Source organism: Pseudomonas paraeruginosa, from assembly GCF_003025345.2.
In the GTDB taxonomy this organism is placed as follows: domain Bacteria; phylum Pseudomonadota; class Gammaproteobacteria; order Pseudomonadales; family Pseudomonadaceae; genus Pseudomonas; species Pseudomonas paraeruginosa.
Genome location: NZ_CP020560.1, coordinates 2,247,158 through 2,354,239, shown reverse-complemented (window position 1 = coordinate 2,354,239; position 107,082 = coordinate 2,247,158). Strand labels below are relative to the sequence as shown.

The window sequence follows — 107,082 nt, the reverse complement described above, 5'->3', positions numbered from 1 at the left end:
GCGCGGCGGTAAAGTTCCGCATCTCCAACACCGTGCTCAAGTACGGTGACCAGATGCCCAGCCTGCCGGTCCTCAGCTACGACAACTCGCGCCTGCTGCCGGAAAGCTACAGCGGCACCCTGATCACTTCCAAGGAGATCGAGGGCCTGGAGCTGAACGCCGGTCGCTTCACCGCGGAGTCCCGCAAGAGCGCCGAAGGGCGCGACAGCGGCGGCCTGAAGAGCATCAACGTGTTCGGCGGCAAGTACGCCTTCACCGACCACTTCAACGCCTCGCTGTACGCTTCCGACGTCGAGGACGTACTGAAGAAGCAGTACATCAACCTGAACTACACCATCCCGCTGCAGGCCGACCAGTCGCTGAACTTCGACTTCAACGGCTACCGCACCAAGCTGGACAGCGACTTCGCCGACCAGAACTTCAACGGCAACCGCGACAACAAGATCTGGAGCCTGGCGGCGTCCTACACCATCGACGCCCACACCTTCATGATCGCCCACCAGCGCAACACCGGCGATACCGGCTACAACTACGGCTGGTACCAGAACGCCGGCGGCATCGGCGACGGCGGCACCACCATCTGGCTGGCCAACTCCTACTGGTCGGACTTCAACGCCGAGGACGAGCGCTCCTGGCAGGTCAGCTACGCCCTGGACTTCGCCAAGTACGGCGTGCCCGGCCTGACCTACCGCGTGGCCTACGTGCGCGGCGACAACATCAAGACCGCCGAGACCAGCAACGGCAAGGAACGCGAGATCTTCAACCAGGTCCAGTACGTGGTGCAGAGCGGTCCGGCCAAGGATCTCACCCTGCGTCTGCGTAGCTCGTTTGCCCGCGTTTCCGCTGATGCCCGCGATAGCTACTTCAGTGGCGGCAACGAAATCCGCGCCTTCGTCGAGTATCCGTTCAGCGTGTTCTGATCGATCCCGCAAGCGCGGCGAGAACCCCGGGCCTCTGGCCCGGGGTTTTCTTTTTTATGCGTTTCGTGCGCGAGTTCAACCTTATGCGGCGACAGCCCACGCGACCGACCACCCGGTGATAGCATCCGGTCTCGTTTGCTACTGGTTATCGATTGCGCAATGCCGTTCCGAAAATTCCTTCTTCTTCTCCTCCTCGGCCTGCTGCTCGGCGGCTGCGGCCCCAGCGTCAGCTACTCCTACATTCCGCCGTCCAGCGAGGCCGGCCTGCACTGCGTCAGCCAGTGCAACGCGGAGAAACGCCAGTGCAAGACCCTGGCCAAGCTCCAGCAGCGCCAGGACGAGGCGCTCTACCAGGCGCAGACCAGCGCCTACAACTACTGCATGCAGAACAGCGACAAGAAGAAGCGCAAATCCTGCCCCTATCCGCAACGCAACTTCGACTTCGGCGACGATTGCCAGGACGAGTACCGCAGCTGCTACCAGTCCTGCGGCGGCACCATCCGCCGCATCGTCCACCAGGACTGAAGCGCTCCGGGCCGGCGCTTGGCGTCAGGCGAAGACGAAGTACTTGCGCACCGTCTCCACCACCTCCCAGGTGCCACGCAGGCCCGGTTCGATGACGAACACGTCGCCCGCCCTGAGGTGCACCGGCTGCTCGCCTTCCGGGGTGATGATGCAGTAGCCGTCGAGGAAGTGGCAGAACTCCCAGCGTTCGTAGTTCACCTCCCATTTGCCCGGCGTACAGATCCAGGTGCCCATCAGCTTGCTGCCGTCCGCCGAGGCGTATGCGTTGAGGTTGACGGTATGCGGATCGCCGCCGATCCGCTTCCACCTGGTGGCATCCAGCACGGGTACGGGACAGGTATCGCGCAGTACGGTGATGAAATCTGACATGGTCGCTCCGGGGAGGCAGTGGATGAATGCCTCACCATAGGGCCATGTGCAGTGTGCCGGTTGTCTGGAGTCGACATCCGCCTAGCTGAAAGCGCTAGCCAGCCCGGCCGCTCAGCGGTGCCTGCCGCCCAGGGCCGCCAGCAGGTCGCAGACCATGATCAGCAATAGCATCGGCACGGCAAACGGGAAAAACGCCAGCGCCGCATACTCGTAGGCCTGTCCCGTCCACCACAGGCAGAGGCTGGCGATCGCCACCAGCAGGAAGCTGGCGACCACGATGAGCTTGCACAAGCGCGAGGCGAACCTGAGCGTATCGTCCACGGCGGACCTCCTTCGACGATTCCCCCGCAGTCTGCCGAAACCGCTCTGTCCCGGCGGTGACGCACGAATGACGATTCGGACAGAATTGTTACGCCAGTAGCAAAACTTCATTCCACTCTGTTAGCTGGCTAATCAAATTGGCGCTTGATATCGTCTCTTTCGCCAGATCCCCAAGGCCTGGCAAATGTCCCTTGTACAGGCCATTACCAACCCTCCCCCCGCTTGGTAATGGCCTTTTTTTCCACCCCTCTTCGTCGCGCATGGAGGTCGCATGCCACGCCTCGCCCTGTTCCTGGGTGTGCTGCTGCTCAGCGCCTGCGCACAACCCTCCGCTCCGAATTCGCTGGTCGAGGAATCGTTTTCCCGCAGCGCCAGCGAACGCCAGTTGGAGGAGCTGAACCGCCAGGGCCTGCCCTACGAGCAGTACCAGTTGCGCCGCCAGCGCATCCGCGGGCGCTGAAGCCGACCGGCTAGCTGCGCTTCTTCGGCACCACCGCCCGCACTGCCTCGCAGACCACCAGCCCGACCATCAGCGGGATCAGCAGCGGCAGGATAGACATCGAGAGGTTTTCCACCCCCGAACTGAGCAGGAACGGAAACTGGCTGAGGAAGGCGACCATCAGCAGACTGAGCACGATCAGCAGACCGTAGAGGCATGACGCCAGTTTCAGAGCTTTTTCCATGATCGGGTAGAAGGTGAAGGATTCGGAGGCAAATCTACCCGCCGCGCTCCTTCTGGATGGCAAGAAGCAAGATTTTTTCAGATTCATGCACCTGGAAAAGACGCGAACCCGACCGACCGATCACCCCTCCATGCCCGTCGCGACAACCCGATCGGCCGGGTCCGGACCTGCAACATAGCGCTACACCGGCAGGTCGTCTCCTACCGGAACGCGCAGTTGTGCTTTTTCGACGAACGCCATCGTTCCCCCGCTATCGCGCATGCCTTCCCGCCCCGTATGCTCTTCGTGCCATGACCCATGGCAAGCCACCCTCACCCATACGGGAGCACTACGATGAGCAACCTGCCTACGATCATCCTGGTCCACGGTTTCTGGGGCGGCGCCGCCCACTGGAGCAAGGTCATCCTCGAGCTCAGGCGCCTCGGCCACCACAGGCTGCATGCCGTGGAACTGCCCCTGACTTCCCTGGCCGACGATGCCGAGCGCACGCGCAAGATGATCGCGCAGCAGGACGGTCCGGTCCTGCTGGTCGGCCATTCCTATGGCGGCGCGGTGATCACCGAGGCCGGCAACCAGCCGAACGTGGTCGGTCTGGTCTACATCGCCGCCTTCGCTCCCGACAGCGGCGAAAGCCCCGGCGCGATTACCCAGGAGCACCTGCCCCAGGCCGCGCCGAACCTGGAGCCGGACAGCGACGGCTACCTCTGGGTGAAGGCCGACAAGTTCCACGAGAGTTTCTGCCAGGACCTCGACGCCGACGAGGGGCTGGTCATGGGCGTCACCCAGAAGGCGCCGCTGGCCAGCACCTTCGGCGATACCATCGGCACCCCGGCGTGGAAGAACAAGCCGTCCTGGTACCAGGTCTCCAGCGCCGACCGCATGATCGCTCCGGCCAACCAGGAACGGATGGCGGCCCGGATCGCGCCGAAGAAGATCATCACCCTCGACGCCAGCCATGCCTCGCTGGCGTCGCGGCCGAAGGAAGTGGCGGCGTTGATCGACGAAGCGGCGCTGGCCAGCGCCTGACCGACGCGAGGGAAGCGGAGGCGGCCCGCGCCGGGCCGCCTCCACGGACTCAGAGTCCCAGCGCGGAAAGGTCGAGGCGGCCGCCGGCCATCGGCGGACACCAGAAGTAGCTGCCACTGATCGGCCGGGTGAAGCGGAACAGGCCATCGAGCACCCCGTCTTCCACGCCGATCATCCGCAGCCACTGGACCTCGAAGGCTTCGAACGAGTGGCCGAAGGCGGCGAACAACAGCCCCGCGCGGTTCGCGTCGGACCAGGGCGCGCCACGACGCAGGAGGAAGGCGGCGGGCTCGAAGCTTTCCTGCTCGGTGCGCTTGACGTGGGCATAGGCCGGCGCGTCTTCCAGCTCTTCGTCGTCGGACTTGCGACGGCCGATGATGTTGTCCATCTCCGCGCCGGGAATCGCCTGCATCCGGTCGAAGTCATGCAGCCACTGCTGGACGGCGACGAAGCTGCCGCCATCCAGGCCGGCGCCGCGCCCCGCGACCAGCGCGGCCTCGAGCGCCGCATCACCCTTGGGATTCTCGGTGCCATCCTTGTAGCCGGAGAGATCGCGGTCCTCGCCATAGAGGAACGCATCCACCGCGGCGGTCCGCTCGAAGGCCGGCGCCAGCAGACGCTCCAGCGCGTGCGAACGCAACGTTACCTCGCCGCGGTCCTCGCCGCGCAGCCAGCACCACAGCGCCGACGGCGTGGACGGCAGATCGAGGCCGGCGACGGGAACGATCGGGTAGTCCTTCATGCCCTCGACGCGCTTGCCGAGGCTGAGCATCAGCGAATGACCGATACCCACCACCAGCTGGAAACCGTCGGTGGCCTCGGCCAGACGGGCCAGGGTCGCGGCCACCAGCTCGGGTTGGGAAATGCTGAAAAACAGGTAGCGACCCACCACCGGAATCGGGGTGAGAATGCCTTGCTGAGCCGCGCTCATGTTGCCTCCATCTATCATCAGGCCGGGCGTCGCCGTGACGACGCACCTTCGATCTCGTTCTGGTTCGAGCAATGCTCAGTTCCGGCGCCGGACAAGCGAAGCGGCGCCGAATACCCGCGCATCCTAAACCGGCGCAACGCCGGAAACCACTCGAAGACCGGGAAAGCCCGGAAGATGGGGCCTGTGGCGCTCAGAACTCCATCGGCATGAGCCCGACCACCAGGCTGGCGACGGCCAGGGAGAACACCAGCAGGGCCCTGGCGAGTTCGAGATGATGGACGTTCATGGGCGCACCTCGGGAGGGAAAGCCTGATGGTAACCGGCGAACATTGCAGTTGTGCAATGCTCGCCGAGGCCGCCCTCGACATGGCCTTTCCCGGGCCGGCCAGCACGGCATCCCCTTCGTCGAACGACTCGCGCCCAGGCCGACGGCGCGGCGGCCTAGCAGTTCGAACAGGCTCCTCTTGCCGCCGTTGCGCACTGGCCTATGCTCAGGGTGTGTGCGAACCCCAAGGGTATTTCCCGACCAGCTCCCCCGCGGTCGGGATTTTTTTTGCCCGCCGTTCAGCGCCCCGCAGCGAAGGGCGAGTAGCCTCGCTGGCGCAGGCTCGCCAGCGGCGCGAACAGCGGTTGTGGCAGGTCGTCCCAGTCGAACCAGGCCCAGCCCTCGCACTTGTCCGGTTCCATGACCTGCGCCTGCGCGTCTTCCGCGCAGGCGGCGAGGATGAACACGGTGAGGTAGTGACGGCCTTCGAACAGATCGTTGCTGAACGGACCATGGCGCAGATCGCTCAGCGCCAGGCCGGTTTCTTCCAGGGCCTCGCGTCGCGCGCAGTCCTCCGGCGTCTCGCCGAACTCCAGGTGCCCGCCCGGCGCCGACCAGCTTCCCGCGCCATGGCTGCCCTTGCGGCGTCCGAGCAGGACCCGGCCGCCGCGCATGACCAGGACGCCCACGCCAACTTGCGGTGTCGCCATCACCATGCTCCCGGGGTCAGAGATAGAGCGTGCCGCTCATGTACAGCGCCGCCGTGCCGGAAATGACCACCCGCTCGCCGAACACCTCGCACTCCAGGCGGCCCCTGCGTGCCCCGCCCTGCTCGGCGCTCAGCCGGGTCTTGCCCAGTCGCTGCGCCCAGTACGGCGCCAGCGAGGTGTGCGCGGAACCGGTGACGGGGTCCTCGTTTACGCCGACGTTGGGACCGAACCAGCGCGAGACGAAATCGAAGCGCCGGCTTCGCGCGGTGACCGCCACGCCACGGCAGGGCAAGCCCTTCAGGCGGGCGAAGTCGGGCGCCAGCGCGGCGACCGCGTCCTCGTCGCCGACCACCACCAGGTAGTCGTCGGTCTTCAGTACCTCGGCCTCGGCGATGCCCAGCGCCTCCAGCAATCCCGCCGGCGCCGCGCAGGGCTGTGGCTGCCTGGCCGGGAAATCCATCGCCAGGCGCTCGCCGTCGCGGCGCACGCGCAGCTCGCCGCTACGGGTGGCGAAGCGCAGCACCGGGGAACTGTCGCCGAGCTTGTGGATCAGCACCCAGGCCGTGGCCAGGGTCGCATGGCCGCACAGGTCCACTTCGACCTGCGGGGTGAACCAGCGCAACTGGTAGTCGCCGTCGCGGCCGACGACATAGGCGGTTTCCGAAAGATTGTTCTCTGCGGCGATCGCCTGCAGGCGCTCGTCGTCCAGCCAGGCCTCCAGCGGGCAGACCGCCGCCGGATTGCCCTGGAAGGGCCCCTCGGCGAAGGCGTCAACCTGGAAGATCGTCAATTCCATATTCCGGACTCCTGTGTCGATGGGCTGCGCACCTTAGCAGCCGGAGCTCGACCGGGACAATGCCGCGCCGGCTCCCGCTCAGATCTGCCGGATATCCAGCAACGCCCAGACCTGGTAGCCCAGGCGCTTGGCTTCCTTCTCCGCCTCGAGCTGCGCGGTGACCTTGCTGATGGAACGCGAGCGATGCTCGAAACGCAGCGGCAACCCCGTCCCGCCCTTGCGCACGCTGAGTTCGACTATGGTGTAGCGGACCGGCTGGCTGGCCTCCGCCCGGGCCTTTTTCGGCCGTGTTTCGACAAGGCCCAGGGCCTTGCGCATTTCTTCTTCCGAATAGATTTCCTGCACGCATTCACCCAGATCGAATAAAACCCGCAAATGCTATTAGCTCGCGACCGCACTTGCCAGACGTACTTGCCAGAATAGTCGGCGAAGCCGGTCACACATCGACGCGAAAACGGCGCCTACCAGATCGCGCAGCTTCGCAGAAGCCGCCACCGGCATAAGCTGTGGGCGCTGTACATCCCTGGATCCTTTCCCGGCCTGCTCCACGCGGCCGGGATTTTTTTCGCCCTTTCCGACCGCCACGCGCCTGCCTCGGCCTCCATGATTGGCCTTCGCGTTTTCTGGCGGCTATACCGAAAGTCTCCCCCGCCGCCCAGGATCCAATATGCTCGCCTGCCCCATCCCCCCCGACGAAACCTTGCGCCAGAAGGCTCTGGACGACATGGCGGTGGTCGATACGCCCGCCGAACATTACCTGGATGCCCTGGTGGAACTGGCGCGGGAAACCTTCGCGGTGAAGAGCGTGTTGGTCAGCCTGATCGACCACGACCGCCAGTGGTTCAAGGCCCGCACCGGTCTGGATGTCGAGCAGACACCTCGCGACCTGTCGTTCTGCGCCCATGCCATCCTGGCCAGCGAGCCGCTGATGGTGACGGACGCCTCCAAGGATCCGCGCTTCCACGACAACCCATTGGTCAGCGGACCGCCCTTCATCCGTTTCTATGCAGGCGAACCCCTGCACGCCAGCAATGGCCAGGCCATCGGCACGCTCTGCCTGCTCGATCCGGCTCCGCGCCTGCTGGACCTGCGGGAAAGCCGCCAGTTCAAGCGCCTGTCGATCCTGGCCGAAGGCTATCTGCAGCTTCGCAGCCTCACCGAACATACCCGTTTCCTGCGCCAGGAAATCGGCCGAGAGCAACGCAGGTCGCTGCTCGATCCCCTTACCCAACTGTGGAACCGGGCCGGCTTCGATGCATTGCATCGGCATGAACTGGAACTGGCACAGGCCAACGAGCAGAACGCCGGCATCATCTACAGCGACATCGACCACTTCAAACGCATCAACGACACCTACGGACACAAAGCCGGCGACACCGTCCTTCGCGAGGCGGCCTCGCGACTGCGCGCGGCGCTACGCCCGGAGGACCTCCTGGCGCGCTTCGGCGGCGAAGAGTTCGTGGCGCTGGTACGGGTCCGCGACCACCTCGAGTTGAGCGTCGTCGCCAATCGCATCCGGGAACTGATGGAAGCGACGCCCATCGATTGCGCCGGCACCCCTGTAACGATGACCATCAGCGCCGGCTGCACCCTGGCCAGGCACGCCGAGGAACTGGAGCGGTCGCTCGCCCGCGCCGATGCGGCGCTGTACGAGGCCAAGCGTGGCGGACGCAACCGGGTGGTCAGCGCCTGACCGGCGGCTAGTCCAGCCCTGCGCAATCCGCGCAGACATGGAAACCATCGGCATCGGCCGGCACCAGCAGCGCATCGCAATACTCGCAGAGGCGAGTGACGCACGCATCGGGCTCGTCTAGCGCGCCGACGGCATCGACGTCGCGTTCATCCTCCAGATGATCGTTGTCCAGCAGGTGATCGTGCTCGGGCTCGTGGATATCGTCTTCGTCGCGCATGTTCGCTCGTCGCCTGGCTGGAAGTCGCAGTCTTATAGAGGCGGCTTCGCGCCTCGTCAATGGCTCAGCCCAGGCCCAGGCGCAACTGCGGCCGGACCCGCCCGGGCTCGCCGTCGATCGGCGCAGCGCGGGTCGCATAGCGCTGGGCACCCTGGGCGATGTAGAAGGCTTCGGCATAGGGATCGGCATCGATCCGCAAGCTCGACACGCCGGCGCTACGCGCATGCTCCGCGGCGGACGCCAGCAGACGCCGGCCGTAGCCCCTGCGCATGGCGCGCGGCGCGACCCAGAGGCTGTCCAGTTCCCACTCGGCGCCCGGCTCCGGGGTCAGGGCGAACATCCCGGCGAGCCCCTCGGCATCCTCCAGCAGGTATACCGGTCGGGCCTGGATAGCTTCTGGCGAAACATGCAATTCCTCACGCCAGGCCTCCAGCTGGGCCTGGCGGTAACCCCATACCGACTTGGCGGCGAAGGCCAGCCTGGACAGCGCCGGGGCGTCTTCGGCGCGCGCCTGGCGGATGCGCACAGGGTTCTCCCGCATGCCTTCCATTGATTCCCCCTTCTCTGTCATTGCACTAGAATCGCCCGACGCAGCGGCTGCGCGGCACCACGTTCCTTCCGTAGAAAACACCATGAGCAAACTCCAGCATATCGGCCTGTTCCTCTTCGTCCTGCTTTCCGCCGGCCTGGCGCTCGGCTACCGGGTCGACTGCGCGGATGGCAGCCACGTCGAAACCTACCTGCTGCGCGGCCTGGGCGCGAACCTGCTGGGCAGCGACCTGTGCGAGAAAAGCGGCTCCTGAAGGCGAACAGGAAGCGGCCGTCGACGCGCCGATACCACGCTGCAGCCGGCAAGGTTCCGCAAAGCCTCGGGCTCCTGTCAAGCCCGCCCGGAGCCGCCCCACCCCGCTAGCCGGCCAGCTGCAGCCACAGCGAGAACACCCCCAGGGCACACCAGAAGCCGGCGAACAGAAAGGGCACGCGTCGCGAGAACAGCAGGGTCTTCTCGAAGCTTCCGCGGTTGACCTCGCGCTCGCTGAACAGCGGCGAGTCGTCATAGGCCAGGCCGATTTCCGGATCGCTGTGCAGCAGGCAGGTCTGCTTGAACTGCCAGTGGCAGATGATCTCCGACGACGCCTGGATACCCGGCCAGGCATGCAGCGAATTGACGATCCCGAGCAGCGCCAGCAGCGCTGGCACCACCAGCGTGAACAGCTCGCCCCAGGCCGGATTGAGATTGGCCATCGAGGACGCGTAGGCGATGACCAGGAACGACTGCGCCGTCAGGTAGGCGTTGGTCCGGCTGGACAGCTGGCTCGTCTCGTAATGGATTTCCCGACGATAGAAATCCAGCCGCTCCTTCGGCGAGCAGAAGATCCGGACATCGGAATCTTGCGACAACGGCGCCCCGGGCGTGATCAATCTGGACACAAGCACGACACCTCGAACGAGTGAATGGGCTTGTTTGGAAAGAACCGATCCACGCCGGTTCGGAATGTCCGACGATCGTCCGCGCGCCGGACGTCCGGCCGCCCCGAAGAGAGGAACAGAGCATGCCCGTGGATATCAGCAAGCTGACGATCACCACGCCGGTGGCGACCTCGGCGACCAACCCCCTGGCCCTGGAACTCAACGGCGCGCTGGCCGCGGCGCGCCTGCCGGAAGTCGTCTCGCTGCAGCCCGACGAAACCCTGCGTCTGTCCGCGCCGACCCGCGGCGCTTCCAGCAAGAGCACCCGCCGCACCCGCTGCGAGTGGAAGGAGCCCGGCTACTGGACGCTGGACAGCGCCGCCGTGCACCGCAACCACCAGCGGATGCGCCTGGTCAAGGTCAACGCGGCGCAGAAGGTAGTGGTGGCGCAGATGCACGTGAAGGACGACGATAGCCCGCCCATCAAGGTGTTCTGGAACAAGGGCAGGATCACCTTCGGATTCCGCGGTGCCTTCGATCAGCCGGCACCGACGAACAGCACCCTGCTGGCGAACGTGCCGCTGGCCGCCGACTACGAGGTCGACATCCAGGTCGACGCCGCCGGTAGCGCCATTGTCAGCGCCACCTGCAACGGCGCCAGCGCCACCAGCGGGCCGCTGCAACTGGAGCGCAGCTGGTTCGGCCATGCCTTCAATTTTCACGGCGGCGTCTACAACCAGCTCGACTACGACGAATCGACGCCGGCGGAGGACGGCTCGGTCTGCGTGATCAGCGAACTGGCGCTCAGCCATGGGACGCGGTCCGCGTAGCCGGCCAGGCGCCGAGCCGGTGGCAGCCCGGTATTTCCAGGCGCCAACGAAAAAGGGCGACCCTCTCGGATCGCCCTTTTCGCCCCGCCAGCAGCGCGGGATTTGTTTGGTAGGCACGATTGGATTCGAACCAACGACCCCCACCATGTCAAGGTGGTGCTCTAACCAACTGAGCTACGTGCCTGCTGATGGCGCGCATTCTACAGCCCCCAAAAACACCGTCAAGCTTTTTTTTCGCTAACTCTCTGAAAAAGTGGAATTTTTATTTTCAGGGGGTGCGTTGGAAATTTTGCACGGAGGCTAGCCGGCCGATTTCGACTCGGGTAGCATCCGGGCATCCGTAAAAAATAAAAAACAGAGGTGCAAGATGCCGCACACCCCCTACCCCTCCTCCTATTACGCCGCGTCGGCCAATCCCGCGCCGCCCCGCCCGGAACTCCAGGGCGAGGTCGAAACCGACGTCTGCGTGATCGGCGCCGGCTATACCGGTCTCTCCACCGCGCTGTTCCTGCTCGAGAACGGCTTCAAGGTCAGCATACTGGAAGCCGCCAAGGTCGGCTTCGGCGCTTCCGGGCGCAATGGCGGGCAGATCGTCAACAGCTATAGCCGCGATATCGACGTGATCGAACGCACCGTCGGCAAGCGCGAAGCCCAGTTGCTCGGCGAGATGGCCTTCGAAGGCGGACGCATCATCCGCGAGCGCGTGGCGCGCTACGGCATCCAGTGCGACCTGAAGGACGGCGGGGTGTTCGCCGCCTTCACCGAGAAACAGATGGACCACCTGCGCGCGCAGAAGCAGCTGTGGGAACGCTACGGTCACAAGCAGCTGGAGATCATGGACGCCAGGCGCATCCGCGAGGTGGTGGCGACCGACAACTATATAGGCGGCATGCTCGACATGAGCGGCGGCCATATCCATCCGCTCAACCTTGCCCTTGGCGAAGCGGCGGCGGTGGAGTCGCTTGGTGGGACGATCTACGAGCAGAGCCCGGCGATCCGCATCGAGCGCGGCGCCAACCCGGTGGTGCATACCCCGCAGGGCAAGGTGAAGGCGAAGTTCATCGTGGTCGCCGGCAACGCCTACCTCAACGGCCTGGTCCCGGAACTGGCGGCCAAGTCGATGCCCTGTGGCACCCAGGTGATCACCACCGAGCCGCTGAGCGAAGAACTGGCCCATGGCCTGCTGCCGCAGGACTACTGCGTCGAGGACTGCAATTACCTGCTCGACTACTATCGCCTCTCCGGCGACAAGCGCCTGATCTATGGTGGCGGCGTGATCTACGGCGCGCGCGATCCGGCGGATATCGAGGCGATCATCCGGCCGAAGATGCTCAAGACCTTCCCGCAGTTGAAGGACGTGAAGATCGACTTCGCCTGGACCGGCAACTTCCTGCTGACCCTCTCGCGCCTGCCCCAGGTCGGCCGCATCGGCGACAACATCTACTATTCCCAGGGCTGCAGCGGCCACGGCGTGACCTACACCCACGTCGCCGGCAAGGTGCTGGCCGAGGCCCTGCGCGGCCAGGCCGAGCGCTTCGACGCCTTCGCCGGCCTGCCGCACTATCCCTTCCCCGGCGGCAAGCTGCTGCGCGTGCCGTTCACCGCCCTCGGCGCCTGGTACTACAGCCTGCGCGACAAGCTCGGGGTGTAGCCCGGAACGACAGGAACGGCACTTTCGGGTGCCGTTTTCCCTACCTGTGCCTCAACCTTCGCTGCGGATCTGCGCATGGCTGATCAGGGCGAAGATCAGGCTGCCGCCGACGATGTTGCCGCCCAGGGTCGGCAGGGCGAACGTCAGCAGGAAATCGGACCAGCCGATCTCCCCGGCGAACACCAGGTAGCCGACCTCCGCCGAGCCGACCACGATGTGGGTGAAGCTGCCCAGCGCCATCAGGTAGGTGACCATCGCGATGATCCAGACCTTCGCCCCTTCCGCCGCCGGGATCAGCCAGACCATGGTGGCGATCATCCAGCCGGAAACGATGCCTTTGGCGAACATCTGCCCGGGATCGTTGTGCATCACCTCGCGGCCGATCTCGAGGAATGCCGCGTCCGCCGCTTCGTTGAAGATCGGCAGGTGCAGCACCGCCCAGGCGAACAGCAGCGCGCCGAGCATGTTGCCGAACAGCACCACGCCCCACAGGCGCAGCAGTTGCCAGGCCTTCTCCCGGGTCGGCTCGGTCATCAGCGGCAGCACGGCGGTGAGGGTGTTCTCGGTGAACAATTGCTGGCGCGCCAGGATCACCCCCAGGAAACCCATCGGATAACCGAGACTGCTGACCACGATCGCCCAGTCGTGCGCCGGCAAGGCCGCGCGGAACAGGCCCATGCCCATCAGCGACAAGCCGATGGTCAACCCCGCCGCCACCGCCGACCACCAGAGCGCCGCCACCGTGCGCTGCAATTCGTGCTCGCCCTGGACCCGGATCACTTCGTGCAGGACGGCGGCGCGCGGTGGCTGCTTGTCATCGATCTCGCGCTGTTCGTTGGCGGTCAGCGCGGTGGCCGAGTGGCCATCCTCCGGCTTGTTCTCCCGCTCGTCGCCCGGCGCCCCGGGCTTGCGCGCCCGCCCAGCGGCACGCCCGCGGCCCTTGCCTGCGACGCCTTTGGCGGTTTGCCGGGAGCCGGCGGTGGGAGTCTGCTTGTCGTTGGCCATGCTCTATACCTGAGAGGAATCCACTCAGGTATAGAGCCGTTCCGCTGGAACAGGGTTCCGGCGCGTCGCGGTCCCGCCCTAGCGTGCGGAACCGACGGTGGCCGGACAGGCCGGCACGGCCGCGCAGTCGCTGCCCGCGGCGATCGCCCGGGGCAGCGGCGCGGCGAAGCGCTTGTCCTCCGGGCGCAGGCTCCGCGCGCAGGCTTGCGCTTCCCGCGCCGGCGCTGCGCAGCCACGCTCGGCCAGCAGCTGGGACAGGTTGAACCAACCCGCGGCGAACGCCGGCTGCCGCTCGATGCTCGCGCGCAGGGCCTGTTCGGCACCGGCGGAATCGCCGGCGCCATAGCGATTGTTGCCCAGGGCGAACCAGGCGAAGGGGTTGTCCGGCCAGCGTCGCACGGCTTCTTCGTAGGCGCGCCGGGCGACCGCCGGATGGCCGGTTTCCTCGCTGTCGCTGGCCGCCTTCAGCCAGGGCACCGCGGAGGCCGTGGCCGGCAGGCGGTCGCCCGGGAGGGTCAGCAGCGCCCAATGTCCCGCGCGTTTCCAGGTCGATTCGAAGCTGGTGAAATCGGTGACCCAGCGCCGGGTGATGCCGGAGCGCAGGACCAGCTCGCGACGCTCGCGATCGAACCCGACCACCACCGCGAAATGCCAGCGCGGCCACCAGGAGAAGGCCTGGTTCTGCAGCACCAGCACCGGATTGCCCGCCGCGACCTCCGCCAGCACGCTCTCCAGCCCGCCTTGCAGCGGATAGGCGAGCATGTCGTGGCGGCGCGCCGCGGCGACCATTTCCAGTTGCAGGCTGCCTTCGCGACCGGGAATGAACACCTCGTCCTTCAACTGTCCCGGGGTCAACCCCAGGCCGCGCTGGCCGAGCATCGTCGCCAGCGCCGCGGGACCGCACTGGTAGGCCTCCTGGGGGAAGAACGGCACTTCACCCAGTTCCATCCGTACGGGCAGCGCCGCGCTTTGCGGCGGCAGCCTCGGCGGCTGCGCGCAGCCGCCGAGCCAGGTGGCGACCAGCAGTGCCGCTGCCAGCCGCTTCAACGGTTGATGCATTTGATGAAGCTGAAGATATCCGTGGCACAAAGCATGTCGGTGATGATGAAGATCACCAGGAACAGCACGATGATGCCGATGATGCCGCCCGCGGGGGCCTGGTCCAGCTGCCGGTTGAACTGCGCCAGCTCGGCGTTGGTCAGGCTGTTGATGCGAGTCGCCACCTGGTCGCGCGGCACGCCCATGGACTCCAGCTTCTTCTGCACGCCCTGGTCGTCGAGCATCTTCAGCAATTGCTGGCGATCGAGATTGTGCTGTTGCTGCTGCATGACTTCGGCGGTGCCGATCATGGCCGCCTGGGCCACCGGCAACTGGGCGAAGGAGAATAGATGAAGCGCAGCCAGGACGGCGGCGACACGGCGGATACCTGTTGTTGTTCTCATGGGAATGACCTCTGCGTGAAACCCGGCTATTAGTCATGCGGGGCGAAGCTTGGTTCCGCATCGCCCACCGTCTCCAAGTATCGTCCGGGTCGCCGTTTTCCGCCGCCTCGACAGCGTTGCCCGCAGCCAGGGAGGCATGGCGGCCCGGCGAACCCGGGCGACGAAACGGCGCCCGCCTTTATGCAATTCGCATATACTCCCGGTCTCCACGAGGAAACCGGAGCATGCGCGATCTCGGCGACATCGACGCATATCCCCGCCGCAGCCTCGCAGGCGGCGTAGAAACCGCGCGCCGCCCCGGACGGCAGAGCCTCCGGCACAGCGAAAACTAAGGATTCCTGAGCTTCCATCTTGTCCAGATTTGCCCAACCTTGAGCGGGCGGGCCAACGGGACGGGAGTTGTATGGATGCTAGGTACCCGGCTAAAAGCCGCAAGAATCAGAGCGGGATACTCGCAAAAACAGTTGGGCATGCTGGTCGGAATGGACGAGTTTTCCGCCAGCGCACGGATGAACCAATACGAACGCGAACGGCACTCCCCCAACATGCGGACTTCCCAGCAACTGGCCATGGTCCTCCAGGTCCCCATGGCCTACCTCTATTGTCCCGAGGATGAGCTGGCCGAGCTCATCCTCCAGGTGTCCAGCCTGACACCCGAATTCAAGAAAGAGCTGACGCGTTTCATCGAACAGTTGCTGGCCGCCCAGGGTGCCCTCGGCCGCCAGCCTGTACGCACAAGGAGTGAATTGTGAACAAGAGCTTGGATTCAGATTCGATAACCACCGCGATCATGGCCCTGCGGCGCCTGCGCGACACGCACCCGGAACAGTACCGGGAACTGCTGCCGCTGTGTGCCTCGGGACTGGTGGAGACCCTGGTCGGCCAGAGCGATGGCGACGACCGTCGGAAGACCGAGACGCAGAGCGAGACCATCGCCCGCTGGACCTGGCTGCAATTGCTTGGCTGGGCGCAGAACAACAGTCTCAGCCCGCAACAGATCGAAAGCCTCTACAGCATCGTCGAGGGCATCCGCAGTTGCCGGCCGCTGATGCAGGAGCGCGCCCGTCTCCTGCAACTGGCCCGCGGCTGAAACGGCGGCGCTAGAGGCCGTACCGGGTCGCCTGGAGGTGGGCGGACATGCCGCCGTCGACCGGGATGTTGACGCCCCACAGCCAGCGCGAGGCATCGTCGAGCAGGAATGCCACCACCGGCGCGATGTCCTCGGCCCGTCCGGGCCGGCCGAGGGTACGCATGTCCTCTTCGGCGCGCTCGCCCAGCGTCTGCAGGAAATCGCCGAGGATCGGCGTATCCACCGGCCCCGGGCTCACCGCGTTCATGCGGATCCCGCGTTCGCGCCAGGTCCAGCGGTTCTGCAGGGTCCAGGCCAGCAACGCCTCCTTGCTGAAGAAATAGCTGCGCGGGCTGCCGATCCCCTCGCGCCGGGCGAATTCGCCGACCTCGTCGAAATCCAGGTTTTCCGCGGCACGTATCGACTCCAGCGCGTCCGGCCAGCCGACCCCGGCCAGCGATGCCAGGTTGACGATCGCGGCGCCATCCGCCAGGCGCGGCACTACCTGCCGCGTCAGGTACTTCAGTCCCACCAGGTTGACCCGCAGCACCGCCTCCACCGGTTGCGTCGGCGGCACGCCGGCGATGTTGGCCAGTCCGTCGAGACCTTCCGGCAACTGCCGGACCAGCTCGTCGATGCTCTCGCCACGTCCAAGGTCGGCGCCGATGAAGGATTCCAGCTCGATCCTCGGCGGTCGGACATCCACTCCGATCACCCGCGCGCCGGCGGCTCCCAGCAACGCCGCGGTGGCTTCGCCGATTCCGGAGCTGACGCCGGTCACCAGAAAACGCTTGTCGTGCAACATCGCTTACCTCCCAGGGCAACGAAGGCCGGCGCGGCGCGTCGGCCAGGTGGGTTCAGGCGGCCAGGCGCGCCCCGACCTCGGCCACCCGTGCGCCGAGCAGGCGCGCGGTCTGCAGGTCGCCGCCGCGCGGCGCCTCGTCCGCCGTCGCGTCCGACGGCGAGATCGCCAGCACCCCGGCGAAGCCTCCGCTCCAGTTGACGTCCGCGGGGCCGTTGGCGCGGGTATTCGCCGGCAGCAACCCGGTGCCGACCCAGAGCTGTCCGTGCTGCTGGGACAAGGTGAAGAAATAGGCGATGGTGGCGAACTTGTCGCCGTTCACCGAGGCGGAATTGGTGAAGCCGGCGGCCACCTTGTCCTTCCAGCGCTGGACGAACCAGGCCTTGGCGGTGGCGTCGGCGAACTTCTTGAACTGCCAGGCCGGCCCGCCCATGTAGGTCGGGCTGCCATAGACGATGGCGTCGGCCTCTTCCAGTGCCTGCCAGGACGCCTCGGAGAGGTTTCCTTCGGGATCGATGGCGTGCACGCTGACCCGGCTACCGGGCACCGACTGCGCGCCTTCCCGCACCGCTTCGGCCAACCGGGCGGTATGCCCGTAGCCACTGTAATACACGATCGCAATCGCACTCATGCTCGTCTCCCGCAATACCTGGTCGGATCCGGCGGTCCCGGATGGGATGCGCCGTCCGCCGGGATTGTGCGCAGCCGGCACCTGGCGGACGAGGTATATTCAGGCCCCTGGATGGTCGAAACTGGACAATCTCGTGCAGCCTTCCCTTTCCCGTACGGTCGAGCAAGTGCGCTACGCGCCGCCGGGCGAATATGCCCTCGACCTGGAGGTCGTCGCCTTCGACGAATTGCGTCGGCGTACCACCCCGGCCCACCTGCACGCCTTGCAACGCACCGACTTCCACCTGTTGCTGGCCGTCACCCGCGGATGCTGCACCCACTGGATCGACTTCCGCCCGCACCGCGCGGAAACCGGCAACTGGCTGGTCATCCAGCCTGGCCAGGTGCATCGTTTCGACGGCAGCGCCGACTGGTCCGGCTGGCTGCTGCTGTTCCGCCCCGAGTTCCTCGCCCCGCCCGGGCGCGGTGGAACGGCCGAGGAACTGGCGGTCGGCGTCTGCCTCGAGGCCCTGCCCGCGCTCCTCGCGCCCGCCGCCGACGAGCGACGCAGCTGCCTGCAGGCGCTGCGGCAGATGGCCCGCGACGCCCGGCTCCGGCAAAGCCGCGCCGTGCGCCACAGCCTGCTGCGCCACCAGTTGCAGGCTCTGCTCCTGCGTCTCGAACTGGTCGCCCGCGACTCCCGGCTCGCGCCGCTCGCCAGCGGCGCCGAACTGCAGCGCTTCAACCGCTTCAGGGAGGCGGTGACGGGAAACTTCCAGCGTCATCACCGGATCGGCGAGTACGCCCGTCTGCTCGGTATTTCCGAACGCAGCCTGAGCCGCGCCAGCCAGGCGGTGGCCGGGGTCACCGCGAAGGCCTGGCTGTCGGCGCGGATCGCCCTGGAGGCCAGGCGCCTGCTCGCGCATACCGACGAAACGGTGGCGGCCATCGCCGAACGCCTCGGCTTCGACGAGCCAAGCAACTTCGTCAAGTTCTTCAAGCGCGAGACCGGCCAGGTGCCCGGCGCCTTCCGCCGCGAGCAGCGTGGCGGCTGATCGCCAGCCTTGCCGCAGCGCACAGAGCGCACGTGACCTGCAACCCGCGCCGTGCCGGCCTGATTCGCAGTTTCGCCACGCCGCGACGCCGCCTGGCGCAAATGTGAACGGCTGCCGCCTCTACCGGCGGGGCTTCTTCCTAGACTCCGCGCCACCTTCACTCAGAGGAGAAACAACGTGGCCAAGACATGGATCTACGCCGCCTCGGCCGCCGCCATCGGCGGTGCGCTGGTTGGCGGCTGGCTGCTCGACCCGGCGCCACCGGAGGCTCCCTCGCAGGCCCGCCAGGCCCCCGCCGTTGCCCCGGCCGCTCCGCCGTCCGCGGCGAGCGCGACGCTGCCGCTGGCGAACTCCGGCAGCCTCGCCCCGGCCCCCGTCGCGACACCGACCGCCCCGCAGCGGGTGACGCTCTGGAGCGGACAGCTGCGCAGCCGCGACAACGCCCAGGGCATCCCGGAATACCAGACCCAGGTCGAGCCCGAACAGCTCGACGCGCTGGCGCTCGGCCAGGTCCTGGAAATGAGCCTGCCCGGCCGCGAGCGCCCCTTGCAGGCGCGCCTGGCGAGCACCCACAACAGCGCCGGCCTGCCGGTCTGGCGCGGCGGCCTGGTGGACGGCGACGAGGCGGAAAGCCTGACCGTGGTGCGTGGCAGCCTGGAGACTCACATCAACGTCGCCACCCTCGATGGCAGCTATTCGATCATCGTCGACAACCGCAGCGGCAAGACCCGCGTGATCGACGAGAACGACCTCGCCGCGCGCAGCGATCCGCACGGCGACCACGTCGACGCGCCGTTCGCCGAACTGCCGCCGATGCCGCCGCCCGCCCAGGGCTGAGGCGCTCTTTCCCAGGCCTTTTGCAACGGTGCCCTCGGGGCGCCATGGCCTCCTATTGTCCGAACACAGGCAACCCATGAAGACATCCCTGCTCTGCTCCACCCTCGCCCTGGTGGCGGCCTCCGCCGCCCAGGCCGCGCCGAAGACCGTCGACATCATGGTCCTCTATACCCCCGCGGCAACCCAGACCGTCAACGGCCGCGACATCGACGCGCGGATCGCCAGCTACATCGAGTTCGCCAATACCGCCTACGAGAAGAGCGGCGTCGACCTGCGCCTGCGCCTGGTGCACAAGCAGCGTCTCGACTGGGCCGACTACCCCACGGTGACCAGCGCCAACCTCGATCGCCTCAGGAGCGACCCGCAGGTGCAGCGCCTGCGCGAGCAATACGGCGCCGACCTGGTCAGCCTGGTCAACCTGGCGCAGAGCAGCGGCAACGGCTATACCACCTGCGGCATCGGCTACATGGGCTCGGGCGAGAAGAACAGCGGGCGTTTCTTCAGCAACGCCAAGGACATCGCCTACAACCTCACCGGCGTCGACTGCGGCCTCAACACCTTCGCCCACGAGGCGGGCCACAACATGGGCCTGCGCCACTCCTACGAGCAGGACCAGGAGTCGCGCTACTACGACCCGCGCTACGCCCACAGCGGCACCCACGAGTGGAGCCGCGGCTACGGCGTGCAGGGCCGCTTCGCCACCATCATGGCCTACCCGCACGCCTTCGGTACCTACAGGCAGGCACCGTTCTTCGCCAACCCACGCCTGGTCAACGCCGAATGCGCCAGCCAGCCCTGCGGTCGCGAGGACCACGCCGACGCGGTGCGCGCACTCAACAGCATGGCCACGCAGATCGCCGACTTCCGACCGACCAGGGTGCCTGGCACGGCCAACCCCGGGCCGGACGACGGCGACACGCCGACCCAGCCGGAACTGCCATGGTGCGAGAAAACCGGGCTCGGCGGCCTGCTCGGCGATGGCGAGTTCGCCGTCATGGACGGTTGGCGCGCGCTGTTCGGCCAGGCCCAACTGAGCCTGGTGAACGTCGCCAAGGGCTGCCGCGACAATGCCCTGCTGCTCGACAACCGAGGCTTCGACCTGCTGGTCCGCCCCGTCGACCTGCGCGCGGGAACCCGCTACCGGCTCAGCGGCAAGGTCATGCTCAGGGCCGCCAATACCCGCGACACGGTACGCATGGCCCTGCTCAGCGAAAACGCCCGCGGCGCCCTGGCCTACAGTTCGGCGCAGAGCGTTCAGCTGTCGGTCGCCGGCAACGAGTTCAGCCGCCTGGAGAAGGCGTTCGACTACCGCCCCGCCGCCGACCAGCGCAACCTCTACGTGGCGATCTGGAGCGACAGCGGCGCCAGCCTGCTGGTCGACGAGATGAACCTGCAGGAAGCCCAGGCCACGCCGCCCGGCGTACCGCCGGCGGCGCAACGCATCACCTATGACTTCGAGCAAGGCATCGGCGGCTGGAGCGGCCTTCACGCCGACGCCCGTGCCAGCCGTACCGCCGCCGCCGGCCGCCTGGCCCTGGAAGCCTACCAGCGGCGCCATGACGGCACCGGCGCCAGCACCAGCCTGCTGGGCAACCTGGAGGAAGGCAAGGCATACGCGTTCAGCGCCGATGTGCGGGTCGGAGACGGTCGCGGCCCGCGCGCGATGACCTACGCCTATCTCTACCTGGAAAGCGAAGGCCGGCCCGGCACCTACCTGCCGCTGGGCTACCAGGTGGTCGACAGTGGCCGCTGGGCCAGCCTGCGCGGCCGGCTGCAGCTGCCGAAAGGCCGGATCAAGCGCGCCGAGTTGATGATCCTCAGCGGTAACCGCCAGGAGTCGATGTTCATCGACAACGTCCAGTTGCTCCAGCAGTGACCCGGTTCCCGTCCGTGCCCATCCGTTGGGCACGGACGGGAGCGCCGGCGCCTGGCCTCGATCATGAACTCATCGTTTCACCACACCATCGCCCCGTCCATGAGGAACCGCTCAGTCTTCGCCGCCGCCTCGGTGAAGGTGATCGCACCCATCCAGCGCTGGGCCGCCCTGCTGTCCGAGATCCCGGCATGCCCCGGCGGAGTCCGCCTGGAGTCCCGGCCGGCGGACCTGCCGGAATAGTGGCCCGCCCCGCGGCTGGAGGCGCTGCGCAAGTCGAGGCACGGTTGGCGGAAAGCGCCCCATGACCTAAGGTCAATCGGGTAAACGGCGCGGAACCTTGCGGTTCCCAGCCAGCCGCCGACCGCCAGACGAGGACCTTCCGTGCACGCCCATCGCCTGCTGCCTCTCACCCTTTCCTTCCTGCTCGCTCCCGGCACCTTCGCCGCCGCTCCGCCAGCCGCCGAGTTGCTGCGCCAGGCCGAGGCCGAACGCCCGGCCTACCTCGACACGCTCCGGCAACTGGTGGCGGTGGACAGCGGCACCGGCCAGGCCGAAGGCCTGGGCCAGTTGTCCGCGCTGCTCGCCGAACGCCTGCAAGCCCTCGGCGCACAGGTACGCAGCGCACCGGCGACACCCTCGGCCGGCAACAACCTGGTAGCCACCTTCGACGGCACCGGCAGCAAGCGCTTCCTGCTGATGATCCACTACGACACCGTGTTCGCCGCCGGCAGCGCCGCCGCGCGTCCCTTCCGCCAGGACGCCGGGCGCGCCTATGGACCCGGCGTGGCCGACGCCAAGGGTGGCGTGGCGATGGTGCTGCACGCCCTGGCCCTGCTCAAGCAGCAAGGCTTCAAGGACTACGGGCGGATCACCGTGCTGTTCAATCCCGACGAGGAAACCGGTTCCGCCGGCTCGAGGCAACTGATCGCCGAGCTGGCCCGCCAGCAGGATTACGTCTTTTCCTACGAGCCACCGGACCGGGACGCGGTGACCATCGCCACCAACGGCATCAACGGCCTGTTCCTCGATGTGAAGGGCCGTGCCTCGCACGCCGGCTCGGCGCCCGAGCAGGGCCGCAACGCTCTTCTCGAACTGTCGCACCAGCTGCTGCGTCTCAAGGACCTCGGCGATCCGGCGAAAGGCACCACGGTGAACTGGACCCTCGCCAGCGGCGGCGAGAAACGCAACATCATCCCCGCCGAGGCCTCGGCGGAAGCCGACATGCGTTATTCGGACCCGGCCGAGAGCGAAAGGGTGCTGGCCGACGCCCGGAAGCTGATCGGCGAACGCCTGGTCGCCGATACCCAGGTCAGCGTGCGTCTCGACAAGGGCCGCCCACCGCTGGTGAAGAACCCCGCCTCGCAGCGCCTGGCGGAAACCGCGCAGGTGCTCTACAGCCGAATCGGCAAGCGCATCGAACCGGTGGCCATGCGTTTCGGCACCGACGCCGGCTACGCCTACCAGCCCGGCAGCGACGGGCCGGCGGTACTGGAAACCCTCGGCGTAGTCGGCGCCGGTCTGCACAGCGAGGCGGAATACCTCGAACTGTCCAGCATCGCCCCGCGCCTGTACCTGACGGTAGCGCTGATCCGCAGCTTGTCCGCCGAGTAGCGTCGACGCCGGTGAGCGTGGTTCAGCCTCAGGTGCGGAAGCGGCCGAGCACCACGCGCAAGCCAGCCATGTGCTCCTTGACCCGCTGGTTGGCCGAGAGCACCGCCGCGGTCCCTTCGTGGGCCTGCTCGGAGAGTCCGGAAACGTTGGTGATGTTGCGGTCGATGTCCTGGGCCACCTGACTCTGCTCTTCGGCGGCGGTGGCGATCTGCTGGTTGAGGCCATCCAGTTCCTCGACGGTGCCGACGATCCGCCCCAGCGCCTGGGCCGCGCTGTCGGCCTCGGCGAGGTTGCTCTGGGCGTGGCTGGCGCTGCCACGCATGGCGGCGACCGCCTGGTTGGCGCCATCCTGCAACTGCTCGATCAGGCCCTGGATCTCCTGGGTCGACTGCTGGGTGCGGTTGGCCAGCGAACGCACCTCGTCCGCCACCACCGCGAAGCCGCGCCCGGCCTCCCCTGCCCGCGCCGCCTCGATGGCGGCGTTGAGCGCGAGCAGGTTGGTCTGCTCGGCGATGCTGCTGATCACCGTCAGTACCTGGCCGACGCTGCCGGCATGCTGGTGCAGGGTGTTCAGCGCCAGAGCGGTGTGTTCCAGTTCTGCCGCCAGCGCGCCGGTCTGGCCGCTGGCGTGCTCCACCAGGCGCCGCCCCTCGTGGGCCAGGGCCGCGGCGTCGCGGGTGGACTGCGCCGCATGGTTGGCGTGCCGGGCGACCTCGGCGACGGTGGCGCTCATCTCGTTCATCGCGGTGGCCACCTGGTCGAGATCCTGGTGCTGGCGCGCCACCTGGTCGCCGGCGCCGAGCGCCTGTTCCAGCGCCTCGGCCACGTCGCGGTCGGTCTGCTCCGCGCTGCGCTTGACGTCGGCCAGCAGGCCGCTGACGTCCTGGCGCATCCGCTCGTAGCCGGCGACGATGCGCCCGATCTCGTTGTCGGCGTGGCCCGCCGCCAGGGCATGGGTGAAGTTCGCCGCGCCGACCTCGGTCAGCGCCACCTCCAGCCCGCGCAGCTGGCGCATCAGCGGCGCCAGGCCGAACTGCCGGCCGAGCACCACCAGCACCAGGATCGCCAGCAGGCAGCCGAAGGCGATCCACATCTGGCGGTGCTGGACGCTGTCGGCGCGCGCGCTCATCAGCGACACCAGCCTGTTCAGCTCGCGCAGCAGCTCGGCGGAACGCTGCGCGAAATCATGCAGGTCGACCCGGCTGGCGGGCTGCGCCACCTGGTCGAGCAACGTCCGGTAGCCGCCCCAGATCTGCTCGACCTTCCGCCGCTGGGCGGCGATCTCCGGCGCACCCATCCGGCTGACGTTGCGCTCGGCATTGCCCGCCTCCAGGTCGGCGGCCGAACGCTCGTACTGGGCGATGGTCGCGGCCAGCGCCTGCGCGTCGCCGGCACCGAGGCGCAACTGCAGGGCCTCGCTGGCCATCTTCTGGCTGAGCATGCGCTGCGCCCCGGCCACGTTGATGGTTTCCGGCGAGACCGACATGCTCAGGTACAACGCCACCGACGCGCAGGCAGCCAGGCCGAACATCAACGCGTAGGACAGCAGGAACTGGGCGTTCAGGGTCTTCAGCCCGAGCCCCCGCAGGATCCGATCGAACACTCTGGCGACGCTTTCGTTCATTGGCTTTTCCCCACTGGACTACAGAAACCGATAACCACCCCATCGGCCCGGCGCGTCCCGGCTTGAGCAGCCACTCCCGCGCGTGCGCCGCGGCGGCGCCCGTCACCACGGCGCCAGCCCGCGGCCGGCGGGGTTTCAAGGCAGTTTGCCGCTGCGGCAACCGGACGCGCCCTGTAAACTCTGGCAGGTCGTCCGGCGCCAGCCGCGCCGGCGGCGCCCAGGAACTACTGCCCGCAAGGATGCCCGCGTGATCCCCGTCGCTCCGATTTCCCTGACTGTCCTGCTGATCTACCTGCTCTCCACGGTCGCCGGCCTCTGGCTGCTGGCCTGGCTGTTGCTCCTGGCCTTCAGCCCACGCGCGCGCCAGCGCCTGCGCCGCCACTGGCCGAGCCGCGGCCTGCTGCTGGTGCTCCTGCTGGTCCCGCTCGGGCTGCGCGCCTGGCTGGAGATCGGCCTCTGGCAGTACCAGCGCGAACGGGAGCGCGAAGAGGCGGCGCATACCGCGGTACTCGAGCACCCGGCCCGCCTGGGCGGCATCGGGATGCCCGCCGGCACCCGCTTGAAGCTGGAGCTCAGGCAGCAGCCGGAAAGCTTCCGCGAAGCCGAGTTCCCCGCGCCGGTGATGATCCGCGGCGTCGCCACCCGCCACCTGCAACGCTGGCTGCAGAGCGAGCACGAGAACCCGCAGGAACCCTGGACAACCACCGGCGTCCATCCCACCTCGATCCGCCTGCGCGGCGACGGCGTCGCCGAGATCGACGGCTGGCGCTGCGACGCCAGCCAGGAAATCGCCTTCGCCAGCGAGCGCGACGGTCGCCCCGCCGCCTTCGAGCATTGCAGCCTGGCGGCCGGCAACCGCGCCGGCGCCATCGAGTTGCCCGCCGGCGCGCGCCTGTTCGCCAGCGACGGCATGGTCTACACCGACGGCTACCGCGACGCCGAGCGCTGGCGGGTGATGCCGGAAACAGGCCAGCAGGTCTCGGTGCACGGCATCGCGCTGAGCGGCGGGGCGCTGGCCTTCGACCGCCAGCGCAAGCTCTACGGTCTCGGCGGCACGCTACTGGCCGCACCACTGCAACTGGGCGATTGGCACTATCCGGCCGGCACCGAGGTCAGCCTTTCGCCGCGCGCCGCCTGGCACACGCGGCATCCCCAGGCGTGGTTGTTCAGTCCCGGCCACGAAGCGGCCCGGCACACCTCCGGCGCGCGCCTGGAGCATGGCGCTTCGCTGTTGCAGGCGCTGGACGGACGAGAGCTGGAACGACTCGGCAATCGCGAGGCCGGGATTCTCGACTTCATCGAACTGGACGTCGGCGAAGCCCCCTGAGGTTGCATGCGGCTAGCGCGGGCTCAGCCGGCAGCGATGGGCCACACAGGCGCCGCTCAGCCGCAGGCCATCCGCCAGCGGCTGCTCGCGCAGGGTCTCGCCGGTGACCAGCCGCGCCACCAACGGCCATCGCCGCCAGCCAGCACCGCCGCGCCAGTGGCGCTCCATGTTCGAGCACGCCAGGAACGCCTACGCCGTTCTCCAACGGCTCGCCCGGAGATCACCTGGAAGCGCGCTGCCCAGGCCCCTCGCCCTCAGCGGAGCCTCGCGCGCGCGAAAGCCCGCACCGCTTCGCTTGCCGCATGGCGAAACACGACTAGCCTTACCCTTGTGACTTTCTCCTATGGTGGTCACGGAAGTCCCCGGGGGTCGCTCATCCCCCGGGGCTTCCCCCCGCCCTGCTGCCTCTCTCCTCCTTGATACAGCAGCCTTTCGCCGTTCAACGAGGACAAACGATGAAACTCAGCATTGTCGCCGTGAGCCTGCTGGCCATGGCCGGGGTGCTCATGTGCACCTATCTGATCCTGAAAGCGCTCGGCGCCATCTGAAGCCGCGGGTACGCCAGGGCTATGGCGTCCCGGGCACAGATCGGTCACGCTGCGCACCTGTAGCTGCCTTTCTCCCGAGGGGAAGAGACGGACCTTTCCGATGAACGACAGAGGCCATGGATGAATAAAAGCCCCTTTCTTCTGCTGACGCTGGCCCTGCTCCTCGCGGCCTGCGGTCCCGACCAGCTGGTTTCCGACCTGCCGTCGCCCGACGGGCGATATCACGTCGAGCTGCGCAAATGCCCAGAGAACGGCTTGTTGAGCCGGGGCGAAGTGATACAGGTTTCCCTGCTCGTAGCCGGCGTCTCGGAAAAGTGCAGCTCGGCACTGAACGCCCTCGCGCAGTTCGACCTGCGCGCCACCGCGGATGAATTGCAGCTGGAGTGGCTATCCAATACCGAGTTCCGCGCCTGGCACCCGACGTTCAATCCCCAGTACGGGCCGGAGATATCGCGCCAGCAGGGCAAGGCTCCGGTGCGGATGGTGTTTGCACCGAAGCGCTGAGCCCGCTCATCGCTCGCGCTGCGTGCCCAGGTCGGCAAACGACCAGGCGCGCCGCCCGCCGCCTGCCCGGACCGCGCACCGCCCTGGCGATTGGCGAGCGCGTAGTGCAGCGGTTCCCTCCAAGGCACGAGGTCGATCATCCAGCGCAGCGCTCTTTCTCCGGTACTGCCGGCTGGGGCACGCACGCCGCCGCGCTGGAGGGCAGCAACAGGGCGTAGACAGGGAAGACCAGCAGCCCGGGCGCATTCATGGAGGAGTCGCCGTGGTTGTCGAGCGCTAGCCAGCACGGCACCAGGAAAGCGGCCACCAGCGCAAAGCTGAGCCCGGGCTGATGCGGCCATAGCACTTCATCGACATCCTCCGAGCCCCTCGACCGATATCGGGTCCGGTCGGGACGGTTCAGGGTTTCCGGGGCTCGTTGCCGAGCAGACGATCGAGTTCACCCATGACGCGATCGTTCTTCGCCTCCTCGAGCTTGCGCCGGGCCTCGGCGAGATTGGCCTGGGCACGCTCCATCTCGACCATGCCGACGGCGGTGATCACCGCCTGCAACGGCACGCCCCTGCCGGCGGAACGCATGCCGTTGCGTTCGCGTTCCTGCGACGCGCAGATGAACCGTAGGGCTGCTTCATGGCTTTCGTTGGGCAGCGGAGTCCAGCCCTTGGCGAAGGTGAACTGGAGGTTCGTGGGTTCCCCGCGGTTGGAGAAGGTCTTGGCGTTGACTACCTTCACCTCTCGCGTATCGCAGCGGTACTGGTGCGCACTGAGCAGATGGAAGGAGTCGAACAGCATGGCGATCTGCAATTGCCAGGCGTTCTCGATGCCTGGCACCGGGGCCAGGCATCGGCCAGGAATACGTCAAGCTCGGCAGGGTCGTCGCCCTTGCGTACCACCCACCAGTCTTCGGCCCAGGCATGGCCGGAGGCGGCCAGCAGGGCGGCGCACAGCCAAGTCGCGGCGCTGCGGGAAACCTTGCGATATACGTTCATGTCACCTTCCTGTGGGGAAATACGCCCTGTCGATAGTGGGCAGGGGCGGCACCCTGCGCCCTGAACGAATAGCGCTATTTCAATGACAGCGGCACACCCCAGACCGGGTCCTCCATGCCCTGCTTGCGCAGCGGCGTGATCTGCAGGGGCTGGAGCCTGGACAGCAGTTGCCGGTGCCTGTCGCCCAGGCTCCGCTGCGCGATCAGGGACTGCGTGAACTCCATCGGCGCCGGCCAGGTGTAGACGGTCAGGTTCTCGAGCGGGCACTCGATCTTCTTCGGATCGATGGCCCGGCACTTCGACTGCTGGTACTTGTAGCCGGGGGTCTTCAGGTGCATGCGCGGCGCCAGCAGCAACTGCCCGCCCTGCACGGTGAAGCTGGCCAGCGCCTTGTCGAGCGGCAGCCGCGCCTGGACCTTGATCGAGGGCACGTCGCGGGAGTCGGTCTGCTGGTAATAGCCGGCCTGGGAGCCTTGGGTCGTCTGCGTGTATTGCTGCTCGCCCCAGCTCACGCAGGCGCCCGAGGCCATATGCACGGCGGTACAGACCTTCTCGGTCTTGATCTCGCTGCCATAGGTGGCATCTTTCCAGACGTCTTCCCGGTAGTACTCGCGATACAGCTCCGGCGACAGGTACGCGGTGCCGTTGGCGCCACGGCCCGAGCCGGGCGGACCGCCGCGGGCGCCGACCTGGTCGAGCAAGCCATGGATCTGGTAGTCGTCGCCGCCGGTCAGCAGGTATTTGCCGGGCGGCAGGATATGCACCTCGAAGGCCTTGAACAGGTAGGTCTCGTCGGGCTTCCGCTGTAGCGCGTTGGTCTGGAACTTGCGGCCGAAGGTCACCTTCGGGTCTTTCTCGTACTCCCAGATCGCCGTAGGCGTCCATTGGGTCATGGTCAGGGCATCGCTCAGCGACTTGTGCGGCATCACGTCGGCCACCAGCACCACGGCCATGTTCCCCTTCAGCGCCTGGTCCACCAGGTCCAGCATCTGCGCGTTGCGCGGATCGTCCATGCTGCCGTAGACGCCCGAATCGAGGTCCGACACGCAGCCTGAGAGGGAAAGGGAAAGCAGCAAGGCGGCGGGCAGGGCTAAACGCGGGCGAGGCAGTCTCATGTATCGATCCTTGACAGAGGCTGGGGCATGGAGCAGCCATATTACTGAGTGGGGGTGGGAGCGCAATATTGCAGATGAACTAGCCCGGCAGCGGAAACGAACTAAACACCTGGCAGGGAACCCGGCAGGAGCGGCCTTCGTCTGCGTCGTCAAAGGGCCCACGGTGTTCGATGTCATCCCATGTTGATCCCCGCCCTGCTCCGCTACCCTTGCCGAAGTCCGGATACGCCGAGGACCGACCACTGCCCAGCCGCTTCTTCGTTGTGCCGATGATGGACGGGACCTTCAATGGCTGCCCCCGTTTTAGCAGCGTTGCCTAGTTAGTAGGCGTTGGGTTGATATCAATTTTTCCTGCTTCAACTGCTGCTGGCGAGTTCGCCAACTTGCAGCAAATTCTGCCGAGGTGAGATTGCCAATGGCGCTGCGCGGTCGGTGCCCGTTGTAATCGCGCCGCCAGGCCGCGATGCGGATTCTGGCTTCGACCAGCGAGCAGAACCAGTGCTCATTGAGGCATTCCTCTCGGAACTTACCGGTGAACGACTCGATGAAGGCAGTCTGCGTGGGCTTGCCAGACTGAATCAGCTTCACTTGGTTCGGTGCGCTCGGCAGGCTCAGGCGTTCGCGCTCTACCGCGACGCCGTGGCGGCGACACAGTTCCTTCACCGGCACACCGGCCTCCGCCTGCTTGAGGAAATCGAGAATCTGCTTTTCAGTAAACGCTTTTTTGCCTGAAGGCAGAAACGACTGCGTCCGCGCCGGCGAGCGACACGGAAAGAGCAGCTCCTGGCTTACCTTCTGGCGGTCGCAACCTTATGTAGATCGTAGCGAGCTTCAGTAACAAAAATAATACTCGATAACAAAAAAGTGCCTTATTGCAAACTTTTTTGACGCTAGTTAAAGTGCTATCGCTGAGCACATTTTATGCTAGGGAATCTACATGAACCTCTCACATGCCCACAGCGACACCCTAGGTGACCAATCGATGGGCACAGTGCATCACGACGATCGTCGTCAGACATCTGCAGGTCAAGGAAACGATGACTAAAGTGGCCTCAATCCACTTAATCACCTTCCCTCCCGTGATTTATCCCCCTTCCAGATGGGGAGCCCGAGGATGAGACAGATAGGCATGATGCAGTACAAATGCTAGCTAGGTTTCTAGCCACCAATGTCATTGTCATCGGAGCACCGATGTACAACTTCTCCCTACCCCACGCAGCTCAGCGTTTGAATGGACCGTTTGACGGTACCCAACAAAGCTTTCGTTATGAACCGATGCAGTTGAGGGCCTAGCCGCCGACAAACGCATAATCGTGCCTGATCATCAAGAATTTCATCTGCATGGGTTCGTCGGCTTTCTCGATATCACAAATATCCTATTCATTTGTGTCGAAGGCTCGACATAGGCAGGTTAGCCATAACGCAACCATTGAACCTGACCATCGCCGAGATCGTAAACTCGCTACCTGAAGTAGCCAAAAGACTCATGTCTAGTTTCACTACGCCGGGAACTCTTGATGGTCGGTTAACTGCTCTAAAATCAAGCTGAGCGTCACTTCCAGGTCCTGAGTGAACCATCTACAAAAGCACACTGTATCGAGAGAGCAAATAATAATATCTTACTCATAACCCTAGGAGAAATGGGCTGAACGCGCCTCATGTTCGCCACAACCTCAAACGCCTATTAGAAAAATTCATCACAAACTGCACAGCACACTGAAACCTGAGTGTAAGCATTTTTGGCGAATCAAGCTTTCTCAAAGCGAGACCCTTTGTGAAACTGAGCATTTTCTCCGTCGGACTGCTGTTGGCAGTCGCGACAATGATGTGCATCTATCTAGTAATGAAAGCCTTATCTATCCTGTAAGACTCGGACTGGCTTCTCCTGGACTGAGCGGCAACTAAACGAGTATGGGGAATGCCGGAATCTCCGGGCAAGAGAAAATCCAAGAAAAGACCTGCTCAAGGATGCTGAAACACCCGCAACCTAGGTCCGTGATATGCGCTGCTCAGTCTTTTAGCGTGAGCCGATTTTCGACAAACAGAAGCTTATCGAGATCATCCACAAGGATTAGAGGGCACTGACCGAGTCGCTGCCAGGCGCACCAGCAACTCCGTGAAGTCGTATTGCAGGCCTATGGTTAGCCATTGAACATTCACGGAAGACTTCCATCTATATTTCCACAGTAAGCTCATAGCACGAGTCAATCCAGTCGGCTCAACGAGAAACCCTGCCGGACTATGTGCCACTCGTCCTCTCCACCAGTAAGGCTCTGGGACGTGAGGCATCTGATGCATGTCAAGAACGTCGACGATGGACCCGGCCTATCGGGTCGACTGGTCGCGGGATGCCGTAGAGTGAACTAGCGCGTTTCAGGTGTTCTGCGCGTCAAACGCCTCCCTGGCTGCATCAATTTCTGCGATATGCTCGTTGGCCCAAATTCCCAAAGCAATAACCGGCTTCGTTAGCGAGCGCCCCAGTGACGTCAATTCATATTCGACATGTGGCGGCATGACTGCGATGACCGTTCGCTTGATAAGCCCGTCTCGCTCTAAAGTGCGCAGGCAAAGCGTCAGCATTCGCTGCGAAATTCCATTGATTGCACGCTTGATCTCGGTGAAACGGCGCGGACCGCCAGCCAGGAACATGATGATGAGAATGCTCCACTTTTCCCCGACGCGGGCCAAAACCTGACTAACCTTCTGGCAGTTTGCACCATGTATATCATCTGGAAAATAAGTCACATCTAACATACCTAGTTCCCTTGAGGTGCCGTATTGTACGGATTCGGAGACGTAGTTACATTGCCAGTCTTAGTAATAATTTTATATCAATGGACTTAGCCATGACAATCCTCCATATCGACGCCAGCATCCTCAACGAACTGTCGGTCAGTCGCCAACTCACGGCCGCGATAATCAAGCGGTTGACCAGGACCAGGCCGGACACTGCAGTCATCCATACCGATCTCTACGCAGAACCGGTCGGCCATCTGTCCAATTCGGAGTTCCTGGCCTTTCAGGGCATCGAGCCGCAGGACGACGAGGCGAAGCGAACCGTTGCGCGCAACGCCAGGCTGCTGGGTGATTTTCTTGCCGCCGACACAATCGTCATCGGTGCGCCCATGTATAACTTCACGCTTCCCACTCAGCTCCGCGCTTGGCTTGATCGGCTCGCTGTGCCCGGCAAGACCTTCCGCTACACGGAAACCGGCGTCGAAGGGCTGGCCAAAAACAAGCGCGTCATCGTCGCGTCCACTCGTGGAGGCCTATACGGTGAGGGCACGCCACAAGCTTTCCTCGATCATCAGGAGTCCTATCTTCGTGGTTTCCTCGGATTCCTTGGCATTACTGACATCACCTTTATCCGCGCCGAAGGTTTGGCTCTCGGCCCGAAAAACCGCGCCTCTGCCATCGAAGTAGCCGTCGCCAAGGCCGAGAAGCTCACCGCTTAATGCAGGCCGTTTGAGAAATCCGCCATTCGCGCCCTCGTTGGCGCTGGTCAATCGCTGCACCAGCCGCTCGTGGTGTGCGACCCGTTCGTCATGAACACCGAAGAACAGATAGCCAAGGCATACGCGGATTTTCGCACCGGCTGCGCCGCGACGGTGGCATCTTGTTGAAATTGGAGATCACATTAATGAACTCGCCCCCTCCCGTAACTCACGTAACCACTACCCGGAAGATCGCGTACCGCACGCGGGGCAAGGGGAACGGTGGCCCCATCGTCCGCCTGATGAGCCCCACCGACTTGGGTCAAGTGATCAAGCCTTTCGTATTTCTCGACCTGTTCGAGGTCTCTCGTGAATTCATGATGCAAGCAATGGCGAACCTGCCACTCCACCCGCACTCCGGCATCGCCACCATAACCGTGCCGGTCGAAGGCGGCTATCGCTATCACGACCCAATCAGCGGCGCCTCCGGCACGATCAACTACGGTGGCTTAGAATGGATGCGCGCCGGCAACGGCATCTGGCACGGCAAGGAACTGTCGGCCTCGGACGCTCCGCGGACCCAAGGCTTTCAACTCTGGTTGGCTTTACCCCCCGAACTCGAAAACAGCGAGCCGGACGGCCGCTTCATCGAAGCCGAGCAAACGCCCCAGGTTGGCCCGGCACGCATCATCACTGGCCTGTACGAAGGCGCACAAAGCCCAGTGCCCGCGCCGCAGGGCATTAACTGCCTGCTCATCACCCTGCGTCCCGGCGAACGCTGGACGTATCAGCCGCCTGCCGGGCATACCGTCGGCTGGCTGGCACTCGCCAAGGGCCAGCTTGAAGTCGGCGCGTCTATCCGTACTGGCGAGCTGGTGGTATTCGAGCCGGGCGAAACGCCGATCACCCTCGAAGCCTCTGGCAGCCTCGACTCTGTGTTCCTGCTCGCCTCGGCGGTGCCGCATCCGCACGATCTGCACTTGGGCAACTACTCGGTGCATACCTCGGCGCAGGCGCTCGAGAAAGGCCAGCGCCGCATCGCTGAGCTGGCGCAACTGATGGAGGAAGCTGGCAATCGGAACACGCCATCGGGGACAATCCCTGTTTTCCGCTGAAATGGCATTTCTCCTACGCGCAGCATCTATCGCAGTGATGAACTAGCTGGATGTCACAACAAATAAATCCGGCGTCCTCTAGGACGCCTCGCGATTCGCCCCATTACTCGTGCCGGGGATAACCTGGACCGTATCGACATTCAGCACGAGAACGCCGTTTCATGGACAAGTCGGAGTGCGCCGCAGCATGGCGAACGATCCGGTGTTTCGGATGTTAATGAGCACTATTCATACCACCGCAGCCATCGGAGCGGGGATGCGGTGGCCAGCTTGCGGACGATAATCGTCCATATTAGGGGCGTGGATGATGCGGATCGCTCGGGCGGGATCGCATAGCTGCCTGCCGGCTGAAGAATTAATACAACTGTGCGTTCCGGTTGCTAGCGGCGCTAGGTCGAGACGACAATGCTCGACGCGTGCTTGTGGCCGATACCTATGCGGGTTCGCACCGCCGACATGATCGACAGCACAATAATCTGCGCGCACCATTGTGTGATTACCTAGCAAACCGAGCGATGGAAGGGGTCGGATCTATTTCCGTACTCTAGTTTTCTATCAAGGGAACCCACCAGCGCTGGATCAACCGCTCCCAGCCCCCGCCTTCCCCCATCCCTGATAGAATCCCCGCCCTGCTCCACTCTCCTTGCCGAAGTCCCGATGCGCCCAGAACCGACCACCGACCACGCCGCCCTCTCCCGCCGCTTCTCCGTTGCGCCGATGATGGACTGGACCGACCGCCATTGCCGCTTCTTCCTGCGCCAGTTGTCCCGCCACACCCTGCTCTACACCGAGATGGTCACCACCGGCGCGCTGCTGCACGGCGACCGCCAGCGCTTCCTGCGCCATGACGAATGCGAGCACCCGCTGGCGCTGCAACTGGGCGGCAGCGTGCCGGCCGAGTTGGCGGCTTGTGCGCGGCTGGCGGAGGAAGCCGGTTACGACGAGGTCAATCTGAACGTCGGCTGCCCCAGCGACCGGGTCCAGCACAACATGATCGGCGCCTGCCTGATGGGCCACCCGGGGCTGGTGGCGGACTGTGTGAAGGCGATGCGGGATGCGGTGGAGATCCCGGTGACGGTGAAGCATCGCATCGGCATCAACGGCCGCGACAGCTACGCCGAGCTGTGCGACTTCGTCGGCCAGGTCCGCGAGGCCGGCTGCCGGAGCTTCACCGTGCATGCGCGGATCGCCATCCTCGAAGGACTCTCGCCCAAGGAAAACCGCGAGGTGCCGCCGCTGCGCTACGAGGTGGCGGCGCAATTGAAGAAGGACTTCCCGGACCTGGAGATCGTCCTCAACGGCGGCATCAAGACCCTCGAGGACTGCCGCGAGCACCTGCGCACCTTCGACGGCGTGATGCTCGGCCGCGAGGCCTACCACAACCCCTACCTGCTGGCGGCAGTGGACAGCCAGCTGTTCGGCAGCCAGGTGCCGCCGCCCAGCCGCAGCGAAGCCCTGCTGCGCCTGCGCCCGTACATCGAGCGGCACCAGGCCGAGGGCGGCGCGATGCATCACGTGACCCGCCACATCCTCGGCCTGGCCCAGGGCTTCCCCGGCTCGCGGCGCTTCCGCCAGCTGCTCTCGGTGGACGTGCACAAGAGCGCCGATCCGCTGCGGGTTTTCGACCAGGCGCTGGAACTTCTGGCGGGGCGATAGCTCCCATTGAGCCGCGCCGACGGCTCGGGTAAGGTCGAAGGATTCTTCTTCCCAAGAACCCACCGACAAGACCTCGCCATGACTTCGAAGCTGGAACAACTCAAGCAATACACCACGGTGGTCGCCGACACCGGCGACTTCGATGCCATTGCCCGCCTGAAGCCGGTGGACGCCACCACCAACCCCTCGCTGCTGCTCAAGGCCGCCGCCCTGCCGCGCTACGCCGAGCACCTCCGCCAGGCCACCGCGGGTAGCGGCGGAGACGCCGGGCTGGCCTGCGACCGCTTCGCCGTGGCGGTCGGCAAGGACATCCTCGGGGTCATTCCGGGGCGGATTTCCACCGAGGTCGACGCACGCCTGTCGTTCGACAGCGAGGCCACCCTGGCCCGCGCCCACCGCCTGGTCGAGCTGTACGAGGAGCAGGGGGTCGGCCGCGAGCGGGTGCTGATCAAGATCGCCTCGACCTGGGAAGGCATCCGCGCCGCCGAGATCCTCGAGCGCGAGGGCATCCAGACCAACCTGACCCTGCTGTTCTCCTTCGCCCAGGCGGCGGCCTGCGCGGACGCCGGGGTGTTCCTGATCTCGCCGTTCGTCGGGCGCATCTACGATTGGTACAGGAAGAGCGAGAACCGCGACTATGTCGGCGCCGAAGACCCTGGCGTGCGTTCGGTCTCGCGCATCTACCGTTACTACAAGGCCAACGGCTACAAGACGGTGGTGATGGGCGCCAGCTTCCGCAACCTCGGCCAGATCGAGCAACTGGCCGGCTGCGACCGCCTGACCATCAGCCCCGACCTGCTGCAGCAACTGGCCGATAGCCAGGGCGAATTGCCGCGCCTGCTGCTGCCGGGCGACGGCGAGCCGCGCCAGGTGCTCGACGAGAGCGCGTTCCGCTGGCAGATGAACGAAGACGCCATGGCCACCGAGAAGCTGGCCGAAGGCATCCGCCTGTTCGCCCGCGACCAGGAAAAGCTCGAATACCAGTTGGCGACCCGCCACTGACCCGCGCGCCGGTGCCGGGCGCGCAGACGGGCGCCCCGCTCCGGCAGCGGACGTTGTTCATCGAGGGCAGGAAAGCTGACCGGTTACTGGCGCTCCAGGGCGCTGACCAGGTCGTGGAAGGCTTCGCGGTTGGATTCGTTGAGACCCATGAGGATGCGGTGCGCTTCCAGCACCTTGTCGCGCACCACCTCTTCGGACTGGTCCTGTGGCGGCAGGTCGGACAGGCATTCCGGGCACGGAACCGGACGGTCGACGATGTTGAACACCTGATCGAAGCCCATCGACTGCAACAGCCGGGTGATATCCGGGTTGGTGGTCACCAGCGTCGGCAGCAGGCCGATCTTCTGGCGCGAGAGGATGGAAAGCTTGGCCAGCAGGCCGAGCGTCGTGCTGTCGATGCTCTGGGTTTCCGTCAGATCGATGATGATCGCCGAGAAATTCAGCGCAGCGAAGATCTTTTCGATGGTGGAATCCAGGGCCGAACACAGCGTCAGGCGAACTTCACCGACGAATTTCAGAACGAACGAGCCGTTCTGCTCGGCGAACTGGATTTTACCGGTACTCATGCAAGGTTCCTGCTCAACACCAGCAAGGCGATATCATCCGGCATCTCCGCCAGGTTGGCCAGTCCGAAGACCTGGCGCAGCCCGTCGAGGGTGCCTCCGGCGGCGGCCACCTGTTCCGGCAGCGATGCCTCTTTCTCCTTCAGCGTAGCTCCTGGCAGCACATCGAGGATGCCATCGGAGAACAGAGACAGGCTGAAGGAAGCGGGCAACTCCATGACCCGGTCGTCATAGGTCGCATCGTCGAACAAGCCGACCGGCAGGCCACGGCCTTCCAGGTAGCGCGCCTGACCTTCGACATACAGCACCGGCAACGGCAGGTGGCCGCCGATGCTGTAGGTCAGGCTGTTCTTCTCCAGGTCGATGACCCCGCCGAGCATGGTCACGTGCTTGCCCAGCTTGGTATTGATCAGCCCGCGGTTGATGTGCGCCAGCACCTCGGACGGCTTGAACTCCGGCAGGGTGCCGTTGCGCCGCGACTCGTAGAGCAGCCGGGTGGTCATGAACTTCAGCAGCACGGTGACGAAGGCCGAGGAGGCGCCGTGGCCGGAAACGTCGGCCAGGTAGAACGCCACGCGCCGCTCGTCGACGCGGAAATAGTCGACGAAGTCACCGGAGAGATACAGCGAGGGAATGATCCGGTGGGAGAACTCCAGGCCCTCGATGCTCCAGGGCGTTACCGGCAGCATGTTCATCTGCACCTGGCGACCGGCGTTCTGGTCCTCCTGGAGCAGGTTCAGGCTGGCCTGCAGCTCGCGGTTGGCGGCTTCCAGCTTGTCCCGGTAGCGCTGGTTCTCCACCCGCAGGTGGGCCCGATCCAGCGCCCGGCGTACCGAGTGCTCGAGCACCGCGAGGTCTTCCAGGGGCTTGATCAGGTAATCGGCAGCGCCCAGGCGCAAGGCTTCCACCGCATCGTTCATCACGCCGGCGCCGGAGAGCACGATGATCGGGGTTTCCGATGCGGTTTCACGGATACGGCGGATCAGTTCGAGACCATCGATCTGCGGCATGCGCAGGTCGCAAATGACCAGGTCCGGCTGTTCGCTTTCGAAGATCTGCAGGCCCTGCAGACCGTTGGTGGCCTGCAACACCTTGAAGCTGCTGTCTTCCAGGTAGGCGGCGAGACTCTCGCGCACCACCTCGTCGTCATCGATGATCAGCAGCGTGGCACTGACTTTATGCATGGGTCATCCAGGCAAACGGCGCCGGAAACAGTGGGTCTGGGCGCTTGTTGTAAGTGACAACAGCGCGGCTACGGGGTTCGACAAGGCGCAGACGGTACTCCCATCCGTTAAGCAGTTCAAGCCGTTGACCTTTGCCGGAAAATCCGCACTTGTCCGAACGTTCCCGTCCGCAAGGTATAAACTTTGACGATAATCGCCAGGATTGCCAGCTGCCCTCCCATCGCGCCCGACCACGAGGAACCGCCCATGCAGCCCATCGAGCACAACTACAGCGAGAAGCGCGACTTCATCCGCATGAAGCTCGACACCCCGGTCACCATCCGCTGCCAGGGCCGCGAGTCGCTTGCCCTGTGCCGCGACCTGTCCGCCAGCGGGCTGTTGCTGGAAGCGCAAAGCGACCTGGCGCCAGGCGACCGCCTGCAGGTGAGCATCCCATCCACCCACGAAACGCTCAGCGGCCTGGAGCTGGAAGCCCGGGTGGTGCGCTGCGAGCGCCTGGGGCCGGGACGCCAGACGCTGGGCCTGAGCATCGTCGCGATCCACTGAAACGACGAAAGGCGGCCCGCCGGGCCGCCTTTGCCGTGTCGCGCAAGCGACTGGCTAGAAGTCGTCCTCCACCTCGCCGTCCTTGACCTTGAACTCGCGGTTCTGCAGGTAGGCGTTGCGGATGAAGATGTACTTGTCGCCGCTGATCAGTTTCTCCGACTTCAGCAGGTTGGCGCGGGTGTCGACCGTGTTGATGCCGAACATCACGTTGCGTGCGCGTACGTCGTCCATGTAGTGGTATGGGCCGACGTAGATATCCGGAATCTTCGCCGGCGCGTCGCGCAGCGTGCTCGGGCCGAGCAGCGGCAGCATGACGTACGGGCCGCTGCCGACACCCCAGTAGCCCAGGGTCTGGCCGAAGTCCTCGTCGTTGCGCTGCAGCCCCATCGGGGTCGCCACGTCGATCAAGCCAGCCAGGCCGAAGGTGCTGTTGAACAGCAGCCGGCTGGTGTCCACGCCGGCGTTGCGGAACTTGGCCTGCAGCAGGTTGTTGGCCAGGTTCTTCACGTCGCCGATGTTATTGAAGAAGTTGTGCACCCCATCCTGGACGAAGTTCGGGGTGACCTTCTGGTAGCCCTGGGCCAGCGGTTTCAGCGCATAGGTGTCCAGGGTGTCGTTGAAGGTGAAGATGGGCCGGTTGATGCTTTCCCAGGGGTCCTCTTCGCTGGCCGCCAGGGACAGCGTGGGTGCCAATGCGAGGCTGGCGCAAGCCAGGATTCGGGCACTACGTTCGATCCAGTTCACGCCGCGGGCGCGCATTGCTGTATCTCCTTTGCATGACTAGTCTTGGCCGCCAGCGCGGCCTCAGCGTGCGCGCAGTATATAGGCTCGCATTGAGTTTGAGACTAGAAGAGTTACGAGATGGCTGACAGACAATTGCTATACACCGCCCATATCCCGGTGCGCTGGGGCGACATGGACAGCTACGGCCACGTCAACAACACCCTCTATTTCCAGTACCTGGAAGAAGCCCGGGTGGCCTGGTTCGAGTCCCTCGGCATCAGCCTGGAAGGCGCCGCGGAGGGCCCGGTGGTGCTACAGAGCCTGCACACCTACCTGAAGCCGGTGGTCCACCCGGCCACCGTGCTGGTGGAACTCTACGCCGGCGCGCTGGGCACCAGCAGCCTGGTGCTGGAGCATCGCCTGGGCACCCTGGAAGACCCGCGGACCACCTATGGCGAAGGCCATTGCAAGCTGGTCTGGGTGCGCCATGCGGAAAACCGCTCGACGCCACTGCCGGATAGCATCCGCGCGACGATCGCCTGACTCAGCCCCCCGGATACGCCGCGTCGAGCACGATTTCCAGGGCGTCCGGGCGCCAGAACTCCTGGTCGAACTCGACCACCCGCTGCCCCTCGGCATAGCTCGAGCGCTCCAGGTACAACGCCGGGGAGCCCGGCGCCAGTTGCAGCGGCTCGGCCTGCGCGGCGTTCAGCGCGGTCGGATGCATCGCCAGTTGGCAACGCGTCGGCTGCAGGCCGAAGCGCTCGCGCAGCAGGTTCATAAGCGAGGTGTCGAGGTCGTGTTCGAGCAGGCCGGGGCACCAGCCGGCGTCCAGGGCGATCAGCTCGATCAGCACCGGGCGCTCGTCCACCCAGCGCCGCCGCTGCAGGAAATACACCGGCGCGGCGTCCTCCAGCCCCATCCGCTTGGCCAGCCAGGCGCCGGCGGCGCGCCGCTCGGCGTGCAGGGTCTCGGTGCGCGGCTGGCGTCCCTGGGCGCTGACGTACTCCATGAAGCCGGTGGTGCGGGTCGGGTTGTAGCGGATCCGTGGCGGCGCGACGAACCAGCCACGGCGGTTCTCGCGGTAGACCAGGCCTTCGGTTTCCAGCTGCTGCAAGGCTTCACGGAGGGTAATGCGGGTGCACAGGAAACGCTCGGCCAGCTCCCGCTCGGAAGGCAGCTTCACCTGTAGCACGCCCCGGGCGATATCCGCCGCGAGCTGATCGCGGATGCGCAGGTACTGACGAGATTGATCGACCGGCATGACAGCCTCGCTGATTAAGACCGGCCGATTATAACGACAGCCCGTCGGCCTATCGCCAGTGCCATGAAAACGTCACGGCGGCGTCACAAAACTCCTCTAGTCTGGCCTAGACCATTTGCCAGATGCCTCCTGCATGCCCATTCCCGACGACCTCCCGCCTTTCACCGCCCTGCTCTTCGGCCTGTCCGGCAGCCTGGTGGACTTCGGCGCGCGAAGCCTGCCCCTGGCACTCCTGCGCAGCCACCCGCAAAGCTCCGCCGAAGCGCTCCATGACGCCGGCCAGTGCCCCTTCACCGAGGCACAGGAGCGGTTGCTGCGGCGCAAGCCAAACAGGAACGAGCGTCAGCGCCTCGAACAGGCCCTCGAGGAAGCCGCGCAGGAACAGGCCGAAGCCATCAGCGGCGCCGCAGCGCTGCTGCAAAGCCTGGACGCACAGCGAATTCCCTATGCCTGGCAGGAAGAGCTACCCGAGCCGGTGTGCCGGCGCCTCGCCGCGCCGCTCGGCCAACCCGACGCCCTGGCGCCTCTCGATGGCGCCCGTCCCTGGCCGGCGCCCGACGGTTGCTGGCAGGCCCTCGCCCGGTTGGGTATCGAACGCCTCGACGGCTGCGTGCTGGTCAGCGCCCGACCGCGCCAATTGCAGGCCGGCCTCAACGCCGGACTGTGGACCATCGGCCTGGCCGCCAGCGGGCCGCTGTGCGGCCTCGCCCCGGCCGACTGGGATGCCCTCGGCCATGCCGAACGCGATCGCCTGCGCGCCGACGCCACCCTGGAACTGTACCGCCTGGGCGTGCATTCCGTGATCGACCACCTGGGCGAGCTGCAACCCTGCCTGCACGACCTCGCCGTTCGCCGCCTGAAAGGAGAAAAACCATGAGCCGCGTCCGTCATCGCTTCCTCGACGAACTGGCCGAACGCTTCGCCAGCCACGGCGCCGAACCCTACGGCGAAGCCGTCAGCCAGGCCGAGCACGCCCTGCAGTGCGCGACCCTGGCCGAGCGCGCCGGCTGTTCGGACAGCCTGGTGGTCGCCGCGCTGCTGCACGACATCGGCCATCTCTACGAAGACCCCGCGCAGATCGACGAAGAAGACCTGCGCCACGAGGAGGCCGGTGCTCGCCTGCTGCGCGAACTGTTTCCCGAGTCGGTGTGGCAACCGGTGCGCCTGCACGTCTCGGCCAAGCGCTTCCTCTGCGCGGTGGACCCGAGCTACCACGCCAGCCTGTCACCGGCCTCCCGGCACAGCCTGGTGCTGCAAGGCGGGCCGTTCGACGAACGCGCCGCCGCGGCCTATATCAAGGCGCCCTACGCCCAGGACGGGCTGACCCTGCGCCGCCTCGACGACCTGGCCAAGGATCCGGCCATGCGCACCCCCGAACTGCCGCACTTCTTCCCGCTGCTCGAACGCCTGCTGCGAATTGACCGGGATCGCGCACAACTGCGCCCGACAGGTTAATCTGTCGGCATGGACGGACCTTTCGGCAGTCGCCGGAGGTCCACCGAAGACTTGTACGTCGAGGGAAATACCATGCCGAAAGAGAGTCTGCTGCGCGAACTGTCCGCCCTGCGCGAGCAACTGGAGCAACAACCGCCGCTCAACGAAGAGCAGCGCGCCGAACTGGAACTGCTGATCCGCGACATCGAGCTGAAGCTGGCCAACGAAGACGCGCTCAACGAGGGTAGCCTGGTGGACGGGGTCAACCTCGCCGTCGAGCGTTTCGAGGTCAGCCACCCGACCCTGGCCGGCACGCTCCGCTCCATCGTCCAGAGCCTGGCCAACATGGGCATCTGAACGGCTCCCCCGCAATGAAAAGCCCCGGCATGGCCGGGGCTTTTTCGTATCCGCGTGTTGCCGGATCTACTGGCGAACCAGGCGACGGTTGTCCGGCGCCACGTCGACCAGGCTGCGGTAGGGGTTGATGTCCAGGCCGCCGCGACGCACGTAGCGGGCGTACACGGTCAGCGCCTGCGGCTGCAGCAGGCGCCGCAGGTCGAGGAAGATGCGTTCGACGCACTGTTCGTGGAAATCCTGGTGCTGGCGGAAGGAAACCAGGTAGGCCAGCAGGCTGGCCGGGTCCAGCGCCGGGCCGCGGTAGTCGACCACCAGGGTGCCCCAGTCGGGCTGGCCGGTGACCGGGCAGTTGGACTTGAGCAGGTGGCTGTAGAGCTGCTCCTCGACGAACCGCCCGGCGTCGCAGCGCAGCAGTTCGGGACGCGGCCGCTCGTAACCGTCGACGGCGATCTCCAGCTCGTCGATGCAGCGCCCCGGCAGGCGCCCGACGCCCTCCTCCGCCACCTCGTCGAGGCTGCGCAGGCGCACGCCCACGGCGGCGCCGGCGGCGACCGAGAGATCCTTTTCCAGCACCGCGCGCAGGGCATCGCGGCTGTCGAAGGAAGACTGGTTCAGGGAGTTGAGGTACAGCTTGAACGACTTCGACTCGATGATGTTCGGCGAGTCCGCCGGGATCGAGAACTCGCCGATCGCCACCACCGGCTTGCCGGCCGGAGTCAGCCAGGACAGCTCGTAGCAGTTCCAGATGTCCACGCCGCGATACGGCAGGGTCGCGGCGCTGAGGCCGAGCTCGGCCCATTTCGCTGCGCGCGCGATGGGGAACAGCAGCGAGGGCGTGTAGCGGGAGACGTATTCGCTGGTCTTGCCCAGCGGCGAATGTTCGGCGGGATGGTGCATGGGGAAACCTGCTGGATCGATCGCGCAGGGCCCTTCCCCGCGCGCCGCGCCGCATTGGCGGGCGGCGGCAAGTGTATACGGATCGGCCGGCATCTTCACGCCGGCCGTCCGTTGGCTCAGGGCTGCACGCTCAGCTGCCCGACCATCCCGGCCTGGTAGTGGCCGGGGATGTTGCAGGCGAACTCCAGGCGGGTGGCCCTGGTGAAGGTCCAGGTCAGCTCGGCGCTCTTGCCCGGCTCGACCAGCACGCTGTTGGGGTCGTCGTGCTTCATCGCCGCCTGGCCGTGATCCATGCCGGCCATATCATGGCCCATCTGGCTGTGGTCCATCGCCGCCAGGCCGGTCGGGGTGAGCATGCCGGACTGCTGCATCTTCAGCATTTCCTTCTGGTGCTCGGCGTGCATCGTCGCGTCGCCCAGGTTGAACTCGTGCAGCAGCTTGCCTTCGTTCTTGAGTACGAAACGGACTGTCTCGCCAGGCTTGACCTCGATCGTTCGCGGCTTGAAGTACATGTCGCCGAGCACCACCTCGATGCTGCGGCTGGCCTGCGCGGCCTGGGCCGGCTTGCCGAAGGCCTGGCCGTGGGCCGGCGAAGCCTGGGCACTGGCGCCGAAAAGCACGCCGAGGACGATCAGGGAAGCGGGAAGCAGGCGGCGCGGAAACATACGGGGAATCTCCATCGGGTTGATGTCGCCTATCCTGTGCCGCTGCGCCTGCCGGCTGGCTGTCGGGAGCATTACATCTTTGTCAGCTTGCCGCCGCGTCGGGTGGCGGAGGCTAAGATCGGCCCCGGCGACACGGCCGGGCATAAAAAACCCGCCGACCGGAAACCAGGAAACCGGTGGCGGGTGAAGACGGGATCGGAGCCCTCCGTCATCCCGTGTGGAGCCGGGGGGTGGAAGAACTGGCGATCAGCAGTTTTCCTTGTCCTTCTTCGTCGCTTCGGCCTGCTTCGCCAGTTTTTCCTGGTGGGCGGCGCGGGCCTTGGCGGCCTGGGCCTGCATGCGCTCGAAGACGATGTCGCCGCCGCTATCGGCCATGGCCGGTACGGTCGGGGCGAGGACCAGCAGGAATGCGAGGGTGGAGGCAGTGAAAATACGCATGGGAAGTCTCCTCGATGAGTTCCCCTGTAGTCTGCGCGGGGGCCACTGTCGCCCCCGTTACCCACTGATTACGATGCTGTCAGAAACAGGTCGGCGTGGCCGACAAATGTAACGAGGGATGAACATGAAACTGCTGATCGTCGAAGACGAACCACGTATCGGCCAGTACCTGCGCCAGGGGCTCGCCGAGTCCGGCTACGCCGTCGACCTGAGCGACGACGGCAACGAGGGCGAGCAATTGGCCCTGGGCGGCGACTATGACCTGCTGATCCTCGACGTCATGCTGCCCGGCCGGGACGGCTGGCAGATCCTGCGCAGCGTGCGCGACGCCGGAATGACCGTGCCGGTGCTGTTCCTCACTGCCCGCGACGCCGTCGAGGACCGTGTGCGCGGCCTGGAACAGGGCGCCGACGACTACCTGGTGAAGCCCTTCGCCTTCGTCGAGTTGCTCGCCCGCGTGCGCACCCTGCTGCGCCGTGGCAACCAGCAGTTGCAGGAGACCACCCTGCAACTGGCCGATCTCGAACTCGACCTGCTGCGTCGCCGGGTGCAGCGCCAGGGCAAGCGCATCGACCTGACCGCCAAGGAATTCGCCCTGCTCGAACTGCTGTTGCGGCGCAGCGGCGAGGTGCTGCCCAAGTCGCTGATCGCCTCGCAGGTCTGGGACATGAACTTCGACAGCGACACCAACGTCATCGAGGTCGCCATCCGCCGCCTGCGCGCCAAGGTCGACGACGACTTCCCGCAGCGCCTGATCCATACCGTGCGCGGCATGGGCTACGTCCTCGAAGAACGCGACGAATGAGCGCCGGACTCGGTTCCCGGCTATCCCTCGGCGTCCGCCTGAGCCTGCTGTTCGCCGCCTGCACCGCGGCGGTCTCGCTGATCGCCGGGCTGATCTTCAGTCGTGCCATCGACGAACATTTCGTCGAGCTGGACTACCTGGCGATGAGCGCCAAGCTCGAGGTGTTCCGCGAGGAACTGCGCGGCCTCGCCTCTGAGGAACAGATGCGCCGGCGCGAAGGGGAGCTGTTGCGCGAACTGGGACGCCACCCCGACCTCGGGCTGCGCCTGAACGGCCCGGATGGCAGCCTCTGGTTCGAGCGCCTGCCGCAGCCTGCTCACCCCGGCCTGCCCGCCAACCGCGAACTCGGCGCACCGCTGAAACCCGGCGACGCGGCCTCGCCACGGCTCACCGTGATCCTCGACATCAGCCACCACCAGCATTTCCTGCAGCGCATGCGCCAGCTGATCTGGCTGACCATGAGCCTCTCGGCGCTAGCCACCGCGCTGCTCGGCGCCTGGGCCACCGGCGCCAGCCTGAGCCCGCTGCGGCGGATGCGCGAAGTGGCCGCGCGGGTTTCCGCCAACTCCCTCACCACCCGCCTCGACGCCAGCCGGATGCCGGAGGAGCTGCGCGGCCTGGCCGGCGAACTGAACGCCATGCTGGCGCGCCTGGAGGAAGCCTTCCAGCGCCTTTCGGCGTTCTCCGCCGACATCGCCCACGAACTGCGCACGCCACTCACCAGCCTGCTGACCCAGACCCAGGTGGTGCTGTCGCGGCCGCGCGCGCTGGAGGACTACCGCGAAGCGCTGCACGGCAACCTCGAGGAACTGGAGCGGCTGACCGCGATGGTCAACGACATGCTGTTGCTGGCCAAGGCCGACCACGGCCTGCTGGCGCCCAACCGCCAGGCCCTGGACCTCGGCGCGGAGGTCGACTCGCTGCTGGAGTTCTATCAGCCCCTGGCGGAAGACCGCGACATCCGCCTGCTGCGCGAAGGCGCCCTGAGCCTGCCGGGCGACCGCGGCATGTTGCGGCGGGTGCTGGCCAACCTGCTGGACAACGCCCTGCGCTTCACCGCCGACGGCGGCGAGATCCGCATCCGCCTCGGCGACCGCCGCCTGAGCGTGGAGAACCAGGGCCCGGCGATTCCCGCCGAGCGCCTGCCGCGCCTGTTCGACCGCTTCTACCGGGCCGATCCGGCGCGCCGCGAGGGCCAGGGCGAACACGCCGGGCTCGGCCTGGCGATCTGCCGCTCCATCGTCCAGGCCCACGGCGGCGAGATCCGCTGCGAGTCCGCCGATGGCTGGACGCGTTTCGTCATCGATTTCTCGCGCTCGCGCCCATGACGCACGAAGCCCCCGCGAAGGGGGCTTCGTCGCCCGCCGCCAGGCGCTATTGGCGCATGCCGCGCCCGCTCACCAGCAGTCGCACGCAGCCGAAATAGAGGACCGCGGTGGCCAGCAGCATGAAGCCGATGGCTACGCCGATGCGGATGTCGGAGACACCGAGGATGCCGTAGCGGAACGCGTTGACCATGTGCAGGATGGGGTTGGCCAGCGACACCGTCTGCCAGAACGGCGGCAGCAGGTTGATCGAGTAGAACACCCCGCCCAGGTAGGTCAGCGGCGTCAGCACGAAGGTCGGGATGATCGAGATGTCGTCGAAGTTGCGCGCGAACACCGCGTTGATGAAACCGCCCAGGGAGAAAATGGTCGCGGTCAGCACCACCACCAGCACGGTGATGCCCAGGTGGTGTACCTGCAGTTTGGTGAAGAACAGCGACAGCAGGGTCACGATCACTCCCACCGCCAGGCCGCGCAGCACTCCGCCGATGGTGTAGCCGAGGAGGATGGTGTGCGGCGACACCGGCGACACCAGCAGTTCCTCCACCGAGCGCTGGAACTTGCTGCCGAAGAAACTCGACACCACGTTGCCGTAGGCGTTGGTGATCACCGACATCATGATCAGGCCGGGCACGATGTATTCCATGTAGGTGAAGCCGCCCATGTCGCCGATCTGCCGGCCGATCAAATTGCCGAAGATCACGAAGTACAGGACCATGGTGATCGCCGGCGGCAGCAGGGTCTGCGGCCAGATCCGGGTGAAGCGGCGCACCTCGCGATAGACGATGGTGTTCAGGGCGACCAGGTTGGCGCTCAGCTCGCTGCTCATCGGGCGATCCTCGTCAGGTTCTTCTCCACCAGCGAGACGAACAGTTCCTCCAGGCGGTTGGTCTTGTTGCGCAGGCTCAGTACCTCGATGCCTTGTGCGCCCAACTGGGCGAACAGATCGTTGATGCCCTGGCTTTTCTCCACCTGTACCTCGAGGGTGTGATCGTCCACCAGCCGCGTCGGGTAGCCGTCGAGGGTCGGCGGCAGGGCCTGGACGTTCTTCAGGTCGAGCAGGAAGGTTTCCGAATGCAGGGTCATCAGCAGATCACGCATGCTGGTGTTCTGCACGATCTCGCCGTGGTCGATGATGGCGATGTTGCGGCAGAGCTGCTCGGCCTCCTCCAGGTAGTGGGTGGTGAGGATGATGCTGATGCCTTCCTGGTTCAGTTCGGTGAGGAAGCTCCACATCGAGCGACGCAGCTCGATGTCGACCCCGGCGGTGGGCTCGTCGAGGATCAGCAGGCGCGGCTGGTGGACCAGTGCGCGGGCGATCATCAGGCGCCGCTTCATGCCGCCGGAGAGCATCCGCGAGGCTTCGTTGCGCTTGTCCCACAGGCCCAGCTGGGTCAGGTAGCGCTCGGCGCGCTCCTTGGCGATCTTCGCCGGGATGCCGTAATAGCCGGCCTGGGTCACGACGATGTCGAAGACCTTCTCGAACTGGTTGAAGTTGAACTCCTGCGGCACCACGCCCAGGCAGCGCTTGAGGCCGGCCGGATCCTTGTCGAGGTCGTGGCCGAACACCGAGACCGAGCCGCCGGTCTTGTTCACCAGGGTAGAGAGAATGCCGATGGTGGTCGATTTGCCCGCGCCGTTGGGGCCGAGCAGGGCGAAGAAGTCGCCCTCGGCGACATCCAGGTCGATCCCCTTGAGGGCCTGGAAACCGTTGCCGTAGGTTTTCGTCAGTTGACGGATGGACAGGGCGGAACTCATTAGGCTTCCCGTGTCGGAAGGTGAAGAGGAAGAGCTAGATAAGGCTACGGGTAACAAAATGCAACAGTAGCCGGCTCAGGTCAGTTCGGTCATTACCGCCGCGCGGAACGCCGGGCGCTCGCGCAGGCGCAGGTACCAGGCCTCGAGGTGGGGCAGCGGCGGCCGCTCGATGGGCATCTCGAACCAGGCGTAGATGAAACAGCCCAGCGGGATGTCGCCCATGCCGAAGCGTTCGCCGGACAGCCAGGATTGGCCGGCCAGGGCCCGGTCCGGCACTCCCAGCAGCTCGCCGCAGGTCTGCAGCGCCTTCTCGATGAGGGCCTCGTCGCGTTGCTCCGGCGGCGTACGCAGCGTCCCCCAGAACAGGTCGCGGAACGGCCCGGCGAGGGTCGAGGTGGTCCAGTCCATCCACTTGTCGGCTTCGGCGCGGCGTACCGGCTCCAGCGCGTAGAGGTCGCCTGGCGCATAGCGGGCGGCCAGGTAGCGGACGATGGCGTTGGACTCCCAGAGGACCAGGCCGTCGTCCTCGATCACCGGGACCCGCCCATTCGGGTTCATCGCGCGGAACGCCGGCTCGTCCACCAGGCCGAACGCCCCGCCGGCATCCACCCTCCGGTACTCCAGGCCGGCTTCCTCGGCGCACCACAGCACCTTGCGCACATTGCTCGAGTTCTTCCGGCCCCAGATGGTCAACATGCTCTGCGTTCCTTCTTCGGTTGCTATGGCGGGTGGGTCGCCGGACCTGCGGACGACATGCCGCACCCTACCGATGATGGACCGAAGAAGGAAGACGCGCCGGCTGATGGTGACTATCGATGGCTTTCATCTTGCCCGGCCCCGGCCTGCAGGTCGCCGCCCAGCGCCCGCGCGGGGCCGGCGAACAGATGCGGATAGTGCCGCTGCAGGTGGTCGGCCAGGTACTCCCTGTAGCCTTCGCCCTGGCGATTGAACGCATGGAGACGCTGTCGGCGACCCCGTCGAACTCCAGCGGAGCAACGTCGAAGGCACGGCAAAGCGCGCGGCTGAACGCCGGCGTGGCCTTCACCCAGCGACCGTCGAGATACAGCTCGGCATAACCATGCATGGCGAACACGTCGCTGCACAGCAGCGCCAGCAGGCGCGGCGTGGCCAGGTGGTTGCGCACGTCGGCCAGGCCGATTGGCGCCGGAAGCCGGCAATGCCGGGCGCAGGCGGCGAGCAGGATGGCCTTGGGCACGCCCCCCTGCTGCAGCGCGTGGCTAGCCACCAGGGTCGGTGGATCGCGGCTGAACACATAGGGGTCGTAGCGCACCGCGTCATACGGCGCGACCGCCTGGTCACGCGGGTTCGCCGAGTTTCCCCGGGATTTTTCCGCGAACTCCACCACCACCGGGTGGTCACTATCCACGAAGCGGCCGGATTGTAGGTAGGACTGCATGGCGGGCTCCCGGCGGGCAATTTGTCCCAGTCCAAACGGGAAGTTTTCGCCTATAACGTGACAAACCGGCCAAGCTGACCAGCCCGCCCGCCAACCGGCGGCAAACGGGCTAAGCTCGAGACGCCGCCTGGCGTCTTCATGGAGGATTCCGCATGTTGTTGCTCTGGTTAGTCGTACTGGTACTCGGTGTCGCTTACCTCGCCCATCGGCGTACCCCACCCGCTCCCGCGCTCGGCATCGTCGCCGCCTACCTGATCCTGATGGGCGTGTTCAGCCACGCTCCCGGCTGGCTGCTGCTGGTGTTCTGGCTGCTCTGGCTGGCGGTGGCGCTGCCGCTGGCGCTGCCCGACCTGCGCCGGCGGGTGCTCAGCGGCCCGCTGTTCGCCTGGTTCCAGAAAGTCCTGCCGCCGATGTCCGAGACCGAACGCGAGGCCATCGAGGCCGGCACCGTGTGGTGGGACGGCGAACTGTTCAGCGGCCGCCCGGACTGGCAGAAGCTGCTCGACTATCCGAAAGCGCAACTCACCGAAGAGGAACAGGCCTTCGTCGACGGCCCGACCGAGCAACTCTGCGCCATGGTCAGCGACTGGGACATCGGCCAGCGCATGGACCTTCCGGAAGAGGCCTGGTCCTTCATCAAGCAGCAGGGCTTCTTCGGCCTGATCATTCCCAAGGAATACGGCGGCAAGGGCTTCTCCGCCTTCGCCCACTCGCAGGTGGTGATGAAGCTCGCCACCCGTAGCGGCGACCTGGCCTCGACGGTGATGGTGCCGAACTCCCTCGGCCCGGCCGAGCTGCTGCTGCACTATGGCACCGACGAACAGCGCCAGCGCTACCTGCCGAGCCTGGCCAGGGGCGAAGACATCCCCTGCTTCGCCCTCACCGGCCCCTACGCCGGCTCCGACGCCGGCGGCATGACCGACGTCGGCATCGTCTGCAAGGGCGAATGGGAAGGACGCGAAGTGCTCGGCCTGCGCCTGACCTGGGAGAAGCGCTACATCACCCTCGGCCCGGTGGCCACCCTCCTCGGCCTGGCCTTCAAGTGCCACGACCCGGACCACCTGCTGGGCGACGAGGAGAACCTGGGCATCACCCTGGCGCTGATCCCCACCGACACCCCCGGGGTCGAGATCGGCCGCCGTCACGTGCCGCTGGGCGCCGCCTTCATGAACGGCCCCAACTCGGGCAAGGACGTGTTCGTACCGCTGGAGTACATCATCGGCGGCCAGGAAATGATCGGCAAAGGCTGGATGATGCTGATGAACTGCCTGTCGGTCGGCCGCTCGATCTCGCTGCCGGCGGTGGGCACCAGCGCCGGCAAGGCCAGCAGCTACGTCAGCGGCCGCTACGCCCAGGTCCGCGAGCAGTTCAACGTGCCGATCGCCGCCTTCGAAGGCATCCAGGAAGCCCTCGCCCGCATCGGCGGCAACGCCTGGCTGATGGACAGCGCGCGGATCCTCACCGCCAACGCGGTGGACCTGGGCGAGAAGCCCTCGGTGCTCTCGGCGATCCTCAAGTACCACCTCACCGAACGCGGCCGCGAGTGTATCGCCCATGCCATGGACATCCACGGCGGCAAGGGCATCATCATGGGCCCGAACAACTACCTGGGACGCTCCTGGCAAGGCGCGCCGATCTTCATCACGGTGGAAGGCGCGAACATCCTCTCGCGCAACCTGATGATCTTCGGCCAGGGCGCGATCCGCTGCCATCCGTACGTGCTCAAGGAAATGGAACTGGCCCAGCGCGAGGACAAGGAGCAGGCCGCCCGCGAGTTCGACGCGCTGCTGGTCAAGCACATCGGCTTCGCCGTCGGCAACGCCGCCAGCAGCTTCCTCCTCAGCCTCAGCTGTGGCCACCTCGGCAATGCGCCGGGCGACCGCGTCAGCCGTCCCTATTTCCGCGCGCTGAATCGCCTGGCGGCGTCCTTCGCCCTGCTCGCCGACTTCAGCATGATGCTGCTGGGCGGCGAGCTGAAGCGCAAGGAACGCCTCTCCGCGCGCCTCGGCGATGTCCTCAGCTATCTCTACCTGGGCTCGGCGGCGCTCAAGCGCTACCACGACCTGGGCAACCCGGACTACCTGCATCCGCTGCTGCGCTGGGCCATGGAGGAAAACCTCAGCCAGGCCGAGGCGGCACTGGAGGACCTGCTGAACAACTTCCCCAGCCGCTTCTTCGGCTGCGCGCTGAAGGTCCTGGTACTGCCGTTCGGCCGCCGGCACAAAGGGCCGGGCGACGAACTGGACGCCGAGATCGCGGAAATCCTCGGCCGCCCGGACGACGACCCGGCGCTGCAGGCGATCCTCGCCGGCGCGTTCCTGCCGAAGGACCCGCAGGACCCGGTCGGCGCCCTCGCCCACGCGTTCGACGCGATCCGCGACAGCGCCACGCTGGAGAAGAACCTGCACAAGGCGATCAAGGAAGGCCGGGTCACGCCGCAGCCGGGACAAAGCCCGATCGACGCCGGCGCCGCGGCGGGAGTGCTGAGCGCCGCCGAAGCGCAGACCCTGCACCAGGCCGAAGCGGCCCGACGCAAGGTGATCGACGTCGACGACTTCGACAAGGAAGAACTGGCGCTCGGCGACGGCAGGGTCCGCTGACCCTGGCCCTTCCGACAAAGGCGCCCTCCGGCGCCTTTGTCGTCCGTGGCCCCCGATCTCCGGCGATTGGTTAGAATCCAGGGGTACATCCTGACGTACGGGAGGTCATCATGCCCCGGATACTCGCCCCCGCCCTGGCGGCTTGCTTCCTCGCCCTGCCGGTGGCCCAGGCCGCGCCGCCCCCGCCCTACGGCGTGCAACCGCACCAGCAGGCCGTGCAGCGCGCCGCCGAACAACGCCAGCGCCAGCTCCAGGAGCAGCGCCAGCGCTTCGACGAACAGCGCCTGCAATTGCAACAGGACCAGTTGCAACGCCAGCAGCAGAACCTGCAGCGACAACAGCAGCAGCGACAGATGCAGGACAACCTGATCCGCCAGCAGCAGCTCGACCAGCAACGCTGGCGCCTGGAACAGGACCAGCGGCGCCTCGACAGCGAACGCCGGCAACTGGAGAACCGCCGCCGCCAGAGCCAGTCCCCGGCGATCCGCTGAAACTGGCCGCCGCCGCGAAACCCTTTATACTGCGCAGCTTTTTCCAGAGGATCCGTCATGGCCAATTCCTACCTCGAGCACCACCTCGCCCTGCTCCAGCACCTGCGCACCATCCTCGGCGCCCTGGGCGAGGCCGAGCAGGTGCCGGAAGAAAACCACGGCCTGTTCCTCGAACGCTTCGACGAGCTGATGAACGAACTGCCGCGCGACCCGGAAGGCGCCCAGTACCTCGGTCAGGACCTGATTTCCCAGGTCTTCCACCGCTACCCGCAGATCGCCCACCTGGTGCCGCGCGACCTGCTGTGGTTCTTCGGCGGCGATTGCCTGCACTTCATGCCGGACGAGGAAATCGACCTGTTCCAGCGCCTCGACGAACGCCGCTACGACGCCGAGGAGCGCGGCGAGCCATTTGACTGGAACCATGAGAAGCAGCTGCTCGCGCTGCCCGAGGACAGCCCGCGGCACTGAGCCGACGCCCTCTCCGCGACGATCCAGTGCGCCATCCAGATCGCCGCCTTCCGCTTGCGCATGCGACAGCCTGTCGAAGCGAGGCGCCGGTTGGCATCGCCGTGGCGCGGGCCGCCCACGGCTACCCCGCGACCACCTGTGCCGCGCGCGCCACGCCGCGCCGGCCATTGCGCCAGGCGCCCAGCTCGGCCGCCGTCAGCGGAGGAGAAAACAGGTAGCCCTGCCCCCACTGGACGCTATGCCCGCACAGGTACTGTTCCTGCTCCCGGGTCTCGATGCCTTCGGCGGTCACGTCCAGGTCCAGGCGTTGCGCCAGCCCGATGATGGTTTCCAGCACCACGGCATTCACCGACTCCGTGCCGACGCCGCTGACGAACGAACGGTCGACCTTGAGAAAGTCCGCATGCAGTTGCTGCAGATAGGACAACGAACTCTGCCCCGTGCCGAAATCGTCCAGTGCCCACTGCACACCCAGCTCGCGCAGTTGCCGGATATTGCGCTGCGCCTGCGCATCGCGCGGTAGCGCCTCACGCTCGGTGACCTCTAGGACCAGTTGCGGGCCGTCGCTGCCGATGGCGCCGAGCAGGCGCCGCACGTCGTCGACGAATCCCTGGCCAGCCAGGTGCGAACCGCTGACATTGACGCCGAGGTGATCGCCCGCTCCCAGGCCCAGTTGCGCCAGGTCGGCAGCGACCAGGCCGAAGATGTGGCGGGTCAGGTCGCCGATCATGCCATTGTCTTCAGCCAGCGGAACGAAGATGTCCGGCCGCACCTGGCTGTTATCCGGACGCCGCCAGCGCACCAGCGCCTCGACGCCCCGGCACTCCCCCGTATCGAGCCGGATGATGGGCTGATAGACCATATGGAACTCCCGGGCCCGCATGGCCCGGTACATGTCACCAACCAGCGACAGGCGGCGACGGCAGAACAGATGCGCCAGGTACCCCGCCAGCATCGCGGCGAGAACGATGAAGGGCGCGTAGTGCCGCCATGCATCGGCACGATAGGCGCTGGCCAGCGCCGGAGCGACCGCCACCCGAACCTCGACTGGGAACCTTGCCGAGGCCGCGATGGCGCCACCACCATCCTGTGTGGCAGGCGTGCCGCCGGGAAGCTGCCGCTGCGACTCGCGCAGCACCATCTGCACCTGGAACCGCCCGTCGTAGGAAGCCGCCTGCTGGATATCCAGCAGATACTGGCCGTCGATTATCGCCAGCACGCCGGATCCGTTTGCGTCGCCGCGCGACATGATCACCGAGGCCCGTTCCGGTACCTGCGGCGTCGCGTTGCTGGGCGTGATGCGCTGGCCGGGCGCCAGGCTGCCCAAGGCCTTGAAGGCCATCGGCAATGGCAGGTCCTTCAGCTCGCCCTGCAACGACGAGCAGTAGACGTTCCCGCGCTCCACCAGGACCAGCGAACGGAAATACGGGCTCAGCATGGTCATCCGCGTCAGTCGCCCCAGCACCTCCGCACAGGGCTTGCCCAGCGCGCCCTGGCTCCTGTCCAGGCTGCCGGACACCACTCCGAGCAAGGTATCCAACTGACGGAGGACGGCGACGGAAGTCACCGCGGCCTCGCCGTCGGCACGCATCCTGGCCTGCTGAAACACCAGCGGCGCCATGAGCAGCGGCACGATCGCGAGCGCAGCGAACACGATACCGAAATGAAAGAGACGTTCCCGCCGCTGCTTGCCGATCTGCATAAGTGCCACGCTCCGGCGAATGCTGCACGAAGCCCCCACGTTGCCGGAGGCAGGGCCACATTCGGATGAGATTGAAATGGAAGAAGCACGAACCTGCCGGCGCCTGTCGAGGGGTCTGCTGCATCCCCGAACGACATCCCGAGCAGGCGGCCTCCGCAGGGTCCTGGAAGCGAAACGCGGCCGGTACCGCGTGTCCCCTCGCTCAACTCTAGAACGAATCCCGCAGCAGGACCTCTGGTGGGCATGGAGGGCGACCCTGCCGCATCCGCACAGACGTTCGGCAAGACCATAGGTCCGGCCAGCCTGGCGGAGCGAGCGGCACGCGGTGCGGCGCTCGTTTCCCCAGCGTGCGGGATCCGGGAGGGCGGAAGGGAAAAGGCGAGGCGAATGCCCTGCCGTGCAGAAACGAAAAAAGGGCCCGAAGGCCCTTCTTTCTCGATCCCGGCCGAGGCCAGGATACTGTTTGGAGCGGGAAACGAGACTCGAACTCGCGACCCCGACCTTGGCAAGGTCGTGCTCTACCAACTGAGCTATTCCCGCTTTGAAACCTATTGCCCGTTCGGCCGAAACCGAACCTTTGACGCCTAACTTTCACCAACCCCGCCGAAGCCAGGCTGTAGAATCTGGAGCGGGAAACGAGACTCGAACTCGCGACCCCGACCTTGGCAAGGTCGTGCTCTACCAACTGAGCTATTCCCGCAATGGCGTCCCCTAGGGGACTCGAACCCCTGTTACCGCCGTGAAAGGGCGGTGTCCTAGGCCACTAGACGAAGGGGACGCGGCCCGGAACTTACAACAGATATTTCCGGCTTCCAGTGTTTCGCGCTTGGCTTCACGCTGGAAGTGGCGCGCATTTTATGGAGCGTCCGGGGAGGCGTCAACCCTTCTGAGAAAATTTTTTTAAATCAAAGACTTCTGTGCAAATAATGAGCTGCCGCTATCAGTGGTAGCACCAAGACATTAGACTGAGAAAATTCTTACAGCGGAGTCCTAAGGTGTCGCCACTCCTCATTACCGCCCTGATCGTCGGCGGGATCGCCCTCCTCATCGCCATTGGCTATATCAACCACGTGGTGGAAAACAGCAAGCTGGAGAAGGCTCGCCTGAAGGCCGAGCTCAACGACCGCGTGCGACGCTGCGCACAGATTTCCGAGAGCCTTCCCGGCCAGTTCGTCAGCCCGTCGCTCAAGTTGCTGATGAGCCAGATCGAACTCAGCCTCAGCGAACAACAGCTGGCACTGGAGAAAAAAGCCGACACCGGCCTCAAGGCACGCATAGAGGAACTGCGCGCACTGGTCGCCAAGGGCGAGTCGATTCCGGTACGCAATCCACCCCAGGCGATCCTCACCGAGGACAAGGCCAAGGAAGTCCGCTTCCTCTTCGAGGCCCTGCACGCCCAGCTCACCCGCTTCACCCAGGACGGCCACCTGCCACGCAGCGAGGCGCAGATCTGGGTCAAGGAGATCCGCCACCTGCTGGTGCGCCTGCACATCGAGTTCTTCGGCAACCTCGGCCAGCAGGCACTGCAGCAGAACGAGCCGCGCCAGGCGCGCCTGGCCTTCGAGCGCGGCGCCCAGTACCTGCGCAAGCAGCCCGAGCTGGCGCGCTACCAGGCGGAACTGCAGCAGATGGAGACGCAGCTGGCCCGCGCCAACGCCATGGTGTTGAACAACAGCCAGCCGGCGAGCGAAGAGCCCAGCGAGCTGAACGAGGGATTGAAGGCGCTGGATGCCGACGATCTGTGGAAGAAGAAGAACGTCTACGACTGAGGCCGCCCGCCTGCGGCAGCCGTGCTATAACCCAGGCTCATATCGACCGAGGAAATCGTCATGAGCCTGATCCTCTACGGCGCCCCGCTCTCCCCCTTCGTGCGCAAGGTCCGCCTGCTGCTGGCGGAAAAGCGCCTCGACTACCAACTGGAAGTGATCGCGCCGTTCGGCCAACCCGCGTGGTACCGCGAGATCAGCCCGCTGGGACGCATTCCGGCGCTACGCGACGGTGACCTGGCCCTGGCCGACTCCAGCGTCATCTGTCAGTACCTGGAAGAACGCTACCCCGAACACCCGCCGCTGTGCGGCGAGGACCCGGCGAGCCGCGCGACGGTACGCTGGCTGGAAAAGTACGCCGACTACGAACTCGCGCCGCAGGCGACACTGACGGTGTTCCGCAACCGGGTCCTCAAGCCGGCGATGGGCCAGCGCTGCGAGGAGGAAGACGTACGTCGCGCGCTGCAGGAAAGACTGCCGGCGCACTTCGACTACCTGGAAAACACCCTGGGCGATCGTACCTTCTTCGTCGGCGACCGGCTGTCCCTGGCCGACCTGGCGATCGCCAGCCAACTGGTCAACCTGGGCCACGCCGGCGAGCAAGTGGACGCGCAACGCTGGCCGGCCCTCGCCGCGCACTTCGCGCGCCTGCTCGAACGGCCGAGCATGCAGGCGCTGCTGCCGGGCGAGCAGCGGACCCTGGAAAAACTCGCGGCGAAAGCCTGACGCCGCCGCTCCTCCCCCGGGAAGGGAAGCGACTGCGTCTCAGCAGTCGCTGAGGCGCAGGAAGATCTCCACCAGACGCTCGATCCCGGCCTGGTCCCGCGCGCTGAAGCGCCCCTCGCTCGGGCTGTCCAGGTCGAGCACGCCGATCAGCCGCCCGTCCTTGAGCAGCGGCACCACCAGCTCGCTGCGCGAGGCGCTGTCACAGGCGATGTGCCCGGGAAACGCATGGACGTCTTCGACGCGCTGGGTCTGCCGGGTGCGTGCGGCGGCGCCGCAAACGCCCTTGGCGAAAGGGATGCGGACGCAGGCGACCTTGCCCTGGAATGGCCCGAGCAGCAGTTCCTCGTTGCGATTCAGGTAGAAGCCGGCCCAGTTCAGGTCGTCCAGTTCGTGAAAGAGAAAAGCGCAGAACTGCGCGGCGTTGGCGATGAAGTCACGCTCGTCGGCGAACAGCGCCTCGGCCTGGGCCGCCAGCAAGGCATAGCCATCCAGCCCGGCGCCGGTCTGTTGCAGATCGATCATGCCTGTTGCTCCAGCAGTTGCTTGCCGACCCAGTAGCGGGAGAACTGGTAGGCGCAACGACCGTTGCGGTTGCCGCGTCCCAGCGCCCAGCGGATCGCTTCCTTCTCCAGCTCCTCGCTCCAGGCCCAGGACAGCCCGGCCTTCCCGGCGAGCACTTCGACCCAGTGGCGGACCACGCTGAGGAAATGCTCCTGGGTGAAGGGATAGAACGACAGCCAGAGGCCGAAGCGATCGGACAGGGCGATCTTGTCCTCCACCGCCTCGTTGGGGTGCAGTTCGCCGTCCACCATCTTCCAGTTCTCGTTGTCGCTCTGCTTCTCCGAGACCAGGTGCCGGCGGTTGGACGTCGCGTACAGCAGCACGTTGTCCGGCGCCTGTTCCAGCGAGCCGTCGAGCACACTCTTGAGTACCCGGTAGTCACCCTCGCCGGCGTCGAACGAGAGGTCGTCGCAGAACAGTACGAAGCGCTGCGGCAGGCCATTCAGTTGCTCGACCACCCGCGGCAGGTCGGCCAGGTGGTCGCGTTCGATCTCGATCAGGCGCAGGCCGGCGCCGGCCAGTTCGGCCAGCAGCGCGCGCACCAGCGAAGACTTGCCGGTGCCACGCGCGCCCCAGAGCAACGCATGGTTGGCCGGCTGGCCGGCGACGAACTGGCGGGTGTTGCGCTCGAGCTGTTCGCGCTGCCGCTCGACACCCAGCAGGTCGGCCAGGCGCAGGTCGAGGCTGACCTCCAGCGGCTGCAGGTAGCCGCTGCGGCCGTCACGGTGCCAGCGCGCCGCCAGGCTGCGCTGCCAATCCACCGGTTCGCGCACGGCGGGCAGCAACGGCTCGAGACGTGCCAGCACGCTTTCGGCGCGGGCAAGAAAATCGCTCAATCGGGAATCCACTCTGTTCTCCTCGGATCGGACTGACGTCACGGATCGATCATCGGTTGCGCCCACTGGCCCCGACAGGCGGTCGGGATGGGCTATGCTAGGCGGCAGAACCCCGCCAAGGCCGACCCCCGCCCCCATGGATATAGCGCTGACCCATCGCCTGTCGTTCAAGCAGGCCAGCCTCACCGTGCTGGTGGCGTTTATCCTGGGAACCCTGCTCAGCCTGATACAGGTCGGCGTCGATTATGCCAGCCAGGACGCATCCATCAATCGCGAAGTACGCGCGCTGCTGGACGTCAGCCACAACCCTGCCGCGCGAATCGCCTACAACATCGACGCCGAACTCGCCCAGGAGCTGGTCCTCGGTCTGCTGCGCTCGCCGGCGGTGGTGCGCGCGGAGATCATCGACACCTCCGGCCTGCCACTGGCCAGCGCCTCGCGCGAGCCCGCCGAGAGCCGCCTGCGTCCGCTCAGCGACTTCCTCTTCGGCCACAAGCGGGTGTTCGAGGACCCGTTGTACGTCGACCACGCGCCCGGGGAAGCCCTCGGCGTGCTGCAACTGGAAATCGACACCTTCGTGTTCGGCAACGATTTTCTACGTCGCGCCGGCATCACCCTGCTCTCCGGCTTCGTCCGCAGCCTGCTGCTGTCGCTGATCCTGCTGGTGCTCTTCTATACCCTGCTGACCAAACCCCTGGTCAGCCTGATCCAGGCCCTCAGCGGCCACGACCCGCGCTCGCCGGCGCGCATGCGCCTGCCCTGCCCCAAGGGGCACGAACGCGACGAGATCGGCGTGCTGGTCGAGGTCACCAACCGTCAGCTCGGCCGCATCGCGGTGGAGATCGAGCAGCGCCGCGAGGCGGAGAACCGCCTGACCCAGTACCTGGAAGAACTGGAAAGCATCGTCGCCGCGCGCACCGCCGAGCTCAAGGCGGCCAACGCGCGCCTGACGCTGTCCAACCAGGAACTGGAAGAGGCGCGCCAGACCGCCCTGAACATGGCCCAGGCACGCGCCAGCTTCCTCGCCAACATGAGCCACGAGATCCGCACCCCGCTGAACGGCCTGCTCGGCATGCTCTCGCTGAGCCTGGACGGCCCGCTGACCCCGGAGCAACGCCAGCAGTTGTCGATCGCCCACGACTCCGGCAAGGTCCTGGTGGAACTGCTCAACGACGTGCTCGACCTGTCCAAGTTCGAGGCCGGTCAACTGGTCCTGGAAGAAATCCCCTTCGACCTCGGCGTGCTGGTCGAGGATACCGCCAGCCTGCTCTCGCAGAACGCCGCCGCCGGCGTCGAACTCACCTGTCTGGTCGACCCCGCCCTGCCCGCCCAGCTCTCCGGCGATCCGACGCGGATCCGCCAGGTGGTCAGCAACCTGCTGTCCAACGCGCTGAAGTTCACCCGCCTGGGCCGCGTCGACGTGCGTGTGGAAGCCACCGCCGACGGTGTGCGCATCAGCGTCCGCGATACCGGCATCGGCATCGCCCAGGAAGCCCTGGACCGGATCTTCCAGCCATTCACCCAGGCCGACGCCGGCATCACCCGCCAGTACGGCGGTACCGGTCTCGGCCTGGCCCTGACGCGCAAGCTGTGCGAGGCCATGCATGGCGAGCTGATGGTGGAATCGACGGTCGGCCTGGGCAGCCTGTTCAGCGTCAACCTCCCCCTTGCACAGGTCAGCCCGCCAGCCCGTGCAGAGCCGCTGCGCGGTCGGGTGATCGCGCAGTGCTCGGCGAACAGCGGGCTCGCCGAGCTGCTGCAGACCTGGCTGCCGCGCTGGGGCCTGGAATACCGGCGCCTGGATACCGACGACAGTCTGGTCGGCCATTCCCTCGACGTGCTGATCTCGGATTGCCCTGATTGCCTGATGGGCCTGCGTCCGCGCATCGGCACGCCGATCCTGCTGGTCACCGCCTATGGCAGTTTCCTCGAACCCGAACTCGCCCGCCGCCTGGCGCCGCTGCGCCAGGTGGCCCGGCCGCTGGGCCGCAATCCATTGCACCAGGCGCTCAGGAGCGTCCTCGAACAGGCCAGCGCGCCAGCCTCGCCCCCCTCCGCCGGCACCGCCGCGCAGCGCGATACCCGGGTTCTGCTGGTGGAGGACAACCCGGTCAACCAGTTGGTCGCCAAGGGTCTGCTGCACAAGCTCGGCTGCCAGGTGTGGATCGCCGAGCACGGTCTGAACGCCCTGAAGCTGCTGGAAGAACAGCCCATCGACATGGTCCTGATGGACTGCAACATGCCGGTGATGGATGGCTACGAAGCGACCCGGCAGATCCGCGACAGTGGGCGCTGGGGCGGGCTGCCGATCATCGCCCTGACCGCCAACGCCCTGCCGGAGGAACGCGAGCGTTGCCGCGCCGCTGGAATGGACGACTACCTGGCCAAGCCATTCCACCGCGACGAGCTGAAGGCCATCCTCGACCGCTGGTGCCCTGCGGCCAGGGGCAATCAGGCCCCGCCGCGTCACGACGACTAGTGGCCTGTACGGTTTTGCTCGTCAATCGAAGCTCGACTGCCGGGGTTGGCCAGACAGCCGCCGCGACGAGTCGCAGCCGGGCTGTGGCGAGGAGCGGCAACGCAGCATGGCGAAGCCCGGCGGCGAAATGGATTGGTCGAATCAGCCACCGGCCACCAGGCGAAAGCGCGACAACAGGCCACCCAGGCGTTGGTGCAGGTCGAACATCTCGTTGAGATCGAAGCCGGTACTGCAGATCAGTTGCTGGCGCAGCGGAATGACCCGCTCGCGCAGGGTGATCCCCGGCAACGTCAGGGCCAGGTGCACTTCCCGCTCATCATGGCTGGCGCGCCGGCGATCCACCAGGCCGAGCTGTTCGAGGCGCTTGAGCAACGGCGTCAGGGTTCCCGAGTCGAGCAGCAGGCGCTCGCCCAGTGCCTTCACCGTCGGCTGCTCCGGCGGGCTCGCGTGCCACTCCCAGAGCACCAGCATGACCAGGTACTGCGGATAGGTCAGGCCGATCTGTTCGAGCAGCGGCCGATAGCCACGGATCACCGCGCGCGAGGCGGCGTACAGCTTGAAACACAGTTGGTTGTCGAGCAGCAGCGATTCTTCGACGCCATCCGGCCTGGCGACTTTTCCCCGGGCGCTCATTCAAGCAGCGCCTCGATCGCCGAGCCAAGCTCTTCCGGCTTGGTGGTCGGCGCATAGCGCTGCACCACCCGGCCATCGCGGCCGATCAGGAACTTGGTGAAGTTCCACTTGATGCCCTGGCTGCCGAGCAGGCCCGGCGCGCGCTTCTTCAGGCTGACGAACAGCGGATGGGCGCCGGCGCCGTTGACCTCGATCTTCCTGAACAGAGGGAAGCTCACCCCGTAGTTCAGTTCGCAGAACCGGGAAATCTCGCCCTCGTCGCCCGGCTCCTGCTTGCCGAACTGGTTGCAGGGAAAGCCGAGCACCACCAGGCCGCGCTCACGGTATTTCTCCCACAATGCCTCCAGTCCCTGGTACTGCGGGGTGAAGCCGCACTTGCTGGCGGTGTTCACCACCAGCAGCGCCTTGCCGCCGAAGTCGGCCAGGGTCTTCTGCTCGCCCTTGATGGTGGTGCAGGGAATGTCCAGCAGTGAATCGCTCATGGGTTGTCTTCCTTTTCGTGGGTGGGGGACGGGAAATAAAATAGCCCGCAATTCAATTGCGCACAATTAAACTGGACGAGAAACGACCCGAACCAAGGACGGGTCGTCGTCGCCTATCCTTCCCGCGGCACCAGCTTCAGCGAGGCCGAGTTGATGCAATAGCGCAATCCGGTTGGCCGGGGGCCGTCCGGGAAGACATGCCCCAGATGGGCATCGCAGCGGCCACAGCGGACTTCGATGCGGTGCATGCCGTGGCTGAAATCATCCAGTTCACGTACCGCCTCGCCATCCACCGGCTGGAAGTAGCTCGGCCAGCCGCTGCCGGAATCGTACTTGGCATCGGAGTCGAACAACGCCGTGCCGCAGCAGGTGCAGTGGTAGACGCCGGGGGTCTTGGTGGCGTGGTACTCGCCGCTGAAGGCGCGTTCGGTACCGCCCAGGCGACAGATGTGGAACTGCTCTTCGGTCAACTCCTCGCGCCAGGAGTCCAGGGGTTTGTCGATCTTGCTCATCGGCTCTGCCTCGCGTTCTGAAAAATGCCCGGCGCTCCCTTTTCCGGGGGGCGGGCCGCACGTATCATGCGTGCTCCTTATAGACGCCAGTCTGTCATCCGCGTTACAGCCTGCCAAGCCGCGAGCCACCGCGCTTTTCGCAGCCTGTTCCACGGTGTTCGCTCACTTCGGGACTCGACACATCATGCAGGTCAGCAAATCGAACAAGCTCGCCAACGTCTGCTATGACATTCGCGGGCCGGTGCTCAAGCACGCCAAACGCCTAGAGGAAGAGGGTCACCGCATCCTCAAGCTGAACATCGGCAACCCGGCGCCGTTCGGTTTCGAAGCTCCCGAGGAAATCCTCCAGGACGTCATCCGCAACCTGCCGACCGCCCAGGGCTACAGCGACTCCAAGGGCCTGTTCAGCGCACGCAAGGCGGTGATGCAGTACTACCAGCAGAAGCAGGTCGAAGGCGTCGGCATCGAGGACATCTACCTCGGCAACGGTGTATCCGAGCTGATCGTGATGTCCATGCAGGCGCTGCTCAACAACGGCGACGAAGTGCTGATCCCCGCTCCCGACTATCCGCTGTGGACCGCCGCGGTCAGCCTCGCCGGCGGCAAGCCGGTGCACTACCTGTGCGACGAGCAGGCCGACTGGTGGCCGGACCTGGACGACATCAGGGCGAAGATCACTCCGAACACCAAGGCGATGGTGATCATCAACCCGAACAACCCAACCGGCGCCGTGTATTCGAAGGAAGTGCTGGAAGGCATGGTCGAGCTGGCCCGCCAGCACAACCTGGTGCTGTTCTCCGACGAGATCTACGACAAGATCCTCTACGACGGCGCGGTCCACGTATCCACCGCCTCGCTGGCGCCGGACGTGCTCTGCCTGACCTTCAACGGCCTGTCCAAGTCCTACCGGGTGGCGGGGTTCCGCTCCGGCTGGTTGGCTATCTCCGGGCCCAAGCAGCGGGCGCAGAGCTACATCGAGGGTCTCGACATCCTCGCCAACATGCGCCTGTGCGCCAACGTCCCGGCGCAGCACGCGATCCAGACCGCACTGGGCGGCTACCAGAGCATCAACGACCTGGTCCTGCCGCCGGGCCGCCTGCTGGAGCAACGCAACCGCGCCTGGGAGCTGCTCAACGACATTCCCGGGGTCAGCTGCGTGAAACCGATGGGCGCGCTGTATGCGTTCCCGCGGATCGACCCGAAGGTCTGCCCGATCCACAACGACGAGAAGTTCGTCCTCGACCTGCTGCTCTCGGAGAAACTGCTGATCGTCCAGGGTACCGCCTTCAACTGGCCATGGCCCGACCACTTCAGGGTGGTCACCCTGCCCCGCGTCGACGACCTCGAGCAGGCGATCCTGCGCATCGGCAGCTTCCTCAAGGGCTACCAGCAGTAACCCCCTCCCTCGCGGCACCCCGGCGGGTGCCGCCCTGGCCGATGACGAGCCCATGGACCTGCAGATCGACGACTTCCACAAGGACGCCGCTGGCGGCCTCCTGCTTCTCTACCAGGCCTTCCCGCGCAAGATCGCGCTCTACGTCGAAGACCTTGTCGGCCGCGAGGCGCCGGATGAGTTCGGCCTGCCGAGCAAACGTCACCAAAGTTGTCTGGGCGCCCTGCTCTGGCTCGCCGAGGAAGGCTACCTGCGCTTCGCCAGCACCATCCACTACGAGGCTCTCGACCAGGCGGTACTCAGCGAAAAAGCCTTCCTAAGACTTACCCGCAGCGTTCCCCAGGCCGCGGCGGCCCTGGCCGGGGCGCCCGCCAGCGTGCGCCGCGAACAGGCCAGCCTGGCCAACCAGTTGCGCCAGGCGCTGGCGCAGGGCGACGGCGAATGTCTGGCCGGGCTGACCCGCCTGCTCTTCGAGGGCAGCCTGGGCGCGCAAGGCGACACAGTTTGAAATAGTCCCTCGATTGAATCGCCATGGACCGCCCCTTATATAACCCCGCATGATTATCAGGAGCCCGTTCGCCCGCCACAGCGGCCTGCGAACCATGCTCCGTGCCTTCAGCCGTGAGGAGAAGCTTTACACCATGATGCGCATCCTGTTGTTCCTGGCCACCAACCTGGCAGTCCTGGTGATTGCCAGCATCACCCTGAAACTGCTCGGGGTGGACCGCTTCACCGGCCAGAATTACGGCAGCCTGCTGGTCTTCTGCGCCGTGTTCGGTTTCGCCGGTTCGCTGGTCTCGCTGTTCATCTCCAAGTGGATGGCGAAGATGAGCACCGGTACCGAAGTCATCAGCCAGCCGCGCACCCGCCACGAACAGTGGCTGCTGCAGACCGTCGAGGAACTGTCCCGCGAGGCCGGCATCAAGATGCCGGAGGTCGGCATCTTCCCCGCCTACGAGGCCAACGCCTTCGCCACCGGCTGGAACAAGAACGACGCGCTGGTCGCGGTCAGCCAGGGCCTGCTCGAACGCTTCTCGCCCGATGAGGTGAAGGCCGTGCTCGCCCACGAGATCGGCCACGTCGCCAACGGCGACATGGTCACCCTGGCGTTGATCCAGGGCGTGGTGAACACCTTCGTGATGTTCTTCGCGCGGATCTTCGGCAACTTCGTCGACAAGGCCATCCTGAAGAACGAGGACGGTCCGGGTATCGGCTACTTCGTCGCGACCATCTTCGCCGAACTGGTGCTCGGCATCCTCGCCAGCATCATCGTCATGTGGTTCTCGCGTCGCCGCGAGTTCCGCGCCGACGCCGCCGGCGCCCACCTCGCCGGCACCGGCGCGATGATCGCCGCGCTGCAACGCCTGCGTTCGGAACAGGGCGTGCCGGTGCAGATGCCCGACACCCTGAACGCCTTCGGCATCAATGGCGGCCTCAAGCACGGCCTGGCCGGCCTGCTGATGAGCCACCCGCCGCTGGAAGATCGCATCGAAGCGCTGCGCGCCAGCGCTCGCTGAGCCGCTTTCACACTTGGGACAGGGCGACCATCGGTCGCCCTTTTTTTATGCCGGGAAAGCCACCTATCCATGGTCGCTTTGACAGCCGCCGATCCGCCCCGGAACATGCAGGTCCGTGATTTTCGTTCGATGAGGTTCCCATGCAGATCCGCGCCGATTTCGACAGCGGCAACATCCAGGTCATCGATGCCAGCGATCCCCGCCGGATCCGCCTGGCGATCCGTCCGGACCTGGCCAGCCAGCACTTCCAGTGGTTCCACTTCAAGGTCGAGGGGATGCTCCCCGCCACGGAGCACCGCTTCACCCTGGTCAACGCCGGCCAGTCGGCCTACAGCCACGCCTGGAGCGGCTACCAGGCGGTCGCTTCGTACGATGGCGAACGCTGGTTCCGCGTGCCTTCGCAGTACGACGCCGACGGCCTGCACTTCCAGCTGGAGCCTGAGGAAAGCGAAGTCCGCTTCGCCTACTTCGAGCCCTACAGCCGCGAACGGCATGCCCGCCTGATCGAACGTGCGCTCGGGATCGAGGGCGTCGAACGGCTCGCCGTCGGCACCAGCGTGCAAGGTCGCGACATCGAACTGCTGCGGGTCAAGCGCCATCCCGACAGTCGCCTGAAGCTGTGGATCATCGCCCAGCAGCATCCCGGCGAGCACATGGCCGAATGGTTCATGGAAGGCCTGATCGAGCGCCTGCAACGCCCGGACGATACGGAAATGCAGCGCCTGCTGGAAAAAGCCGAACTCTACCTGGTGCCGAACATGAACCCGGACGGCGCGCTCCACGGCAACCTGCGCACCAACGCCGCCGGCCAGGATCTCAACCGCGCCTGGCTGGAACCGAGCGCCGAGCGCAGCCCGGAAGTCTTGTTCGTCCAGCAGGAGATGAAGCGCCATGGCGTCGACCTGTTCCTCGACATCCACGGCGACGAGGAGATTCCCCACGTGTTCGCCGCCGGCTGCGAAGGCAACCCGGGCTATACGCCGCGCCTGGAGCGCCTCGAACAGCGCTTCCGTGATGAACTGATGGCCCGCGGCGAGTTCCAGACCCGCCACGGCTATCCGCGCAGCGCGCCGGGCCAGGCCAACCTGGCGCTGGCCTGCAATTTCGTCGGGCAGACCTACGATTGCCTGGCGTTCACCATCGAGATGCCGTTCAAGGACCACGACGATAACCCGGAGCCGGGTACCGGCTGGTCCGGCGCTCGCTCCAAGCGCCTCGGCCAGGACGTCCTGAGCACCCTCGCAACGCTGGTCGACGAACTTCGCTGAACTCCAGCGGGGCGCCACGGGGCGCCCCGTTTCAACCTCTCTGCAGCAGGTAGACGGCTTCGTTCAGCCAGGACACCCCGCGCTCGAGGAACTTCCAGTTGACGCCGAGCACATCGCCGCGCTCCAGTTCCTCGATGCGCCAGCCCGCGGCGTAATGCTCACGCACCTCGGCGTCGGGCACGGCGAACGGCGGCCCGGCCATTTCCCCCTGCGGATAGTCGATGGTGACCAGCAGCCCCAGGCTGCGCGCCGGCAGGATCGCCTGCAGATGGCCGGCATAGCGCTCGCGCATATCCGGCGGCAAGGCGATCAGCGCGGCGCGGTCGTAGAACGCGCGGCACCCTGCCAGGTGCCCGGACTGCAGAGCGAAGAAGTCCCCCTGCAGCAGGGTGATGCCGGCGGCCCGGTAGCGACGGAAGCCATCCAACTGGTCGATCGCCGGTTGCAGGCCGTTCTCCGCGAAGAAATCGCTCACGGCCTTTTCCGAAAGCTCCACCCCCAGCACATCCAGGCCCTGCGCGGCCAGCCAGGCCAGGTCCAGGGTCTTGCCGCACAGCGGCACCAGGACCTGCTCGCCCGCTTGCAGTCGCAGCCGCGACAGGTGGCGCATCAGGTAGGGATTGACCTCGTCCAGATGGAAGCCGATCTGGTTGTTCGCCCAGCGGGCGTGCCAAAAATCCGCCTGCATCCTGCCCTCCGCATTCGTGGAAAAACCGCAAGGTGGCGGCAATCGGCCGGCAGGTCAACTCCCCCGCGCATCCTCCTCGCGCACTTCCACCAGCACCGGGCACGGCGCCTCGCGGATCACCCGGTTGCCGACGGAAGGATCGAGCAGGCGCTCCAGGCGCCCCAGGTGGCGGTGGCCGATGACGATCAGGTCGCAGTCCAGGCGCCGCGCCTCGCCGAGGATCACCTGCACCGGGTCGCCGGCGCGCAGCTCGGCCTCTACCTGCAGCGCCTCTCCGGCGAGCAGCGCGCGAGCCTCGTCGAGCACCTGTCGGGCTTCCTCGCACTCGTGCGCGGCAGGCGGGTAGTCGAGCAGCGTCGGCCGTCCCGGCAGGGCGTAGCCGGCATCCACCGCGCACAATAGCTGGATCCGCGCGCCCGGCGCGGCGGCCCGGCGCGCCAGCTCGGCGATGCGACAGGTCTGCGGGCCGCCGTCGATGGCGACCAGAAGTCTCTGGAACATGGAAAATCCTCCGGCAGTGATGGCCGCGGCATTCTTCGGCAGCCCAGGGCGCGCGTAAAGGCACCGCGGACGCAATCCAGGCGTGCGGTGAACGCACGCCTGGCCGGAAAAAAGATTGCACAGGACGCATGCCAGCCCGCCTATACTTCCAGACCATGCATCTTCCCGATCTGAATCTCCTGGTCGCCCTCAACATTCTTCTCGAAGAGGGCAGCGTGGTCGGAGCCGCGCGCCGCATGCATCTCAGTCCTCCGGCGATGAGCCGCACCCTGTCGCGAATCCGCGAGGCGGTAGGCGACCCGATCATGGTCCGCGCCGGCCGCAAGCTGGTGCCCACACCCCGCGCCCTGGAATTGCAGGAACAGGTGAAGCAACTGGTGGACCAGGCCCGCGACCTGTTCAACACCCGCGAAACCATCGAACTGGACAAACTGGAACGCTGCTTCACCCTGCGCTCCAACAACACCCTGGTCGGCGGCCTGTCGATCCGCCTGCTGGAGATCTTCGCCGAGGAAGCGCCACGCTGCACGCTGCGCTTCGTCCAGGAGTCGGACATCGATGACGAGGCGCTGCGGCAAAACCGCATCGATCTCTACATCGGCGCTTCGTCCTGGATGGAGCCTGAGGTCAAGACCCAGCAACTGCTTACCACCCGCTTCGTCGGCCTGGCCCGCCAGGGTCATCCGATCTTCGACGGCGAGGTCACCCCGCAGCGCTTCGTCGCCTTCCCGCATATCGCCGTCTCGCGCCGCGGCCTCAACCACGGCCCCCTGGACCAGGCCCTGGCGGAAATCGGCCTGGAGCGCGATGTCAAGCTGATCAGCCCGACCTTCCACTCGGCGATCTTCGCCCTGCCCGGCTCCAACCTGCTGCTGCCGATCGCCGAACATTCCCTGTGGCGCGCCAATCGCCTGGGCCTGGGCCTGCGCCAGTTCGACATCCCGGTACCGCTGAAGACCGTGATGGTGGTCCAGGCCTGGCATCCGCGCTTCGACAACGACCCCGCCCATCGCTGGTTCCGGCAGACCATCAAGCGGATCTGCGAGGAGGTGCAGAACGATCCCCACCCGCTGCTGGGCTCGAACTGAAATCGTGCACTGGACACACTGATTCATTCAAATCATTTCAATTTTCACACTTCCTGTAGCTCCCTAGACTGCAGCGGAAATCAGAAGAGTTTCCGCTCATGCCTTGCATCATCCACAGGGCCGCCGCCTCCCCCGGGAGGGCGCGGCAATGACCTCGCTCAGCCCCCCGCTCGCCCAGGCGACGCCGTCCACACCAACCGCCCCGGTCGCGCAGCCGTTCGGCGCGCGCATCGTCATCGGCCTGCTCGGTGTCCTGCTCGCCTCGCTCAGCGCCGGCCTCAACGGCCATGTCACCGAGATCGCCATGACCGACGTGCGTGGCGCCCTCGCCATCGGCCATGACGAAGGCACCTGGCTGACCGTCCTCTACGAGGCCACCCAGGTCGCCGCCATGGCTTTCGCGCCCTGGTGCTCGGTGACCTTCTCGCTGCGCCGCTTCACCCTGTTCGCCATCGGCGGCTTCGCCCTGCTGGCGCTACTCTGCCCGTTCGCACCGAACCTCGAGAGCCTGCTGGCACTGCGTACCCTGCAGGGACTGATGGCCGGCTGCCTGCCGCCGATGCTGATGACCGTGGCGCTGCGCTTCCTGCCGCCGGGCATCAAGCTCTACGGCCTGGGGGCCTACGCCCTCACCGCCACCTTCGGGCCCAACCTGGGCCTGCCGCTGGCGGCGTTCTGGTTCGAATACGTCGGCTGGCAGTGGGTATTCTGGCAGGTCATTCCGCTGTGCCTGGTGGCGATGGCCGCGGTGTCCTACGGCATTCCGCAGGACCCGGTGCGTCTGGAGCGCTTCCGCCAGTTCGACGGGATCGGCCTGCTCACCGGCTTCCCGGCGATCTGCGCGCTGGTGATCGGGCTGCTCCAGGGCGAACGCCTGGACTGGTTCGAATCGCCGCTGATCGGCCTGCTGCTGGGCGGCGGCAGCCTGTTGCTGGTGCTGTTCCTGGTCAATGAATGGAGCCACCCGCTACCGTTCTTCCGTCTGCAATTGCTGAAACGGCGCAACCTGACCTTCGCCCTCATCACCCTGGCCGGCGTGCTGGTGGTGCTCGGCGCGAGCCTGGGCGTGCCGACCGAGTTCCTCGCCGAGATCCGCGGCTATCGCCCCCTGCAAAGCGTACCGATGGTGCTCCTGCTGGCCCTGCCGCAACTGGTCGCGCTGCCGCTGGTGGCGGCGCTGTGCAATATCCCGCGGGTCGACTGTCGCTGGGTGCTGGCCTGTGGCCTGTGCCTGTGCGGCGGTGCCTGCCTGAGCTTCAGCCAGTTGACGGCGGACTGGGTACGTGAGGATTTCTACCTGCCGATGCTGTTGCTGGTGGTCGGCCAGCCGATGGCGGTGATTCCGCTGCTGATGCTTTCCACCAGCGTCATCGCGCCCATCGAGGGGCCGTTCGCCTCGGCCTGGTTCAACACCGTCCGCGGCTTCTCGGGGGTAGCCGCCACCGCGGTGATCGGCGCCCTCGGCACCGCCCGCGAGCACTATCACTCCAACCGCCTGGTCGATCACCTGGGCAATGCATCCCAGGCTGTCGAACTGCGCCTGCAACAGATCGCCGGCCTGCAACCGGGCGCCGACTCCGCCGCGCACTGGCAGCACCTGGCCGAACAGGCCCGCCAACAGGCCCAGGTGCTGGCCAACGCCGACGTGCTGATGGCGATGGCCGGCCTGGCCTGCGCCCTGCTGATCCTGATTCCGATCCTGCCGCAACGGGCCTATCCGCCCCGCCCGGTCGCTCCCACACACTGAAAGGTCGCTGTATGTCGTTCATCACTTCGCGCAAGGGCAGCCTGCTGCTCGCCGCCCTGCTGGTCCTGATCCTGCTGGTCTACCTGCTGTTCCACCTGCTCTCCCCACGGGTCGTGCAGAGCACCGACGACGCCTATGTGCACGCCGATTTCACCCTGGTCGCGCCGAAAGTCGCCGGCTTCGTACAGGACGTGCTGGTCGAGGACAATCAGCCGGTCAAGGCCGGCCAGTTGCTCGCCCGCCTAGACGACCGCGACTTCCGCACCGCCCTGGCCGCCGCCGAGGCCGATGTGCTCGGCGCCGACGCCAACCTGGCCAATGCCGAGGCCAACCTGCAACGCCAGCAGGCGCTGATCGAACAGGCGCGGGCCAAGGTCCGCGCCGACCAGGCCGAGCTGGTCTTCGCCCGACACGAGCAAAGCCGCTACCAGACCCTCGCCAGCAAGGGCGCCGGCAGCCTGCAGAACGCCCAGCAGGCGCAGTCGCGGATCGATACCGCCAGCGCCCGGCTGGCCGAGGACCAGGCTGCGGTGGACGCCACGCGCAAGCAGGTGAGCGTCCTCGAAGCCCGTGTCGGCCAGGCCCGCGGTGACCTGCAACGCATGCAGGCGCGGCGCGACCAGGCGCGCCTGGACCTGTCCTACTGCGAGATCCGCGCCCCCTTCGACGGCATGGTCGGCCGCCGCCAGTTGCGTGTCGGCGCCTATGTCACCCCGGGCAGCGCACTGCTGGCGGTTGTGCCGCTGCAGCAGGCCTATGTGGTCGGCAACTTCCAGGAAACCCAGCTGACCCACGTGCGCCCCGGCCAGGCCGTGGAAATCCGCGTCGACACCTTCCCCGGCGAGGTCCTGCGCGGTCACGTCGACAGCATCGCCCCGGCCACCGGCCTGAGCTTCGCGCCGATCGCCCCGGACAACGCCACCGGCAACTTCACCAAGGTGGTCCAGCGGATCCCCGTGAAGATCCTCCTCGAACCGCGCCAGGCGCTGGTTGGAAGGCTGCGGGTAGGAATGTCGGTGGATGCGCGGATCGATACCGCGACCGGTACCGCCACCGCCGAGGTCGCCCAGCAATGAAAGGCACTCCGCTCCTGCTTATTGCCAGCCTTGCGCTCGGCGCCTGCAGCCTCGGCCCCGACTTCACCCGGCCCGCCCAGGATGCGCCGGCCGCCTGGCCGCAGCCGACCGCCCACGACACGCCCAGCCGGCTCGCCGCCGCGCCGCTCGCGGCACAGTGGTGGACGCTGTTCGGCGACGCGCAATTGGACGCCCTGCTGCAACGGGTCCAGCGTGCCAACCTCGACCTGCGCAGCGCCGCGGCGCGCCTGCAGCAGAGCCGCGCGATCCGCCGCAGCCTCGGCGGCGACGCCCTGCCCTCGGTGGACGCCAGCGGCACCTACCAGCGTCAACGGACCACCAGCGCCGGCCTGTTCGATCCCTCCGGCAAGGCCGGCAAAGGCAACTACAACCACGCTCTGGCCGGCTTCGACGCCTCCTGGGAGCTGGACTTCTGGGGCCGCGTGCGCCGCGAGCTGGAAGCCGCCGACGCGACGGTGGAAGCCAGCGAGAACGAACTGCGCGACGTGCAGGTCTCGGTGCTGGCGGAAGCCGCGCGCGACTATATCCAGTTGCGCGGCGAACAGAACCGCGAGCGGATCGTCCGCGATAACCTCGAAACCGCCCGTCGCAGCCTGGAGCTGACCCGCACGCGCCTGGCCAACGGCGTCGCCACCGATCTCGAGGTGGCCCAGGCGCTGGCCCAGGTGGCCAGCATGGAGGCGCGCCTGCCGGAACTGGAGAAGCGCCAGGCGCATCTGGTCAACGCCCTCGGCTACCTGGTCGGCGCCAGCCCCGGCAGCCTGCTCGCCGAACTCGGCCCGGCGCGGGAGATTCCGCGTCCGCCGGGCAGCGTGCCGGTCGGCCTGCCGTCGGAACTGGCCCAGCGCCGCCCCGACATCCGCCGTGCCGAAGCGCGCCTGCACGCCGCCACCGCCAGCATCGGCGTGGCCAAGGCGGACTTCTATCCGCGCATCACGCTCAACGGCAACTTCGGTTTCGAATCCCTGCAACTGTCCAGCCTGGGCGACTGGGACCATCGCCAGTTCGCCATCGGCCCCGCGTTCAGCCTGCCGATCTTCGAAGGCGGACGCCTGCGCGGACGCCTGGAGCTACGCGAGGCACAGCAGCAGGAAGCCGCCATCGACTACCAGCGCACCGTGCTCCGTGCCTGGCAGGAAGTCGACGACGCGATGCACGACTACGCCGCCAACCAGCGCCGCCGGGAACGCCTCGGCGAAGCCGTGGTGCAGAACCGCCGCGCCCTGGAAAGCGCCCGCGAACAGTACCGCGCCGGCGCGGTGGATTTCCTCAGCGTGCTCGACAGCCAGCGGCAACTGCTGGACAACCAGGAGCAGCAGGTCGGCAGCGTCGAAGCGGTCTCGCTGACCCTGGTCAACCTGTACAAGGCCCTGGGGGGCGGCTGGAGCCAGGCGGAAGACGCAGCCTCGGGCTGAACGTCGCTGCGCGTGACGATGAAGGATTAGGACATGGACCTGCTGCAGGGCATACGAACCTTCGTCCGCGTGGTGGAGCACGGCAGCTTCACCCAGGCCGCCCGCCTGCTGGGCACCTCGCCGGCAACCGTTTCGCGGCAGGTCGCCGGGCTCGAACAGGCACTCTCGGCACGCCTGCTGCAGCGCAACACGCGCAGCGTGGTGGTAACCGAAACCGGGCTGCGCTACTACGAACACTGCAAGCAGATCCTGCGCACGGTCGCCGCCGCGGCGGCGGACGTCGAAGACAGCCAGTCGCACCCCAGCGGTCGCCTGCGCGTCCACGCGGCTACCGAACTCGGCCTCGGACACCTGATGCCGCTGCTGGCCGACTACCTGGACCGGTACCCGGAGGTCTGCGTCGACCTGTCGCTGACCCAGGACAGCCCGGCACTGCTCGACGAAGGGCTGGACATGCTGGTCGTCCTCGGCCGCGCGCTGCCCGACTCGTCACTGGTCGCCCGCGAGCTCGGCCACGTGTTCAGCGTGGCCTGTGCCGCCCCGGCCTACCTGGAACGGCACGGCGCCCCGCGGTCCCCGTGGGAGCTGCGGCACCATCGCTGCCTGCAGATCGCCGGGGCGTCCGGTGCGCAGGCCTGGTCCTTCGTCCGCGACGGGGCCGAGGCGCGCGTCGAGGTCCGCGACGTGCTCAAGGTCAATCTCCCCGAAGCCGCCTGCCTCGCCGCCAGCGCCGGACTCGGCGTCTGCCTGCTGCCCGGCTTCGTCGCCGCCCGGGCGTTGCAGGACGGTCGCCTGCTGCGCGTGCTGCCCGACTACCGGCTGCTGCCGCGCGAGGTCTTCGCCCTGTATCCGTCGCGGCGCTACCTCGACGCGAAGATCCGCACCTGGATCGACTTCCTCAGGGAACGCCTGCCCCTGGCGCTCGAACGAGACCGGGCGATCCTCGACGACCGCCGTCACTGGGCGCCGGGCTGGACCTAGCGAGCTGATCGATGGGAATTCTCGAAAACATATACTGGTTTTCGATCTATGCGCGGAGGAACATGGCTCATCCGAGTCACGAGGTGAATCATGCTACCGACTCTCTACATCTCCCACGGCTCGCCGATGCTTGCCCTCGACCCGGGCCCCAGCGGCGTGCAGCTGCGCCGCCTGGCCACGGAACTGCCACGCCCCAGGGCGATCCTGGTGGTTTCCGCGCACTGGGAAAGCGACGATCTGCGGGTGACCAGCGCCGCCACGCCGGGCATCTGGCACGACTTCTATGGCTTCCCGCCGGCCCTGTACGCCGTACGCTACCCGGCCCAGGGCGCGCCGGCGCTGGCGCAGCGGGTCATCGACCTGCTCGAGGCCGGCGGCCTGCCGGCGCAGGCCGACCCCCGGCGTCCGCTCGACCACGGCACCTGGGTGCCACTGAGCCTGATGTATCCGCAGGCGGACATCCCGGTGCTGCAACTGTCCCTGCCCAGCCGCCTCGGCGCCGCCCTGCAGACCCGCGTCGGCCAGGCCCTGCGCCAGCTGCGCGGGGAAGGCGTGCTGCTGATCGGCTCCGGCAGCATCACCCACAACCTCGGCGAACTGGACTGGCACGCCGGGCCGGAAGCCATCGCGCCCTGGGCACGGGAGTTCCGTGATTGGATGGTGGAAAAGCTCCAGGCCGACGACGAAGCCGCGCTCCACGATTACCGCCGGCAGGCGCCCTGGGCGGCGCGCAACCACCCCAGCGACGAGCATCTGCTGCCGCTGTTCTTCGCCCGCGGCGCAGGCGGCGGCGATATGCGCGTCGAGCACAGCGGCTTTACCCTGGGCTCGCTGGGGATGGATATCTATCGCTTCGATTGACGGGGCCTCTCGCGGGGCTGGCGGAAAGCACTGGCTTCCCGCCGGAAGCTGGGAGGTTTCAGCTGTCCTGCAGGCCGCCAGGAAATCGCGAGCGATAGAGTCCCGTAGCGCGACCGCCGATGTCACGGATAAGCGACGGATAACCGCAAGCGGCTATTCGCCCTACGGATCAGGACTTCGGTATGCGGAAATCTGGCATGCACGAAGTGGTGCCTGCCCTGGCGGCTGGGCGAGCCTTTTGTTTCCTTTAGGACGCTTGCCAAAGGGGCTCGCCGGGGAGGACGAAACGAGAAGCCGGGGCAGGCACGGAAAGCAGCCTGGCCAGCAACCATCAAGTCCATGCTGCCCGCCCCATGAAAAAGCCCCGCCGAAGCGGGGCTTTTTCATCGCGCTGGACCTCAGTCCTCGCGATAGCGGCGCAGGCGCAGGGCCTTGCCGGCGACGCGGGTGTCCTTGAGCTTGGTCAGCAAACGCTCGAGGTTGGCCTCGGGCAGCTCGATCAGGCTGAAGGTGTCGCGGATCTGGATACGACCGATGTCCTCGCGGGACAGGCCGCCCTCGTTGAGGATCGCGCCCAGCAGGTTCTTCGCCGCGACGCCGTCGCGCGCGCCCAGGGCGGTGCGGCAGCGGGCCCGGCCTTCGCTCGGCGGTGCCATCGGCCGGCGTTCGCCGCTGCGCTCGGGACGCTCGCCACGCTCACCGCGCTCGGCACGCTCACGCGGCGCCGAAGGAGTCAGCGGCTGTTCGCGGCGCACCGACTCCAGGTCCAGCGCCTTGCCGGCGGTCAGGCGCGCCAGCAGCGCGGCGGCCAGGGTCTCGGCATCGCAGTCCAGGCGGCGGCAGAGTTCGTCGCGCACCGCGCCGCGCTGCGCGACGGCGCTCTCCAGCAGCGGCGAGAGGCTCGCGGCCAGGCGTGCCAGACGGGCTTCCAGCACGGTCTCGGGGTCCGGCAGGCGAACCTCGCCGACCTTCTGCCCGGTGACCCGCTCGATCACCTGCAGCATGCGCCGCTCGCGCGGGGTCACCAGCAACAGGGCGCGGCCCTCGCGGCCGGCACGACCGGTACGGCCGATGCGGTGCACGTAGGACTCCGGATCGTACGGCATGTCGATGTTCAGTACATGGGTGATGCGCGGCACGTCCAGGCCACGGGCGGCGACGTCGGTGGCGATGACGATGTCCAGCGAGCCGTCCTTCAGCGACTCGATCACCCGCTCGCGCTGGGCCTGCGGCATGTCGCCGTTCAGCGCGGCGGCACGATAGCCCTGGCGCTCCAGCAGCTCGGCGTAGTCGAGGGTGGCCTGCTTGGTGCGGACGAAGGCGATCAGCGCGTCGAACTGCTCGACTTCCAGCAGGCGCTGGATCGAACCGGCCTTCTGGTCGGCATGGACCATCAGGTGGACCTGCTCGATGCGCGCCACGGTCTGGGTCTTGGCGGCGATCTTGACGTGCTTCGGCTGCTTCAGGTGACGCTCGGCGATGCCACGGATGGAGGCCGGCAGGGTCGCCGAGAAGAGCACGGTCTGGCGCGACTCGGGCAGCGCCTCGAAGATCACTTCGAGATCGTCCATGAAGCCGAGCTTGAGCATCTCGTCGGCCTCGTCGAGCACCAGGCGCTGGACGGTGGCCAGCAGCTTCTCGTCGCGGCGCAGGTGATCGCACAGGCGGCCGGGGGTAGCGACGAGGATCTGCGCGCCCTGGCGCAGGGCCTTCAGTTGCGGGCCCATGGGTGCGCCACCGTAGACGGCGACCACGCCGACGCCCGGCAACTGCTTGGAATAGGTTTCGCAGGCGGTGGCGACCTGCAGGGCCAGCTCGCGGGTCGGCACCAGCACCAGCATCTGCGGCTCGCGGCGGCTCGGGTCGATGCGCGACAGTAGCGGCAGGGCGAAGGCGGCGGTCTTGCCGGTGCCGGTCTGCGCCTGGCCAATCATGTCGTGACCTTCGAGGATCAGCGGAATCGATTGAGCCTGGATAGGCGAAGGCTCTTCATAGCCTACGGCGGTGATTGCCGCGAGCACATTGGGGTGAATACCGAGCGCGGCGAAGCCGACGGTTTCCTGAGTCATGGGTTTGCCTCGTATACATCCGCAAAGACCCATGACCCATGGCTGCTCATGCCCTGTACGGCCAGAACGGCCACCCAGGCAGCTGGGGCGGGATTTGCGAGATTGCTTTTGAATTAGAAGATTACGTAAAGGAGATCCGCAGAGCGGATACACAGCCAGAGCACAGCGCTCCGAAAAATGCAGGTCCTGAACGGGGTCGTTTTTGACCGGCGCGCATCATACCGGAATTTTGTCGTTTGTGTGCGTTTTTTCCGACATGCGTCGTCAGAGGAGCTGACAATGGACATCCCGTTTGCATACGTCTATACCGACGTTGCCCGCCCCCGCCAGGAAATCGCCGCATGAACGACACCTCCCCCGGACGCATCAGCCGCGAACGGCGTGGCCACCTGCTGCTGCTCGGCCTCGACCGCGTCGCCAAGCGCAACGCCTTCGACCTGCCGATGCTCGACGACCTGGTCGCCGCCCTCGGCGAATACGAGGCCGACGACCAGTTGCGCTGCGCCCTGCTCTTCGCCCATGGCGAGCATTTCACCGCCGGGCTCGACCTGGCCAATGTCGGCGAGACCTTTCGCCAGGGCTGGAAGCTTCCCGAGGGCGCCGTCGACCCCTGGGGTACCTTCGGCGGCCGACGCCTGTCCAAACCGCTGGTGCTGGCGGTGCAGGGCTATTGCTACACCATCGGCATCGAGCTGATGCTCGCCGCCGACATCAATCTCTGCGCCAGCACCGCGCGTTTCGCCCAGCTGGAAGTACAGCGCGGGATCCTCCCGTTCGGCGGCGCGACGCTGCGCATGCACCAGGTCGCCGGCTGGGGCAACGCCATGCGCTGGCTGCTCACCGGCGACGAATTCGACGCCCACGAAGCCTATCGTCTCGGCCTGGTGCAGGAAGTCACCGCCCCGGAAGACCTCCTCGACCACGCCATCGCCCTCGCCGAACGGGTCGCGGCCCAGGCGCCGCTGGGCGTGCGCGCCACCCTCGGCTCGGCGCGCCAGGCCCTGTTGGCAGGCGAAGCGGTCGCCGCCGCTGCGTTGCCGGAAGCCGCCAGGCGCCTGCTCGACAGCGAGGACGCCAAGGAAGGCCTGCGCGCGCTCCAGGAACGCCGCCCGGGACGCTTCGAAGGACGCTAGCCGGGCCCTTGTCCGCGCGCCCTGGCTACTGGGCCGGGCGGAGGCTGTCGAGATAGCCCTGCAACGAGTAGCCGAGCTGCGGCTCCAGGGCCGCGGCACGCGCCTGCAGGGCCTCCTGGTCGAGTTCGAGGGCCAGGCTGGCCGGCACCAGCATCACCACGTTGCCCTCGGCCACCGGACACTCCCAGTAATGATGGTGATAGCGTCCGCGCAGCAGCGGCGCGCCGAGCGGCTTGCCGTCGTTGCCGCTCCACTGGTTGATCACCAGCCAGCCATCCGCGGCGAGCCGCTCCTGGCAGGCGCCGAGGAAGTTCCAGGCCAGGTGCGCGGCCGACGGCCCGGTGTCGGTATAGAGGTCGAGGAAGATCAGGTCGGCCTCCGCGCAATCGTCCAGCGCCTCCAGCGCATCGCCGATGCGCAGCCGCAGGCGCGGATCGGCGCCCAGCCCCAGATGCTCGCGGGCCAGGCGCGGGATGGCCGGACGCAACTCGATGGCTTCGGCCTCCTCCAGCGGCAGGTGGCGCAGGCAGGCCTGGGTCAGGCTGCCGGCGCCGAAACCGAGGAACAGCGCCCGCCGTGGTCGTGGGTGGCAGAGCGCGCCGAGCAGCATGGCGCGGGTATAGTCGTACTCCAGCCAGGTCGGGTCGGGCATGAACACGCAGCTCTGCTCGACGCCATCACCGAACTCGAGGAAGCGGTAGTCGCCGGACTCGATCACCCGGATCACCCCGTATGCATCCTGCTCCTCGACCAGCAGCCGTTCTTCGCTCACCACCTACCTCCCCCGCCGCTTCGCCGGCTATCGCCAGGCACTCCGGCAAAAACACCGCAGCATAGCAAAGCCGGCCCGACGATGGATTTCCGCTATCGCAATGATCGCTGGCGGCGCCGCGCCTGGCTGCTCTACCATGCCGCAATCCGCTTTTCCGAGCATCGCCAAGAGTCGCAGATGAGCCAGTCCTGGAGCCCCGACAGCTGGAGGGCCAAGCCAATCCAGCAACAACCCGAGTACCCCGACGCCGCCCACCTGGCCAGGGTCGAACAGACCCTCGCCGGCTATCCGCCGCTGGTCTTCGCCGGCGAGGCCCGCGAGCTGCGCCGACAGTTCGCCGAAGTCACCGCCGGGCGCGCCTTCCTGCTCCAGGGCGGCGACTGTGCGGAAAGCTTCGCCGAGTTCTCCGCGGCGAAGATCCGCGACACCTTCAAGGTCCTGCTGCAGATGGCCGTGGTGATGACCTTCGCCGCCGGCTGCCCGGTGGTGAAGGTCGGACGCATGGCCGGCCAGTTCGCCAAGCCGCGCTCCGCCGGCGACGAGACGCAGAACGGCGTGACCCTGCCGGCCTATCGCGGCGACATCGTCAACGGCATCGGCTTCGACGAGAAGAGCCGCGTGCCGGATCCGGAGCGCCTGTTGCAGGCCTACCACCAGTCCACCGCCAGCCTCAACCTGTTGCGCGCCTTCGCCCAGGGCGGCTTCGCCGACCTGCACCAGGTGCACCGCTGGAACCTCGACTTCATCGCCAACTCGGCGCTCGCCGAGCGCTACCAGCAACTGGCCGACCGCATCGACGAGACCCTCGCCTTCATGCGCGCCTGCGGCCTGGACAGCGCGCCGCAGCTACGCGAAACCAGCTTCTTCACCGCCCACGAAGCGCTCCTGCTGAGCTACGAGGAAGCCCTGACCCGCCGCGACAGCCTGACCGGCGAGTGGTACGACTGCTCCGCGCACATGCTCTGGATCGGCGACCGCACCCGCCAGCTCGACGGCGCCCACGTGGAGATGCTGCGCGGCGTCGGCAACCCGATCGGGGTCAAGGTAGGGCCGAGCATGGACGACGAGGAACTGATCCGCCTGATCGACATCCTCAACCCGGAGAACGACCCCGGCCGCCTCAACCTGATCGTGCGGATGGGCGCCGACAAGGTCGGCGACCACCTGCCGCGCCTGATCCGGGCCATCCAGCGCGAGGGGCGCCAGGTGCTGTGGAGCTCCGACCCGATGCACGGCAACACCATCAAGGCCTCCAGCGGCTACAAGACCCGCGACTTCGCCCGCGTGCTCGCCGAAGTCCGCCAGTTCTTCGAGGTGCACCAGGCCGAGGGCAGCTACGCCGGCGGCATCCATATCGAGATGACCGGGCAGAACGTCACCGAGTGCATCGGCGGCTCGCGGCCGATCACCGAGGACGGCCTCAGCGACCGCTACCATACCCACTGCGACCCGCGGCTGAACGCCGACCAGTCGCTGGAGCTGGCCTTCCTCATCGCCGAGACGCTCAAGCAGGTGCGCCACTGACAGCACCTCGCACGCTCCCGCCGCCCGGCGGGAGTTCTCTCTAGAGCAATACCCCGCGCAAGCGCAACGCCAGCTCTCCGCCCCCCTCGATCATCACCGTCGCCAGGCCCAGCCAGGCCGCCATGTCGCGCAGTTGCGCGGCCAGTTCGTGGAGCGCGGCATCGTCCATCCCGCCGGCCTCGGCGTGCAGCGCATGCACCGCCAGGCGCTCGCGCGCCCGCTCGGCGCGCAGGTCGACACGGCCGACCAGGCGGCCGTTGTGCAGGAACGGCAGGACGTAGTAGCCGTACACGCGCCTTTCCTTCGGCGTGTAGATCTCCAGGCGATAGCGGAAATCGAACAGGCGCTCGGCCCGCGCGCGCTCCCAGACCAGCGAATCGAAAGGCGAAAGCAGGGCGCTGGCAGGCACCCGCCGCGGTACCCGTGGCTCACCGAGGGAATAGGCCGCCTGGCTCCAACCTTCCACCCTCACCGGCAGAAGCTCGCCGGCCTCCACCAGTTCGGCGAGGCGCGCACGACTCTGCGCCGGGCTCAACCGGTAGTAGTCGCGCAGGTCTTTTTCGGTGGCCACGCCGAGAGCCGTGGCGGCCATGCGCAGCAGTTCGCGCTGGGCGTGGTCTTCCGACGGTTCGGGGCGGGCCAGCAGTTCCGCAGGGAACACCCGTTCCGGCAGATCGTAGAGCCGCTCGAAACCGCGCCGCCCGGCCACCGTCACCTCACCCGCGGCGAACAGCCATTCCAGCGCATGTTTTTCCGCGCTCCAGTCCCACCACGGACCGGCCCGCTCCTGCCGCGTGCTCAGGCTGCCGGCACCCAGCGCGCCCTGTTCGCGCACCGCCTGCAACACCTGGCGGATCAGTGGCTGCTGCTCCCGGCCGAAACGCGCCAGTTGCTGGTAGATGCCCTGGCCGTCGGCGGCCTGGCGCATCCGCCAGCGCAGCAATGGATAGTGTGCCAGCGGCAGCAGCGAGGCTTCATGGCCCCAGTATTCGAACAACTGGCGGTGACGGCCAACACTCCAGGCCGCCTCGTCGAGCAGCGTCATCGAATAGGGACCGAGACGGGAGAACAGCGGCAGGTAGTGCGAACGCACCAGCGCATTCACCGAGTCGATCTGCAGCAGACCGAGGCGCGCGAGCATCTCGCGCAGGTGGCGCCGCTGCACGCTGCGGCGCGTCCGCCGACCGTCGAAGCCCTGCGCCGCCAGGGCCAGGCGGCGGGCTTCGGCGAGGGAAAGCGAAAGACTCATGGAGCGCCCCTGTCGAAGAAGGAAACCGCGAGTCTAGCGCGCCTCCGCCACCGCGCCAGCCCGGCGCGCCGCTGCGGTTCGCTCAATGCCGACGCAACGGATCGTCCCAGAAATGACGCTCGCCTTCCCGGAAGATGTCCGCCCGGCTCAGACCCAGGTCCTTCAGCGCCTCGTCGCTCAGCCTCAGCAATTCCCGACGCTCGCGGGCCAGTTGCAGCCAGCGCCGCCAACGGCGCCACAACGACGGCGCAGCCGGCGAGGCGGGATGGGTTACAGCGTGGAAGTGATTGCCGAAACAATCCTGTTGACCTTTCATCGTCTTGCCCTCCGTTCGGGATAGGCACAGTCTCCCGCCGGGCATAGGATCAATCCAACGAATCATTCTTATGCAATGCATCTCGGAGATTGATGAATGAGCTACCAGCCCGGCATCGATACGGAACTGCTCCGCACCTTCGTCGCCATCGCCGAGCACGGCGGCTTCACCCGCGCCGCGGAGGCGGTGAACCGCACCCAGTCGGCGGTCAGCATGCAGATGAAACGGCTCGAGGAAGACGTCCTGCAGCGCTCCCTGTTCGAGCGCGACGGAAGGCAGACCCGCCTCACCGCCGAAGGCCAGGTGCTGCTCGGCTATGCCCGGCGGATCCTGAAACTGCACGGCGAGGTGTTCAACACCCTGCGCCAGCCACACATGGTCGGCTCGGTGCGGATCGGCACGCCGGACGACTATGTGATGCGCTTTCTCCCGGCGATCCTCTCGCGCTTCGCCGAAGCCTATCCGCTGGTGCAGGTCGAGGTGCACTGCGACACCTCGCTCAACCTGCTGGCGCGCAACGATCTCGACCTGTCCATCGTCACCCGCGAGCCCGGCACCGAGATCGGCCAGCTGCTGCGCCAGGAACCCTTCGTCTGGATGGCCGCCGAGGGCTTCTGCCCCCACCACCAGCGGCCGATCCCCCTGGCCATGTTCAACACCACCTGTTTCTGCCGCGCCTGGGCCTGCAACGCCCTGGAAGCGGCCGAGCTGGACTACCGCATCGCCTACAGCAGCCCGAGCCTGTCGGCGCTGTTCGCGGTGGTCAGCGCCGGCCTGGCGGTGACCGTGCAGCTACGCAGTCTGCTGACCGGCAACCTGCGCATCCTCGACGAAAGCGAGGGCCTGCCCGCCCTGCCCTCGGCCAGCATCATGCTGATGCGCAACCCGCACAGCCAGTCGCCGGTCACCGAAAAGCTGGCCGAATACATCGGCGAGGGCTTCCGCCTCTGACTCAACCGCGCACCAGCAGGAGCACCGCGCACAACGCGAGGAAGGCGCAGAAGGCCATGCGCAGGCCGCGTTCGGGCAAGGCGTGAGCCAGCCTCACGCCCCAGGAAATGCTCAGCAGGCCGCCCAGCGCCAGGGGGATCCCCATCCGCCAGTCGACATGGCCGTGCATGGCGTAAGTCCCCAGCGCCACCGCCGTGCTCGGCGCGGCCAGAGCCAGGGCCAGCCCCTGGGCGACGACCTGGGCGAGACCGAACACCGAAGTCAGCACCGGCGTCGCCAACACCCCGCCACCGACCCCGAACAGACCGCCGAGCGAGCCCGCGCCGAGGCCCAGCACGCCCATCCAGGGCAGACCGTAGCGCGGCGTCGCGGCGCCCTGCGGCGGACGCCGGAACAGGCGCCAGAACATGTAGCCGGCCAGCGCCAGGAGAAAGACCACGAACGCTTCGCGCATCCGCGCCGCGTCGATCCGCGCGGCCACGCTGGACGCCAGGAACGCGCAAAGCAGCCCGGTCAGGGCGAGGATCCCGGCCTGGCGCGGATCGATGCGGTTGCGCTGGTGGTAGCGCCACAGCGCCAGCAGCACGTTCGGCACCACCATCACCAGCGCGGTGCCCTGCGCCAGTTGCTGGTCGAGACCGAAGATCACGCCCAGCGCCGGGATCGCCAGCAGGCCGCCGCCGATGCCGAAGAGTCCACCCAGACAACCGAGCACCATGCCCAGAAGAAAATCGAAAACCACATCCAGCATGCCAGCCTCCTTTCGCCAGCCTCCATGCTAGGCAGGCGTGGCTGGATGGGAAACGCGCAAGAAAGCACAATGGCTATGCCCAATACGCAAAGGCATTCTTCATGTTGCCCGATACCCTCAGCGAACAGTTCGTCCTCTACCTCGACGTGCTCGACAGCGGCAGCTTCTCCGCCGCTGCGCGCAAGCACCCGCTCACCCCATCAGCCGTGGCGCGCCGCATGGATGCCCTGGAACGCGCGCTGGGCAGTACCCTGCTGGTCCGTACCACCCATGCCGTGCGCGCCACGCCGGCGGGCCTGGCCTTCGCCGATCGGGCGCGGCGGATCGTCACCGAACTGCGCCTGGCCCGCGCCGAAGCGGTGTCGCTGAGCACCGCGCCGCAGGGCCTGATCCGCATCGATGCGCCGGTGCCCTTCGGCCGCCGCCACCTGGCCCCGGCGGTCGCCGACTTCCTCAAGGCCAACCCCGGCCTGGACGTGCAATTGCGCCTGATCGGCAGCTTCATCGACCTGCAGGGCGAACACCTCGGCGAGGTCGACCTGGTGTTGCGCGCCGGCCCGCTACCCGACAGCCGCCTGGTGGCCACCTCGCTGGCGCCGATGGTGCGGGTGGTCTGCGCCAGCCCGGAATACCTGCGCGAACACGGCGTTCCCGCCTCCCCAGGCGAACTGCCGGAGCATGCCGGCATCGATTGGGACAACCTGTCGCCACCCTATGCCTGGCGCTTCCAGCACGACGGCAAGCTCCAGCACCTGCGGCCGAAACGGGCGCGGCTGGCCACCAATAACGCCGAAGCGATGGTCGACGCGGCGCTGGCCGGCCTCGGCATCGCCCACCTGCCGACCTGGTTGTGCAGCGAGTACCTGCTGCGCGGCGAACTGCAAGCGCTGTTCTGCGACGACGGCTTGCCCGCCGCCGAGCCAACCTGCATCTATGCCCTGCGCCTGGAGCGCGAAGCCAGTTCGCGAACCCGCCTGCTTCTGGCCTTCCTCCGTGAGCGCTTCGGTTTTCCGCCGCCCTGGGACCAGGCCCTGCAGCAGTGCCTGGGCGAGCGCTGAAGACACCGGCCGGCGGGAAACCTGGAAAGCCAAAAGCCACTACGCTAAATTCATGCACAGCGCCTTACCTGGAAGACAGCCATGTCCCGACTGCCCACCACCCCTTGCGAGCAGCTCAAGCTGGACAACCAGCTGTGCTTCGCCCTGTACTCCACCTCGCTGCAGATGACCAAGGTCTACAAGCCCCTGCTGCAAGCGCTCGGCCTCACCTATCCGCAGTACATCGCCATGCTGGTACTGTGGGAGCGCGACGGCCTGACCGTGGGCGAAATCAGCGCACGCATGCTTACCGACCCGGGCTCGCTCACGCCCCTGCTCAAGCGCCTGGAGGGCGAGGGCCTGATTACCCGCACTCGCAGCAGCGAAGACGAACGCATAGTCCTGCTGCACCTGACCGACAAGGGCCGCGCCCTGCAGCGACAGGCCGGGAGCATTCCCGCCTGCATCCTGGAGCGCACCGGCCTCGACTTGCCACAGTTGGTCGCCCTCAAGGACGAACTGCTGGCCCTGCGCGGCAACCTGCAAGCCCCGGACTGAGGGGCTTATACCTGTCTGCCTGGCTCTTATCGCCAAATCTTCCAAATATTATCTTGCGCGCAAAATAACTCATCGCTAAATTCATGCTCACGCACTTACTTAGCGCGCAAGAAATTAACGCACAACATAGACAGGTGACCCCTCATGCAAACCATCAAGGCTCTCTACACCGCAACCGCAACCGCCACCGGAGGCCGTGACGGCCGAGCGGTATCCTCGGACGGCATACTCGACGTGAAACTCAGCACTCCGCGCGAACTGGGCGGCCAGGGCGGCGCGGCCACCAACCCGGAACAACTGTTCGCCGCCGGCTACTCCGCCTGCTTCATCGGGGCCCTGAAGTTCGTCGCCAGCCAGCGCAAGCAGGCCCTTCCCGCCGACGCCTCGATAACCGGCAAGGTCGGCATCGGCCAGATTCCGGGCGGCTTCGGCCTGGAGGTCGAACTGGACATCAGCCTGCCGGGCCTGGAGCGCGAAGCCGCCGAAGCGCTGGTAGCCGCCGCCCACCAGGTCTGCCCCTACTCCAACGCCACCCGCGGCAATATCGACGTACGCCTGAACGTGTCGGTCTGAAGTCCCTGCCAGTCCGCGCCGCAGCGGACGGCGGAAACGAAAAAGCCCGGCGAATGCCGGGCTTTTTCTCGTCGCGCGGAAGGATCAGGCCTTGACGCGGGACTTGTACTCGCCGGTGCGGGTATCGATCTCGATCGAGTCGCCGATTTCGCAGAACGCGGAAACCTGCAGCTCCGCGCCATTGTTCAGGCGCGCGGTCTTCATCACCTTGCCCGAGGTGTCGCCGCGGACGGCCGGCTCGGTGTAGGCGATCTGGCGAACGATGGTGGTCGGCAGTTCTACCGAGATCACCTTGTCGTTGTAGAACACGGCTTCGCAGATGTCGGTCATGCCATCTTCGATGAAGGTCAGAACGCCTTCCAGATCGTCTTTCTCGATTTCGTACTGGTTGAACTCGCTGTCCATGAAGACGTACAGCGGGTCGGCGAAGTAGGAGTAGGTCACTTCCTTGCGATCGAGGATGATCGGCTCCAGCTTGTCGTCGGCCTTGAACACGGTCTCGGTACCGGCGCCGGTGAGCAGGTTCTTCAGCTTCATCTTGACGACGGCGGCGTTACGGCCGGACTTGTTGAACTCGGCCTTCTGGATGACCCAGGGAGCGCCATTGATGTTGGCAACCTGGCCGGCGCGGAACTCTTGAGCGGTTTTCATACGAATATCCGATGGATGAAAGACAAAAAATCAGGCCGCGTATCATAGCCAATCTGCGTAAAAATGCACCAGCCTTGCCGCAAGATCCGGACGCGCGTCCTGTTCGTCCGCCCAGCGCTGCGCTTCCCGCCGCCAGTCGGGCAGACGCTCTTCCAGGCTTTCCCAGAGTCCGCCAAGTTCGCCACCGACGTTCCAGGCCAGCCAGAAGGCGCGCAGGCTTTGCGCCAGCGCCGGTGGCTGGGCGGCGCAATAGAGATCGAGAAACGCCTCGAGCTTCGCCAGGTGCGCCTCCTCTTCCTGCTGATAGATGTGCCAGACCATCGGGCGGCCCGCCCATTGCGCGCGGACGAAGGAATCCTCGCCCCGCACCGCGTTCAGGTCGCAACACCAGAGCAGGCGGTCGTAGTCGTCCTGGGCCATGAATGGCAATACCTGGACGCGCAGGGCGTCGCGCACGTGAACCTCGCCGACGGCCAGCCCGGGCAGTTGCAGCCAGCCGGCGACATCGGCCAGCACCCGTCCCTCCGGCACCAGCAGCAGGCTGGGTTGGCGAGCGCGGCGCAACGAGTCGAGCCAGGACCGTAGCGCCGGGTTCTCGTAGGCGAACAGCGAGAGCAGCCGCTCACCGACCTTGCGCCGCACCCCGAGAGCGGCGAGGAACGCCTCCTGCGCGCGCGCCGAGGCCTGGAAGCTGCGCCGGCGCTCCAGCAGGCCGGCCTCGCGCAACAGCCCGCCGCTGGGCTCGCGAAACCCCGGAAAGAAAAAGTACTTGGACAGCCCGCATGGCTGCAGCGAAGGCAGCGCGTGGCAACCGCCGATCCACTCTTCCGCGCTGAGGTACTCCAGGTTCAGCCAGAGAGCAGGACGCCCGCGCTCGCGCATCGCCTGCCGGTGCGCTTCCGGCAATTCGCAGGCGAAGGCCTCGATCACCACGTCGGCGGCCTCCACCGGGGTCCATGCCTTGTTCCAGGCGCGCACTTCCACGCCGGCATGGCGCTGGACCTGTATCGCCGGGTCCGCCTGCGGGCAGATACGAACGAAGGCGCGCGGCTCGTCAACCCACAGGCGCACCGCCTGGCCATGCTCCCCGGCCAACTGGCGAGCCAGGCGCCAGGTGACGCCGATGTCGCCATAGTTGTCGACCACGCTACAGAAAATGTCCCAGCTCGCCATCCGCCCCTCCTTTCGTGACCGGCATTCTACCAAGGCGCCCCGCGGACAGCCCGGCAACGACCTAAGCCGATGAAAAAGTTAAAAAAATATTTGCCAAGCGGGAAAGGTTCGAGTAAATTGCGCGCCTCGACAGACACAGCGCTGTCGAGCAATCTGGTGAGGTGTCCGAGTGGTTGAAGGAGCACGCCTGGAAAGTGTGTATACGGGAAACCGTATCGAGGGTTCGAATCCCTCCCTCACCGCCACATCGCAAGAAGGCCCGGCTAACAAGTTAGCCGGGCCTTTTTCATTTCCGCACCAATACTTACGGCATTTCAGGCAACATGCTGGCAACTTAGTTGTTACTTGCCACTCCCCGCCAAAACGATAAGCCGGCATTCCGCGAGACACTCTCGACAACCCGGCAGCCCTCGCCCCTCGCCCCTTGCAGCAACTCCACCGAAGGTCCGGGAAATTCCTTACTTGCCCTGCCCGCTGGATGTTTTTTGAACAAAACACTCTCCAACTACTGCTAAAGTCGAGGAGGCTAAAAAAAAAGTTGCTCGGCTTGCGCTTGGTCAGTTTACTTACTACAAGTAATGGGTAGTATGTAGCCGGCTAATTTCCCCGGCTGGGGAGATTGCTGTTATGGAAATGTCCACCTTAAGGGGAACACGATGAACAACGTTCTGAAATTCTCTGCTCTGGCTCTGGCTGCTGTTCTGGCCACCGGTTGCAGCAGCCACTCCAAAGAAACCGAAGCTCGTCTGACCGCTACCGAAGACGCGGCTGCTCGCGCTCAGGCTCGCGCTGACGAAGCCTATCGCAAGGCTGACGAAGCTCTGGGCGCCGCTCAGAAAGCTCAGCAGACCGCTGACGAGGCTAACGAGCGTGCCCTGCGCATGCTGGAAAAAGCCAGCCGCAAGTAATAGGTCTCGCGACCTGTTGAAAACCGGTCCCTCGGGGCCGGTTTTTTTATGCCCGCGATTCGTCCGGACATGAAAAAACCCGCGCCCTTGCGGTACGCGGGTTGTTCTTCCGCAACTGCGCTCAGGGGCTCAGTTGCGTCGGATCGCTATCCATCGTCGCGGTCATCGCCGGCGCGGACTCCTGGGCGATCTCCACCGGCACGCCATCCTCGGACGCCACCACCTCGCGCACCACGTCCCAGTTGAGCTGGATACGCTTGGCCAGGTCGTCGCGCTTGAGCAGGGTGTTGATCACCGCGGTGTGCTTGTCGACCACCGACGGATCGCCATGGTCGTTCAGCGGCGTGTGCGCCTCCAGGTAGACCTTGCCGTTGCTCACGCCGAACTTGTAGGGCTCGTTGATGATGCGCACGCTGGTGCCGACGCTGATCATCGAGAACAGGTGGGTCACATCGGCGTTGTACATGCGGAAGCAGCCGTGGCTGGTGCGGGTGCCGATGCCGAACTTCTTGTTCGAGCCGTGGATCAGGTAGCCCGGCACGCCCAGGGTCAGCTTGTACGGTCCCAGCGGATTGTCGGGGCCCGGCGGCACCACGGTCGGCAACGGATCACCGTCGGCGGCGTGCTCGGCGCGGATCGACGCCGGCGGGTACCAGGCCGGGTCCTTGGTCTTGGCGGTGATACGGGTGTTGGCGATCGGCGAACCCCAGCCCTCGCGGCCGATACCCAGCGGGTAGGTGTGCACCACGTCCTGCCCTTTCGGGTAGTAATAGAGACGGTACTCGGCCAGGTTTATGACCACGCCCTCGCGCGGCCCCGGCGGCAGCACGAAACGGGTCGGGATGATCACTTCGGTGCCGACGCCCGGCAGCCAGGGATCGACACCGGGGTTGGCGGCGACCATCTCGCTGTAGCCCAGGTCATACTGCTCGCCGAGATCGGCGAAGGTGTCCTCGTACTTGGCCTTGATCACCTGGACCTGGCCGACGACATCCTCGCCCGGAGGCGGGAGCAGCAGTTCCAGGGCCGATGCGGAGCCGGCCGAAAGCAGCGCGGCGAGAGACAGTGAGACGACGGGTACGCGCGACAACATTCCGGAGAATCCTTGGCGAGTGCGATGAAGGAGTAGAAGAGACAGTGTAACACCCCGCCAGGTTTCACCGGGAGGGCTCAGACCAACCAGGACAGGCGCTCCCCGCGCTTTTCCGCTTCCAGTTGTTTCCGGCAGTCGGGGCACAGCAGGCGGTCGCGCAGGCGTCCGCGCTCCAGCGGCTGCCAGCGCGGCTGGGCCGGCAGCAGCTTGCCGCAGAGCGTGCGGTCCGCCGGGGTGTCCAGCTCCAACTGGCGCGCCACCACATGCACCCGGACCTCGCGACAGGCGAACAGGTCCAGCTGATCATCGGGCTCGATCAGTCGATAGGCATAGAGGGTCCAGGCGGGACGCGGCATGGGGGGCTCCTGAGGGGTGCGCAACCTTAGCCGAAAGCGGTTTCCCGGGGAAGTCTCAAAGCAGCGGTTTCAGTGTCGGCCAGACATTTTCCAGAAGCCTGGGCTGGGCGGCGAGCGCCGGATGGATGCCGTCGGCCTGCATCATCCCCTCGACCCCGCCGACCCCTTCGAGAAAGAACGGCACCAGGGCGGTCTTCTCTTGCGCCGCGACCCTGCCGTAGACCCTGGAAAACGCCTCGATGTAGCGGGGACCGTAGTTCGGCGGTAGCTGGATACCCAGCAACAGCACCTTCGCCCCTTCCGCGCGGGCCTTCTGCGCCATGGCGGCAAGATTCTGTTGCAATTGCGCCGGGGCCATCCCGCGCAGGCCGTCGTTGCCACCCAGTTCGATCACCACCAGCGCCGGTTTTTCCTCGGCAAGCAGCGCCGGCAGGCGCGCCAGGCCGCCCGCGGAGGTATCGCCACTGATCGAGGCGTTGACCACGCGGTAGTCGTAACCCTCCTCGGCCAGACGCTTCTGCAGCAGGGCGACCCAGCCCTGGCTGGTATCCAGTCCCAAAGCGGCGCTGATACTATCGCCCACGACCAACAGCGTCTGCGCCGCGGCCTGCTGGGTCAGCAGGACCAGGGCCAGGCAGCCGCTCAACAGCAATGCACGCATCGGAACCTCCATGAGCGCCAGCATTCTCAACGCGCAGAACCTTAGCAAGGTTGTCGGTAGCGCGGAAGGCAAGTTGACCATCCTCCACGACCTCTCCCTCGACCTCGCCCGCGGCGACAGCCTGGCGATCGTCGGCAGCTCCGGCTCCGGCAAGTCGACCCTGCTCGGCCTGCTCGCCGGCCTCGACCAGCCCAGTGGCGGCGAAGTCCAGCTGGCCGGGCACGCCCTCGGCGCGCTCGACGAGGACCAGCGCGCACGCATCCGCGCTGCCCACGTCGGCTTCGTATTCCAGTCGTTCCAGTTGCTCGACAGCCTCGACGCCCTGGAGAACGTCATGCTGCCGCTGGAGCTGGAAGGCCGCGCGGACGCCCGCCAGCGCGCCGGCGAACTGCTCGAGCGGGTCGGCCTCGGCCAACGCCTCGGCCACTACCCGCGCCAGCTCTCCGGCGGCGAGCAGCAGCGGGTCGCCATCGCCCGCGCCTTCGCAGCGGAGCCCGACGTGCTGTTCGCCGACGAACCCACCGGCAATCTCGACAGCGCCACCGGGGAGCGCATCAGCGACCTGCTCTTCGAACTCAACCGCGAACGCGGCACCACCCTGGTCCTGGTCACCCACGACGAACGCCTGGCGCATCGCTGCCGACGCCTGATCCGCCTGGAAAGCGGGCGCCTGATCGAGCAGGTCGAGCCCTGATGAAGCCGGTGCCCCTCTCCCGCCTGCTCAGCCTCGCCAGTCGCCAGTTGTTCCGCGAATCGCGCAGCGGCGAGTTGCGCGTGCTGTTCTTCGCCCTGCTGATCGCCGTCGCCTCGAGCACCGCCATCGGCTATTTCAGCGCCCGTCTGAATGGCGCCATGCTGTCCCGCGCGGCAGAGTTCCTTGGCGCCGACCTGGTGCTCAACGGCACCCAGCCAGCCTCTGCCGAGCAGATCCAGCGCGGCACCCGCCTCGGCCTGCGCCATGCCGACAGCGTCGAATTCTCCAGCGTGATAGCCACCGATCAGGGCATCCAGCTCGGCAGCATCAAGGCGGTCGGTGACAACTATCCGCTGCGTGGCGAACTCAAGAGCACCGCCGCGCCGTTCGCCACCGAAGAGGCCGGAGGACGCCCGCAAGCCGGCGAAGTCTGGGTCGAATCGCGCTTGCTGGTGAGCCTCGACCTGAAAGTCGGCGACAACATCGAGATCGGCCGCAAGCCGCTGCGCATCGCGCGCATCCTCACCTACGAGCCGGACCGCGCCGGCGACTTCTATAGCCTGACGCCACGCGCCATGATGAGCCTGGCCGACCTCGAGGCCACCGGGGTGGTCCAGCCGGGCAGTCGGGTGCGCTACCGGGACCTGTGGGAAGGACCACCAGAAGCGCTCCAGGCCTACCGCCAGCAGGTCGGGGACAGCCTCGCCGCCAACCAGCGCCTGCAGGATGCCCGCGACGGCAACCGCCAGGTCGGCGACGCCCTCGGCCGCGCCGAGCGCTATTTGAACCTGGCCAGCCTGGCCGCGGTGCTGCTCGCCGGGGTCGCCGTGGCGCTGTCCGCCGCCCGTTTCGCCGCCCGTCGCTACGATGCCAGCGCGCTGCTGCGCTGCCTGGGCCTGTCGCGCGGCGAAACCCTGGCGCTCTACGCGCTGCAATTGTTGCTGCTGGGGCTGCTGGCCAGCGTCACCGGCGCCCTGCTCGGCTGGCTGGCGCAACTCGGCCTGTTCCGCCTGCTCGCCACGCTGCTGCCGCCGGACGTTCCGGCCGGCGGCCTGTTCCCCGCCTTCGCCGGGATCGCCACCGGCCTGGTGGCCCTGGCCGGCTTCGCCCTGCCGCCGCTGGCCGCTCTTGGCCGGGTGCCGCCGCTGCGGGTGCTGCGCAGCGACCTCCTGCCGGTGCCGATGCGCACCTGGGCGGCCTACGCCTGCGCCCTGCTCGCCCTAGGGCTGATCATGTGGCGGCTGAGCCTCGACCTGAAGCTGACTCTCGCCCTGCTCGGCGGCGGCCTGGTCGCCACGCTGGCGCTCGGCGCCCTCCTGCTCCTCGGCCTGAACGGCCTGCGCCGGGCGCTGGCGCGGGCCAGCCTGCCGTGGCGCCTGGGGCTAGGCCAATTGCTGCGGCACCCGCTGGCCGCCGCCGGACAGAGCCTGGCCTTCGGCCTGATCCTGCTGGCCATGGCGTTGATCGCCCTGCTCCGCGGCGAATTGCTGGACACCTGGCAGGCACAGTTGCCGGCCGACGCGCCCAACCATTTCGCGCTGAATATCCTGCCTGCGGAAAAGGACGCCTTCGAAAGCCGCGTGCAGAAGCTCTCGCCCGGCGCCGAGCCGCTGTTTCCGATGGTCCCCGGGCGCCTGGTGGCGGTGAACGGCAAGCCGGTCCAGGCCCTCGACGAGGATGTGCGCAGCGAGCGCGCCCTGCAACGCGACCTCGGCCTGACCTGGTCGGCGCATCTGCCCGTGGGCAACACACTCACCGCCGGCAGTTGGTGGAGTGCGGCGCAGCCGGGGGCGTTGCCGGGCGTCTCGGTGGAAGAGAAGCTGGCCGCCAACCTGCGCATCCAGGTCGGCGACCGCCTGACCTTCAGCGTCGCCGGACAGAACCGCGAGGTCCAGGTGCAGAGCCTGCGCCAGGTGAAGTGGGACAACTTCCAGCCGAACTTCTTCATGGTCTTCCAGCCCGGCACCCTGGCCGATCTGCCGGTGACCTACCTGACCAGCTTCTACCTGCCTGCCAGCCAGGAGCGCGAACTGGTCGAACTGGCGCGCGCCTTCCCCACCGTCACCCTGCTGCCGGTGGATGCGCTGCTGAGCCAGCTGCGGAGCATCCTCGATCAAGTCACCCTGGCCGTGGAATATGTGCTGGTGTTCGTCCTCGCCGCCGGCTTCGTGGTGCTCTTCGCCGGCCTCCAGGCGACCCTCGACGAACGCGTGCGCCAGGGCGCCCTGCTGCGCGCGCTGGGGGCCGAGCGCGAGTTGCTGCAACGCACCCGGCGGGTCGAATTCGCCCTGCTCGGCGCAGTCAGCGGCCTGCTCGCGGCGCTCGGCTGCGAGGTGGTCAGCCTGCTGCTCTATCGATTGGTCTTCGACCTGCCGTGGCAACCACATCCCTGGTTGCTGGCGCTGCCTCTGGCAGGCGCCGTGCTGGTCGGCGGCGCCGGCCTGCTGGGCACCCGACGCGCCCTCAACAGCAGCCCGCTGCGGGTCCTGCGCGAGGGCTGATCGGATACACTGGGAGACTTTCATCCGTTCATTTGTGGAACCATCCGAACCATGAGTCGCTATCGTCCACCGCGCACCGCCGGCACCCCGCTGATCACCCCGGAGGGCGCCGCGCGGTTGCGCGCAGAGCTGCACGAACTCTGGCACGTGCGGCGGCCCCAGGTGACCCAGGCGGTCAGCGAAGCCGCCGCCCTCGGCGATCGCTCGGAAAACGCCGAATACATCTACGGCAAGAAGATGCTGCGCGAGATCGACAGTCGCGTGCGCTTCCTGCGCAAGCGTCTGGAAAACCTCAAGGTGGTCGGCGAGCGACCGGCCGATGCGAACCGGGTCTACTTCGGCGCCTGGGTGACCCTGGAAGACGAAGACGGCGAACAGGCTCGCTACCGTATCGTCGGCCCGGACGAACTGGACCTGCGCAACAACCAGATCAGCATCGACTCGCCGCTCGCCCGCGCGCTGGTCGGCAAGGAACTGGACGCCGAGGTGCTGGTGCGCACCCCTGCCGGCGAGAAGCTCTGGTTCGTGGTCGAGATCGACTATCCAGCGGCGCCCTGAGGCGCCGCGCGCTCAGCGCAGCAGACGGCGGGTGATCAGGCCCTGGCGGGCGACCCGGATCAGTTGCCGGACCACCAGGCCCAGGTCCTCCGCCTCGGGGGCCTGGACCACGGCGAAGTCGAACGCGTCGCTGGGGAAGCGGGCCAGTTCCCTGCCGTCCCGGGCGAACTGGATGAGGAAGGTGCGCGAACCGTTCCAGCGCTTCGGCCAGCCTTCGAGGTAACGGACGAGGGTCGGCTGGTGCGGGCCGCTGAGGAGAATCCTCGGGTTGCGCCGGACCAGGCCGGTGGTGATGGGTGCCAGGCGCAGTTGCGTGCTGGGACAGGTCATGACGTCGTGTCTCCGCCTCTTCGGTCCCGCTGGACAGCGGTGAGAGGCAACACCGAGCCAGCGCTTTAGCGGTATTTCGGCTGGTGCCGGGCGCCCCGCAAGTTGCTGTTTAAATCGGCGCACGCGCATCCTAGAAAAGCCGCACGGAGACTGTCAAGAATCACGCGGAGGCGCCCATGCCCGATCGCTCTCTTCGCCTGTTCTTCGCCCTGTCCTGTCCACCTCCCCTCGCCGAGCGGATCGGCCGGTGGCGCGATGGCTGGCCACTGCCCGGCCGCCAGGTGGCGACGGCGAACCTGCACCTGACCCTGGCCTTCCTCGGCCAGGTCCCGTCCGCTCGGCTCGAGGCCTTGCTGGACATGGCCGCGGCCATCGAGGCCGCGCCCTTCGAACTGCGCCTCGACCATCTGCTGCGCTGGAGCAACGGCATCCTGCTGCTGGCCCCCAGCCAGCCGCCCGGCGCCCTCCTGCAACTGCGCCGCGCCCTGTGCTCCGGCCTTGCCGAACTGCAGCTGCCCGTGGAAACCCGCCCATTCAGCGCCCATCTGACCCTGGCTCGCGATGCCGCGCCGCTGGAGGACACCCCGCCACCCCCAACCTTCGTATGGCAGGTCGACCATTTCAGCCTGTTTTGCTCGCAAAACGACGCCGCGGGTGTGCGCTACCGCACACTCGGTTGCTGGGCGTTGTGCGAGGAAGATTCAAACGAGCGTTTCGCGCCGTAACAACCCGCCTCTTCCGCTCTGCCACGCAGGTTATGACCGGCCGCCAGGAAGCCGCGGATTTCCTGGCCTGGAGGAAAAAAGCCGAAGCTGGCACGGTTCCTGCGCAAGGGACAGCGAAGCGGTTCTCCCGGAAGGATTCGGGCGATGGCTGGCAGGACGCGCACCTCGGCCCCATCAACCTGAGATGAGAACAACATGAAGAAGAAGTCTCTGCTCCCCCTCGGCCTGGCCATCGGCCTCGCCTCTCTCGCTGCCAGCCCTCTGATCCAGGCCAGCACCTACACCCAGACCAAATACCCCATCGTGCTGGCCCACGGCATGCTCGGCTTCGACAACATCCTCGGGGTCGACTACTGGTTCGGCATTCCCAACGCCTTGCGCCGCGACGGCGCCCAGGTCTACGTCACCGAGGTCAGCCAATTGGACACCTCGGAAGTCCGCGGCGAGCAGTTGCTGCAGCAGGTCGAGGAAATCGTCGCCCTCAGCGGCCAGCCCAAGGTCAACCTGATCGGCCACAGCCACGGCGGCCCGACCATCCGCTACGTCGCCGCCGTGCGCCCGGACCTGATCGCCTCCGCCACCAGCGTCGGCGCGCCGCACAAGGGTTCGGACACCGCCGACTTCCTGCGCCAGATCCCACCGGGTTCGGCCGGCGAGGCAGTCCTCTCCGGGCTGGTCAACAGCCTCGGCGCGCTGATCAGCTTCCTTTCCAGCGGCAGCACCGGCACGCAGAACTCGCTGGGCTCGCTGGAGTCGCTGAACAGCGAGGGCGCCGCGCGCTTCAACGCCAAGTACCCGCAGGGCATCCCGACCTCGGCCTGCGGCGAGGGCGCCTACAAGGTCGACGGCGTGAGCTACTACTCCTGGAGCGGCTCCGCGCCCCTGACCAACTTCCTCGACCCCAGTGACGCCTTCCTCGGCGCCTCGTCGCTGACCTTCAAGAACGGCGCGGCCAACGACGGCCTGGTCGGCACCTGCAGTTCGCACCTGGGCATGGTCATCCGCGACAACTACCGGATGAACCACCTCGACGAGGTGAACCAGGTCTTCGGCCTCACCAGCCTGTTCGAGACCAGCCCGGTCAGCGTCTACCGCCAGCACGCCAACCGCCTGAAGAACGCCAGCCTGTAGGACCCCGGCCGGGGCCTCGGCCCCGGCCCTTTCCCGGAAGCCCCCTCGCGTGAAGAAAATCCTCCTGCTGATTCCACTGGCGTTCGCCGCCAGCCTGGCCTGGTTCGCCTGGCTGGAACCTTCCCCCGCCCCCGAGACGGCGCCTCCGGCCAGCGCGCAGGCGGGCGCAGACCGCGCCCCGCCAGCAGCCTCCGTGGGAGAAGCGGTGCCGGCCCCCCAGGTCATGCCGGCCAAGGTCGCACCGCTGCCAACCTCCTTCAGGGGCACCAGCGTCGATGGCAGTTTCAGCGTCGACGCCGGCGGCAACCTGCTGATCACCCGCGACATCCGCAACCTGTTCGACTACTTCCTCAGCGCCATCGGCGAAGAACCCCTGCAGCAGAGCCTCGACCGCCTGCGCGCCTACATCGCCGCCGAACTCCAGGAGCCGGCGCGCGGCCAGGCGTTGGCGCTGATGCAGCAATACATCGACTACAAGAAGGAACTGGTGCTGCTCGAACGCGACCTGCCGCGCCTGGCCGACCTCGACGCCCTGCGCCAGCGGGAAGCCGCGGTGAAAGCCCTGCGCGCGCGGATCTTCAGCAACGAGGCGCACGTGGCGTTCTTCGCCGACGAGGAAACCTACAACCAGTTCACCCTGGAGCGCCTGGCGATCCGCCAGGACGGCAAGCTCAGCGCCGAGGAAAAGGCCGCCGCCATCGACCGCCTGCGCGCCAGCCTACCGGAAGACCAGCAGGAAAGCGTGCTGCCGCAACTGCAAAGCGAACTGCAGCAGCAGACCGCCGCCCTCCAGGCCGCTGGCGCCGGCCCGGAAGCCATCCGCCAGATGCGTCAGCAACTGGTCGGTGCCGAAGCCACCACCCGCCTGGAAAAACTCGACCAGCAGCGCTCGGCCTGGAAAGGCCGGCTGGACGACTACTTCGCCGAGAAAAGCCGGATCGAAGGCAATGCCGGCCTGAGCGAAGCCGACCGCCGCGCGGCGGTCGAACGCCTGGCCGAGGAGCGTTTCAGCGAACAGGAACGCTTGCGCCTGGGCGCGCTGGAACAGATGCGCCAGGCGCAACAGCGCTGAGAAACGGGCCCGTAATCCAGGCCGGCGTGGCCCTTGGTGAAGCATTCGGCGTGCAGGGCGAATGACCCATTTGTGGTTGAGCTGCCGCGCTATCGGCAGACAACGCCACTGCAGAACGAAAAAGGGCGGCCACCCGAAGGTGTCCGCCCTTTTTCGTCGCCAGCCCGGTTCAGCGGGACAGCTTGCCGTCCAGCGAGAACCTGCCGGCGCCATCGACCAGCAGCGCCACGCTGATCATCAGCAGGGTCAGGGCATATTCGTAACCGTTGTCGGTGATGAAGAAGCCGTTGCCGATATGCACGCTGAAGATCGCCACGATCATGGTGAAGCCGATCACCACCGAGGCCGGCCGCACCAGCAGGCCGATCACCAGGGCCAGGCCGCCGAAGAACTCGGCGCTACCGGCCAGGGTCGCCAGCAGGTAGCCGGGGGTCAGGCCGATGGATTCGAACCACTGCGCCATGCCGCTCAGGCCGGCGCCGCCGAACAAGCCGAAAAGCTTCTGCGAACCGTGCGCCATCAGGGTAAGACCGGTGACGATGCGCAGGAGGGCGAAGCCGGCCCCGGCGTTGGTCGACAGGAGGGTCTTGATCAGTGGATTCATGTTGCGTCCTCAGGGTGTGGGATAGGTTGTGCACACTATAGGCAGGACAATTCGATATTGAAACCGCAAAAAACCCGTAATACCTATCGTATTTATAGATTATTTCTGTGCCGTCGTCGTTCCGCGCCTGCCAGCCTCGAGACGTTCCCGCTCGCGCTCATATGCAAGGTAGTACTTGTTCACGCTACTGACATAGCTCACCACGCCCATCCCTATCTCTTCCGCGGCCACCCGCTCGACCTGGAAGAACCAGCGGTTCGGATCGAGCCCCCGGCGACGGGCCTGGGTGCGCAGGTTCTGCACCCGCTCCGGTCCCATGTTGTAGGCCGCCAGGGTGAAGGCCAGGCGTTCGCGTTCGTCGAGGTGCTTGCTGGAGAAGAACTGCTTGCGGATCTTGGTCAGGTAGCGACTGGCGGCCAGCACGTTGCTGTCCTTGTCGTGCACATTGCCGACCCCGACGCTGCGCGCCGCCGCCGGGGTGATCTGCATCAGCCCGCTGGCGCCGCCGGCACCGCGCGCCGCCGGGTTGAGATGCGATTCCTTGTAGGCCACGGCCGCCAGCGCCAACCAGTCGAGGTTGCTGCGCTGCGCGTAGCGCTGCAGCAAGGGACGCACCGCTTCCAGGCGCTTGCGATCGGCCGCGCCAAGGGGATTGCGCACCTTGTAGGCACGCCGGTAGACCCGCTGGAAGGCCACGTCCTGATCCGCCGGCGCCCGGTAATCGGCGAGGAAGCGGTCGATGGTGGCGCGCAGGGTGCTGGCATCGCGGCGCACGTACCAGGCCATGTCGGCGCGATTGTCCAGCACCAGGTGGCGATCCACCCGCAGCTTCGGCAGGACCTTGGCCCAGCGCTCGGCGATCGGTTGCTCGACCACGCTGAAACCGAGGATGCCGGCCTGGACCATTTCCATCACGTCCTCGACCGCCAGCGAGGGGTCCAGCCGTTCGATGCGGATCGGCGCCATGCGCCGTTGCGCCAGGCGCTGGTTGACCTGTTCGATGGCCTCTTCGGCGGCGCTGCCGGCCGGCAGCGGGATGGTCCGCCCGGAGAGTTGCTCCAGGCGCGTGTAGCGCCGGTTGCCCTTGCGCGCCACCAGCACCAGCGGCACGTCGGCGCGCACCGGCGCGCTCGGGCTGACGCGCAGGCCGTCATGGGCCGGCAGCAGTTCGCCGGGCGCCACCAGGTCGCCTTCGCCGCGCTGCAAGGCGGCGAGCAGTTGGTCCTTGGGCTTGGGGATGAGCTTGAAGGTCAGCGCCCGCGCGGAGGGCGAGCGGCTGTTGAGGTACTGCTCGAAGGCGCGCAGGCGGCGGTATTCGACGCCGATCGGCTCGCCCTTCACCTCGCCCGAGCTGTTGCGGCTCTGGTTCACCAGCACCTTGAGCACGCCGCTGCGACGAATGCTCGCCAGGTCGCGGGTCTCCGGCTGTTCCCGCTGCCAGGTATCCGGCTGGCCGGTGATGCGCGCGGCCGCCGGCAACGGCGCGAGCACCAGCAGGCAAAGCGAAAGCAGCAACAGACGCGTCATCCAGGTCTCCAGAGGCCGGGCTCGATGTCCCTCTCCGGGGGACCGGATCAATCAGAGCCTGGCAGTCTTGGCAAGTTCCTCTCCGACAGCGGCTGCAAACGGAGGCATTGGGGTAGATAATCCGGGCGCTGAAGAACCCGATCTGCGATTATAACGGATTGTTCTACAAGCGGTTTGCCACCCATCCCCCGGCGGGACCGGGATGATCGAGGGGCACCGCCCCGCTGCGGATACCAGGAAGGCACCATGCAACTCATCGATATCGGCGTCAATCTGACCCACGCCAGCTTCGCCCCGGAACGTGAAGCGCTGCTCGCCCGGGCGCGCGCCGCCGGCGTGGTGCAGATGGTGCTCACCGGCACCAGCCTGGCCGACAGCGAGCAGGCCCTGCGACTCTGCGCCGAACTCGACGAGGGCGGCCGGCTGTTCTCCACCGCCGGTGTCCACCCCCACGATGCCAGCCACTGGAACAGCGACACCGTCCGTGGCCTGCGCGCCCTTCTCGGCGACGAACGGGTACGCGCGGTGGGCGAATGCGGCCTGGACTTCAATCGTGACTTCTCCCCCCGTCCGGCCCAGGAAAAGGCCTTCGAGGAGCAGCTGGCTCTGGCCGTCGAGCTGCAACGCCCGGTGTTCCTCCACGAACGCGACGCCAGCGAGCGCCTGCTGGCGATCCTGCGCAACTTCCGCGATCGCCTGCCGGCTGCCGTGGTGCACTGCTTCACCGGCGAGCGCCGGGCGCTCTATGGCTACCTCGACCTCGACCTGCACATCGGCATCACCGGCTGGATCAACGACGAACGCCGTGGCACCCACCTGCATGATCTGGTAGGCGAGATCCCGGTCGGCCGTCTCATGCTGGAAAGCGACGCGCCTTACCTGCTGCCGCGCAGCCTGCGGCCGAAGCCGAAGAGCGGGCGCAACGAGCCGGCCTACCTGGGCGAAGTGCTCGCCTGCGTCGCCCGTCACCGGGGTGAAAGCGCCGAGCGCCTGGCAGAGCATTCCACTGCCACCGCACGGGCGTTCTTCGGCCTGCCGACGATCGCCTGAGTTCGTCCTAAAGCTCCCGCGGGTTCAGCCGCTAAGCTGACCAACGGTCTCGTTGACCCGTATCAACGATTGCCCCTTACTCAGCTTTCAAGATAATGGCGCCTTGCCATTAGCTTGCCGATAAGAAGAAATCCCCCTATGGGCACCTGGATCAGCAACATCCCACTGAAATACAAGTTCTGGGCCGTCAACGCGGTGGCCTTCTTCACCACCCTGCTGCTGGTTCTGTTCGCCATGCAGCAGGAGGCCGCCGGACGCAATGCTTCCGCCCAGAGCGCCGCCGCCGCCGAAGGCGAGCTGGTACAGGCCTGGCCAACCGGCGGTACCTTGCCCGCACGGAGCAACCTGCTGCCGCTGGAACAGGCCGCGAGCCTCGGCGGCACGGCGGCCCAGGCGCTGGACGAAGCCCGGGGCTGGGTCGAGCTGTACGGCGCGCGCCAGGGCGAGACCGCGCTGCTCGGCGCCTGGGTCGGCCAGACCTCTTCCGGCCAGCGTTTCGCCGTGCTCGCCCCGGCCAGCGACCTCTGGCAGGTCTTCGCCGATCGCGCCGGCGCCTACGCGGTCGCCGTCCTGGTGCTGATGCTGGCGTTGCTGGCGGCTTCGCAACTGCTGATCCGCTTCATCCTGACCCACCTGCACACCCTCAAGGATGTGATGCTGCATGTCGAGAAGAGCGGCGACCTGTCCGCCCGCGTACCGCTGCAGGGACGCGACGAGGTCGGCCAGATGGCCGGCGCCTTCAACGCCATGCAGGCTGGCTACCAGCGCATCGTCGGTACTGTCGCCGCCGCGGCCAGCAAGCTCGACGAGGGCGCCCAGGCGCTCGCCAGGAGCATGGGCCAGGTGCGCCAGGGCATGCTCGGCCAGCAGAGCGAGACCGACCAGACCGCCACCGCGATCAACGAAATGTCCACCACCGTCTTCCATATCGCCCAGCACGCCGCCGACACCCGCGACCAGTCGCAGGAAGCCGATCGCCTGGCCGGCGCCGGCCAGCAGGCGGTGAACCGGGTCAGCGCATCGATCGCCGGACTGTCCCAGGGGGTCCAGGAAACCGCCGAGATGATCCAGAAGCTGGCCGAGGACAGCCAGAAGATCAGCGGCGTGGTCAACGTGATCCACGGCATCGCCGAGCAGACCAACCTGCTCGCCCTCAACGCCGCCATCGAGGCCGCGCGGGCCGGCGAAATGGGTCGCGGCTTCGCGGTGGTCGCCGACGAGGTGCGCAACCTCGCCCGTCGCGTGCAGGACTCCACCGACGAGATCACCCAGATGATCCTCGCCCTGCAATCGGGCACCCGCGACGCCGTGGAGTTCATGCAGGAAAGCTCGCTCAAGGCCGACGGTTGCGTCAGCCAGGCCGGCGACGCCGGCGAGGCCCTCGCGGCGATCGCCAACGCGGTGGCGCAGATGCGCGAAAGCAATACGCAGATCGCCGTCGCCGCGGAACAGCAGAGCCAGGTGGCGGAAGAAATGACCCGCTCGGTGGTGGGCATCCGCGATGTCACCGAGCTCACCGTGCAGCAGACCGTCGAGTCGGCGGCCACCAGCCAGCAACTGGTCGACCTGGCCGGCGACCTGACTCGCGCCATCGGCCAACTGCGTCTCTGAGCAGGCTTCCGCCTATCGCCGGGATAGGCAGGAATCATTCGCCGCGGCGCGGCGCGGCGCCTAGACTCGATGCCATGAAACGACCCGCCTCGCGGGTCGCCGCCACGGAGTATCGAGAACCATGGGCAAACGTCACCCCAACCTGCTCGCCTGGCAATGGCGAGGCTACGCCGGCAACCACCGCAACCCGACCAACCTGGTCCTGCACCTGATCGCCGTCCCGCTGTTCATCCTCGGCGCGACCCTCCTGCTCGGCGGCCTGTTCGGCCTGGACCTGCTGCGCGTGGCGCTCGGCGTCATCGGCATCGTGGCCGGCCTGGCGCTCCAGGCCAAGGGCCATGCGCTGGAAGAACAGGCGCCGGAGCCCTTCAGCGATCGGCAGGACGCTGTCAGTCGATTGCTCGTCGAACAGTTCGTCACCTTCCCCCGCTTCCTCCTCAGTGGCGCCTGGTGGAAGGCCTGGCGCGCACGGCGCAAGTGACGGTTCGTCCGGGATTGCGCTCGGCCCTTCAGTTTTGCCGACGCACTGCCGATATAATCGACGGAATCCTGTCGTGGACCGACACCATGCCGTCATTGCGTCAATTAATCGTCTTCCTCTGCTGCCTTGGCGCCGCCCTCGCCCAGGCGACGCAGCCCGTGCCGCTGGGCGGACGGCCGATCGTCACCCTGCTGCAACCCGGCAAGCCGCCCCTGCGACTGACCCTCGCCGACCTCGAAGCCCTGCCCGGCGAGACTCTGGAAGCCCAGCTGCCCGGCGAAGCCAATGCCAAGTGGCAGGGGGTGCGCCTCAGCCTGCTGCTGGAACACCTGCGCCTGGCCCCGCCGAAGCGCCTGCGGGTGCTGGCGCTGAACGACTATTCGTCGATCATTCCGTACAGCGACCTCGAGACCTACCAGCCGATCCTCGCCTATCGCCGCAACGGTGCCTACATGACGATTCGCGAGCGTGGGCCGCTATTCATCATCTACCCCATGGCCCGCTATCCTGAGTTGAGAAACCAGGTCTACTACAACCGAACCGTCTGGCAGGTCAGTTCCATCACCCTTGAGTAAGCAACGCTCATGACTGTGCCGCTGCTCGATCCGACAAAGCTGCGCCGGCAACGCCAGATCATGGGTCTGTTGCTCGGCCTGGTGCTGGTCATGGCGCTGATCGCCGGGGCCGCGCTGTGGCTGGCGGTGCGCCAGGGCCAGCAACTGGCGCAACCGAACCTGCACAACGAGCTGTGGCAGACCTACTCCCTGCGCGCGGAGCTGAATCGCACGCTGGAGACCGCCCAGCGGATCGAACGTGGCGAGGGCCAACCCGACGACCTGGCGATCCGCCTCGAGGTGCTCGCCAGCCTGATCGCCCCCCTGCGCCGCCAGCACCTGTTCAGGCACCTCGCCGAGCCACGCCCGGAAGTGCAGGCCACCCTGCAACGCCTGATCGAACTCAGCGACCGCTGGTCGGACCAGGCCCCCTGGGGCGACCCCGCCGGCGCGCGGCGCCTGGCCGGCGAGATCAGCGAACGGCTTCCGGCGCTGCTGGAGCCGGCGCACCAGATCGTGGTCGCCAGCAACATCGCCCTGACCAACCAGTTGGACATCGACCGCAAGCACCTGCACCGGGCGTTCTACGCGCTGTTCTGGGCGCTGCTCGGGATCGGCGCCGGCGGCGCCCTGCTGGTGCTGCGCCTGGTCGCCGATTTCAGGCGCGCGCAGCAACTGGCCGGGCATCTGGTCGAGCTCAACGCCACCCTGGAGAGGCGCGTCGACGAACGCACCCGCCAGCTCAGCGAAGGCAAGGCGCTGCTGCATTTCATCCTCGAAGCCAGTCCCAGCGACGTGGTGCTGCTCAGCGCCTGCGGCGCGCGCATCCACTACGTCAACCCGCGCCTGCTCAGGCGCATCGGTTGCCGGGAGCAGGATGATTTCCGCCTGCCGCGGCTGTTCGCCAGCGCCAGCGAATACAGCCGCCTGCAGAATGCCCTGGAGGAGCGCGGCCAGGTCGACGGCTGGGAAGCCCAACTGTGCGGTGAAACGCCCTGCTGGGCGGTGATCTGCGCGCGCCACCTGGAAGTCGACGGCGAACCGGCGACCCTGATCTGGTGCTACGACATCAGCCGGCGCAAGGCCATGGAGCAGGAGCTGCGCCTGCTGGCCAGCACCGACACCCTGACCGGCCTGCACAACCGCCACTCGTTCCTGCACCAGGCGGAGCTCATGCTCAAGGCCGCGGAACGCTTCCATCACCCATGCGTGGCGCTGATGCTGGACATCGACCATTTCAAGAGCATCAACGATGGCCACGGCCACCTGACCGGCGACCGTGCCTTGCAGCGGGTGGCCGAGACCCTGCGCCAGGGCCTGCGCGAAGTGGACCTGCTCGGCCGCCTGGGCGGTGAGGAGTTCGCCGCGATGCTTCCGGAAATCTCCCTGGACCAGGCGCTGGACGTCGCCGAGCGCCTGCGCGCCGGCGTCGAGGCGCTACGGGTGAGCAATCCCGACGGCGAGCCACTGCGGATGACCGTGAGCATCGGCGTGGCCCTGCGCAAGGACGTCGGGGACGACCTGGAAAGCCTGCTGGTGCGTGCCGACAGCGCGCTCTACCAGGCCAAGAGCGGCGGGCGCAACCGCACCGAGTACACGCCCGCCTGAGGCGCCCTCAGCCGAACACCGTCACCATCTGCCGGCTGATCGCCAGCAGGCGGCCGTCGGCGCTCCACATCCGCGCCGCCACGTGGCCGTAGCCGTCGCGGGCCTCTTCGATCTCCGCCAGGTAGCGGCACCAGTCGCCGCAGCGCTGCTCCGGCAGCGGCTGGACGAACTCGGCGGTCCAGGTCAGCGAGCTGGCCATCGCCGGCGTGCCCAGGTGCGGCAACAGCGCCGGCGGCCAGGAGTCGAGCAGCGCAAGCAGGTGGGAAACCTCCATGGGCTCTCCCTCGGGTTCGTCGCGGAAACGCATCCAGCCGCCCATCTGGCGCGACTTGTTCGAAGAGAACGGCAGGCCGCCCACTGCCCAGCGCATGGCGATGTAGCGAGTGAACTCCGGAGTCACGTTACGGATATAAGGCAGTTCCTGGCTCTCTTCGGGGCCCTTCATTCCGGCCGCCGGCAACGCTTCCACCGCCACCGCCGAAGCGCGGGCGACGCCGAAGCTGGCCTGGACCAGCGTGACCACCTGCTCGCCCTGGCTGACCTCGACCTGCACCTGGCTCACCGCCTTGCCCTCGCGCAGCAGCCGGGCGCTGAAGCGAGCCGGCTGCCCGGGCGCCAGCGGCCCGACGAAACTCACGCTGACGGAGCGCAACGGGCGCTCCGCCTCGACCACCGTGCGCATGGCCTCGTAGGCCAGCGCCACCACCAGACCGCCGAAGGTGGCGCGCCCCTGGCCCCAACTGGCCGGTACCACCACGGAAGAAGGGTCGCGGCGGACCGCCTGGATCAATTCGGAAAAATTCATGTGTGCCTCGCGAGGGGTTTCGAGCGCCCATCTTAGGCGAGGCAGGCCCGCTGAAAAAAGCCGATCGGAATGCCGGCGCTCAGTGTTCGCCGAGCGCCTCCTGCAGCGTCTGCAAGGCCCTGGCGGCCTGTTCGCGGGCTCGTTCGAAGCGAACCGTCCAGAGGTCGCGCAACGGTGCCAGGTCGGGTTCGCGCTGGCAGCGCAGCAGCCACTGCTCGAGATCGTGCCAGTCGCCCAGCGCCGATTGCGCTGCCTTCAGCGGCGTCAGCAGCGAAGTGGGGATGCTGCAGTCCCGCGGATAGGCCTCCAGGCCGTAGCGCACCCGTTTGATCCGCAGCCGCAGCGGATGCCAGTGGGCATAGGTGGTGTCCGCCAGTTCCGCGCGCAGCGCCTGCCATTGCCGGCGCAGGCGCTTGCGCACCCGTCCGTGCAGCCCCTCCAGCACCGCATGGCGCTGCGCCGTGCGCAACAGCGTCGGCCAGACGTCCAGGCACAGTTGCAGGCGATGCAGCGGCTGGCTGGCGCGCACCGCCATGTAGCCCGACTCGAGCACTGGCCGGCGAACCGCCTGCGCGTCCCGCAGACCTTCGGCGGCGAGCGCCGGCAGCAGCACCTCCAGGTCGCGGATCGGCCCGCTGAGGCGGCCCAGTTCGGCGGCGGCCCGCTCCAGTTCCTCGACCCCGGGCACGCCGCGGATCGGCCGCAGCAGGCTGCGCAGGCGCCGCAGGGCGATGCGCAGGTCATGCAGCGCCTCGCCGTCGGTGCGTGCCTCCAGGCGTGCGACCGCCGCCATCAACGCCACCTGCTGGCCGATCACCTCGGCCAGCAGCCCATCGACGAACCGCGTCATGCCCTCTCCTCCTCAGCCATCCCGCCTCGGCGCACGCCCCAGGCGCCAGGG

118 protein-coding genes, 5 tRNA genes and 1 pseudogene (2 of these 124 only partly in view) are annotated in these 107,082 nt (G+C 66.7%); 64 read left to right on the top strand and 60 right to left on the bottom strand.

Translation table 11 applies throughout. The annotated features are described in order from the left end of the window. Positions 1 to 920 carry the 3' portion of an OprD family porin gene (locus B7D75_RS11390; RefSeq protein ID WP_003090815.1) on the top strand. 361 nt of this gene lie to the left of the window's left edge, so only the last 920 of its 1,281 coding nucleotides appear in the window; its start codon lies off the left edge, out of view; it ends in the stop codon at positions 918 to 920. 159 nt (positions 921 to 1,079) lie between these two features. Beyond that, the gene (locus B7D75_RS11385) at positions 1,080 to 1,445 is read left to right on the top strand and encodes a hypothetical protein (RefSeq protein WP_034078642.1); all 366 of its coding nucleotides are present in this window, start codon (positions 1,080 to 1,082) and stop codon (positions 1,443 to 1,445) included. A 24-nt stretch (positions 1,446 to 1,469) separates the two neighbouring features. On the opposite strand, the gene B7D75_RS11380 is transcribed toward B7D75_RS11385, so the two are convergent. Both B7D75_RS11380 and B7D75_RS11375 read right to left on the bottom strand, forming a co-directional pair. Beyond that, the gene (locus B7D75_RS11380; protein ID WP_003152983.1) at positions 1,470 to 1,814 is read right to left on the bottom strand and encodes a cupin domain-containing protein; all 345 of its coding nucleotides are present in this window, start codon (positions 1,812 to 1,814) and stop codon (positions 1,470 to 1,472) included. Between the two features lie 111 nt (positions 1,815 to 1,925). Beyond that, positions 1,926 to 2,135 (bottom strand): hypothetical protein, encoded by a 210-nt coding sequence (locus B7D75_RS11375; protein ID WP_003152985.1) that lies wholly within the window; start codon positions 2,133 to 2,135, stop codon positions 1,926 to 1,928. Between the two features lie 271 nt (positions 2,136 to 2,406). On the opposite strand from B7D75_RS11375, the gene B7D75_RS11370 reads away from it, so the two are divergent. Continuing rightward, positions 2,407 to 2,595 (top strand): hypothetical protein, encoded by a 189-nt coding sequence (locus B7D75_RS11370; protein WP_003152987.1) that lies wholly within the window; start codon positions 2,407 to 2,409, stop codon positions 2,593 to 2,595. Between the two features lie 10 nt (positions 2,596 to 2,605). On the opposite strand, the gene B7D75_RS11365 is transcribed toward B7D75_RS11370, so the two are convergent. Further along, positions 2,606 to 2,818: a hypothetical protein gene (locus tag B7D75_RS11365; RefSeq protein WP_003152988.1), complete on the bottom strand. Its 213-nt coding sequence runs from the start codon at positions 2,816 to 2,818 to the stop codon at positions 2,606 to 2,608. A 333-nt stretch (positions 2,819 to 3,151) separates the two neighbouring features. Between B7D75_RS11365 and B7D75_RS11360 the strand changes: the two genes are divergently transcribed. After that, positions 3,152 to 3,844, top strand: coding sequence for an alpha/beta hydrolase (locus B7D75_RS11360; RefSeq protein WP_053813758.1), 693 nt, complete (start codon positions 3,152 to 3,154; stop codon positions 3,842 to 3,844). 49 nt (positions 3,845 to 3,893) lie between these two features. Here the strand turns inward: B7D75_RS11360 and B7D75_RS11355 are convergent, their stop codons facing one another. The 4 genes from B7D75_RS11355 to B7D75_RS11340 all read right to left on the bottom strand — a co-directional run bounded on the left by B7D75_RS11355 (position 3,894) and on the right by B7D75_RS11340 (position 6,864). Beyond that, positions 3,894 to 4,793: a Dyp-type peroxidase gene (locus tag B7D75_RS11355; RefSeq protein ID WP_079383423.1), complete on the bottom strand. Its 900-nt coding sequence runs from the start codon at positions 4,791 to 4,793 to the stop codon at positions 3,894 to 3,896. A gap of 546 nt (positions 4,794 to 5,339) precedes the next feature. Then, positions 5,340 to 5,750, bottom strand: coding sequence for a nucleotide triphosphate diphosphatase NUDT15 (locus B7D75_RS11350; protein WP_034078638.1), 411 nt, complete (start codon positions 5,748 to 5,750; stop codon positions 5,340 to 5,342). A gap of 16 nt (positions 5,751 to 5,766) precedes the next feature. Continuing rightward, positions 5,767 to 6,546: a PhzF family phenazine biosynthesis protein gene (locus B7D75_RS11345; RefSeq protein WP_107114011.1), complete on the bottom strand. Its 780-nt coding sequence runs from the start codon at positions 6,544 to 6,546 to the stop codon at positions 5,767 to 5,769. Between the two features lie 78 nt (positions 6,547 to 6,624). Continuing rightward, positions 6,625 to 6,864 (bottom strand): hypothetical protein, encoded by a 240-nt coding sequence (locus B7D75_RS11340; RefSeq protein WP_034078634.1) that lies wholly within the window; start codon positions 6,862 to 6,864, stop codon positions 6,625 to 6,627. A gap of 349 nt (positions 6,865 to 7,213) precedes the next feature. On the opposite strand from B7D75_RS11340, the gene B7D75_RS11335 reads away from it, so the two are divergent. Further along, entirely contained in the window at positions 7,214 to 8,239 is a 1,026-nt protein-coding gene (locus tag B7D75_RS11335; protein ID WP_034078632.1) for a diguanylate cyclase, read from the top strand. Positions 8,240 to 8,246: 7 nt separating this feature from the next. Here the strand turns inward: B7D75_RS11335 and B7D75_RS11330 are convergent, their stop codons facing one another. Beyond that, positions 8,247 to 8,456 (bottom strand): hypothetical protein, encoded by a 210-nt coding sequence (locus B7D75_RS11330; RefSeq protein WP_003153005.1) that lies wholly within the window; start codon positions 8,454 to 8,456, stop codon positions 8,247 to 8,249. 64 nt (positions 8,457 to 8,520) lie between these two features. After that, the gene (locus tag B7D75_RS11325; protein WP_170870643.1) at positions 8,521 to 8,997 is read right to left on the bottom strand and encodes a GNAT family N-acetyltransferase; all 477 of its coding nucleotides are present in this window, start codon (positions 8,995 to 8,997) and stop codon (positions 8,521 to 8,523) included. A gap of 91 nt (positions 8,998 to 9,088) precedes the next feature. Between B7D75_RS11325 and B7D75_RS11320 the strand changes: the two genes are divergently transcribed. Beyond that, complete coding sequence (locus tag B7D75_RS11320; RefSeq protein WP_003153009.1) at positions 9,089 to 9,259, top strand: hypothetical protein; 171 nt, start codon at positions 9,089 to 9,091, stop codon at positions 9,257 to 9,259. Positions 9,260 to 9,365: 106 nt separating this feature from the next. Here B7D75_RS11320 and B7D75_RS11315 read toward each other — a convergent pair whose 3' ends face one another. Continuing rightward, the gene (locus tag B7D75_RS11315) at positions 9,366 to 9,887 is read right to left on the bottom strand and encodes a hypothetical protein (RefSeq protein WP_012075374.1); all 522 of its coding nucleotides are present in this window, start codon (positions 9,885 to 9,887) and stop codon (positions 9,366 to 9,368) included. Between the two features lie 122 nt (positions 9,888 to 10,009). Between B7D75_RS11315 and B7D75_RS11310 the strand changes: the two genes are divergently transcribed. Next, the gene (locus tag B7D75_RS11310) at positions 10,010 to 10,696 is read left to right on the top strand and encodes a polysaccharide lyase family 7 protein (RefSeq protein ID WP_012075373.1); all 687 of its coding nucleotides are present in this window, start codon (positions 10,010 to 10,012) and stop codon (positions 10,694 to 10,696) included. A gap of 107 nt (positions 10,697 to 10,803) precedes the next feature. On the opposite strand, the gene B7D75_RS11305 is transcribed toward B7D75_RS11310, so the two are convergent. Further along, positions 10,804 to 10,880, bottom strand: a tRNA-Val gene (locus B7D75_RS11305). Positions 10,881 to 11,063: 183 nt separating this feature from the next. On the opposite strand from B7D75_RS11305, the gene B7D75_RS11295 reads away from it, so the two are divergent. Continuing rightward, positions 11,064 to 12,347 (top strand): NAD(P)/FAD-dependent oxidoreductase, encoded by a 1,284-nt coding sequence (locus B7D75_RS11295; protein ID WP_107114010.1) that lies wholly within the window; start codon positions 11,064 to 11,066, stop codon positions 12,345 to 12,347. 51 nt (positions 12,348 to 12,398) lie between these two features. Here the strand turns inward: B7D75_RS11295 and B7D75_RS11290 are convergent, their stop codons facing one another. From B7D75_RS11290 to B7D75_RS11280, 3 genes are all read right to left on the bottom strand, one after another. Beyond that, positions 12,399 to 13,352 (bottom strand): formate/nitrite transporter family protein, encoded by a 954-nt coding sequence (locus B7D75_RS11290; RefSeq protein WP_012075371.1) that lies wholly within the window; start codon positions 13,350 to 13,352, stop codon positions 12,399 to 12,401. A 78-nt stretch (positions 13,353 to 13,430) separates the two neighbouring features. Then, positions 13,431 to 14,300, bottom strand: coding sequence for a PA2778 family cysteine peptidase (locus tag B7D75_RS11285; RefSeq protein WP_107114668.1), 870 nt, complete (start codon positions 14,298 to 14,300; stop codon positions 13,431 to 13,433). 95 nt (positions 14,301 to 14,395) lie between these two features. Continuing rightward, positions 14,396 to 14,794, bottom strand: coding sequence for a PA2779 family protein (locus tag B7D75_RS11280; protein ID WP_012075369.1), 399 nt, complete (start codon positions 14,792 to 14,794; stop codon positions 14,396 to 14,398). A 407-nt stretch (positions 14,795 to 15,201) separates the two neighbouring features. Here B7D75_RS11280 and B7D75_RS11275 point away from each other — a divergent pair, with 407 nt between their 5' ends. Both B7D75_RS11275 and B7D75_RS11270 read left to right on the top strand, forming a co-directional pair. Then, positions 15,202 to 15,546 carry a helix-turn-helix domain-containing protein gene (locus B7D75_RS11275; protein ID WP_003157652.1) on the top strand — a complete coding sequence of 115 codons (345 nt, stop codon included), beginning with the start codon at positions 15,202 to 15,204 and terminating at the stop codon, positions 15,544 to 15,546. After that, positions 15,543 to 15,884, top strand: coding sequence for a PA2781 family protein (locus B7D75_RS11270; protein WP_003157651.1), 342 nt, complete (start codon positions 15,543 to 15,545; stop codon positions 15,882 to 15,884). Before B7D75_RS11275 ends, B7D75_RS11270 begins: the two co-directional genes overlap by 4 nt. 10 nt (positions 15,885 to 15,894) lie before the next feature. Here B7D75_RS11270 and B7D75_RS11265 read toward each other — a convergent pair whose 3' ends face one another. After that, positions 15,895 to 16,668 (bottom strand): coniferyl-alcohol dehydrogenase, encoded by a 774-nt coding sequence (locus B7D75_RS11265; RefSeq protein ID WP_034078629.1) that lies wholly within the window; start codon positions 16,666 to 16,668, stop codon positions 15,895 to 15,897. Between the two features lie 52 nt (positions 16,669 to 16,720). Then, entirely contained in the window at positions 16,721 to 17,296 is a 576-nt protein-coding gene (locus tag B7D75_RS11260; RefSeq protein WP_041025327.1) for a flavodoxin family protein, read from the bottom strand. 133 nt (positions 17,297 to 17,429) lie between these two features. Here B7D75_RS11260 and B7D75_RS11255 point away from each other — a divergent pair, with 133 nt between their 5' ends. The 5 genes from B7D75_RS11255 (at position 17,430) to B7D75_RS11235 (ending at position 22,653) form a co-directional block, all read left to right on the top strand. Then, positions 17,430 to 18,329, top strand: coding sequence for an AraC family transcriptional regulator (locus tag B7D75_RS11255; protein ID WP_034078627.1), 900 nt, complete (start codon positions 17,430 to 17,432; stop codon positions 18,327 to 18,329). Between the two features lie 177 nt (positions 18,330 to 18,506). Continuing rightward, on the top strand, positions 18,507 to 19,166 hold the full coding sequence (gene bamI / locus B7D75_RS11250; protein ID WP_012075365.1) for a biofilm-associated metzincin protease inhibitor BamI: 660 nt from the start codon (positions 18,507 to 18,509) through the stop codon (positions 19,164 to 19,166). A gap of 76 nt (positions 19,167 to 19,242) precedes the next feature. Continuing rightward, positions 19,243 to 21,042, top strand: coding sequence for a biofilm-associated metzincin protease Mep72 (gene mep72 / locus B7D75_RS11245; protein WP_043103849.1), 1,800 nt, complete (start codon positions 19,243 to 19,245; stop codon positions 21,040 to 21,042). A gap of 99 nt (positions 21,043 to 21,141) precedes the next feature. Then, positions 21,142 to 21,282 (top strand): hypothetical protein, encoded by a 141-nt coding sequence (locus B7D75_RS29345; protein ID WP_012075363.1) that lies wholly within the window; start codon positions 21,142 to 21,144, stop codon positions 21,280 to 21,282. A gap of 141 nt (positions 21,283 to 21,423) precedes the next feature. After that, positions 21,424 to 22,653 (top strand): M20/M25/M40 family metallo-hydrolase, encoded by a 1,230-nt coding sequence (locus B7D75_RS11235; protein WP_107114009.1) that lies wholly within the window; start codon positions 21,424 to 21,426, stop codon positions 22,651 to 22,653. A 28-nt stretch (positions 22,654 to 22,681) separates the two neighbouring features. Here B7D75_RS11235 and mcpN read toward each other — a convergent pair whose 3' ends face one another. Then, the gene (mcpN, locus tag B7D75_RS11230; RefSeq protein WP_053813754.1) at positions 22,682 to 24,277 is read right to left on the bottom strand and encodes a nitrate chemoreceptor McpN; all 1,596 of its coding nucleotides are present in this window, start codon (positions 24,275 to 24,277) and stop codon (positions 22,682 to 22,684) included. Between the two features lie 247 nt (positions 24,278 to 24,524). Between mcpN and B7D75_RS11225 the strand changes: the two genes are divergently transcribed. Beyond that, positions 24,525 to 25,604: a hypothetical protein gene (locus B7D75_RS11225; protein WP_107114008.1), complete on the top strand. Its 1,080-nt coding sequence runs from the start codon at positions 24,525 to 24,527 to the stop codon at positions 25,602 to 25,604. A gap of 12 nt (positions 25,605 to 25,616) precedes the next feature. Here B7D75_RS11225 and B7D75_RS29340 read toward each other — a convergent pair whose 3' ends face one another. Then, positions 25,617 to 25,772: a hypothetical protein gene (locus B7D75_RS29340; RefSeq protein ID WP_161935173.1), complete on the bottom strand. Its 156-nt coding sequence runs from the start codon at positions 25,770 to 25,772 to the stop codon at positions 25,617 to 25,619. Between the two features lie 500 nt (positions 25,773 to 26,272). Here B7D75_RS29340 and B7D75_RS11220 point away from each other — a divergent pair, with 500 nt between their 5' ends. Next, on the top strand, positions 26,273 to 26,656 hold the full coding sequence (locus tag B7D75_RS11220) for a hypothetical protein (protein WP_003152623.1): 384 nt from the start codon (positions 26,273 to 26,275) through the stop codon (positions 26,654 to 26,656). Positions 26,657 to 27,055: 399 nt separating this feature from the next. Here B7D75_RS11220 and B7D75_RS11210 read toward each other — a convergent pair whose 3' ends face one another. The 4 genes from B7D75_RS11210 to B7D75_RS11190 form a co-directional block, all read right to left on the bottom strand. After that, positions 27,056 to 27,487, bottom strand: coding sequence for a hypothetical protein (locus B7D75_RS11210; protein WP_185269333.1), 432 nt, complete (start codon positions 27,485 to 27,487; stop codon positions 27,056 to 27,058). Between the two features lie 232 nt (positions 27,488 to 27,719). After that, the gene (locus B7D75_RS11205) at positions 27,720 to 28,760 is read right to left on the bottom strand and encodes a hypothetical protein (RefSeq protein ID WP_003152617.1); all 1,041 of its coding nucleotides are present in this window, start codon (positions 28,758 to 28,760) and stop codon (positions 27,720 to 27,722) included. 303 nt (positions 28,761 to 29,063) lie between these two features. Next, the gene (locus tag B7D75_RS11200) at positions 29,064 to 29,498 is read right to left on the bottom strand and encodes an integrase core domain-containing protein (protein WP_124082916.1); all 435 of its coding nucleotides are present in this window, start codon (positions 29,496 to 29,498) and stop codon (positions 29,064 to 29,066) included. A 1,635-nt stretch (positions 29,499 to 31,133) separates the two neighbouring features. Next, positions 31,134 to 31,514 (bottom strand): winged helix-turn-helix transcriptional regulator, encoded by a 381-nt coding sequence (locus B7D75_RS11190; protein ID WP_034078613.1) that lies wholly within the window; start codon positions 31,512 to 31,514, stop codon positions 31,134 to 31,136. Positions 31,515 to 31,606: 92 nt separating this feature from the next. Here B7D75_RS11190 and B7D75_RS11185 point away from each other — a divergent pair, with 92 nt between their 5' ends. From B7D75_RS11185 to tal, 5 genes are all read left to right on the top strand, one after another. Continuing rightward, entirely contained in the window at positions 31,607 to 32,215 is a 609-nt protein-coding gene (locus B7D75_RS11185; protein ID WP_107114667.1) for an FMN-dependent NADH-azoreductase, read from the top strand. Between the two features lie 24 nt (positions 32,216 to 32,239). Further along, entirely contained in the window at positions 32,240 to 32,383 is a 144-nt protein-coding gene (locus B7D75_RS30080; RefSeq protein WP_107114005.1) for a pirin-like C-terminal cupin domain-containing protein, read from the top strand. A gap of 113 nt (positions 32,384 to 32,496) precedes the next feature. Then, entirely contained in the window at positions 32,497 to 33,309 is an 813-nt protein-coding gene (locus B7D75_RS11175) for a pirin family protein (protein ID WP_196622094.1), read from the top strand. Between the two features lie 657 nt (positions 33,310 to 33,966). Next, positions 33,967 to 34,965 carry a tRNA dihydrouridine(20/20a) synthase DusA gene (dusA, locus tag B7D75_RS11170; RefSeq protein ID WP_058145815.1) on the top strand — a complete coding sequence of 333 codons (999 nt, stop codon included), beginning with the start codon at positions 33,967 to 33,969 and terminating at the stop codon, positions 34,963 to 34,965. A 78-nt stretch (positions 34,966 to 35,043) separates the two neighbouring features. Then, positions 35,044 to 35,967, top strand: coding sequence for a transaldolase (gene tal, locus B7D75_RS11165; RefSeq protein ID WP_034078609.1), 924 nt, complete (start codon positions 35,044 to 35,046; stop codon positions 35,965 to 35,967). 83 nt (positions 35,968 to 36,050) lie between these two features. On the opposite strand, the gene rssC is transcribed toward tal, so the two are convergent. Continuing rightward, positions 36,051 to 36,533 (bottom strand): anti-sigma factor antagonist RssC, encoded by a 483-nt coding sequence (gene rssC, locus B7D75_RS11160; RefSeq protein WP_003152612.1) that lies wholly within the window; start codon positions 36,531 to 36,533, stop codon positions 36,051 to 36,053. Next, the gene (gene rssB, locus B7D75_RS11155) at positions 36,530 to 37,714 is read right to left on the bottom strand and encodes a two-component system response regulator RssB (protein WP_003152610.1); all 1,185 of its coding nucleotides are present in this window, start codon (positions 37,712 to 37,714) and stop codon (positions 36,530 to 36,532) included. Before rssB ends, rssC begins: the two co-directional genes overlap by 4 nt. Positions 37,715 to 37,960: 246 nt before the next feature. On the opposite strand from rssB, the gene B7D75_RS11150 reads away from it, so the two are divergent. Further along, positions 37,961 to 38,260, top strand: a complete 300-nt coding sequence (locus B7D75_RS11150; protein WP_003152609.1) for a PilZ domain-containing protein — start codon at positions 37,961 to 37,963, stop codon at positions 38,258 to 38,260. Positions 38,261 to 38,314: 54 nt separating this feature from the next. Here B7D75_RS11150 and B7D75_RS11145 read toward each other — a convergent pair whose 3' ends face one another. Beyond that, a complete protein-coding gene (locus B7D75_RS11145) occupies positions 38,315 to 39,019 on the bottom strand; it encodes an MlaA family lipoprotein (protein ID WP_003152607.1) in 705 nt (234 codons plus the stop codon). A 102-nt stretch (positions 39,020 to 39,121) separates the two neighbouring features. Between B7D75_RS11145 and B7D75_RS11140 the strand changes: the two genes are divergently transcribed. Then, on the top strand, positions 39,122 to 39,526 hold the full coding sequence (locus B7D75_RS11140; RefSeq protein WP_053817036.1) for an acyl-CoA thioesterase: 405 nt from the start codon (positions 39,122 to 39,124) through the stop codon (positions 39,524 to 39,526). A 1-nt stretch (position 39,527) separates the two neighbouring features. Here the strand turns inward: B7D75_RS11140 and B7D75_RS11135 are convergent, their stop codons facing one another. Continuing rightward, positions 39,528 to 40,247 carry a UTRA domain-containing protein gene (locus tag B7D75_RS11135; RefSeq protein WP_053813749.1) on the bottom strand — a complete coding sequence of 240 codons (720 nt, stop codon included), beginning with the start codon at positions 40,245 to 40,247 and terminating at the stop codon, positions 39,528 to 39,530. Between the two features lie 133 nt (positions 40,248 to 40,380). Between B7D75_RS11135 and B7D75_RS11130 the strand changes: the two genes are divergently transcribed. The 3 genes from B7D75_RS11130 to B7D75_RS11120 all read left to right on the top strand — a co-directional run bounded on the left by B7D75_RS11130 (position 40,381) and on the right by B7D75_RS11120 (position 42,038). Next, entirely contained in the window at positions 40,381 to 41,124 is a 744-nt protein-coding gene (locus B7D75_RS11130) for a phosphatase (RefSeq protein WP_034078605.1), read from the top strand. Further along, a complete protein-coding gene (locus B7D75_RS11125; protein WP_003152599.1) occupies positions 41,121 to 41,702 on the top strand; it encodes a phosphonate degradation HD-domain oxygenase in 582 nt (193 codons plus the stop codon). The genes B7D75_RS11130 and B7D75_RS11125 overlap by 4 nt, the downstream gene beginning before the upstream one ends. 72 nt (positions 41,703 to 41,774) lie before the next feature. Continuing rightward, the gene (locus B7D75_RS11120; RefSeq protein WP_003090878.1) at positions 41,775 to 42,038 is read left to right on the top strand and encodes a DUF4404 family protein; all 264 of its coding nucleotides are present in this window, start codon (positions 41,775 to 41,777) and stop codon (positions 42,036 to 42,038) included. 66 nt (positions 42,039 to 42,104) lie between these two features. Here the strand turns inward: B7D75_RS11120 and queF are convergent, their stop codons facing one another. The 3 genes from queF to ptrA form a co-directional block, all read right to left on the bottom strand. Further along, positions 42,105 to 42,935, bottom strand: coding sequence for an NADPH-dependent 7-cyano-7-deazaguanine reductase QueF (gene queF, locus B7D75_RS11115; RefSeq protein WP_043103665.1), 831 nt, complete (start codon positions 42,933 to 42,935; stop codon positions 42,105 to 42,107). Between the two features lie 116 nt (positions 42,936 to 43,051). After that, on the bottom strand, positions 43,052 to 43,672 hold the full coding sequence (gene copI / locus B7D75_RS11110; RefSeq protein ID WP_079385079.1) for a copper-resistant cuproprotein CopI: 621 nt from the start codon (positions 43,670 to 43,672) through the stop codon (positions 43,052 to 43,054). A gap of 174 nt (positions 43,673 to 43,846) precedes the next feature. After that, entirely contained in the window at positions 43,847 to 44,038 is a 192-nt protein-coding gene (gene ptrA, locus B7D75_RS11105; RefSeq protein WP_003152594.1) for a T3SS anti-activator PtrA, read from the bottom strand. Positions 44,039 to 44,162: 124 nt separating this feature from the next. Between ptrA and B7D75_RS11100 the strand changes: the two genes are divergently transcribed. Together B7D75_RS11100 and B7D75_RS11095 are read left to right on the top strand one after the other, a co-directional pair. Next, entirely contained in the window at positions 44,163 to 44,843 is a 681-nt protein-coding gene (locus B7D75_RS11100) for a heavy metal response regulator transcription factor (RefSeq protein WP_003152592.1), read from the top strand. Next, the gene (locus B7D75_RS11095) at positions 44,840 to 46,171 is read left to right on the top strand and encodes a heavy metal sensor histidine kinase (RefSeq protein WP_034078601.1); all 1,332 of its coding nucleotides are present in this window, start codon (positions 44,840 to 44,842) and stop codon (positions 46,169 to 46,171) included. Before B7D75_RS11100 ends, B7D75_RS11095 begins: the two co-directional genes overlap by 4 nt. A gap of 46 nt (positions 46,172 to 46,217) precedes the next feature. On the opposite strand, the gene B7D75_RS11090 is transcribed toward B7D75_RS11095, so the two are convergent. The 4 genes and pseudogenes from B7D75_RS11090 to B7D75_RS11075 form a co-directional block, all read right to left on the bottom strand. Continuing rightward, positions 46,218 to 46,997 carry an ABC transporter permease gene (locus B7D75_RS11090; RefSeq protein ID WP_003122535.1) on the bottom strand — a complete coding sequence of 260 codons (780 nt, stop codon included), beginning with the start codon at positions 46,995 to 46,997 and terminating at the stop codon, positions 46,218 to 46,220. Beyond that, positions 46,994 to 47,926: an ABC transporter ATP-binding protein gene (locus B7D75_RS11085; protein WP_003157384.1), complete on the bottom strand. Its 933-nt coding sequence runs from the start codon at positions 47,924 to 47,926 to the stop codon at positions 46,994 to 46,996. Before B7D75_RS11085 ends, B7D75_RS11090 begins: the two co-directional genes overlap by 4 nt. Before the next feature lie 75 nt (positions 47,927 to 48,001). Then, on the bottom strand, positions 48,002 to 48,622 hold the full coding sequence (locus B7D75_RS11080) for a glutathione S-transferase (RefSeq protein WP_003157385.1): 621 nt from the start codon (positions 48,620 to 48,622) through the stop codon (positions 48,002 to 48,004). Positions 48,623 to 48,735: 113 nt separating this feature from the next. Beyond that, positions 48,736 to 49,343: pseudogene (locus B7D75_RS11075) on the bottom strand (cysteine protease). Between the two features lie 152 nt (positions 49,344 to 49,495). Between B7D75_RS11075 and B7D75_RS11070 the strand changes: the two are divergent. The 3 genes from B7D75_RS11070 to B7D75_RS11060 all read left to right on the top strand — a co-directional run bounded on the left by B7D75_RS11070 (position 49,496) and on the right by B7D75_RS11060 (position 52,902). Beyond that, a complete protein-coding gene (locus tag B7D75_RS11070; protein ID WP_107114003.1) occupies positions 49,496 to 51,943 on the top strand; it encodes an acyl-CoA dehydrogenase in 2,448 nt (815 codons plus the stop codon). A 110-nt stretch (positions 51,944 to 52,053) separates the two neighbouring features. After that, a complete protein-coding gene (locus tag B7D75_RS11065; protein ID WP_003157388.1) occupies positions 52,054 to 52,434 on the top strand; it encodes a PA2816 family glutamine-rich protein in 381 nt (126 codons plus the stop codon). A gap of 57 nt (positions 52,435 to 52,491) precedes the next feature. Next, positions 52,492 to 52,902 (top strand): PA2817 family protein, encoded by a 411-nt coding sequence (locus B7D75_RS11060; protein WP_003157389.1) that lies wholly within the window; start codon positions 52,492 to 52,494, stop codon positions 52,900 to 52,902. 121 nt (positions 52,903 to 53,023) lie between these two features. Here B7D75_RS11060 and B7D75_RS11055 read toward each other — a convergent pair whose 3' ends face one another. The 4 genes from B7D75_RS11055 to B7D75_RS11040 all read right to left on the bottom strand — a co-directional run bounded on the left by B7D75_RS11055 (position 53,024) and on the right by B7D75_RS11040 (position 55,382). After that, the gene (locus B7D75_RS11055; protein WP_043100830.1) at positions 53,024 to 54,604 is read right to left on the bottom strand and encodes an EAL domain-containing protein; all 1,581 of its coding nucleotides are present in this window, start codon (positions 54,602 to 54,604) and stop codon (positions 53,024 to 53,026) included. Positions 54,605 to 55,068: 464 nt separating this feature from the next. Continuing rightward, a tRNA-Gly gene (locus B7D75_RS11050) sits at positions 55,069 to 55,144 on the bottom strand. Between the two features lie 84 nt (positions 55,145 to 55,228). Further along, positions 55,229 to 55,304: transfer RNA gene (locus tag B7D75_RS11045), tRNA-Gly, on the bottom strand. Between the two features lie 2 nt (positions 55,305 to 55,306). Beyond that, positions 55,307 to 55,382: transfer RNA gene (locus tag B7D75_RS11040), tRNA-Glu, on the bottom strand. A gap of 217 nt (positions 55,383 to 55,599) precedes the next feature. Here B7D75_RS11040 and B7D75_RS11035 point away from each other — a divergent pair. Both B7D75_RS11035 and B7D75_RS11030 read left to right on the top strand, forming a co-directional pair. Continuing rightward, on the top strand, positions 55,600 to 56,373 hold the full coding sequence (locus B7D75_RS11035) for a hypothetical protein (RefSeq protein WP_003154972.1): 774 nt from the start codon (positions 55,600 to 55,602) through the stop codon (positions 56,371 to 56,373). A gap of 60 nt (positions 56,374 to 56,433) precedes the next feature. Beyond that, on the top strand, positions 56,434 to 57,096 hold the full coding sequence (locus B7D75_RS11030; protein ID WP_034000276.1) for a glutathione S-transferase family protein: 663 nt from the start codon (positions 56,434 to 56,436) through the stop codon (positions 57,094 to 57,096). Positions 57,097 to 57,135: 39 nt separating this feature from the next. Here B7D75_RS11030 and B7D75_RS11025 read toward each other — a convergent pair whose 3' ends face one another. Both B7D75_RS11025 and B7D75_RS11020 read right to left on the bottom strand, forming a co-directional pair. Continuing rightward, entirely contained in the window at positions 57,136 to 57,618 is a 483-nt protein-coding gene (locus B7D75_RS11025; protein ID WP_003154978.1) for a GAF domain-containing protein, read from the bottom strand. Next, positions 57,615 to 58,505 carry an ATP-binding protein gene (locus B7D75_RS11020; RefSeq protein WP_058135406.1) on the bottom strand — a complete coding sequence of 297 codons (891 nt, stop codon included), beginning with the start codon at positions 58,503 to 58,505 and terminating at the stop codon, positions 57,615 to 57,617. Before B7D75_RS11020 ends, B7D75_RS11025 begins: the two co-directional genes overlap by 4 nt. 82 nt (positions 58,506 to 58,587) lie before the next feature. Between B7D75_RS11020 and B7D75_RS11015 the strand changes: the two genes are divergently transcribed. After that, positions 58,588 to 60,972, top strand: a complete 2,385-nt coding sequence (locus tag B7D75_RS11015; protein WP_053817024.1) for an ATP-binding protein — start codon at positions 58,588 to 58,590, stop codon at positions 60,970 to 60,972. Between the two features lie 141 nt (positions 60,973 to 61,113). On the opposite strand, the gene ospR is transcribed toward B7D75_RS11015, so the two are convergent. The 3 genes from ospR to msrB form a co-directional block, all read right to left on the bottom strand. Next, a complete protein-coding gene (gene ospR, locus B7D75_RS11010) occupies positions 61,114 to 61,605 on the bottom strand; it encodes a hydroperoxide stress response transcriptional regulator OspR (protein WP_003154983.1) in 492 nt (163 codons plus the stop codon). Then, entirely contained in the window at positions 61,602 to 62,087 is a 486-nt protein-coding gene (locus B7D75_RS11005) for a glutathione peroxidase (protein WP_012075279.1), read from the bottom strand. The genes ospR and B7D75_RS11005 overlap by 4 nt, the downstream gene beginning before the upstream one ends. Positions 62,088 to 62,200: 113 nt before the next feature. Next, positions 62,201 to 62,599, bottom strand: a complete 399-nt coding sequence (gene msrB, locus B7D75_RS11000; RefSeq protein ID WP_003154987.1) for a peptide-methionine (R)-S-oxide reductase MsrB — start codon at positions 62,597 to 62,599, stop codon at positions 62,201 to 62,203. A 184-nt stretch (positions 62,600 to 62,783) separates the two neighbouring features. On the opposite strand from msrB, the gene B7D75_RS10995 reads away from it, so the two are divergent. The 4 genes from B7D75_RS10995 (at position 62,784) to B7D75_RS10980 (ending at position 66,777) form a co-directional block, all read left to right on the top strand. Then, complete coding sequence (locus B7D75_RS10995; RefSeq protein WP_012075278.1) at positions 62,784 to 63,995, top strand: pyridoxal phosphate-dependent aminotransferase; 1,212 nt, start codon at positions 62,784 to 62,786, stop codon at positions 63,993 to 63,995. 52 nt (positions 63,996 to 64,047) lie between these two features. Further along, complete coding sequence (locus B7D75_RS10990) at positions 64,048 to 64,500, top strand: hypothetical protein (protein ID WP_012075277.1); 453 nt, start codon at positions 64,048 to 64,050, stop codon at positions 64,498 to 64,500. Positions 64,501 to 64,633: 133 nt separating this feature from the next. Next, positions 64,634 to 65,509 (top strand): protease HtpX, encoded by an 876-nt coding sequence (gene htpX / locus B7D75_RS10985; RefSeq protein WP_003090915.1) that lies wholly within the window; start codon positions 64,634 to 64,636, stop codon positions 65,507 to 65,509. A gap of 140 nt (positions 65,510 to 65,649) precedes the next feature. Continuing rightward, complete coding sequence (locus B7D75_RS10980) at positions 65,650 to 66,777, top strand: M14 family metallopeptidase (protein ID WP_012075276.1); 1,128 nt, start codon at positions 65,650 to 65,652, stop codon at positions 66,775 to 66,777. A 31-nt stretch (positions 66,778 to 66,808) separates the two neighbouring features. Here B7D75_RS10980 and B7D75_RS10975 read toward each other — a convergent pair whose 3' ends face one another. Further along, positions 66,809 to 67,465, bottom strand: a complete 657-nt coding sequence (locus B7D75_RS10975) for a thiopurine S-methyltransferase (RefSeq protein WP_043102320.1) — start codon at positions 67,463 to 67,465, stop codon at positions 66,809 to 66,811. A 54-nt stretch (positions 67,466 to 67,519) separates the two neighbouring features. Beyond that, positions 67,520 to 67,966 (bottom strand): universal stress protein, encoded by a 447-nt coding sequence (locus B7D75_RS10970; protein ID WP_012075275.1) that lies wholly within the window; start codon positions 67,964 to 67,966, stop codon positions 67,520 to 67,522. A 128-nt stretch (positions 67,967 to 68,094) separates the two neighbouring features. On the opposite strand from B7D75_RS10970, the gene B7D75_RS10965 reads away from it, so the two are divergent. The 6 genes from B7D75_RS10965 (at position 68,095) to B7D75_RS10940 (ending at position 75,155) form a co-directional block, all read left to right on the top strand. Further along, positions 68,095 to 69,054, top strand: a complete 960-nt coding sequence (locus B7D75_RS10965) for a LysR family transcriptional regulator (RefSeq protein WP_003158055.1) — start codon at positions 68,095 to 68,097, stop codon at positions 69,052 to 69,054. A 148-nt stretch (positions 69,055 to 69,202) separates the two neighbouring features. Next, positions 69,203 to 70,801 carry an MFS transporter gene (locus B7D75_RS10960; protein ID WP_034078579.1) on the top strand — a complete coding sequence of 533 codons (1,599 nt, stop codon included), beginning with the start codon at positions 69,203 to 69,205 and terminating at the stop codon, positions 70,799 to 70,801. An 11-nt stretch (positions 70,802 to 70,812) separates the two neighbouring features. Next, entirely contained in the window at positions 70,813 to 71,877 is a 1,065-nt protein-coding gene (locus B7D75_RS10955) for an HlyD family secretion protein (protein WP_107114002.1), read from the top strand. Beyond that, positions 71,874 to 73,313, top strand: coding sequence for an efflux transporter outer membrane subunit (locus B7D75_RS10950; protein ID WP_107114001.1), 1,440 nt, complete (start codon positions 71,874 to 71,876; stop codon positions 73,311 to 73,313). The genes B7D75_RS10955 and B7D75_RS10950 overlap by 4 nt, the downstream gene beginning before the upstream one ends. Positions 73,314 to 73,346: 33 nt before the next feature. Next, positions 73,347 to 74,294 (top strand): LysR family transcriptional regulator, encoded by a 948-nt coding sequence (locus B7D75_RS10945; protein WP_034078576.1) that lies wholly within the window; start codon positions 73,347 to 73,349, stop codon positions 74,292 to 74,294. 90 nt (positions 74,295 to 74,384) lie between these two features. Next, complete coding sequence (locus tag B7D75_RS10940; protein ID WP_034078574.1) at positions 74,385 to 75,155, top strand: DODA-type extradiol aromatic ring-opening family dioxygenase; 771 nt, start codon at positions 74,385 to 74,387, stop codon at positions 75,153 to 75,155. 398 nt (positions 75,156 to 75,553) lie between these two features. Here the strand turns inward: B7D75_RS10940 and B7D75_RS10935 are convergent, their stop codons facing one another. After that, positions 75,554 to 77,257: a DEAD/DEAH box helicase gene (locus B7D75_RS10935; protein ID WP_079381759.1), complete on the bottom strand. Its 1,704-nt coding sequence runs from the start codon at positions 77,255 to 77,257 to the stop codon at positions 75,554 to 75,556. Between the two features lie 308 nt (positions 77,258 to 77,565). On the opposite strand from B7D75_RS10935, the gene B7D75_RS10930 reads away from it, so the two are divergent. Next, positions 77,566 to 78,357: a crotonase/enoyl-CoA hydratase family protein gene (locus B7D75_RS10930; RefSeq protein WP_043102310.1), complete on the top strand. Its 792-nt coding sequence runs from the start codon at positions 77,566 to 77,568 to the stop codon at positions 78,355 to 78,357. Between the two features lie 25 nt (positions 78,358 to 78,382). On the opposite strand, the gene B7D75_RS10925 is transcribed toward B7D75_RS10930, so the two are convergent. Beyond that, the gene (locus B7D75_RS10925) at positions 78,383 to 79,132 is read right to left on the bottom strand and encodes a spermidine synthase (RefSeq protein WP_012075267.1); all 750 of its coding nucleotides are present in this window, start codon (positions 79,130 to 79,132) and stop codon (positions 78,383 to 78,385) included. Between the two features lie 174 nt (positions 79,133 to 79,306). On the opposite strand from B7D75_RS10925, the gene B7D75_RS10920 reads away from it, so the two are divergent. Beyond that, positions 79,307 to 80,653 (top strand): class II 3-deoxy-7-phosphoheptulonate synthase, encoded by a 1,347-nt coding sequence (locus B7D75_RS10920; protein ID WP_033997824.1) that lies wholly within the window; start codon positions 79,307 to 79,309, stop codon positions 80,651 to 80,653. A 40-nt stretch (positions 80,654 to 80,693) separates the two neighbouring features. Here the strand turns inward: B7D75_RS10920 and B7D75_RS10915 are convergent, their stop codons facing one another. Together B7D75_RS10915 and B7D75_RS10910 are read right to left on the bottom strand one after the other, a co-directional pair. After that, complete coding sequence (locus B7D75_RS10915) at positions 80,694 to 81,902, bottom strand: winged helix-turn-helix domain-containing protein (RefSeq protein WP_012075265.1); 1,209 nt, start codon at positions 81,900 to 81,902, stop codon at positions 80,694 to 80,696. A gap of 82 nt (positions 81,903 to 81,984) precedes the next feature. Beyond that, entirely contained in the window at positions 81,985 to 82,218 is a 234-nt protein-coding gene (locus B7D75_RS10910) for a DUF1127 domain-containing protein (protein ID WP_012075264.1), read from the bottom strand. Between the two features lie 96 nt (positions 82,219 to 82,314). Here B7D75_RS10910 and B7D75_RS10905 point away from each other — a divergent pair, with 96 nt between their 5' ends. Beyond that, positions 82,315 to 83,169 carry a LysR substrate-binding domain-containing protein gene (locus B7D75_RS10905; RefSeq protein WP_012075263.1) on the top strand — a complete coding sequence of 285 codons (855 nt, stop codon included), beginning with the start codon at positions 82,315 to 82,317 and terminating at the stop codon, positions 83,167 to 83,169. Between the two features lies 1 nt (position 83,170). On the opposite strand, the gene B7D75_RS10900 is transcribed toward B7D75_RS10905, so the two are convergent. Continuing rightward, positions 83,171 to 83,920, bottom strand: coding sequence for a sulfite exporter TauE/SafE family protein (locus B7D75_RS10900; protein WP_034078568.1), 750 nt, complete (start codon positions 83,918 to 83,920; stop codon positions 83,171 to 83,173). A gap of 101 nt (positions 83,921 to 84,021) precedes the next feature. On the opposite strand from B7D75_RS10900, the gene B7D75_RS10895 reads away from it, so the two are divergent. From B7D75_RS10895 to ohrR (B7D75_RS10885), 3 genes are all read left to right on the top strand, one after another. Then, positions 84,022 to 84,978 carry a LysR family transcriptional regulator gene (locus B7D75_RS10895; protein WP_107114000.1) on the top strand — a complete coding sequence of 319 codons (957 nt, stop codon included), beginning with the start codon at positions 84,022 to 84,024 and terminating at the stop codon, positions 84,976 to 84,978. Between the two features lie 81 nt (positions 84,979 to 85,059). Beyond that, on the top strand, positions 85,060 to 85,515 hold the full coding sequence (gene ohrR / locus B7D75_RS10890) for a hydroperoxide stress response transcriptional regulator OhrR (RefSeq protein WP_033997809.1): 456 nt from the start codon (positions 85,060 to 85,062) through the stop codon (positions 85,513 to 85,515). Positions 85,516 to 85,659: 144 nt separating this feature from the next. Continuing rightward, entirely contained in the window at positions 85,660 to 86,088 is a 429-nt protein-coding gene (gene ohrR, locus B7D75_RS10885) for an organic hydroperoxide resistance protein OhrR (protein WP_033997807.1), read from the top strand. An 84-nt stretch (positions 86,089 to 86,172) separates the two neighbouring features. Here the strand turns inward: ohrR (B7D75_RS10885) and efp are convergent, their stop codons facing one another. Both efp and earP read right to left on the bottom strand, forming a co-directional pair. Next, a complete protein-coding gene (gene efp, locus B7D75_RS10880) occupies positions 86,173 to 86,739 on the bottom strand; it encodes an elongation factor P (RefSeq protein WP_003090942.1) in 567 nt (188 codons plus the stop codon). Positions 86,740 to 86,781: 42 nt separating this feature from the next. Next, on the bottom strand, positions 86,782 to 87,912 hold the full coding sequence (gene earP, locus B7D75_RS10875; protein WP_107113999.1) for an elongation factor P maturation arginine rhamnosyltransferase EarP: 1,131 nt from the start codon (positions 87,910 to 87,912) through the stop codon (positions 86,782 to 86,784). 155 nt (positions 87,913 to 88,067) lie between these two features. On the opposite strand from earP, the gene B7D75_RS10870 reads away from it, so the two are divergent. After that, positions 88,068 to 88,157: transfer RNA gene (locus B7D75_RS10870), tRNA-Ser, on the top strand. Positions 88,158 to 88,568: 411 nt separating this feature from the next. Then, positions 88,569 to 88,820 (top strand): outer membrane lipoprotei OprI, encoded by a 252-nt coding sequence (oprI, locus tag B7D75_RS10865; RefSeq protein WP_003090944.1) that lies wholly within the window; start codon positions 88,569 to 88,571, stop codon positions 88,818 to 88,820. 121 nt (positions 88,821 to 88,941) lie between these two features. On the opposite strand, the gene B7D75_RS10860 is transcribed toward oprI, so the two are convergent. From B7D75_RS10860 to tesA, 3 genes are all read right to left on the bottom strand, one after another. Then, a complete protein-coding gene (locus tag B7D75_RS10860) occupies positions 88,942 to 89,913 on the bottom strand; it encodes a L,D-transpeptidase family protein (RefSeq protein WP_107113998.1) in 972 nt (323 codons plus the stop codon). A 77-nt stretch (positions 89,914 to 89,990) separates the two neighbouring features. Then, positions 89,991 to 90,269: a hypothetical protein gene (locus B7D75_RS10855; protein WP_003157086.1), complete on the bottom strand. Its 279-nt coding sequence runs from the start codon at positions 90,267 to 90,269 to the stop codon at positions 89,991 to 89,993. Between the two features lie 55 nt (positions 90,270 to 90,324). After that, the gene (tesA, locus tag B7D75_RS10850; protein WP_012075257.1) at positions 90,325 to 90,930 is read right to left on the bottom strand and encodes an esterase TesA; all 606 of its coding nucleotides are present in this window, start codon (positions 90,928 to 90,930) and stop codon (positions 90,325 to 90,327) included. Between the two features lie 10 nt (positions 90,931 to 90,940). On the opposite strand from tesA, the gene B7D75_RS10845 reads away from it, so the two are divergent. Genes B7D75_RS10845 through greB form a run of 3 tightly spaced genes read left to right on the top strand, consistent with a single transcriptional unit; the run spans position 90,941 to position 94,683 of the window. Beyond that, positions 90,941 to 91,624: an ABC transporter ATP-binding protein gene (locus tag B7D75_RS10845; protein ID WP_107113997.1), complete on the top strand. Its 684-nt coding sequence runs from the start codon at positions 90,941 to 90,943 to the stop codon at positions 91,622 to 91,624. 8 nt (positions 91,625 to 91,632) lie between these two features. After that, entirely contained in the window at positions 91,633 to 94,125 is a 2,493-nt protein-coding gene (locus B7D75_RS10840; protein WP_079976394.1) for an ABC transporter permease, read from the top strand. 51 nt (positions 94,126 to 94,176) lie between these two features. Next, a complete protein-coding gene (gene greB, locus B7D75_RS10835; protein ID WP_012075254.1) occupies positions 94,177 to 94,683 on the top strand; it encodes a transcription elongation factor GreB in 507 nt (168 codons plus the stop codon). Between the two features lie 12 nt (positions 94,684 to 94,695). Here the strand turns inward: greB and B7D75_RS10830 are convergent, their stop codons facing one another. After that, positions 94,696 to 95,013, bottom strand: coding sequence for a hypothetical protein (locus B7D75_RS10830; protein ID WP_012075253.1), 318 nt, complete (start codon positions 95,011 to 95,013; stop codon positions 94,696 to 94,698). A gap of 176 nt (positions 95,014 to 95,189) precedes the next feature. Here B7D75_RS10830 and thpR point away from each other — a divergent pair, with 176 nt between their 5' ends. From thpR to B7D75_RS10815, 3 genes are all read left to right on the top strand, one after another. Beyond that, entirely contained in the window at positions 95,190 to 95,738 is a 549-nt protein-coding gene (thpR, locus tag B7D75_RS10825; protein ID WP_034078562.1) for an RNA 2',3'-cyclic phosphodiesterase, read from the top strand. 195 nt (positions 95,739 to 95,933) lie between these two features. Further along, the gene (lipA, locus tag B7D75_RS10820) at positions 95,934 to 96,869 is read left to right on the top strand and encodes a triacylglycerol lipase (RefSeq protein WP_012075252.1); all 936 of its coding nucleotides are present in this window, start codon (positions 95,934 to 95,936) and stop codon (positions 96,867 to 96,869) included. A 49-nt stretch (positions 96,870 to 96,918) separates the two neighbouring features. Then, positions 96,919 to 97,941 (top strand): lipase secretion chaperone, encoded by a 1,023-nt coding sequence (locus tag B7D75_RS10815; RefSeq protein ID WP_034078560.1) that lies wholly within the window; start codon positions 96,919 to 96,921, stop codon positions 97,939 to 97,941. 169 nt (positions 97,942 to 98,110) lie between these two features. Here the strand turns inward: B7D75_RS10815 and B7D75_RS10810 are convergent, their stop codons facing one another. Then, the gene (locus tag B7D75_RS10810) at positions 98,111 to 98,545 is read right to left on the bottom strand and encodes a DoxX family protein (RefSeq protein WP_012075250.1); all 435 of its coding nucleotides are present in this window, start codon (positions 98,543 to 98,545) and stop codon (positions 98,111 to 98,113) included. A gap of 99 nt (positions 98,546 to 98,644) precedes the next feature. Continuing rightward, a complete protein-coding gene (locus B7D75_RS10805) occupies positions 98,645 to 100,072 on the bottom strand; it encodes an MltF family protein (protein WP_033997800.1) in 1,428 nt (475 codons plus the stop codon). 246 nt (positions 100,073 to 100,318) lie between these two features. Between B7D75_RS10805 and B7D75_RS10800 the strand changes: the two genes are divergently transcribed. The 5 genes from B7D75_RS10800 to B7D75_RS10780 all read left to right on the top strand — a co-directional run bounded on the left by B7D75_RS10800 (position 100,319) and on the right by B7D75_RS10780 (position 105,376). Next, positions 100,319 to 101,122 (top strand): TatD family hydrolase, encoded by an 804-nt coding sequence (locus tag B7D75_RS10800; protein WP_107113996.1) that lies wholly within the window; start codon positions 100,319 to 100,321, stop codon positions 101,120 to 101,122. Between the two features lie 138 nt (positions 101,123 to 101,260). After that, entirely contained in the window at positions 101,261 to 102,733 is a 1,473-nt protein-coding gene (locus tag B7D75_RS10795; RefSeq protein ID WP_107113995.1) for a methyl-accepting chemotaxis protein, read from the top strand. 121 nt (positions 102,734 to 102,854) lie between these two features. Next, positions 102,855 to 103,214, top strand: a complete 360-nt coding sequence (locus tag B7D75_RS10790; protein WP_058145827.1) for an Mpo1-like protein — start codon at positions 102,855 to 102,857, stop codon at positions 103,212 to 103,214. A gap of 86 nt (positions 103,215 to 103,300) precedes the next feature. Continuing rightward, the gene (locus B7D75_RS10785) at positions 103,301 to 103,789 is read left to right on the top strand and encodes a molybdopterin-dependent oxidoreductase (protein ID WP_012075245.1); all 489 of its coding nucleotides are present in this window, start codon (positions 103,301 to 103,303) and stop codon (positions 103,787 to 103,789) included. A 9-nt stretch (positions 103,790 to 103,798) separates the two neighbouring features. Beyond that, a complete protein-coding gene (locus B7D75_RS10780; protein WP_012075244.1) occupies positions 103,799 to 105,376 on the top strand; it encodes a GGDEF domain-containing protein in 1,578 nt (525 codons plus the stop codon). Between the two features lie 7 nt (positions 105,377 to 105,383). Here B7D75_RS10780 and B7D75_RS10775 read toward each other — a convergent pair whose 3' ends face one another. The 3 genes from B7D75_RS10775 to B7D75_RS10765 form a co-directional block, all read right to left on the bottom strand. Continuing rightward, positions 105,384 to 106,181, bottom strand: coding sequence for an acyl-CoA thioesterase (locus B7D75_RS10775; RefSeq protein ID WP_012075243.1), 798 nt, complete (start codon positions 106,179 to 106,181; stop codon positions 105,384 to 105,386). 79 nt (positions 106,182 to 106,260) lie between these two features. Next, complete coding sequence (locus B7D75_RS10770) at positions 106,261 to 107,031, bottom strand: CHAD domain-containing protein (protein WP_107113994.1); 771 nt, start codon at positions 107,029 to 107,031, stop codon at positions 106,261 to 106,263. 12 nt (positions 107,032 to 107,043) lie between these two features. Next, positions 107,044 to 107,082, bottom strand: partial view of a transglutaminase TgpA family protein gene (locus B7D75_RS10765; protein ID WP_058145829.1) — the end only. The gene runs 1,950 nt beyond the window's last position; only the last 39 of its 1,989 coding nucleotides appear in the window; the start codon falls outside the window, past its right edge; the stop codon is at positions 107,044 to 107,046.

Excerpts from the sequence above, each read along its gene's own strand:
- B7D75_RS11385 (WP_034078642.1), top strand. The coding sequence starts at position 1,080 with ATGCCGTTCCGAAAATTCCTTCTTCTTCTCCTCCTCGGCCTGCTGCTC.
- B7D75_RS11380 (WP_003152983.1), bottom strand. The coding sequence starts at position 1,814 with ATGTCAGATTTCATCACCGTACTGCGCGATACCTGTCCCGTACCCGTG.
- B7D75_RS11370 (WP_003152987.1), top strand. The coding sequence starts at position 2,407 with ATGCCACGCCTCGCCCTGTTCCTGGGTGTGCTGCTGCTCAGCGCCTGC.
- B7D75_RS11365 (WP_003152988.1), bottom strand. The coding sequence starts at position 2,818 with ATGGAAAAAGCTCTGAAACTGGCGTCATGCCTCTACGGTCTGCTGATC.
- B7D75_RS11360 (WP_053813758.1), top strand. The coding sequence starts at position 3,152 with ATGAGCAACCTGCCTACGATCATCCTGGTCCACGGTTTCTGGGGCGGC.
- B7D75_RS11355 (WP_079383423.1), bottom strand. The coding sequence starts at position 4,793 with ATGATAGATGGAGGCAACATGAGCGCGGCTCAGCAAGGCATTCTCACC.
- B7D75_RS11350 (WP_034078638.1), bottom strand. The coding sequence starts at position 5,750 with ATGGCGACACCGCAAGTTGGCGTGGGCGTCCTGGTCATGCGCGGCGGC.
- B7D75_RS11345 (WP_107114011.1), bottom strand. The coding sequence starts at position 6,546 with ATGGAATTGACGATCTTCCAGGTTGACGCCTTCGCCGAGGGGCCCTTC.
- B7D75_RS11340 (WP_034078634.1), bottom strand. The coding sequence starts at position 6,864 with ATGCGCAAGGCCCTGGGCCTTGTCGAAACACGGCCGAAAAAGGCCCGG.
- B7D75_RS11335 (WP_034078632.1), top strand. The coding sequence starts at position 7,214 with ATGCTCGCCTGCCCCATCCCCCCCGACGAAACCTTGCGCCAGAAGGCT.
- B7D75_RS11330 (WP_003153005.1), bottom strand. The coding sequence starts at position 8,456 with ATGCGCGACGAAGACGATATCCACGAGCCCGAGCACGATCACCTGCTG.
- B7D75_RS11325 (WP_170870643.1), bottom strand. The coding sequence starts at position 8,997 with ATGCGGGAGAACCCTGTGCGCATCCGCCAGGCGCGCGCCGAAGACGCC.
- B7D75_RS11320 (WP_003153009.1), top strand. The coding sequence starts at position 9,089 with ATGAGCAAACTCCAGCATATCGGCCTGTTCCTCTTCGTCCTGCTTTCC.
- B7D75_RS11310 (WP_012075373.1), top strand. The coding sequence starts at position 10,010 with ATGCCCGTGGATATCAGCAAGCTGACGATCACCACGCCGGTGGCGACC.
- B7D75_RS11295 (WP_107114010.1), top strand. The coding sequence starts at position 11,064 with ATGCCGCACACCCCCTACCCCTCCTCCTATTACGCCGCGTCGGCCAAT.
- B7D75_RS11290 (WP_012075371.1), bottom strand. The coding sequence starts at position 13,352 with ATGGCCAACGACAAGCAGACTCCCACCGCCGGCTCCCGGCAAACCGCC.
- B7D75_RS11285 (WP_107114668.1), bottom strand. The coding sequence starts at position 14,300 with ATGGAACTGGGTGAAGTGCCGTTCTTCCCCCAGGAGGCCTACCAGTGC.
- B7D75_RS11280 (WP_012075369.1), bottom strand. The coding sequence starts at position 14,794 with ATGAGAACAACAACAGGTATCCGCCGTGTCGCCGCCGTCCTGGCTGCG.
- B7D75_RS11275 (WP_003157652.1), top strand. The coding sequence starts at position 15,202 with ATGCTAGGTACCCGGCTAAAAGCCGCAAGAATCAGAGCGGGATACTCG.
- B7D75_RS11265 (WP_034078629.1), bottom strand. The coding sequence starts at position 16,668 with ATGTTGCACGACAAGCGTTTTCTGGTGACCGGCGTCAGCTCCGGAATC.
- B7D75_RS11260 (WP_041025327.1), bottom strand. The coding sequence starts at position 17,296 with ATGAGTGCGATTGCGATCGTGTATTACAGTGGCTACGGGCATACCGCC.
- mep72 (WP_043103849.1), top strand. The coding sequence starts at position 19,243 with ATGAAGACATCCCTGCTCTGCTCCACCCTCGCCCTGGTGGCGGCCTCC.
- B7D75_RS29345 (WP_012075363.1), top strand. The coding sequence starts at position 21,142 with ATGAGGAACCGCTCAGTCTTCGCCGCCGCCTCGGTGAAGGTGATCGCA.
- mcpN (WP_053813754.1), bottom strand. The coding sequence starts at position 24,277 with ATGAACGAAAGCGTCGCCAGAGTGTTCGATCGGATCCTGCGGGGGCTC.
- B7D75_RS29340 (WP_161935173.1), bottom strand. The coding sequence starts at position 25,772 with ATGGAGCGCCACTGGCGCGGCGGTGCTGGCTGGCGGCGATGGCCGTTG.
- B7D75_RS11220 (WP_003152623.1), top strand. The coding sequence starts at position 26,273 with ATGAATAAAAGCCCCTTTCTTCTGCTGACGCTGGCCCTGCTCCTCGCG.
- B7D75_RS11205 (WP_003152617.1), bottom strand. The coding sequence starts at position 28,760 with ATGAGACTGCCTCGCCCGCGTTTAGCCCTGCCCGCCGCCTTGCTGCTT.
- B7D75_RS11190 (WP_034078613.1), bottom strand. The coding sequence starts at position 31,514 with ATGTTAGATGTGACTTATTTTCCAGATGATATACATGGTGCAAACTGC.
- B7D75_RS11185 (WP_107114667.1), top strand. The coding sequence starts at position 31,607 with ATGACAATCCTCCATATCGACGCCAGCATCCTCAACGAACTGTCGGTC.
- B7D75_RS11175 (WP_196622094.1), top strand. The coding sequence starts at position 32,497 with ATGAGCCCCACCGACTTGGGTCAAGTGATCAAGCCTTTCGTATTTCTC.
- dusA (WP_058145815.1), top strand. The coding sequence starts at position 33,967 with ATGCGCCCAGAACCGACCACCGACCACGCCGCCCTCTCCCGCCGCTTC.
- tal (WP_034078609.1), top strand. The coding sequence starts at position 35,044 with ATGACTTCGAAGCTGGAACAACTCAAGCAATACACCACGGTGGTCGCC.
- rssC (WP_003152612.1), bottom strand. The coding sequence starts at position 36,533 with ATGAGTACCGGTAAAATCCAGTTCGCCGAGCAGAACGGCTCGTTCGTT.
- rssB (WP_003152610.1), bottom strand. The coding sequence starts at position 37,714 with ATGCATAAAGTCAGTGCCACGCTGCTGATCATCGATGACGACGAGGTG.
- B7D75_RS11150 (WP_003152609.1), top strand. The coding sequence starts at position 37,961 with ATGCAGCCCATCGAGCACAACTACAGCGAGAAGCGCGACTTCATCCGC.
- B7D75_RS11145 (WP_003152607.1), bottom strand. The coding sequence starts at position 39,019 with ATGCGCGCCCGCGGCGTGAACTGGATCGAACGTAGTGCCCGAATCCTG.
- B7D75_RS11140 (WP_053817036.1), top strand. The coding sequence starts at position 39,122 with ATGGCTGACAGACAATTGCTATACACCGCCCATATCCCGGTGCGCTGG.
- B7D75_RS11135 (WP_053813749.1), bottom strand. The coding sequence starts at position 40,247 with ATGCCGGTCGATCAATCTCGTCAGTACCTGCGCATCCGCGATCAGCTC.
- B7D75_RS11130 (WP_034078605.1), top strand. The coding sequence starts at position 40,381 with ATGCCCATTCCCGACGACCTCCCGCCTTTCACCGCCCTGCTCTTCGGC.
- B7D75_RS11125 (WP_003152599.1), top strand. The coding sequence starts at position 41,121 with ATGAGCCGCGTCCGTCATCGCTTCCTCGACGAACTGGCCGAACGCTTC.
- B7D75_RS11120 (WP_003090878.1), top strand. The coding sequence starts at position 41,775 with ATGCCGAAAGAGAGTCTGCTGCGCGAACTGTCCGCCCTGCGCGAGCAA.
- queF (WP_043103665.1), bottom strand. The coding sequence starts at position 42,935 with ATGCACCATCCCGCCGAACATTCGCCGCTGGGCAAGACCAGCGAATAC.
- copI (WP_079385079.1), bottom strand. The coding sequence starts at position 43,672 with ATGCTCCCGACAGCCAGCCGGCAGGCGCAGCGGCACAGGATAGGCGAC.
- ptrA (WP_003152594.1), bottom strand. The coding sequence starts at position 44,038 with ATGCGTATTTTCACTGCCTCCACCCTCGCATTCCTGCTGGTCCTCGCC.
- B7D75_RS11100 (WP_003152592.1), top strand. The coding sequence starts at position 44,163 with ATGAAACTGCTGATCGTCGAAGACGAACCACGTATCGGCCAGTACCTG.
- B7D75_RS11095 (WP_034078601.1), top strand. The coding sequence starts at position 44,840 with ATGAGCGCCGGACTCGGTTCCCGGCTATCCCTCGGCGTCCGCCTGAGC.
- B7D75_RS11090 (WP_003122535.1), bottom strand. The coding sequence starts at position 46,997 with ATGAGCAGCGAGCTGAGCGCCAACCTGGTCGCCCTGAACACCATCGTC.
- B7D75_RS11085 (WP_003157384.1), bottom strand. The coding sequence starts at position 47,926 with ATGAGTTCCGCCCTGTCCATCCGTCAACTGACGAAAACCTACGGCAAC.
- B7D75_RS11080 (WP_003157385.1), bottom strand. The coding sequence starts at position 48,622 with ATGTTGACCATCTGGGGCCGGAAGAACTCGAGCAATGTGCGCAAGGTG.
- B7D75_RS11070 (WP_107114003.1), top strand. The coding sequence starts at position 49,496 with ATGTTGTTGCTCTGGTTAGTCGTACTGGTACTCGGTGTCGCTTACCTC.
- B7D75_RS11065 (WP_003157388.1), top strand. The coding sequence starts at position 52,054 with ATGCCCCGGATACTCGCCCCCGCCCTGGCGGCTTGCTTCCTCGCCCTG.
- B7D75_RS11060 (WP_003157389.1), top strand. The coding sequence starts at position 52,492 with ATGGCCAATTCCTACCTCGAGCACCACCTCGCCCTGCTCCAGCACCTG.
- B7D75_RS11055 (WP_043100830.1), bottom strand. The coding sequence starts at position 54,604 with ATGCAGATCGGCAAGCAGCGGCGGGAACGTCTCTTTCATTTCGGTATC.
- B7D75_RS11030 (WP_034000276.1), top strand. The coding sequence starts at position 56,434 with ATGAGCCTGATCCTCTACGGCGCCCCGCTCTCCCCCTTCGTGCGCAAG.
- B7D75_RS11025 (WP_003154978.1), bottom strand. The coding sequence starts at position 57,618 with ATGATCGATCTGCAACAGACCGGCGCCGGGCTGGATGGCTATGCCTTG.
- B7D75_RS11015 (WP_053817024.1), top strand. The coding sequence starts at position 58,588 with ATGCTAGGCGGCAGAACCCCGCCAAGGCCGACCCCCGCCCCCATGGAT.
- ospR (WP_003154983.1), bottom strand. The coding sequence starts at position 61,605 with ATGAGCGCCCGGGGAAAAGTCGCCAGGCCGGATGGCGTCGAAGAATCG.
- B7D75_RS11005 (WP_012075279.1), bottom strand. The coding sequence starts at position 62,087 with ATGAGCGATTCACTGCTGGACATTCCCTGCACCACCATCAAGGGCGAG.
- msrB (WP_003154987.1), bottom strand. The coding sequence starts at position 62,599 with ATGAGCAAGATCGACAAACCCCTGGACTCCTGGCGCGAGGAGTTGACC.
- B7D75_RS10995 (WP_012075278.1), top strand. The coding sequence starts at position 62,784 with ATGCAGGTCAGCAAATCGAACAAGCTCGCCAACGTCTGCTATGACATT.
- B7D75_RS10990 (WP_012075277.1), top strand. The coding sequence starts at position 64,048 with ATGGACCTGCAGATCGACGACTTCCACAAGGACGCCGCTGGCGGCCTC.
- htpX (WP_003090915.1), top strand. The coding sequence starts at position 64,634 with ATGATGCGCATCCTGTTGTTCCTGGCCACCAACCTGGCAGTCCTGGTG.
- B7D75_RS10980 (WP_012075276.1), top strand. The coding sequence starts at position 65,650 with ATGCAGATCCGCGCCGATTTCGACAGCGGCAACATCCAGGTCATCGAT.
- B7D75_RS10975 (WP_043102320.1), bottom strand. The coding sequence starts at position 67,465 with ATGCAGGCGGATTTTTGGCACGCCCGCTGGGCGAACAACCAGATCGGC.
- B7D75_RS10970 (WP_012075275.1), bottom strand. The coding sequence starts at position 67,966 with ATGTTCCAGAGACTTCTGGTCGCCATCGACGGCGGCCCGCAGACCTGT.
- B7D75_RS10965 (WP_003158055.1), top strand. The coding sequence starts at position 68,095 with ATGCCAGCCCGCCTATACTTCCAGACCATGCATCTTCCCGATCTGAAT.
- B7D75_RS10960 (WP_034078579.1), top strand. The coding sequence starts at position 69,203 with ATGACCTCGCTCAGCCCCCCGCTCGCCCAGGCGACGCCGTCCACACCA.
- B7D75_RS10955 (WP_107114002.1), top strand. The coding sequence starts at position 70,813 with ATGTCGTTCATCACTTCGCGCAAGGGCAGCCTGCTGCTCGCCGCCCTG.
- B7D75_RS10950 (WP_107114001.1), top strand. The coding sequence starts at position 71,874 with ATGAAAGGCACTCCGCTCCTGCTTATTGCCAGCCTTGCGCTCGGCGCC.
- B7D75_RS10945 (WP_034078576.1), top strand. The coding sequence starts at position 73,347 with ATGGACCTGCTGCAGGGCATACGAACCTTCGTCCGCGTGGTGGAGCAC.
- B7D75_RS10940 (WP_034078574.1), top strand. The coding sequence starts at position 74,385 with ATGCTACCGACTCTCTACATCTCCCACGGCTCGCCGATGCTTGCCCTC.
- B7D75_RS10935 (WP_079381759.1), bottom strand. The coding sequence starts at position 77,257 with ATGGGTCTTTGCGGATGTATACGAGGCAAACCCATGACTCAGGAAACC.
- B7D75_RS10930 (WP_043102310.1), top strand. The coding sequence starts at position 77,566 with ATGAACGACACCTCCCCCGGACGCATCAGCCGCGAACGGCGTGGCCAC.
- B7D75_RS10920 (WP_033997824.1), top strand. The coding sequence starts at position 79,307 with ATGAGCCAGTCCTGGAGCCCCGACAGCTGGAGGGCCAAGCCAATCCAG.
- B7D75_RS10915 (WP_012075265.1), bottom strand. The coding sequence starts at position 81,902 with ATGAGTCTTTCGCTTTCCCTCGCCGAAGCCCGCCGCCTGGCCCTGGCG.
- B7D75_RS10910 (WP_012075264.1), bottom strand. The coding sequence starts at position 82,218 with ATGAAAGGTCAACAGGATTGTTTCGGCAATCACTTCCACGCTGTAACC.
- B7D75_RS10905 (WP_012075263.1), top strand. The coding sequence starts at position 82,315 with ATGAGCTACCAGCCCGGCATCGATACGGAACTGCTCCGCACCTTCGTC.
- B7D75_RS10900 (WP_034078568.1), bottom strand. The coding sequence starts at position 83,920 with ATGCTGGATGTGGTTTTCGATTTTCTTCTGGGCATGGTGCTCGGTTGT.
- B7D75_RS10895 (WP_107114000.1), top strand. The coding sequence starts at position 84,022 with ATGTTGCCCGATACCCTCAGCGAACAGTTCGTCCTCTACCTCGACGTG.
- ohrR (WP_033997809.1), top strand. The coding sequence starts at position 85,060 with ATGTCCCGACTGCCCACCACCCCTTGCGAGCAGCTCAAGCTGGACAAC.
- ohrR (WP_033997807.1), top strand. The coding sequence starts at position 85,660 with ATGCAAACCATCAAGGCTCTCTACACCGCAACCGCAACCGCCACCGGA.
- efp (WP_003090942.1), bottom strand. The coding sequence starts at position 86,739 with ATGAAAACCGCTCAAGAGTTCCGCGCCGGCCAGGTTGCCAACATCAAT.
- earP (WP_107113999.1), bottom strand. The coding sequence starts at position 87,912 with ATGGCGAGCTGGGACATTTTCTGTAGCGTGGTCGACAACTATGGCGAC.
- oprI (WP_003090944.1), top strand. The coding sequence starts at position 88,569 with ATGAACAACGTTCTGAAATTCTCTGCTCTGGCTCTGGCTGCTGTTCTG.
- B7D75_RS10860 (WP_107113998.1), bottom strand. The coding sequence starts at position 89,913 with ATGTTGTCGCGCGTACCCGTCGTCTCACTGTCTCTCGCCGCGCTGCTT.
- B7D75_RS10855 (WP_003157086.1), bottom strand. The coding sequence starts at position 90,269 with ATGCCGCGTCCCGCCTGGACCCTCTATGCCTATCGACTGATCGAGCCC.
- tesA (WP_012075257.1), bottom strand. The coding sequence starts at position 90,930 with ATGCGTGCATTGCTGTTGAGCGGCTGCCTGGCCCTGGTCCTGCTGACC.
- B7D75_RS10845 (WP_107113997.1), top strand. The coding sequence starts at position 90,941 with ATGAGCGCCAGCATTCTCAACGCGCAGAACCTTAGCAAGGTTGTCGGT.
- greB (WP_012075254.1), top strand. The coding sequence starts at position 94,177 with ATGAGTCGCTATCGTCCACCGCGCACCGCCGGCACCCCGCTGATCACC.
- B7D75_RS10830 (WP_012075253.1), bottom strand. The coding sequence starts at position 95,013 with ATGACCTGTCCCAGCACGCAACTGCGCCTGGCACCCATCACCACCGGC.
- thpR (WP_034078562.1), top strand. The coding sequence starts at position 95,190 with ATGCCCGATCGCTCTCTTCGCCTGTTCTTCGCCCTGTCCTGTCCACCT.
- lipA (WP_012075252.1), top strand. The coding sequence starts at position 95,934 with ATGAAGAAGAAGTCTCTGCTCCCCCTCGGCCTGGCCATCGGCCTCGCC.
- B7D75_RS10810 (WP_012075250.1), bottom strand. The coding sequence starts at position 98,545 with ATGAATCCACTGATCAAGACCCTCCTGTCGACCAACGCCGGGGCCGGC.
- B7D75_RS10805 (WP_033997800.1), bottom strand. The coding sequence starts at position 100,072 with ATGACGCGTCTGTTGCTGCTTTCGCTTTGCCTGCTGGTGCTCGCGCCG.
- B7D75_RS10800 (WP_107113996.1), top strand. The coding sequence starts at position 100,319 with ATGCAACTCATCGATATCGGCGTCAATCTGACCCACGCCAGCTTCGCC.
- B7D75_RS10795 (WP_107113995.1), top strand. The coding sequence starts at position 101,261 with ATGGGCACCTGGATCAGCAACATCCCACTGAAATACAAGTTCTGGGCC.
- B7D75_RS10790 (WP_058145827.1), top strand. The coding sequence starts at position 102,855 with ATGGGCAAACGTCACCCCAACCTGCTCGCCTGGCAATGGCGAGGCTAC.
- B7D75_RS10785 (WP_012075245.1), top strand. The coding sequence starts at position 103,301 with ATGCCGTCATTGCGTCAATTAATCGTCTTCCTCTGCTGCCTTGGCGCC.
- B7D75_RS10780 (WP_012075244.1), top strand. The coding sequence starts at position 103,799 with ATGACTGTGCCGCTGCTCGATCCGACAAAGCTGCGCCGGCAACGCCAG.
- B7D75_RS10775 (WP_012075243.1), bottom strand. The coding sequence starts at position 106,181 with ATGAATTTTTCCGAATTGATCCAGGCGGTCCGCCGCGACCCTTCTTCC.
- B7D75_RS10770 (WP_107113994.1), bottom strand. The coding sequence starts at position 107,031 with ATGACGCGGTTCGTCGATGGGCTGCTGGCCGAGGTGATCGGCCAGCAG.